The sequence below is a fragment of the Stenotrophomonas ginsengisoli genome, from assembly GCF_001431485.1.
Taxonomy (GTDB): Bacteria; Pseudomonadota; Gammaproteobacteria; order Xanthomonadales; family Xanthomonadaceae; genus Stenotrophomonas; species Stenotrophomonas ginsengisoli.
The window spans coordinates 1-111,750 of record NZ_LDJM01000007.1 but is presented as its reverse complement, the minus strand read 5'-3'; the positions used below and the strand labels follow the sequence as shown (position 1 = coordinate 111,750).

Genomic DNA, 111,750 nt, shown 5'->3' with positions numbered 1-111,750 from the left:
CTGCTCTGGCTCATCCAGGCCGAATACAACTGCCATTTGTTGCGTCCATCCAGCTTGGCCTGCTGCATCGCGGCCACCGCATGGGACATCAGTTCTTCTTCGCTGCCGGCATGGTCCGGGGTAATGGCCACGCCCAGGTTGGTGCCCAGGGTCATCGGCAGGCCGTCGACCAGCACCTCGCTGGACAGGCTGTCGATGATCCGCCCGGCCAGCTGCTCGATATCATCGCCATCCTCAAGGCGGGTCAGCAGCACATATTCATCGCCACTGGTGCGGGCCAGGGTGTCGTTGCTGCGAGCCAGCTCGCGCAGGCGCTCGGCCACGGCCACCAGCAGCTGGTCACCGGTGCGGTGGCCGTAGGCATCGTTGATGTTGCCGAAGCTGTCGATGTCCATCACCAGCAGGGCGTGGCGCTGCCCGGCGCCGGCGCTGGCGGCAATGGCGTCGGCCAGCCGGGTGTTGAGGAGGTGGCGGTTGGCCAGGCGGGTCAGCGGGTCACGCAGGCCGGCCTGGGACAGTTCGCTGGTGGCTTCCTCCAGAGACAGGCTGAGCATGGCATTGCGCATGCGCAGCATGCGCGCCTCCATGCGCTTGTCCATCATGCTCATCAACAGCACGATGGCCAGCACCCCCAGGGTGAGCAGGGTGACCAGCACGGCCATCTGCCCGGGCTTGAACTGCAGGCCGCCGCGCAGGGCGCCGCATACCGCGCCCTCGGCGACCCGGGTGGCGGCCATGCCGGTGTAGTGCATGCCGACCACGGCCACGCCCAGCAGCACGCTGGCGGCCAGGCGCAGTGACCAGCGGCTGTTCTCGCGCATGGCAAAGAACACGCGCAGGGCGGTCCAGCTGGCGGCAATGGCCAGCAGGATGGACAGCACGAACCACAACGGGTCGTAGCTCAGGGCCGGGCGCATCTGCATCGCCTCCATGCCCAGGTAGTGCATGGCGGCAATGCCGCAGCCCATCAGCACGCCACCGGGCAGCACCCGCCAGTTGGGCAGGGTGGACTGGCTGGCCAGCCACAGGGCAAAAGTGGAGGAGGCGATCGCCGCGCTCAGCGACAGCAGGGTGATCAGCAGGTCATAACCGACCGGGATGGGCAGGTTGAAGGCCAGCATGCCGATGAAATGCATCGACCAGATGCCGATGCCCATCGAAAAACCGCCGGCCAGCAGCCATCCGATGGCCACGTTGCGCCGGGACTTGTTGACCCGGTCCACCATGTCCAGCGCCGTCCACGACGCCAGAATGGCCACCAGCAGTGATGTTGCGACCAGAACGAAATTGTAGTTGCCCTGCACGATGCCACTCCCCTGTGCCTTTGTTCCGACTGATCGATGCCAGCGCAGTACCCGCGGCTGGCAAGCCAACCCCCCTTGGCACAGGGCAGAGTGCAGAGAATGGCGTGAAATTTGTGTTCAGATAAGCGGAATACGGTCACAAAGTGAGGCTGCGTGCCGCATCAAAGGCGTGATCGAACAACTGCTGCACCGGCGGGGCCATCTGAGCGGAGAGCACGGTCAGCAACAGCAGGCCCAGCAGCAGGGCCACCGGCAGGCCGAGCTGGATCGGATTGAGGGCCGGGGCGGCCCGGGCCAGCGCACCGAACACCAGGTTGATGGCCAGCATCGCCACCACCAGCGGCAGGGCCAGCGACAACCCGCCGCGGAACACCTGCAGCATCAGGGTCGGCAACACGGCGATGAAGGCCGATGGATCGGGCAGGGCGGTGCCGATGGGCAGGGCGCGGTAGCTGTCCACCAACAGGGCGATCATGGCCAGGTGGCCGTTGCTGGTGAAAAACAGCAGGCCGAACAGCAGGTAGAACCACTGCCCGACCACGCCGGAGGTGCCGCCGCGCAGCGGGTCGGTCATCTGCGCAAAGGACAGGCCGGTACCCAGGGCGATCAACTCGCCAGCCAGGGCGCCGGCCTCGAAGATCAGGCGCAGGCACAGGCCGATGGCCACGCCGATGGCCACCTCGCGGAAGATCGACAGCACCGTGTTGGCATCAAAGCCCTGCCACACCGGCACCGGCGGCAGCATCGGGGCCAGCGCCATGGCCAGGGCCAGGCTGGCCATGACCTTGACCCGGGCCGGCAGGGCGGCACTGCCGAGCATGGGCATGGCCGTGACCACGGCGCCGATGCGCAGCATCGTCCACAGCACGGTGGCGATGATGGCAAAGGCCTGTTGGCCATCAATGGCCATGCGGGTGACCGAATCCATCTGTGCTAACCGATCAGGTGCGGAATGCGCTGGTACAACAGGATGGTGAATTCCACGATGTGGCCCAGCAGCAGGTTGCCCAGCGCAAACAGGGCCACGGTCAACGCGGCGGCCTTGGCGATGAAGGCAATGGTGGGCTCGTTGAGCTGGGTGGCGGCCTGGATGATGCCCACCAGCACACCCACCACCAGCACCACCAGCAGCAGCGGGCCGGCGATCCAGAGCACGGCGACCAGGCCGCCGCGCAGTTCAGTCAAGGCAAGTTCCGGACTCATGGCGGTTCTCCGGATCAGGCCGCGTTGAAGCTGGCGGCCAGGGTGCCCACCACCAGGACCCAGCCGTCCACCAGCACGAACAGCAGGATCTTGAACGGGGCCGAGACCAGCATCGGGGAGAGCATCATCATGCCCATGGACATCAGCACCGAGGCCACCACCAGGTCGATGATCACAAACGGGATGAAGATCAGAAAGCCGATCTCGAAGGCGGTCTTCAGCTCGGAGGTGATGAACGAGGCGGTCAGCACCGGGAACGGAATGTCGGCGGTGCTGGCATAGGTGCCGTGGCCGGCAATGCCGGCGAAGGTCATCAGGTCGGTTTCGCGGATCTGGGCCAGCATGAAGGCGCGGATCGGATCGGTGGTCAGGGTCCAGGCGGTCTGGAAATCAATCTCGCCATTGAGGTAGGGCGCCATGCCGCTGCCCCAGGCCTTGTCCCAGACCGGCAGCATCACCATCGCGGTCAGGAACAGGGCCAGACCGAGCAGGACCTGGTTGGACGGGGTGTTGCCGGTGCCCATGGCCTGGCGCAGCAGGCCCAGCACGATGATGATGCGGGTGAAGGCGGTGAGCATCAGCAGCATCGACGGCAGCAGGGTGATGGCCGTCATCAGCAGCAGGGTCTGCAGCGGCAGGCTCACCGGCGCGCCACCGACGCGGCCCACGGTCACATCCGGCAGGGCCGGCAGGGTCGGCCCGGCCGGGGTGGCGGCCAGGGCCAGGCCGGGCAGCAGCAACAGCAGCAGCATGCCGGCCATGGCCAGCAGGCGGCGGTCAACGCGAGGCATCAGGTGCATCGGTCTTGTCCTTGCGCAGGTGCCGGGTCAGCAACTGGGCGAAAGCGGGGAGAGGGGGCGTGCCCGGGGCCAGGCCGGCGGCCGGTTCGGGCAGGGGTTCGGTCAGGGTGTGCAGGGTCTGGATGCCCTGGGCGGTGACGCCCAGCAGCAGTTGCTGCTGGCCGACCTGGACCACCACCAGGCGCTCGCGCTGGCCCACGGCCAGCGAGGTCAGCACGCGCAGCTGGTCGTTGCTGCGCAGGCCGCTGCCGGGCAGGCGCTTGAGCAGCCAGGCCAGGCCGACGATCAGGGCCAGCACCGCCACCAGGGCCAGCACGGTCCCGCCCAGGCCGGGCGATTGGGCCGCGTGCTGGCCGATGGCCGGGGAGCTGGCAGCGGCGAGGATCAACGCAGTCTCCGGATCCGCTCGCGCGGGCTGACCACATCGGTCAGGCGCACGCCGAAGCGGTCGTTGATGGTCACCACCTCGCCATGGGCGATCAGGGTGCCGTTGACGTAGACATCCAGAGATTCACCGGCGCCGCGTTCCAGTTCCACCACCGAGCCCTGGTTGAGCTGGAGCAGGTTGCGGATCGGCAGGCGCGCGCGGCCCACTTCCAGGGACAGGGTCACCGGCACATCGAGGATGACGTCCAGGTCCAGTTCGTTGGTCGGGTCGTTGTCTGCGGTCAGCTCGTTGAACTGGGTCGGTTCGACCTGCGGGGTTTCGAGGGTCTGGGTCATTTCTGGTCTTCCTGGAGAACGGGGGGGCGGGCGCGGGCGATGCTGCCGGGCGGACGGTTGGCGAGGATCTTGACGGCGTTGCGTTCGTTGCTGGTGCCGAACTGGCCGGTGAACACCGGGATGCCTTCCACACACAGCGGGATCTGGCTGGGCAGGTCGATGGGCAGGATGTCGCCGACCTTCAGCCGGGCCAGCTCACGCAGGTTCATGCGCTTGCTGGCCAGCACGCTGGACAGCTCGACCTCGGCGCTGTTGAGCTGTTCGCGGACCATGCTCGACCAGCTGCCGTCATCGTCGTTGCGGTCGGACTGGATGCCGGCATCGAGCAGTTCACGGATCGGCTCGAGCATGGCGTAGGGCAGGGTCACATGGATGTCGCCACCACCGCCGTCCAGTTCGATGTGGAAGCGCGAGACCACCACGTATTCGCGCGGGCTGACGATGTTGGCGAAGTGCGGGTTGATTTCCGAGTTGATGTAGTCGAAGTCGACATTCATCACCGGGCCCCAGGCTTCCTTGAGATCGGCAAACAGCTGCTTGAGCATCAGCTGGATCACGCGCATCTCGGTGGCGGTGAACTCGCGGCCTTCGATGCGGGTCGGGTAACGGCCGTCGCCACCGAAGAAGTTGTCGACCACGGCAAACACCAGGGTCGGCTCGAACACCACCAGGCCGGTACCGCGCAGCGGCTTGAAGCGGATCAGGTTGAGATTGGTCGGCACGTACAGCGAGTGCAGGTAGTCGCCGAACTTGACCAGCTCGATGCCGCGCACCGACAGCTCGGCCGAACGCCGGATCAGGTTGAACAGGCCGATGCGCCAGAGCCGGGCAAAGCGCTCGTTGACCATCTCCAGGGTCGGCATGCGGCCACGGATGATGCGGTCCTGGCTGGCAAAGTCATACGGCTTGACCTGGTCAGGGTCCTCCGGCGCGGAAGGGGTGGTATCCACCGCCCCGTCATCCACGCCGTGCAGCAGGGCGTCGATCTCATCCTGGCTGAGCAGGTCATTGATGCTCATGTCAGTGCGCTCACTGGGTCACGAAGCTGGTGAACAGCAGGGCCTCGGCGCTGTTGCTGCCGGTTTCGCTCTTCAGCAGCTCCTGCACTTCGCCCAGGGCGTCGTTCTGCAGGGTCTGCATGCCGCTGCGGTCATTGACCAGGGCCGGATCGATCTGGGCGAAGAACATCAGCAGGCGCGCACGGATGGCCGGCAGGTTGGCGCGGATCTTTTCCAGTGCCAGCGGGTCGCGGGTCATCAGCTGGACCTCGACCTGCAGGTAGCGCGGGCCGTCATAGCTGACCGGCAGGTTGACCACGAAGGCCGGATCCAGGGCCACGTACAGCGCCGGGGCCGGCAGCTGCGGTGACTGCTGGGCGGCGGGAGTGGCGTGCTGCTGGGTGTAGTACCAGACCCCGGCGCCGGCGGCACCGGCGGCAATCAGGCCGACCAGCAGGATCGGCAGCAGGGAGTTGCGGCGCTTGCCGGTGGCAGCGGGGGCATCGTTGGTCTTGCGGTTGGTGTCTGCGGCGGTGGCCACGGTGTGCTCCTGGGAACGTCCATGTCCACTGATGCAATCACCGTGCCGGAACCGGCTGCCGGTTTTTTGTCGCCGCCGTTGGCTCAGGCATAGGTGTCGAGCAGGCGGTTGTGGCGCCACACCTGCGGTGCTGCCGCAGCCGGCGACGGTTCTGTGTCAGTGGCGCCGTGGCCCATGGCGGTGGCCGGCCTCTGGCCGTCACGGCCGTCAGTGCCCGGCCCGTTGCTGCCCTGGCCGACCGCCGCCTGGCCCATCTGCAGGCCATTGGCATCAAGCAGTTCGCGCAGGCGCGGCAGGCTGTCGTGCAGGGCCTGGCGCACATCGGCATGGGCACTGCTGAAGTTGGCATGCACGCGGTCACCGTCCAGGCGCAGTTCGACCTCGATCATGCCCAGCTGTTGGGGGCTGATGCGGATGCGGGCGGACTGCAGCTTGTGCTCGACCATGTACTCGACGCCCTGGGCCACATCGGCATCGAAATGCTCGCCGCCCATGTCGGCGCGGGTGGGCAGCACGCTGGCCTGGGTGTCATTGGCCGGCAAGGGGTTGGCCACCGCGCTGGCGCTCAGCCCGGCCAGGGCGACCACGCCGCTGCTGTCCAGCGCCGGGCTGGCGGAGGTGGTGGTGCCTGCCAGGCTGCCGATGGCCTGGGCGAGCGCCTCGTCGGCTCCGTTGCCGGCTGGCGTCTGGGCGCTGGCCGGCAGGCCTTCGGCCAGATCCGGATGGCTGCTGCTGGCTGCCTGGGCCAGTGCCGGCATGGTCGTGGGTGCGGTGCGGGTATTGGCCAGGGTGGCGGCCAGTGTCGTGTCCTTGACGCTGCCCATAGCAGCCGGGTTGCTGGCTGCGGGGGGCTGGCTGGCCGGCGGTGCCGGCATGGTCGTGGCGGCCGCCAGGCAGGCGGCAGTAGTGGCCGGCGTTGCAGCTGTCGTGGTGGGGGCGAGCAGGGTTTCCAGGCCCGGTGGCGGCCACGGCGCATCGGCCGGGGTCTGGCTGGCCTCGTCCTGCAGATCCTGCGCATCCGCATCGGCCGCGATGCTGCCATCGTCGGCCGGCAGGGGCTGATCACTGCCGGCCGGGCTGCTGCTGTCCAGCAGCTGCGAGAACCGGGCCGGGTCCTGCTGGCCGGCCTGGGCGCTGCTGGTACCGCTCTGGCCCTGCGCGGGCGTGGACGGTGCGGCCGGGGCGGTGAACAGGACGGGCGTCAGGGCGGCTGTGCTCATGTCGGGCTTTCCGGTGTATTGGGGCGGTTGCGGCTGATACGCGCACCCAGGTCATCGAGCACGCGTTGGTCGCGGCGATCGGCCTGGTGCTGTTCCTGGGCCTGGTAGCGCTGCTGCAGCTGTTCCAGGACCTTGCGCTCGCGGCTGGCGGCGAGCAGGCGCTTGCGCTCGGCATCCACGTGCAGTTGGTTGCGCTCCACCGTCTGTGCCTGCAGCTTGACCGCCGTGTCCAGGCGGTCCAGGAAGGCACGGCGGTTGAGCAGCTGCGAGACCGAGGTGGCCGGCAGCGGGTTGTTGAGGTAGTCGTCGGCGTACTGGCGCAGGTCCTCCAGGCGCTGGGCATGGGTGTCCAGCGCCTTCTGCCGTTCGGCCAGCTGGCGCGCCACCGCGTCCTGCTTGTCCTGGGCGCGGCGCAGCAGCGGCACCATGCGGCGGGTGCTGCTCATCGGCCGATCGCTCCGACCAGCTCGGCCAGGGCCTGGCCGCTGGCTTCCAGGCTGGCGGCCTGGTGCACATCCTGGGACAGGAATTCGGTGATCTGCGGCCACAGGGCCAGGGCCTGGTCGGTGGCCGGGTCACCGCCGCGCTGGTAGGCGCCGATGGCGATCAGGTCACGGTTGGCCGAGTAGGCGGCCACCAATTGCTTGAGCTGGCGGATGCGGCCGCGCCAGGCGTCATCGGCAATGTCCTGGACCACACGGCTGACCGAGGATTCCACGTCGATGGCCGGGTACAGGCCCGAATCGGCGACCTTGCGCGAGAGCAGGATGTGGCCGTCCAGGATGGCCCGCGCGGCATCGGCAATCGGGTCCTGCGGGTCATCGCCTTCGGTCAGCACGGTATAGAAAGCGGTGATCGAGCCGCGTCCCTTGGCCCCGTTGCCGGCGCGTTCGACCAGGGCGGGCAGCTTGGCAAACACACTGGGCGGATAGCCACGGGTGGTCGGCGGCTCGCCCACCGACAGGCCGATCTCGCGCTGGGCCTGGGCAAAGCGGGTCAGCGAATCCATCAGCAGCAGCACGTTCAGGCCCTGGTCGCGGAACCATTCGGCCACCGCGGTGGCCCGGTAGGCGCCGTGCAGGCGGGCCAGCGGCGGACGGTCGGCCGGGGCGGCAATCACCACCGCACGGCGCAGGCCTTCCTCGCCCAGGGTGGATTCGACGAAATCGCGCACTTCGCGGCCACGTTCGCCGATCAGGCCGACCACGATGACATCGGCATTGGTGAAACGGGTCATCATCCCCAGCAGGGTGGACTTGCCCACGCCGGAGCCGGCGAACAGGCCCACACGCTGGCCACGGCCGATCGGCAGCAGGGCATTGATGGTGCGCACGCCCACATCCAGCGGCTGGGTGATCGGCTCGCGGGCCAGCGGGTTGATCGACACCCCGGCCATCGGCGCGCTGCCTTCATGCACGATCGGGCCCTTGCCATCCAGGGGCACGCCGTCGCTGTCGATGACCCGGCCCAGCAGGCCTTCGCCGACCTCGATGCCGCCACCGGCACCGGCCGGCACCACCCGGGCATTGGGCAGCAGGCCATGCAGTTCGGCGCTGGGCATCAGGTAGGTGCGCTCGCCGGCAAAGCCGACCACTTCGGCATCGATCCAGCCGCCATCGGCCACTTCGATGCGGCAGTTCGAACCCATCGGGGCCTGGCAGCCGGAGGCTTCCAGGGTCAGGCCGATGGCCCGGCGCAGCACGCCCTCGCGGACCAGGCCGGCATCGGCCTGCGGGCGTTGGTACAAACCATCCAGCCGGTGGGCCAGACGCAGGTTGCGGGCCGCGCGCCAGTGCGCCGGATCGATGACGGTGTCTTTGTTCATGGCCGTGTGCTGCCTTGCCCGATGGTCTGCAGGGCGGCCTGCAGGCGGGCGCCCAGGCTGCCGTCGATGCGCACTGCCTCGGCATGCACGCGCAGGTCGCCGCGGCCCAGTGCCGGGTCCGGGCTCAGGCTGCAGTCGGCCGGCAGGCTGAGCAGGGGAGTGAGGCTGGCGATGTCTTCCGGGTGCAGGCGCACCTGCAGCGGCCGCTGGTGCGCGGCAACGCTGGCCACAGCCTGTTCCACCAGCTGCGCCAGCAGGGCCGGGTCGGCCTGGTAGGCACGGCCGACCAAAGCCCCGGCAATGCGCACGGCCAGATCGCCCAGGGCCTGCACCACCTCGTCCTCGAGCCGGGCCAGGGGCCGGCTGAAGTTGTCCAGGATGCCCTCGATCTGTGCGCTGAGGCGGCGGATCTCGGCCTGGCCACTGGCCAGACCCTCGGCATGGCCTTCTTCGCGTCCCTGGGCCAGGCCTTCGGCATGACCGGTCTGCAGGCCATGGGCATGGCCCTCGTCGTGGGCCTGCTGTTCGATCAGGGCGATCTGTTCCAGCGTCGGCAGGCCGGGCCCGACGGGTGTGTCGGTGCCGATCTCCTCGCTGTAGCCGTCCTGGTCCAGGGCCTGCATCTCGTCGAGCAGGGTCTGGTCGACCTCGGCCAGGTTCAGGTCAGGGGCTACCCAGCGCTGTATCTGTGCGCTCACAGCATGTCCTCACCGGCGCCACCCAGGCTGATGGTGCCTTCGTCGGCCATGCGCTTGACGATGGCCAGGATCTCGCGCTGGGCGGTTTCCACATCCGACAGGCGCACCGGGCCACGCGCTTCCATGTCCTCGAGCAGGATTTCGGCCGCACGCGAGGACATGTTGCGGGTGATCTTTTCCTTGACCTTGTTGTCGGCCCCGCGCAGGGCCAGGCCCAGACGCTCGCCGGAGACCTCGCGCAACACCAGCTGCATCTCGCGGTCGTCCAGGTCCACCAGGTCGTCGAACACGAACATCAGGTCCTGGATACGGGTACCCAGCGGATTGTCGATGTCGCCGATCTGCTTGAGGATCACCTGGTCCTGGCCGCCATCCATGTAGTTGAGGATGTTGGCCGCGCTCTGCACGCCGCCGACATTGGAGGACTTCAGGTTCTGGTTGCCGGCGAACTGGCGCTCCATGATCTCGTTGAGCTCGTTGAGCGCATTGGGCGGAATGCCGTCCAGGGTGGCGATGCGCAGGACCACGTCCACGCGGGTGCGCTCGGGCAGCAGCTTCAGGGCCTGGGCGGCCTGGTCCGGCTCCAGGTGGCTCATCACGATGGCGATGATCTGCGGATGCTCGTTGCGCACCAGATCGGCCACCGCACGCGGGTCCATCCACTTCAGTGCGTCCAGGCCGGTGGTGTTGCGGCCCAGCAGGATGCGGTCGACCAGGTTGCCGGCCTTGTCCTTGCCCAGGGCCTGCTCGAGCATGTTCTTGATGTACTCGTCCGAGCCCACGCCCAGCGAGGTGGTGTTGCCCAGTTCGGCGCTGAACTGGTCAATGACCATCTGCACCTTCTCGCGGCTGACATCGGTCATGGTGGCCATGGTGATGCCGATCTTCTGCACCTCCTTGGGCTCCATGTGCTTGAGCACTTCGGCAGCGTCGGATTCGCCCAGCGACAGCAGCAGCACAGCCGCGCGCTGGACGCCGGTCATCGCGGTTTCAGTCATTTCAGTCATTGGCCACCCAGCCCTTCACAACCTGTGCCACGCGCTTGGAATCGGCGCGGACGGCTTCGCGCGCCATGCGCAGTCGTTCTTCGTAGTTGTCCACCGGTGCGGCGAGCACGGCCGTCGGCGACAGTTGCACCTGGTCGTTGGCCAGTGCCGGCAGCGGCTGGCCGTTGATGTCCACCAGTTCCACGTCGGCACTGGGCGGCACATCGGCGGCCGGCTCGGCCTTCTTGCCGGCGCCGGTGATCTGGCGCAGGGTCGGGCGCAGCACGCCGAACACCAGGGCCAGCACGATCAGGGCGCCAAGGATCAGGCGCAGCGCGTTCTGCGCCATCGGCTGCTCCCACACCGGTGCAGCGGCGACCGGGGTGGTCTCGCGCACGAACGGGGCATTCATCACCGAGACGCTGTCACCGCGTTCGGCATTGAAGCCGACCGCCTGCTTGACCAGGGCCTCGACCCGGGCCAGCTCGGCATCGGACAGCGGCTGCGGCACGAGCTTGCCTTCGGCATTGGCGCGCGGGACGTGGTCCACCAGCACCGCGGTGGTGACCCGGGCAATGCGGCCACCGCTCTGGCGGGTGTGCTGCAGGGTGCGGTCCAGCTCGTAGTTGCGGGTGGCGTTGCGGGTGGACTGGGTGTTGCCGGCGGTGGCGGCCACCGCTTCCGGGCCCGGCGGCATGTTGCTGGCCGCACCGGGCACGCCCTGCGGGCCGGGCTCACTGTTGCTGGTTTCGTTGATCTGCTCGCTGCGTACCTTCTGCGGCTCGCCGTTGTAGACCTCACGGGCCTCCTCGACGGTGGCAAAATCCATTTCCACGGCCACTTCCGGCTGCACCCGGCCCACGCCGGTCATCGGCTCGAGCAGGTCGCGGATGCGCTGGTTGAACGAGGTTTCCTGGCGCCGCACCTGCTCGAACTGCTGGGCGTTGAGCTCATCGGCGGTGTTGCCGTTGTTGCCCGACAGCAGACGGCCGTTCTGGTCGACCACGGTGACCCGGTCCGGGGCCAGGTCGGGAATGGAGGAGGCGACCATGTGCACGATCGCATCGACCTGGTTGCGCTCCAGGGTCGAGCCGCCACGCAGGGTCAGCACCACCGAGGCGCTGGACAGCTCGCGCTGGCGGGTGAAGGCGCTGGGCTTGGGGATGGCCAGGTGCACGCGTGCATCCTGCACCGGGCGCAGGGTGGTGATGGTGCGTACCAGCTCGGTTTCAAGGGCGTGCTGGTAGCGGGCATTTTCCACAAACTGGCTGACGCCGAAGCCCGGGTCGCGCTCGATCAGCTCGAAGCCCAGGCGGCCGTTGTCGGTGGCACCGGCGCCGGCCAGCTTCAGGCGGGCATCGTGCAGGCGGTCCGGGGCCACGGTGATCGCACCGGTGGCCGGGTCCAGCTTGAACGGGATCTGCGCGGCCCGCAGCAGGTCGGTGGCCTCGGCGGTGGCCTTGGCATCGGTGCCGGTGTACAGGGCCACCATTTCCTGTTCCTGGGACCAGAAGAACACGGCCAGGCCCACCGCCACCGAGGCGGCGATCATGGTCATCATCCCGAGCTTGCGGGTGATCTGCATGCCCTGGACCTTCTCGAACAGCGCCGCCGCCTTCTCGGTGCGGTCCGGCTTGTCGTGGGGCAGGGGTTCGTTGGGGAGCGCGATTGCCATCGTCCGGTCTTCCTTACAGCGGCATGTTCATCACGTCCTGGTAGGCCTGGACGAGACGGTTGCGGATTTCCACAGTGGCCTTGAAGGCAATCTGCGAATGCTGGGCAGCGACCATGACCTTGGCCAGGTCGGCACTGGGGTCGCCCATTTCAAAAGCGCGTGCCAGCTGGCCGGATTCGTGCTGGGACTGGTTCACCGCGCCCAAGGCGCCGCGCAGGGTCTCGGTGAAGCTGGGCTGCTGCGGTGCCGGCTCGCTCAGCCCGGCGGTCAGCGCCGGGGAAACCGGGGCATCGGCGGTGGCATCCACCGACAGGTTGCTGACCTGGGTCTGGTAGCTGCGGATCTGGCTGAGAACGGAGTTGACGGAGTAGGACATCGGGCGATTTCCGGGCGCGGGAACGTATGTCGGTACTCATGCAAAAGGTGTGCCTGAATGCGGTGACGGCTTTCTGCCATGGTCCCTGCGCGCCGTGCTGTGCGGGCACTGGCCCGCCGCACCGTGGATGCGCGCCGCTGCTTGGCGCCGGTGCAAGAAAAAGGCCACCGCATGCGGTGGCCTTGGTCGGTGACAGGCGATGGACAGGCGTCAGCCGGCCATTTCGGCCTGCTCGCGGTCGATGCCGTACTTGCGCAGCTTCTCCACCAGGGTGGTGCGACGCAGGCCGAGCAGCGCGGCGGCATGGGCGACCACCCCCTGGGTGCGTTCCAGTGCCTCGCTGATCAGCTTCAGCTCGATGCGTGCCATGTGGTCCTTCAGGTCCAGGCCGTCATCGGGCAGGGCGTTGTCGGCGCTGGCCGGTTCTTCCTCGCTGCTGACCGCGGCGGCCACCGGCACCTTCTCGGCCACGGCCGGCAAGGCCGAAGGCAGGTTGTGGATGGCCAGGCGCAGCTCGTTGCGTTCCTCCGCTTCGCCCACCGGCATGATCGGGTAGTCACCGCGGTAACGCGCCGGCAGGTCCTGCACCCGGACCAGGCCGCCGGGATGGAGCACGGCCAGGCGCTCGACCAGGTTGGTCAGTTCGCGCACGTTGCCCGGCCAGCGGTAACCGGCCAGGGCCTGCTGGGCCTCGCTGGAAAAACGCACTTCGCCGCGACCGGTACGCGCCAGCTGGCTGGCGATGGTGTCCACCAGTGCCGGAATGTCGGCGCTGCGCTCGCGCAGGGCCGGCACGTCGATCGGGAACACGTTCAGACGGTAGAACAGGTCCTCGCGGAACTTGCCTTCGGCGATGCGCGTTTCCAGGTCGCGGTGGGTGGCGGCAATCACCCGCACGTTGCAACGGATGGTCTGGTTGCCGCCGACGCGTTCGAAGCTGCGCTCCTGCAGCACGCGCAGCAGCTTGACCTGCATCGGCAGGGACATGTCGCCGATTTCATCCAGCAGCAGGGTGCCGCCTTCGGCCATCTCAAAGCGGCCCTTGCGTGCGTTCAGTGCGCCGGTGAAGGCGCCCTTCTCATGGCCGAACAGTTCGCTTTCCAGCAGCTCGGCCGGGATGGCGCCACAGTTGATGGCCACGAACGGACCGTCACGGCGTGGCGAGTTGGCGTGGATGGCACGGCTGACCACCTCCTTGCCGGTACCCGATTCGCCCAGCACCAGTACGGTGGTGTCGAAATTGGCGACCTGCTCGATCAAGCGGCGCAGTTCGGACACCGCCGGGCTGCTGCCGGTCGGGCCACTGTCACTGGGCGCGCTGACCTGGTGCTCGGCATCCAGGCGCTTGAGCGAGGCGCGGCGCAGCAGGCCTTCCAGCTGGGCGTGGCGCAGCGGCCATTCCAGCGGCCACAGGTTGGCCTCGTGAATGCCGGCCTCCTCGGCCTGGGCGGTGATGGCTGGGTCCAGCACCATCAACGGCGGCGGCAGCGCGCTGCGTCCGAGCCAGCTGAAGAACTGGCCGCTGGCCGCATCGGCGGCCACTTCGCCGACAACCACCGCCATCCAGTCGTTGGGGCGGTTGCGGCCCAGGTCCAGGTCGGCCGGTTCGGCCACCCAGCGCGGGTTGAAATCCATGAACTGGAGCAGGGCGATGGTGCGTTCAGCGCGGACAGCATCGCTGTCCAGCACCAGGATGCGTGACTCACTCATGGGTGGTTTCCCCCTGCAGATGACGCTCCAGGATCGGCATCACATCCTGGATGTAGGACAGTTTGCTGACAAAGCCGTCGGCACCGGCACGCTGGGCATGCTCGCGGTGTTCGGCATCATCGAAGTGGCTGGCGATGACGATGTAGGGTGCATCGTCCTGGGTCTTGATCAGGCGGGTGGCCTGCAGGCCGCCCATCTCCGGCATGGCCAGGTCCATCAGCACCACCTGCGGGCGCAGGGCCTCGGAGCGCTCGATGGCTTCCAGGCCGTTGGCCGCAGTGCCCACCACGTCCAGCCAGGTGAAACGGCGGAAATGACGCAGGGCGGCGTTGATGAAGCCCTCATGGTCATCCACCAGCAGCACGGTGACTTTGCTCATCGTTGTCATCTCCTCAGCTGGCCCGGGCCAGCGATGCGGTTTGGTTGCGGCGGCGCTCGCGGGCCGGGGCGATATCCAGTTGTTCGCGGTACTTGGCCACGGTGCGGCGTGCCACCTGGATGCCCTGGCGCGACAGCAGCCCGGCGATGGCTTCATCGGCCAGGGGCCTGCCGGCCGGCTCGTTGTCAATCAAGCGTCGGACCATGGCCTTGACCGCGGCGCCGGACACGCTTGCCCCTTCCAGTTTGACAGCAAAGAAGCGTTTGAGCTCGAAAGTGCCACGCGGGGTCTGCAGGTATTTGCCGGTGGTGATGCGCGAAATGGTCGATTCGTGCATGCCGATGGCCTCGGCCACCTGCTTCAGGGTCAGTGGGGCCATGGCTTCCTCGCCGCGGCTGAGGAAGCCGGCCTGGTGGGCAACGATGACCTGGGTGGTGCGCAGCAGGGTGTCGTTGCGGATGCTCAGGCCACGGGTCAGCCAGCGGGCCTGGTTGAGCTGTTCGCGCATGGCCGGGGACAGCTCGTCAGCGCAGCTGGCCAGGGCCTGTTCGTAATGGGCCGGCACGCCCACGCGCTGGGTGCTGCGCCGGTTCAGTGCCACCCGCCAGCTGGCGTCGGCAAACCAGCACACCACGTCCGGCACGATGGCCGGATCGGCGTCCTCCAGCAGCGACTGGGCCGGGTAGGCATCAAGCTGGCGCAGCAGGGCGCGTGCCTCGGCCACATCGGCCGGCTCGCGCTGCAGGGCCTGGGCCAGCACATCGGTGCAACCGGTCAGCAAGACTTCCCGATCCAGCTGCAGCAACTGCCGGGCCAGCGGCCGCGCCGCAACCGTGCCGGGCAGGGCATCGAGCTGGGCCCGCAATGCCTCGCGTGCATCTACCGCGCACATGCCGGCCGGCTCGCCGTGCAGCAGGCGCTGGCGGATCCATTCCATCTGCCCGGCATCGCAGCCCAGTTCGCTGGCCGCCAGGGCCTGCAGTGCCGGCAGGCTGTCATCCAGATAGCCGGCCTCATCGATGTGCTGCAGCCAGAACGCGGCAATGGCCAGGTCCTGGCCCTTGAGCTCCAGCGACAGGCCCTGCAGCAGCTGCCAGCCCGGATCGGAGGACGCACCGGCGGCGATGTTGGCCATGCGGTCGGTGTCACCCTCGCTCCAGCTGGCGGCCGGGATGTCCCACATCTGTGATTCGGGCAGCTCGTCAAAGGCGGCCGTGTCCAGCTGTGGATCCTCGCTGACCTGGCGCTGTTCCGGCTCACTGTCCTCGATGCGTTCAAGCAGGGGATTGCTCTCCAGCGCCTGGGCCACTTCCAGTTCCAGTTCCAGCCCGGTCAGCTGCAGCAGCCGGATGGACTGCAGCAGGGCGGGAGTGAGATGGAGCTGTTGTCCAAGTTGTGCCGAGAGTGAAGCTTTCATGCCGATCCCCTGATCTGCGCCAGCGCCAAAGGGTCGGCGCGATGGCAGGCATGATCGGCCTGTGCCGCCATGAAAATAATCGGGAGGTACCTGACCGTATGCGGGCAGGGCCTGACAGAGTGTCAGGAATACCCTTACATTCACTGCCTGTTGACATGGAAGTGATTGTTTGCCGTAGACAATTGCGTCAGGAGTCCGGCGTTTGCCTGCACATCGGGGGGCAAGGCAAGCGCGGCATGGCGAATTTGTGACGCTTACTGCAGTTTTTCGCCCAGACGTACGGCCAGCACCAGCAGGTCATTGGCGCGACGGCAGCCCAGCGCTTCCATCATGCGTGCGCGGTGGGTCTCCACCGTCTTGACGCTGATTTCCAGGTCCGCTGCAATTTCCTTGTTGCTCAGGCCCTGGCCGATCAGGCGCAGGATCTGGCGTTGGCGCGGCGGCAGGGCGGCCACACCGCTGGGCTTGTCGCGGCTGAGCAGGTTGCCCATCAACTTGCCGGAAATCTGCGGGCTGAGGAACAACTGGCCGTTGTACGCGGCGCGCAGGGCCAGTTCCAGTTCCATCGGTGCGGCATCCTTGACGATGAAGCCGCTGGCGCCACGATCCAGGGCATCACGCACGTGATCGGCGTCATCGTGCATGGACATCATCACCACGGTGGACTTGTTGCCCAGCGCCTTGATCATGTCCAGGGCATCCAGGCCGCTGCGTCCGGGCAGGGACAGATCCATCAGCACCAGATCGGGCAGGGTCTGTTTGTACTGCTGCAGTGCCTCGTCGGCCGAGCTGGCCTCGGCGACCACGTCCACACCGGCAAATCCCTGCAGCAGGCGGGTCAGTCCAGCGCGTACAAGCGTATGGTCGTCAACGATAAGGACGCGCACGGACACATCGTGAAGAAGGGAAGCCTGCACCATACCGAAGCCGGTGCAGGGCGGCAATCGCAAGCGTCAGCGCTGGCGACGGTGGTGGGCCACCTGGCGGCGGTGCAGACGGAACACATGCCGTTCCAGTGCGGTCTGCAGCCCGTCGCCGAGGGCGTCAAAGGCCAGCCACAGGCGGGTGGCACCATCGATGCGTTGGCTGGCCAGCAGCACCACCGGCAGGCTGATCGGATCGGGCAGCCAGTCGGCGGCCTGCAGGGTGATCGAGGTGGGCTGGGCGAGGGGAGTGGCGTCATCGGGCCAGTCAACGCGCAGGCCGCGGGCCGACCAGCGCACCGGCATCTGGCGCAGGGCCGGGCGCTGCTGGGCGACCAGGCTGGCGCACAGGGCCAGGACCAGGTCCAGTTTGGCTTCCAGACGGTGCAGGGCCGGGTTGCCCTCGCCACGCTCCTCGCCTTCGTCGCTGCGGCTGTCCTCGACCAGGGCAATGGCGCGCAGGCGCAGCTCGCTGCCGGTCAAGGCCACGCTGGCGGCGGCATCGAGCATCAACGGCAACGGCAGATCGTTGTACAGGGTGTCATCAAACAGCTGCTGCTCGGCGATGCTCGGGTCCATTACAGCTCCTGTGCGTGTTGGTAGGCCGATGCGGCGTTGCGGGCCTGGCGCTGGCCGCGCAGGTGGGCGGCGGCACGGTCGCGCCGCTGCAGCATCTCCCGGCTCAGGCTGTGCTGCAGGGCCAGCAGCTCGCGCAGGCTGTCCATGTCGGCGTGGGCGCCGCGCTGGTCGATGTATTGGCGCAGGTGGCGGTCGTGGCTGTGCATGATCTGCTGGGCCAGGGTGTTGTCATCGGCCTGCAGGGCATCGTGCAGGGCGGCCAGGTCGGCATGCAGCAGGGAGGCATCGCAGTGGTCGGCGTACATCTCAGCCATTCCTCGCATTGGCGGCGATGGCACTCCAGCCGGCCTCGATCTGGGTCAGCAGGTCCAGGGCTTCCTGCAGGGCGGCACGGTCATTGTGCAGGTTGCCTTCGGTCAGCTTGAGCAGGATGTAGTCATACAGTGCCGACAGGTTCTGGGCGATCTCGCCACCGCGCTCGTGTTCCAGGGTCGCGGCCAGGTGGCTGACGATGTCGCAGGTGCGGCTGATCGCCTTGCCCTTGGCGGCCTGGTCGCCACGCTCCAGGTGGGCCATGGCCAGACGCAAGCGGCTGCAGGCACCTTCCAGCAGCAGCTGGACCAACTTGTGCGGGTCAGCCTCCAGGATGGAACTGGTGGCGCCGACCTTGCGGTATTGCTCGGCAAACTGACGGCTGGACGCGTACATGGATGCATTTACTCCTGGCTGCCCGCCCCGCTGGGGACGGGTCAAAAGTGGCCGAATGCGGCCGACGGATTATTTCTTGGAGGAAGACGAGGACAGGTTGGCCAGCTGGGTGGTCAGGTAGTTGGAGGTGTTCTGCATCTGCGCCACCAGGGTGTCCATGGCGGTGAACTGCTTGGTGTAGCGCTCGTAGTTCTTCTCCATGCGCACATCCAGGTCATCCAGATCCTTTTCCAGCTTGCTGATCTGCTTGTTCAAGGAGTTGGTGCGCTGGACCAGCACACCGGTGCCCGTGTCCAGGTTGGACTTGAGCAGGCTGTCCAGGCTGGAGGCGATGCTGCCGTCCTTGCCCAGCACCCGGGCGGCCATGGCGGGCTGTTCGGCCATGCCCTTTTCGAAGCTGGAAGCATCAAAGCTGAGCGTGCCGTCCTTGCCCACGCTCACGCCCAGCGCCTTCAGGTCACTGACGTTGTTGTTGCCCATGATGCTGCGCAGCTGGTTCTGCAGGCCGCGCACCATCGAGTCACCGGTCAGGGCCGACGCGGTCTTGGTATCGGCGTTGTAGCTGCTGGCCGACTTCAGCGCGTTGAGGGTGGCGTTGTAGACGCTGACGAAGGCCTGCATGCTGGTCTTGGCGCCGCTGTTGTCGGCGGCGATGGACAGGTTGCCGGTGGTGCCGACGGTGGTCTTGGTCAGGGTGATGGTGGCGCCTTCGACCAGATCGGTGAAGGTGTTGCTGGTGTTGGTGCGCAACTGGCCATCGATACGCACCTGGGCGTCGCTGGCGGCGATGTTTTCGGTCATCCCGCCGGTACTGCCGTCCCAGCTCAGTTCAGCCAACCGGCCATTGCCGCTGCTGCTCAGGGTGACCGCACCGTTGCTGCCGGTGCCCACGGCATTGAGGACCAGGTGCTGGCCGGTATCGGAGGTGATGACCGAGGCGGTCACGCCCTTGCCGCCGGCGACACGGTTGATTTCACGCGCCAGCGAGGACAGGGTCATGTCGGCCGCAACGGTAACTTCCAGGTGGCTGTCGCCAAAGCTCAGCTGCAGGCTGCCGCTGCCCACCAGCTCGTCGCTGGCAAAAGCGGAGGAGGTCAGTTTGTTGCCCTTGGCCAGGCTGATGACCTCGATGTCGTAACTGCCGGCAGCCGCACTGCTGGTGGTACTGGCAGTGAAACCGGCATCACTGGCCACCGTGGGCTTGAATGCAGGCGTGGTCAGGGCAGTGCTCAGGCCGGACAGGCTGGACTGCAGGTTGCTCATCGCACTCTTGATCGTGCCCAGCGCGGACAGTTGCGCGGTGGCTGCCTTGCCCTGGGTATTGATGCGGTTTTCCGCTGGCGTACGGTCAGCAGTGACCAGCTGGGACACCAGGGTAGGAATGTCCAGGCCCGAACCAACGGCATAAAGAGACGACATGACAACTCCCAGGTCAGGGGATGAATCCAGGTTACAGCCTCACTATCGGCCGGATTGGCGACGGCTTTAGTGCGGCGGCGTGATCCCCGGGTGAGGCAAGAAGCATGCCAGCGCAAGTGACAAACCCCTGACAGCAAAAAGGCCCCGCAATGCGGGGCCTTTCCAGCGTGCTGCCCATCACCACAACGGCCGTGACGGGCAAGACGCGCTGTCGCGCCAGTCAGTGATCAGCCCAGCAGGCTGAGCACGTTCTGGGTCGAGCTGTTGGCCTGGGCCAGCATCGAGGTGCCTGCCTGCTGCAGGATCTGGGTGCGGGTCAGCTCGGCGGTTTCCTTGGCGTAATCGGTGTCGCGGATGCGCGAGCGCGATGCCGACAGGTTTTCGCTGGTGGTGGACAGGTTGGCGATGGTGGAGGAGAAACGGTTCTGGATCGCACCCATGTCGGCACGGGCCGAGTTGACTGCGCTCAGGGCCTTGTCGGCGATGGACAGTGCCTGCTGCGAACCAACCACCGAGCTGATGTCCAGACCGGAGACGAAGGTCTTGGTGGTCGGGGCGGTGGTGGCAGCGGCCTTGTCGGCCACGGTGGAGGCGCCGCCTTCCAGGCTGATGGCGTTGAAGGTGCCGTTATCGGCGATGCTGCTCTTGATCGCGGTCAGCTTGACGGTGCCGTCGGTGTTGGCCTCGGCGTACACGCCGGTCTGGTCCATCTTGCCGTTGATGGCGTTGGCCAGGGCCTTGCCGGCCTCTTCGGCGGTTGCACCGGCCTTGAGGGTGTAGCTGTCCAGGGTCACTTCCTTGCCATCGGTGCCGGTGATCTTGGCATCGTCCACGGTGACGTCGGCGGTGGTGGTGTTGCCACCGGCGGCAGCGGTGGTCACGCTTTCAAACACGACGCCGCCCAGGGCACCGGTATTGGCGTTGATGATCGAGTTGATGCCGATGGTCTGGCCGGCGTCGGCGCCGATCTGGAACAGGGCGCCGGAGAAGGAGCCGTCCAGCAGGTTGGTGCCGTTGAAGTTGGTCTGGCGCGAGACGCGGTCAATTTCGCTGACCAGCTGGTCCACTTCGGCCTGCAGGGCGTCACGGTCGGACTGCGAGTTGGTGGCGTTGGCCGACTGCACCGACAGCTCGCGCACGCGCTGCAGGTTGTTGGAGATTTCCACCATCGCGCCTTCGGCGGTCTGGGCCAGCGAGATGCCGTCATTGGCATTGCGGGTGGCCACGTCCAGGCCGCGGATCTGGGTGGTGAAACGCTCGGAGATGGCCAGGCCGGCGGCATCGTCCTTGGCGCTGTTGATGCGCAGGCCCGAGGACAGGCGCTGGATCGAGGTCGACAGGCTGGCCGAAGAGGTGTTCAGGTTGCGCTGGGCATTCAGCGACATGACATTGGTGTTGATGACTTGCGACATGAGGTCAATCCTGGTCGATAAGGGCCGGTGGGCCGGCGCAGAGTGCCGATCACATCTGCTTCCCCTTAGTTATCGACGCCGTGCTCACCGGCTTTAGAACATTTCTTCACTGGGTTTGATCTGGATCAAAAAACGCCACTCCCGCTGGGCCGGGGTGGCGTTGTCATCGGTGCCGCCCGGGTGAGGGCTTACTGCAGCAGGCTGAGCACGTTGGAGGTGGAACTGTTGGCCTGGGACAGCATGGCCGTGCCGGCCTGCTGCAAGATCTGGGTACGGGTCAGCTCGGCGGTTTCCTTGGCGTAATCGGTGTCGCGGATGCGGCTGCGCGAGGCCGACAGGTTTTCCGAGGTGGTGGACAGGTTGGCGATGGTGGAGGCGAAGCGGTTCTGGATCGCACCCATGTCCGCGCGTGCCGAGCTGACCGCGGTCAGGGCCTTGTCCACGATCTGCAGGGCCTGCTGGGAGCCGGCAAAACTGCTGATGTCCAGGTCCTTGGCAAACTTGGCGTTTGCAGCCGTCAAGGCGGTACTGGTCAGTGCGCCCACGCCAGCGGCCAGGCCGGTCTGGGTGATGGTGGCGCCTACCGCGCCTTCCTTCCACGAGGCCAGGCTGACATCACCGGTGGCCGAGACCGTGGCGGTCAGGCCGTTGTCGCCGGTCTTGGCGTTGATCGCGGCGGCCAGGGCATTGCCAACGGCCAGCTTGCCGGCAGCCTGGGCGTCGGCAGCCGTGGCGTAGGTCTGGGCCGAGGCGGGCACGTCGATCGCATCCAGGGCCACGCCGGCAATGGTGATGGTGCCGGCCGCAATGGTGGTGGCGGCATGGCCATTGGCCGAGCCGCTGCCGGTGGCGGCGGGGTTGGCCACGGCGATGGTGCCACTGGTGAACATGGCACCGCCCAGTTTGTCGGCGCGTGCATTGGTGATCGCGTTGATGCCGATGGTCTGCCCGGCATCGGCGCCGACCTGGAACAGCGCGCCACTGAAGCTGCCATCCAGCAGGGTGGTGCCGTTGAAATTGGTCTGCCGTGCCACGCGGTCGATTTCGGCGGTCAGCTGGGTGACTTCTGCCTGCAGTGCCTTGCGGTCGGAGGCCGAGTTGGTGGCGTTGGCCGACTGCACCGCCAGTTCGCGGATGCGCTGCAGGTTGTTGGAGATTTCCACCATCGCGCCTTCGGCGGTCTGGGCCAGCGAGATGCCGTCATTGGCATTGCGGGTGGCCACATCCAGGCCGCGGATCTGGGTGGTGAAACGCTCGGAAATGGCCAGGCCGGCGGCATCGTCCTTGGCGCTGTTGATGCGCATGCCCGAGGACAGGCGCTGGATGCTGGTGGCCAGACTGGTGCCACTGCTGTTGAGGTTGCGCTGCGCGTTGAGCGACATCACGTTGGTGTTGATGACCTGTGCCATTGCCGTGTCTTCCTGTGTCAGTTGACGAGGTGCGGCAGCACGATCGGGGTGCGCCGCTGTGTTGTCGGTGTTGGTGCAGGGGGCCGGAAACCGGCCCCCGCCTCGGGTCCCGGGGGAGGGGGATAACGGTTACTGCAGCAGGCTCAGTACATTGGAGGTCGAGCTGTTGGCCTGGGACAGCATCGCGGTGCCGGCCTGCTGCAGGATCTGGGTGCGGGTCAGCTCGGCGGTTTCCTTGGCGTAATCGGTATCGCGGATGCGGCTGCGCGATGCCGACAGGTTTTCGCTGGTGGTGGACAGGTTGGCGATGGTGGAGGAGAAGCGGTTCTGGATCGCACCCATGTCCGCGCGCGAGGAGTTCACCGCGGTCAGGGCCTTGTCCACGATGCTCAGTGCCTGCTGCGAGCCCACCACGTTGGTGATGTCCAGCTGGCTGACGAACTTGCCGGCCAGGCTGGCACCGGCCGCGGCGGTGGTGGCGGTCGGCGCCGTGGGCAGGGTGATGCCAACGGCCGTTCCCATGGTGACGGTGATGGCATTGAAGGTGCCGGTTGCGCTGACGCTGTCCTTGACCGAGGTCAGGTTGATCTTGCCGGCGGTGGTGCTGTCCACCTCGGCATACACCCCGGTCTGGTCCATCTTGGCGTTGTAGGCATTGACCACGGCCTGGGTCACGGCCTTCTGGGTGGCGGCCGCATCGCTGCCCGGCGCCACCTTGATGTTGTCCAGGGTGTAGGCCACACCGTCGGCGCCCTTGACCGTCATGCCGGTGATGGTCACATCGGTGGTCGGGTTGGTGCCCGGGGCGGCAATGGTGAAGGTGGCGGTATCGAACTTGGTGCCGCCCAGGTTGGTGGTACGGGCATTGGTGATCGAGTTGATGCCGATGGTCTGGCCGGCGTCTGCGCCGACCTGGAACAGGGCGCCGGAGAAGGAACCGTCCAGCAGGGCGGTGCCGTTGAAGTTGGTCTGGCGGGCGACACGGTCGATCTCGGCGGTCAGCTGCTTGACCTCGGCATCAAGCGCCTTGCGGTCCGAATCCGAATTGGTGGCATTGGCCGACTGCACCGCCAGCTCGCGGATGCGCTGCAGGTTGTTGGAGATTTCCACCATCGCGCCTTCGGCGGTCTGGGCCAGCGAGATGCCGTCATTGGCATTGCGGGTGGCCACGTCCAGGCCGCGGATCTGGGTGGTGAAGCGCTCGGAGATGGCCAGGCCGGCGGCATCGTCCTTGGCGCTGTTGATGCGCATGCCCGAAGACAGGCGCTGGATGCTGGTGGCCAGGCTGGTGCCGCTGCTGTTCAGATTGCGCTGAGCATTGAGCGACATCACGTTGGTATTGATCACTTGTGCCATGGAACGTTCCTCACAGTGGCAGACAGGCCGTTGGGCCGGTGGTGCGGATGGATGACAACCGCTTCAGCCGGGGTATCGACGCGGACGCGCTGTGACTTGAGAGGAACTTTGCTGAATCTGGCTTTTTGCGACGAGCGGTCAAAAAAGCCCCGCAATGCGGGGCCTTTTCGGCGTGCCGTCCATCACCCGAAGCGGTGTGATGGGCAAGACGCGCTGTCGCGCCAGGCAGCGATCAGCCCAGCAGGCTGAGCACGTTCTGGGTGGAGCTGTTGGCCTGGGCCAGCATCGAGGTGCCTGCCTGCTGCAGGATCTGGGTGCGGGTCAGCTCGGCGGTTTCCTTGGCGTAATCGGTGTCGCGGATGCGCGAGCGAGATGCCGACAGGTTTTCGCTGGTGGTGGACAGGTTGGCGATGGTGGAGGAGAAGCGGTTCTGGATCGCACCCATGTCGGCGCGGGCCGAGTTGACGCTGCTCAGGGCCTTGTCGGCGATGGACAGGGCCTGCTGCGAACCGACCACCGAGCTGATGTCCAGGTCCGAGACGAAGGACTTGGCCGGTGCGGCGGCGGCAGCGGTGGCGGTGTAGGCGCCCATGCCCGAGGTGGCGCTGGCCGTCATTGCCTTGAACACGCCGGCGTCGGTTTCGCTGGCCTTGATCGAGGTCAGCTTGATCTCGCCGGTTGCACCGACTTCGGCATACACGCCGGTCTGGTCCATCTTGTCGTTGATGGCCAGGATGGTCTTGCTGATCAGGCTGGTCTGGGTGTCGGCAGCGGTGGTGCCCGAAGCGTCGACCTTGATGTCGCCAATGGTGACATCGTTGATCTTCAGGCCCTTGATCTCGCCAGCGGTGTTGGCATCGGCCGGGGCGGTGATGGCCAGCTTGTTGCTGTCAAAGCGTGCGCCGCCGAGCGAGGCGGCATTGGCGTCCAGGATGGAGTTGATGCCGATGGTCTGGCCGGCGTCAGCGCCGATCTGGAACAGGGCGCCGGAGAACGAACCGTCCAGCAGGTTGGTGCCGTTGAAGTTGGTCTGGCGGGCCACGCGGTCGATTTCGCTGACCAGCTGGTCCACTTCGGCCTGCAGGGCGTCACGGTCGGACTGCGAGTTGGTGGCGTTGGCCGACTGCACCGACAGCTCGCGCACGCGCTGCAGGTTGTTGGAGATTTCCACCATCGCGCCTTCGGCGGTCTGGGCCAGGGAGATGCCGTCATTGGCATTGCGGGTGGCCACGTCCAGGCCGCGGATCTGGGTGGTGAAACGCTCGGAGATGGCCAGGCCGGCGGCATCGTCCTTGGCGCTGTTGATGCGCAGGCCCGAGGACAGGCGCTGGATCGAGGTCGACAGGCTGGCGCTGGAGGTGTTCAGGTTGCGCTGGGCATTCAGCGACATGACGTTGGTATTGATGACCTGGGACATGGTTCTTCTTCTCGTGCAATGGTTCCCGCGCCACCGTGGCCGGGTCTGATCGCAGTGCCTGACATCACGTCCTGCCGCTGCTCAGAGTCAATAACGGCGCCTTCACGCCGGTCTTTACACCGTTTTCACGAAAATTTTGTCCCTCCCCCGGCCAGGGCGGCCGGGGGACGGTGGCAGACCTTACTGCTGCAGCAGGGTCATCACGCTCTGCGGCGCGCTGTTGGCCTGGGCCAGCATGGCGGTGCCTGCCTGCTGCAGGATCTGGGTGCGGGTCAGCTCGGCGGTTTCCTTGGCGTAATCGGTGTCGCGGATGCGCGAGCGCGAGGCCGACAGGTTTTCGGAGGTGGTGGACAGGTTGGCGATGGTGGAGGAGAAGCGGTTCTGGATCGCACCCATGTCCGCACGCGAGGAGTTGACCTCGGTCAGGGCGTTGTCGATCACGCTCAGCACCTGCTGCGAGCCCAGGAAGGAGGACACGTCCAGGCCGGCGACATACTCGGTGGTGGTGGCGGCGGTGACCGCAGCGGCGGTCGGTGCGGCCACGGTGCCACCGGCAGAAGCCGTCCAGGTGCCGTCGGTCACGGCGATCGAGTTGGTGGTGTTGTCGCGGATGGAGGCCAGCTCGATGCCGGTGCCGGCGGTGTTGACCTTGGCGTAGACGCCGGTCATGTCCATCTTGTCGTTGATCGTCACGGCCAGGGCGGCGGTGGCTGCCTTCTGCGTGTCCGCATCGCTGGCACCTGCCGGCACCTCGACATCGGCGATGGTGATGGCGTTGCCGTCGTTGCCGGTGATGGTCATGCCGCTGACCTTCAGGCCTTCGCCGGCGGCAGCGGCCGGAACGTTGACCGTGCCGGTATCGAACTTGGCACCGCCCAGGGCGTCCTTGCGCGCATTGGCGATGTTGTTCACGGCAATGGTCTGGCCGGCATCGGCGCCGACCTGGAACAGGGCACCGGAGAAGGAGCCATCCAGCAGCGAGGTGCCGTTGAAGTTGGTCTGGCGGGCGACGCGGTCGATTTCGTTGACCAGCTGGTCCACTTCGGCCTGCAGGGCCTTGCGGTCAGAGTCCGAATTGGTGGCGTTGGAGGCCTGCACGGCCAGTTCGCGGATGCGCTGCAGGTTGTTGGAGACCTCGACCATGGCGCCTTCGGCGGTCTGGGCCAGGGAGATGCCGTCATTGGCGTTGCGCACGGCCACGTCCAGGCCGCGGATCTGGGTGGTGAAGCGCTCGGAGATGGCCAGGCCGGCAGCATCGTCCTTGGCGCTGTTGATGCGCAGGCCCGAGGACAGGCGCTGGATCGAGGTCGACAGGCTGGCGCTGGAGGTGTTCAGGTTGCGCTGGGCGTTGAGCGACATCACGTTGGTGTTGATGACCTGGGCCATGGGTTTTCTCCGTCTGCGTAAATGAAATTGAAAGGGGAACTGATGGGAAAAACGGCGGTGAGAGGGGCTCAGCGCAGGGCGTTGAACAGACTCATCGACTGCATCTGGGTGAACACGGTCTGCGCCGCCTGCAGGGCGGTGCTTTCCAGCGTGTAGCGGCTGACGGCCTCGGCGTAGTCGAGGTCGCGCAGGTTGGAAAGGGTGGTTTCGATGGTGACCTGGTCGGCATCGCGCAGGCTGCCGGCACTGTCCAGTGCGGCCAGCTGGGCGCCACCGGCGGCGCGTGCATCGATGCTGACTTCGCGGGCGCGGGCCACATCACGCATGCCGGCCTGCAAGGCGTTGCTGCGTGCGGCGACCTGTGCCTCCGTGCTGGCACCGGTCTCCAACACCGTGGCCAGGGCGTCCAGGGTGGCGAACACGTCGCGGCTGGGCGCCGGTTGGACCTGGATGCTGTCACCGGCGGCCGGGGTGCCCAGCAACTGCACCCGCAGGCCGGCGAAGTGGATGTCATCGCCGGCGGTATAGGTGCCGGTGGCAATGGCGGTATTGCTGCTGTCGCGGATTTCGTAATCGGTGGCGCTGGAAAAGTGCAGGCTGTAGGCGGTGCCGTCCCAGCCGCCGTTGGCGTCGGTGGCGTAGTCGTTGATCACCAGGGTGCCGCTGTTGCCGGCAGCCGGCTGGGCGCTGAGGGTGCCGTTGCCGGTGGGGATGCGCATGAAGACCTCGCTGCCGGCCAGGGCATCGCTGACGAAGGTGTCCGGCGCCACCTCGACCCGGCGCTGGGTCTGGTCGCCGTTGTAGGTGACGGTGTTGCCGGTGCGCGAGAACGGCGCGCTGCCATCGCTGGTGCCGCCGAACAGGTAACGTCCGGCACCATCGGTGCTGTTGGCCACGGCCAGCAGCTGGTCGCCGATGGCACGCAGCTGGCTGGCAATGGATTTCAGGTCGGCGTCGGAGAGCACCGGATTGTTGGCCTGGATGGTCAGGTCGTTGACCTGGGCCATCAGTTCGCCGAACTCGGTCATCGCGTTTTCCTGCAGACCGAGGCGGTTCTCGACCCGGTCGGCATTGGCCGCGTACTGGCTCAGGGCCGACAGCGAGCGGTCCAGCTTGACCGCGGTGCCGGCCGCGACCGGGTCGTCCTTGGCGCTGACCAGCTTCTGCCCGGTGGCCATCTGCTGCTGCAGCTTGTTCAGGCTGGCCTGCTTGCCCAGCATCGAATGCAGCGAGGCGTTGTAGACCATGTTGGTGGAGATGCGGGTGCTCATCGCGATACGGCTCCCAGGATGGTTTGGAACATGGTGTCGGCGGTGGAGACCATCTGCGAGGCCGCCTGGTAGGCCTGCTGCAGCTTGAGCATCTGCGCCGCTTCCTCGTCCAGGTTGACCCCGGAAATCGAATCACGCGCACTCTGTGCCTGCTGCTGCAGCACGGTGGCTGCCTCCAGCGAATACTCCGCGCCACGGGCGGCCGAGCCGACCCGGGTGGTCAGGCCGGCCATCACGTCGGTCAGGCTCTGGGTGCCGTTGGCAAACAGGCGCAGGTCCTCGGTGGCGGCCAGCAGGTTGGCATTGCCGTTGTCGCTGGAGCCGGCGCCGGTGGGGCTGACGTTGAAGCTGTCACCCGGGTTGGGCGCACCGTCCAGGCTGAACTGCCAGCCGTTGGCACTGATGGTGCTGCCCGGGGTGTAGGGGTAGGGGCCGGCACCATCGATGGTGTACTGGCTGGCGCTGGTGAAGCTGATCACCGAGGCGTTGGTCAGGTTGGGCTGGCTGGCATCGATCACCTGGACCGCGTTCATCCGGCCCGAGCCGGTATTGGCCAGGCTGGCGCTGCCCTGCACGGCGCTGGCCGCAGCGATGCGTGCCGGGTCGGAGATGGCCACCTGCAGCGAGCCGGCCAGGCCGGCGGCCGGCTTGAGCAGGAAGCTGTCATTGGCGGCGGCAGCACCGCTTAGCTGAACGCTCATGCCATTGACCACGAACGGATCGGCGGCGGTGCCGCTGCCGGTCATGGCCACTGCCTCGCCGTTGGACAGCTTGGTCGCCTGCCAGGCGGTGCCGTTGAAGGTCAGCTTGATGTTGCTGCCATCCAGCTTGGCCAGATCCAGACTGTCGATCTGCACACTGGCGCTGCCGCTGTTGCTGCCGGCCGCCAGTACCTGCGGGCTGCCGATGGTGAACAGGTCCTGGCCGCGCTCGCCGTACAGGTCCACACCGGCGGCCTGCTGGGCATTGAGCGACTGGGCCAGGCCCAGGGCAATGCGGCCCAGTTCGGCCTGGGCCGGATCAAGTACATCGCGACGGAAGTCGAGCAGGCCACCGACACTGCCACCCAGGCCACTGTTGCTCAGGTCCACGGTCAGGTTGCTGCTGACCAGGGCCAGCTGCAGGCGCTCGGGCTGGAAGCTGTCAGCGATGACCTCCACCCGTGCGGCGGTCGGGCCGACCACCAGGGCGGTGCCACCGGCGGTGAAGACATTCATCACCCCGCCGTCCTGCAGGTTGATGCTGCCCCCGGTATAGGACACCAGCTGGTTGGCCAGGGTGTCACGGCGGTCGAGCAGGTCCGGCGAGGCCTTGGCCGGGTTGGCGCCGATCTGGCGGTTGAGCTGGGCGATCTCGCCGGACAGGCGGTTGATCTCGCTGGCCGCGGCGATCAGGCCGTTGTTCACTTCCTGGTTGAGCGCATCCATCTGGCCGTTGAGGCGGCCGAAGCGCCCGGCCAGGGCGGTGGCCTCGTCCAGGGTGTTTTGCCGCTGGGCGGTGGAGGCCGACTCGCTGGACAGGCCGCTCAGTGCGTTGTAGAACGCCGACCAACGCCCTTCCAGGTTGGTGGTGCTGTCCGACATCAGGCTGTCCACGCGGTCAGACAGGCCGGACAGCGTCTGCAAGTGGGCGACCTCGGCATTGCTGCCGATCAGGCGGGTGATGGCCAGCTGGTCGGCCACCCGGCGCACATCGGCCACCGTGGTGCCGTTGCCCAGATAGCCGAAGCCGTATTTCTGCGGCGTGGCCGAGGAAAGCTCGGTGCTCTGCCGGCTGTAGCCCTCGGTATTGATGTTGGCCACGTTGTGGCTGACCGTGCTCAGTGCTCGCTGGAAGGCGAGCAGGGCACTGGAGCTGGTGTTCAGGACGCTGGTCATGGCAATGGAGGGCTCAGCGGTTCATGGCCAGCGAACTGGCCGGATTCAATTGCATCTGGGCGCGGTCAATGGCGGCCAGGGCGCGGGTCACGGTGCTGCCATCGGCAATGGCGGCGATCTTGTTGGCGTACTGCGGGTCGGTGGCATAACCGCCGCGCTGCAGGCCCCGTGCAAACCCTGCAACATCCGTGCCGGCCGCCAGGGCGCCGGCATAGCGGTCGTTGTTCTTGAGCAGGCGCACGTAGTCGTTGAAGCTCTCGCCGATCGAGTCATAGGCGCGGAAGGCAGCCGTCTCGTTGCGGCGCACACCGGCCACGTACTCATGGGTGCCGGTGCTGACCGAGCGGCCCTTCCAGCCGCTGGCCTTGATCCCGAACAGGTTGTTGGCGCTGCTGCCATCGCCATGGCTGGGCATGCGCTTGCCCCAGGCCGTTTCCAGCGCGGCCTGGGCGACCAGGGCGCGCGGGTCCACGCCCAGGGCGTCAGCGGCCTGACGCGCATGCGGCCAGATTTTGGCGACGAAGGCTTCCGGGCTGTTGCTGCCGAACTGGCTGGCGGCCTGGCGCGCGGCCAGGGCGTCACTGGCATTGACGCTGCCGGGCTGCGGGGCCCAGCGGTCATTGCTGCGCGCCCAGTCGCCGCCAGCGCGGGCAATCAGGTCCAGCGGGTTGTCGTTGAGCGGTGCACTCTCCAGGCGCTGGTGCAGGGCGCCGGTCTCGCGCCCGTCCATCGCATCAATGGCCATCGACAGCGGTGCCAGCAGGGCGGCCTGGGCATCGACCGGGTCGATGCGCGGGCTGGCCGGCAGTTGTGACTGGTAGGCGCGCAGGGCCTGTTGGCGCTGCAACGGGGAGGGCTGCACGGGCTGGCTGTTGAGCGCCTCGGCGCCTTCGCTGCCGCCGGCCTGGCCGCCGAGTTGACGGGCAATGCTGGCCTGCAGGCCCAGCCCGCGGCCCTGGGTCAGGGTCTGGGCCAGACGCTCGTCATACATGTCGCGGAACAGCTGGTTTTCGCCGGGAAACAGCGAGTCACCGAAGCTGGCATCGCGCATGGACTTGATCATCAGCCGGGCAAACTGCGATTCCAGCTGGCGTGCGGCATGTTCGATGCGGTCCGGGCTGCTGGCCGTGTTGTTGCTGGCCAGCGACAGGGCTTGCGGGCGGATGTCCATCAGATCACCTCCAGCTCGGCACGCAGGGCGCCGGCCTGGCGCAGGGCTTCCAGGATCGCGATCAGATCGCCCGGGGCAGCGCCGACGGCGTTGACCGCGCGCACGATCTCATCCAGCGTGGTGCCGCCGCCGAACTTGAACATGTGGTGGCCGTCCTGCTGCACGCTGATGTCCGACTGCGGGGTGACCACGGTGCTGCCGCCGCCAAAGGCGCCGGGCTGGCTGACATTGAGGTTCTCGCTGATCGACACGGTCAGCGCGCCATGGCTGATGGCCGCCGCGCCCACGGTGACCTGCGAGCCGATGATCACCGTGCCGGTACGGGCATTGACCACCACCTTGGCCGGGGCGCTGCCGGCGGTCAGCTCGATGTTTTCCAGCTCGGCCAGCAGGGCGATGCGCGCACCGCTGTCCAGCGGGCTGCGTACGGCCACGCTGCCACCATCCACCGCACGCGCCATGCCGTCGCCGAAGCGCGCATTGATCGCGGCGACCATGCGCGAGACGGTGGTGAAATCGTTGTTGTGCAGGTTCACGGTCAATTCGTTGGCACCGGCAAATACGTCCGGCAGGGCGCGTTCGACGGTGGCGCCATTGGGAATGCGCCCCACGCTGGGAATGTTGACCGAGACCCGCGAACCGTCGCGACCTTCGGCGCCGAAACCACCGACCACCAGGTTGCCCTGGGCAATGGCATAGACCTGGCCGTCGGCGCCCTTGAGCGGGGCCATCAGCAGTGAGCCGCCACGCAGGGAGACCGCATTGCCGACCGAAGAGACGGTGATGTCGATGGTCTGGCCGGGTTTGGCAAACGGCGGCAGCTCGGCATGGATGGCCACGGCGGCCACGTTCTTCAGCTGCGGGTTGACCCCGGCCGGAATGTTCACGCCCAGTTCGCCGAGCATGTTCTTCAGGCTCTGCACGGTGAACTGGGCCTGGCTGGTGCGGTCACCACTGTTGTCCAGGCCCACCACCAGCCCATAGCCGACCAGGGCGTTGCCACGCACGCCACCGATCGAAGCCAGGTCCTTGATGCGTTCGGCACTGGCGCCGGGTACGGCGCAGGCCAGGCCGAGCAGGACGGCGGTGGTGAGCAGGCGCAAACGGGAGAGAGTCATCGTCATGTCCTTCAGAACGGGGCGAAGGCCGAGTTGAAGAAGCGGCCCAGCCAGCTCATCGCGTTGGATTGGGCCACCGCGCCGCGGCCGCCGTAGGCGATGCGGGCTTCGGCCACCTTGGACGAGGCAATGGTGTTGTCCGGGCTGATGTCGGCCGGGCGCACGATGCCCTGCACCTGGACCAGTTCGTCGCCCTGGTTCAGGCGGATGTTCTTCTGCCCGGAGACCACCAGATTGCCGTTGGGCAGGCGCTGCACCACCTGCACGGTGAGGTTGCCGGCCAGGCGGTTGGACTGGGCGGTGTTGCCACTGCCGGAGAAGTCACGCGAACCGTTGGCCGAGGCCGACAGGATGTCCTTGCCGCCCAGGGTCACCGGGGCGCCGAACAGGTTGGGGCTGCCGATGGACAGGTCCGATTCCTTGCTCACCGAGGTGGTGGCATTGGCCTGGGCGGTGGTGTTTTCCAGCAGCACGATGGTGAGCAGGTCACCGACCTCGCGCGCCCGGCGGTCGCCATACAGCTGCAGGCCACCGGTATTGCCGCCGGCGGCATAGATGGCGCCGGCACTGGCCACCGGGGCCGGCGCGATCACCGGCTGCACCGGTGCCAGCTCCGGGTAGGCGCGCACGTCGCCGGCCAGGGTGCAGGCGGCCAGCGGCAGCAGGGCCACGGCGCTCAACAGGGTGCGGGAGAGGGTCAGGTTCATGGGGCTCACCGGTCAGGATCAGACGTTCTGGTTGAGGTAACCGAGCATCTGGTCGGTGGTGGAGATCGCCTTGGCGTTCATTTCGTAGGCGCGCTGGGTCTCGATCATCGACACCAGTTCTTCCACGGTGTTGACGTTGGATCCCTCCAGCGCGCCCTGGACCACATTGCCCAGGCCGTTCAGGCCGGGCGTGCCGTTCTGGGCCGGGCCGGAGGCGGTGGTTTCCACGTACAGGTTCTCGCCCTTGGCCTGCAGGCCTGCCGGGTTGATGAAGTCGGTCAGGGTGAGCATGCCCACTTCCATCGAGGCCACCTCGCCGGACATCTGCACGCTGACCGTGCCGTCGTTGCCGATGGTCACCGTCTGCGCGCCTTCGGGAATCTGGATGCCCGGCTGCACCGGGTAGCCGGAATTGGTCACCAGCTCGCCCTGGGCATTGATCTGCAGGCTGCCGTCGCGGGTATAGGCGCTGGTGCCGTCGGGCATCATCACTTCGAAGAAGCCGCGGCCGTTGACCATCACGTCCAGGGCGCGGCCGGTCTGCTGCTGGCTGCCCTGGTCAAAATGCTTGGAGGTGGCGACCACGCGCACACCGGTGCCCAGTTGCAGGCCGGTCGGCAGCTGGGTCTGTGCCGAAGTGGCACCGCCGGGCTGGCGCACCTGTTGGTAGAGCAGGTCTTCAAAAGCCGCGCGGTCGCGCTTGAAACCGGTGGTGTTGGCGTTGGCCAGGTTGTTGGAGACCACCGACATGCGCGTCTGCTGGGCGTCCAGGCCGGTCTTGGCGACCCACAATGCGTGATTCATCGTCTGCTTCCTCTACAGGGGGGCCGCATGGCAGCCCTACATCCGGAGCAATGCATGCGGCGTGCCAAAAAAAACCGACGCTTGCGCGTCGGTTTTCTGTTGCCGGCAGGCGCGGTGACGGTTATCCGTTCAAGCGCAACAGACTATTGGCGGACTGCGCGTTCTCATCGCCGTGCTTGATCACCTTGACCTGCATTTCGTACTGGCGCTGCAGGTTGATCATCTGCACCAGGGCGCCGGTGGCATCGACGTTGGAGCCTTCCAGCACACCGGTGTGCAGGGCGGTGCCGCTGGCCTGGGCAAACGGCTGGGTCGGGGTGGTGTTGCGCATCAGCCCGTCCAGGCCGCGCACCAGGCGGGCGTTGTCGGCAGACACCACGCGCAGCTGGGCCACTTCGGCCAGGGTCTGCGGGCCTTCGCCCTGGGGGATGATGGACAGGGTGCCGTCAGCGCCGATCTCGATGGCCTGGAACGGGGGCACGGCCACCGGTTGGCCGCGCACATCCAGCACCGGATGGCCGTCGCTGGTGACCAGCTGGCCATTGGGGGTCAGCTGCATCGAGCCGTTGCGCGAATAGGCTTCCTTGCCGTCACTGCCCTGCACGGCCAGCCAGTTGCCGGCGCCCATCGACACATCCAGCGCGTTGCCGGTCACCTGCTGGGAACCGGCACGCGGGTTGAAGCCACTGTCGTGGAAGATCGTGTCCACTCGCGAGTTCCAGCCTTCACCGGTGATCGGGAAGGGGCTGGTGTTGGCCAGCACCTGCTTGAAGCCGGCGGTGTTGGCATTGGCCAGGTTGTGGCTGACCGTGGCCTGGGCCTGCAGCGAGGCGCGGGCGCCGGTCATTGCAACGTAGAGGGACTTGTCCATGGGGTGATCTCCGCGTCAGTGGCTGCTGGGCCATCAACGCATGTTGATGATGGTCTGGGTGGCCTGGTCCATGGTCGAGATCATCTGCGCCGAGGCCTGGAAGTTGCGCTGGGCCACGATCATGTTGACCAGCTGTTCGGTCAGGTCCACGGTGGAGCCTTCCAGGGCGCCGGACTGCAGCTGGCCGAAATCCGAGGTGCCCGGGGCACCGACACGCGCGGTGCCGGAGGTGAACGACTCGGCCCAGGCGTTGTCACCGGACGGGGTCAGGCCCTGGGCGTTGTTGAAGTTGGCCAGGGCCAGCTGGCCCAACGGCAGGTCGGCGCCGTTGGAATAACGGGCCACCACCACACCGGTTTCCGATACCGAGATCTCGTCCAGCTTGCCGGCCGCATAGCCGTCCTGGGCGGTGTTGCGCAGGGCAAACGATTCGCCGTACTGGGTCGAGCCGGTGACGTCCAGTGACATGGCCAGCACGCCGGCACCGCTGGTCGGGGTGTACGGGTCCAGGGTGATCAGGCCGTCGGTCGGGCTGGTCAGGGCGCCGGTGTTGGAGAACTGCAGGGTGGTCGGAGCACCCACGGCCACGCCATCGACGTAGTTGTGCACGCTCCACTCGTTGGGGTTGGCGGTCTTGACGAAGTAGGAGGTCTGGGTGTGGCTCACGCCCAGCGAGTCATACACGGTGACCCCGCCGCTGGTCATGTTGTAGGAGTTGGTATTGGCCGGGTCGAACGGGGTCGAGATCGGCTGCTGGGCCTGCGCCGGCAGGGTGAAGGCCAGTTCGACCTTGCTGGTTTCCTTGGGCGGGCCATCGCTGCCGGTCAGCTTCAGGTCCACGATCGAGCCGACATCAAAACCGTTGCCATTGGTATTGGGGGCGAACACCTGCAGGCGCGCGCCCTGGGCATTGACCACAAAGCCCTGGGCATCGGTCTGGAAGTTGCCGGCGCGCGAATACACGCGCGAGCCGTTCATGTTCAGGGTGAAGAAACCCTCACCGGAAATGGCCATGTCCAGCGAGCGGCCGGTGGTGTTGATCGAGCCCTGGCTGAACTGCTGGGCCACCTGGGAGGTCTTCACGCCAACGCCGACGGCATTGCGCGACAGGCCGTAGCTGGAGGCCTGGAACATGTTGGCAAACTCGGCCCGCGACTCCTTGAAGCCGGTGGTGTTGACGTTGGCGATGTTGTTGGCGGTGACGCTCAGGTCGGTGCTGGCGGCGTTGATGCCGGACAGCGAGATGTTGAAGCTCATGACTGCACTCCGCGAAGGATGGGGCGGTGAGATGGATCAGCTGACACGCAGCACCTGCTCCAGCGGAGCAGCGCCAAGGTTTTTCAGGTTCAGGTAAAGGCCGTCGCTGCCGATGGTCACGCTTTCCACCGGCGCCTGGATGTAGGTCTGGATGTCACTGGCCGTGCCGTTGCTGGGGGTGAAGCGGGCCGACAGGGTGTATTTGCCTGCCGCCATGACCTGGCCCTGGTCATTGTTGCCATCCCAGTTGAAGGCCAGTTCGCCGGCGCTGCTGGTCTGGCTGTTGAGGGTGCGCACCACATCGCCGTTGGCATCGGTGATGGTCACCTCCAGGCTGCCGGCCTGCGGCGCGGCGACCAGGCCACTGGCACCCGTGCCGTCGCTATCCAGCGCCCATTGGTTGGAGGGCACCAGCACGCTGTGGCCGACCAGGGCGGTACCCTTGAGAATCTGGTCGTTGGTCAGGGAGTTGGAAAAGCCGTTGACCGTGGTGTTGAGGGTCTCGATGCCTTGCACGGTGGACATCTGTGCCAGCTGGGACACCATCTGGGCGTTGTCCATCGGCTTGAGCGGGTCCTGGTTCTGCAGCTGGGTGGTCATCAGCAGCAGGAAGTCGGCCTGGCCCAGCGAATCACTCTTGCTCTTCTCCACCGCGCTGCCGGCGGCCGCGCCCAGGCCCAGGGCGTTGTAGTAATCGGCATTGGTATTGATCGTGCTCATGCTCAGCGGCCCATGTTCAAGGTGGCCAGGGTCAGGTCCTTGGCGGTGTTGAGTACTTCCACGCCGGCCTGGTAATTGCGCGAGGTGGAGATCAGGTTGACCATCTGCGCGACCGGGTCGATGTCCGGGGCATAGACATAGCCATTGCCGTCAGCCATCGGATGATCCGGCTCGTAGCGCTGGATCGGCGGGGCCTGGCTCTGCTGGATCTGCTTGACCTGGACGGTGGTGACGTTGCGGTCGGTCGGGCTGGTCACGGCCTGGAACACCGGTTCCAGTGCCTTGTAGGCACCTTCGGCGGTGCCGGAGATCGAATCGGCATTGGCCAGGTTGGAGGCGATGGTGCTCATGCGCACCGATTGCGCCGACAGGGCCGAACCGGCGATATCGAAAATGGGCAGGTTGCTCATGGCTTATTGCCCCGTGATCGCGGTGAGCATGCCGCGCACCTTGGATTCGACAAAGCTCATCGAGGCGCGGTATTCCAGCGCCGCGCGGCCATAGGCGGCGCGTTCGACGTCACCGTCCACGGTATTGCCGTCCAGGTTGGGCTGCAGGCCGGCGCGTACCACCTGGAACGGATTCAGGCCGTCATTGCCGGTGGGGAAGTGCACGGCATTGGTGGTGTCCAGCGGATTGCTCTGCTGGCCCTGGGCGTGGCGCAGGGCAGAGTCAAAGTCCAGATCCACGGCCTTGTAGCCGGGCGTGTCGGCATTGCTCAGGTTGCTGGCGATCAGCTTCAGGCGCTGCTCGCGCAGCGGCAGGGCCTGGGCATGCAGGCCAAGGTGGTTCTTGATCAGGTCAGGCATCACGGCCGCTTCCGATGGGTGTTGTCACCGGAAAGGCAAGATGTGTGCCAGTGCCTGATTGCTGCCGGGCGTCAGAAGCCCGGCGGGAGTTGCCGGCCCGGGCTCAGGCCTCGGCCATCAGGGCGTGGGCCACTTCATTCAGGCGCAGCAGCAGGTGTTCGGCCAGTTCGTGCGGGCTGTACTTGGCCACGAAGGCATTGGCGCCGACGCGTTCGATCATGGCGTTGTTGAACACGCCCGACAGCGAGGTGTGCAGCAGTACGTACAGGCTGGACAGGGCCGGGTGGCGGCGGATTTCCGTCGTCAGGGTGTAACCGTCCATGGCCGGCATCTCGATGTCGGAAATCACCATCGCATAGCGCTGGCCCGGGTCCTCGCCACTGGCGTGGATCTGCAGCAGGTGGTCCAGCGCCTGGCGGCCATCGGAGAGCAGGGTGGTCTGCACCCCGAGCTGGTCCAGTACCGAGCGGATCTGCTGGCGGGCCACGCGCGAATCATCCACCACCAGCACATGCAGGGGCGGGCAGCCTTCGGGCAGGCTCAAGGCCGGGTCCAGGGTGGTGTCGGTGCGCAGCTGGGCGATGTCGGCCAGCACGCTTTCCACGTCGATCACCTGGATCAGCTCGTCGGCAAAGCGGGTCACTGCGGTCAGGTGGCTGGACTCGCTGCCGGTTTCCGGTGGCGGATGGATGTCCTCCACGGCGATGTTGACGATGCGCTCCACGCCACTGACCAGAAAGCCCTGCAGGGAGCGGTTGAATTCGGTCACCACCAGGTAGCCGGGCGCATTGGCGTCGTTTTCCAGGCGCTCGGGATGGCCGATGGCCATGCCCAGGTCCAGTACCGGGATCGAGCGCCCGCGTACATCGGCCACGCCGGAAAACTGGCTGGGCAGGCCCGGCACCTGGAACAGGGTGGGGCGGCGCAAAACTTCCTGCACCTTGAACACGTTGACGCCAAACAACTGGCGCCCGCCCAGGCGGAACAGCAGCAGGGCCAGCCGGTTGTGGCCGGCCAGGCGGGTGCGTTGGTCAATGCGGTTGAGCAGGTCGTGTGTCATGTGGGGGCTATCGGCCGCAATGGCGTGCACTTGAGTGCCATCGCTGGCATGTGCCTTGCATCGGATGTGCCATGAACCTGCGCATCCTTTCCCTGCTGTTGTTGCTGCTGGCCACTGGCCTGCCGGCTGCGTCGACGGCGACCGATTTCGAGCCGGTGCCGCGGATTGCCGCAGCCGCGGTGGCCGCACTGGACCTGGGCCAGGGCGGGCAGGCCACGGTGGACCCGAACCTGCGCCTGGCCCGCTGCGCACAGCCCCTGCAGGCCGAGGTCACGGCCGCGGCCACGGTCAAGGTCAGCTGCGCGTCGGCAGGCTGGCGTGTGTTCGTGCCGGTGGTGGCGGCCAACACACGCACGGTGCTGGTCCTGGCCCGCGCGGTGCAGGCCGGGCAGGCCGTGTCTGCCGATGACCTGGCCAGTATCTCGCGGCAGACTGCCGGTGCGGCCCAGGCCCTGTTGGTGACCCCGGAGCAGGCCATTGGCCGCATCGCCCGCCGACACCTGCAGGCCGGCAGCTTGCTGGCCCACAACGACCTGCATGCGCAGCAGCTGGTGCGCCGTGGCCAGAACGTGGAACTGCTGACCCGGCGTGGTAGTGTGGAGATCCGTGTGGCGGCACGCGCGCTGCGCGACGGCGCCCTGGGTGACTCGGTCGCGGTGGAGAACCTGTCCACCCGCCGCACCGTCACCGGCACGGTCCAGGCCGATGGCACGGTGATGGTGCGCTGACCCTAAAGTCGTACCGATTGCCGCCGATATCCCGGTCAACACTCAAGTCAGGAACCCCCGATGAGCCACAAGATCGATGGAGGCCTGCCGGTTACCCCGCTGTTGCGCACCGCTGCTGCAGCCACCCGGTCCCCGGTCAGTTCCAGCGCGCCAACCGAGTCCGTACCTGCCATGGATAGTCTGCGCCTGACCGGTGAAGCCACCAGTCTGCTCAACCTGCAACGCCAGATCAGCGACAGCCCCGCCTTCGACGAAGGCAAGGTCGCTGCGGTACGCCGCGCGCTGGAAGACGGCAGCTACCGTATCGATGCCGGCAACATCGCCAATGCGATGCTGGAATTTGACCGCCAACTGGCAGGATGATCGATCATGACCACAGAGCCCCTGCACCGTCTGGCTGCCGCGCTTGAAGGCGAACGCCATGCGCTGGTGCACAACGATGTGACTGCCCTGGTGCAGGCCACCCGCGACAAGCTGGCGGCCCTGCGCGAGCTGGAACAGGCGCCGCCGCTGGAGCATGCCGAGCGCCTGCGCGAGCTGGCCCAGCGCAACCTGGCCAATGGCCGCCTGCTGGCCCGGCGCCGGCGCGAGGTCAACCTGGCCCTGCGCCAGCTGGGCCGCAGCGAGGTGGCACCGGCCTACGGGGCCAATGGCCATACCGGCCATGTGATCCGGCCGCGTTCGCTGGCGGTGGCCTGATCTACTGTGACCTCGGTCAAGCCGGGTATCATGGCGGCACTGTTTTTATCGACATTGCCGGCCCATGCTCAAGCTTGACCTGAATTCACGTATCGACATGCCGCCGCTGCCGGTGCTCAAGGCACTGGCCGAACAGAACAGCGATGGCGTGGTCCTGTTCCGTGATGACGGTGCGGTGGCGGTGGCCAGTGCGCACATGCTGCAGCTGCTGCAGCCCGGCGACGGCAACCTGCTCGGCGTGGACAAGCAGATGCTCGAGTTGGCCCGCAGCACGGGCAGCTGGAATGGTTCCTTGCCGGTGGGCGAGCGCGTGGTCAATGCGCATCTGACCCATCACGCCCATGCCGGCCGCTCCTGGTACCTGGGCCTGGTCCATGAGATCGAAGGCCACGAGGATTACCAGAGCCAGTTGCTGCAGCGCCATGCCGAGCTGCGCCAGGCCTATCTGCGTTTGAACGGCACCCAGGAAAAGCTGCTGCAGTCCGAGAAGATGGCCTCCATCGGCCAGCTGGCTGCCGGCGTGGCGCACGAGATCAACAACCCGATCGGTTACGTGCATTCCAACCTGGGCAGCCTGCAGGAATACCTGCGCAGCCTGTTCACCGTGATCGAGGCCTACGAGCGTGCCCTGCATGCGCCGGATCCGAAGCAGATGCTGCCGGAAATCGAAGAGATCCGTGGCCGCCTGGACATCGACTTCATCACCCGGGACCTGCCGCAGCTGCTGGCCGAGTCGCGCGAAGGCATCGAGCGGGTGACCCGCATCGTGCGCGACCTGAAGGATTTCTCCTATTCCGGGCGCGGCGATTCGATGCGCCGGGTCGACCTGCATGCAGGTCTGGAATCGACCATCAACATCATCTGGAACGAGCTCAAGTACAAGGTCACCCTGGAGCGCCGCTATGCCGAGCTGCCGTTGATCGAATGCCTGCCGTCCGAACTCAACCAGGTATGGATGAACCTGCTGCTCAATGCCGGCCATGCGATCGGCGAGCGCGGCAGCATCGTGGTCTCCACCGGCCAGGACGGTGACATGGTCTGGGTCCAGTTCCGCGACAGCGGCAGCGGCATTGCCGCCGACGTGCTCAAGCGCGTGTTCGATCCGTTCTTCACCACCAAGCCGGTGGGCAGTGGTACCGGCCTGGGCCTGTCGATCTCCTACTCGATCATCAACAAGCACCATGGCCGCATCGACGTGGAGAGCACGGTCGGTGAGGGTTCCACCTTCCGCGTCTGGCTGCCGGTGAACCAGCCGGCCAGCACCACCGGCGCGGCCTGATCCCGGCCTGAGGGCGCGCAGCCGGCAGCACCTCAGCTGCTGGCGCGGCGCTGCTCCTCGTGGGTGCGGAAGGCCTGGCGGATGTGCTCGCGCAGTTCGTCATCGTTCCACGGCTTGGTCAGGAAGCGGTAGATCGCGCCGCGGTTGATCGCCTCGGTGACGGTATTCAGGTCGGTGTAGCCGGACAGCACCAGGCGGATGGTGCCCGGATAGAGCATCTTCACCCGGCCCAGGAACTCGGTGCCTGACATGTCGCTCATGCGCTGGTCGGACAGGATCACCTGCACATCGTTGACCGCCAGCAGGTCGAAGGCATCGCGCACGTTGCCCGCGGCCAGGATGCGGTAGCCGTCGCGGCGGAACAGGCGCACCAGCGAACGCAGCACGTTCTCCTCGTCATCGAGCAGCAGCAGGGTGCGGTCGGGGCGGTTTTCGGCAAACGCATCCGGGCGCAGGTAGCGCCGGCGCAGGGTCATGCCGGCGGCATCGGCGCTCATCGGCTCGCCGAACATGTAGCCCTGGAACACATCGCAGTCATTGCGGCGCAAAAAGCCGAGCTGGGCCTGGCTTTCCACCCCGTTGGCAATCACCGTCATGCCCAGCTGGTGGCCCATGGCGATGATGGTGCGGCTGATCGCCGCCTCGCGGTTGCCCACCGGGGCGGTCTTGATGAAGCTGCGATCGATCTTGAGCTTGTCCACCGGATAGCGGACCAGGGCGCTGAGGCTGGAGTCGCCGGTGCCGAAGTTGTCCAGGCTCAGGCTGATGCCTTCGGCGCGCAGCTTGGTCAGTGTTTCGTGGACGAAGGCCACGTTGTTGGTCAGCGCGCTTTCGTTGATTTCCAGGGTCAGGGTCTGCGGCGGCACCCCGGCCAGCTGCAGGGCGCTGATCACCTCGTTGTAGAAACTGGGGCGCAGCAGCTGCAGGGTGGAGACGTTGACCGCAATGGTGAAGTCATCAAAGCCCTGGTTGCGCCACTGGCGGGCCTGGTGCAGGGCGCCGTCGATGACCCAGGCGCCGATCTGGATGATCACCCCCAGGCGCTCGGCGGTGCGCATGAAACGCTCGGGCACCATCATGCCCAGAGTCGGTGACTGCCAGCGCAGCAGTGCCTCCATGCCGATCACCCGGCCATCGTGGGCACTGACCAGCGGCTGGTAACGCAGGCGCAGCTCGTTGTTGGGGATGGCGTCGATGATCTGGCGGGCAATGGTGTTTTCCAGGTGCGCGCCACTGCTGCCGTGGTCGTTGTACAGGTGCACGATGTTGCCGCCTTCGCGCGCGGCCACCATCAGGGCCGACTCGGCCATGTCCAGCAGGGTGGAGGTGTTGCGGGCATGCTCCGGGCACAGGGCCACGCCGATCTTGCCGGACAGGAACAGGGTGTAGGGCAGCACCGGCAGGGGCAGCTCCAGCTGCAGGCGCAGCTCCTCGGCCAGCACCATCGGTGCCGGGGTGGTCGGCGTGCGCGGGATGGCGATGATCATCTCGTCGCTGCCGTGGCGCCAGACCTGGCCGCGGTGGCCCAGATGGTTGCGCAGGCGCTGGGCGATCAGGGCCAGGGCCATGTCGCCGATGGCGTCGCTCATGTTCTCGTTGACCGAGGCGAAATGGTCGATGTCCAGATGCAGCAGCATCAGCGGCGTGCCGCCCTGGCAGGCATCGTTGACCAGGGCGCGAAGGGCGGGATTGTCCGCGCCCAGGCGCTCGACCTGTTCGGTGGCGGTGAGCAGGGAGGCGTTGTTCATGCGGCAGGATGACCTGGCTGGCTGGCGGTTGCCGGCTGGAAGGGAAGGTGGCAGGTGATGCGGGTGCCGGCACCCGGTGCGGTGTCGATGTGCAGGTGGCCGCCGACGCCGTGGGCGCGCTCGCGCATGACCGCCAGGCCCAGACCACGCGGGCCGTCGGGTTCGAAGCCGTCGCCATCATCGCTGATGTACAGGCGCATGCTGGCATCGGGCAGCTCCTCAAGGCTCAGGCTGACGCTGCCGGCATGGGCGTGGCGCACGATGTTGGTCAGGCTTTCCTGGGCGATGCGGAAGCAGGTCTGCTCGCACAGCGCTGCCGGCCGCTGCGACAGCGGCGGAACATCGACCTGGTAATCGATCTGGCGGTTGCGCAGGATGGTGCGCACCTGCCAGCTCAGTGCGGCTTCCAGGCCCAGTGCATCCAGCTGCGGCGGACGCAGCAGGGTGGACAGGTCGCGCAGGCGGCCCACCGTCTGGTCGGCCATTTCCAGCAGCAGGCCCAGGTCCTCGTTGCGGCGTTGCAGGTCAGGCTCGTCGATGGCGGCATGGGCGGCCAGCTTCATCGCGGTGATGGCCTGGCCGATGTCATCGTGCAGGTCGCGCGAGATGGCCCGGCGCTCGTCCTCCTGCACGCTGAAAAGCCGCTGCGTCATGGCCTGCAGTTCCTGGTTGCTGGCCTGCAGCTGGCGTCGGGTGCGCTCGGTCTGGGTGATGTCGCGGATCAGGATCAGATGGCTGGGCTCGCCCTCGTGCACGAACGGGGCCACGGTGACCAGGGCGTGGCTGGCACTGCCACTGGCGTTGTCCAGCTGCACGCGCAGGCTGTGGGCCTGCGCTGGTGGCGGATTCTGCAGTTGGGGCAGGAGCTGGTGCAGCGGCTGGCCATCGCCCGGGTCCGGCCCGAGCAGTTGGGCGGCGGCCGGGTTGCGGTAGGCGATCACACCGTCGTGCACGATCAGCAGGGCATCGGGCAGGGTGTGGGCCAGCGCATTGATATCGCGCTGGTACTGGGCCAGAGTGGCCTGTGCCTGTTCGGCTGTGCTGACGTCCTGGATCGCGCCACTGCGCCGCAAGGCCGGCTTGGCCTGTGCGGGGCTGCGCAGTTGCAGCGTGCGCAGGCGGCCGTCCGCGCCGCTCAGACGCAGCTTGATGTCCACTGCCTCGGGCGACAGCAGCGCGTCATGCAACTGCCGGCGTTGATCGCTGTCATCGGGCAGCAGCTGTTGCAGTGTCCAGCGGGCCGAGGCCGTGCTGCCCATCCAGTGGCGGGCCAGCGTGCCGACATGCAGGCGTTGCCGGCGGGCGTCGTAGTGGAAGTGATCCAGCTGCATGCAGGCCATCGCATCGGCCTGCTGCTGCCGGCGTGCATCAAGCCAGGCCAGGCCGATCACTGCCAGGGCCATTGCTGCAGCGAGGACGCTGCCACGCAGCGAGGGCGCGGCGATGGACAGCAGGGCAACCAGTGCTGCGGCCAGCAACAGGCCGGCAAGCGTGGCCAGGCTGGCCCGCAGGGAGGTGGAAAGACGTGGGCGCGGTGGCGAGGCGGGATGGCTCGGCATGGGCGTGATGATGATGGGCCCGGGCATCATAACGCGACGGCCCGCCACGCATTTGCGTGGCGGGCCGTTTGGATGGCTTCAGCAACACGCCGCTTGGCTTTAGAACAGCTCGACCGTTCCGCTGCCCATGTCCTTCTGCGCCACCGGCTTGTGCGGCGGGCGCGCCCAGTCGCTTCGCATCTCGCGCAGACGCTGGCTGGTGCGTTGCAGGTTGCCCAGCAGCTCGCTGTCGCCGGCCTGGCTGTTGGCCAGCAGGGCCTGCAGCTCGGAGGCTTCCTGGTTGATGGTCTGCAGGCGGTCCAGGTGGGTATGGGCACTGCCCAGGGCCTGGGTGGCAATGTCCTCGAACTGCAGTGAGCGCACGGCCTCGCTGACGCTGCCGTCAATGGCGCGGCCGCAATCGGCGATCTCGCGCATGCCATCGCCCAGGGCGTTGTTGATTGCGGCCACGCTGTCGAGCATGGCGGCCGCTTCGTGGCGGGCTTCGCGTGAGCGGTCCATGTCACGCGAGGCCATCTGGGTGACCGTCTCGCGCACCTTGGAAATGGCGTCCTTGGAGCTGTGGGCGAGCTTGCGGATCTGTTCGTTGAAGGTGGTCGAACGCTCGGACAGGTTGCGCACCTCGTCGGCGACCACGGCGAAGCCGCGGCCCGCCTCACCGGCACGCGCCGCTTCGATGGCAGCGTTCAGGGCCAGCAGGTTGGTCTGGTCGGCGATGGACTTCACGTCTTCCAGCAGGGCAAAGATGCCGTCCAGGTGCTGGGCCATCTGGTCGATGTGGGCCACGGTGACATTGCTCTGGCCGCTGACCTGTTCCAGTGCCTCCACCAGCTGTTCCATGCGCTGGCTGGCATGCTGGGCGAAGCGGGCCACGTCCACGCCGTTGCTGCCATCCTCGCCGGCACGGTCGACGATGCGGCTGACCGCCTGGCTCTGCTGGCGTGACTTGCGGTTCATCGCATCAAAGCTGCTGCCCAAGCCGGCCACGGCCTGGCGGATCAGCTCGCGGGCACGTTCGACTTCGGCGCGGGTACCCTCGACTTCGCTGCCGATATAGCCGCGCAGTTCACTCAGGAGCTGTTCCTGCTCACGCAGTACGCGACTGCCATCCTTGTTCTGGCGGGGGCTGCTGGCGCGTTGCTGCAACTGCCACCAGGCAAAGGCGGTCCAGCTGGCGATCTGGGTCAGCAGCAAGGCCCATTGCAGTGGTGCGGGCAAATCCAGCGCCAGGGCCAGGACCAACAGCAGCGAAAAGGCCAGCGGGGCAGCGAGTAGCATCAGGGGACGAGGGGTCATGTCCGTTCTCGGGAGAGTCACTACTCCCATATCGGCGCCTGCGTCCCCGCCTTTAGCCCACTTTGTCTACTGGCTGGAAAATCAGCGCAGGGCGCGCTCCACCGCGGCGATCATGCGGGCGCGGAAGAACAGGAAATCCCAGTAATTGCCGCCGGCCTGACGCCACAGCATGGCCGAGCGAACGGCCGCCAGCAGCAGGGCGCGGATCTCGGCCACCACGCCGGCCTGGGCCAGGTAGTGCGGGTTGCCTTGCACCATCACCCGCGGCCGCAGCTGGCTCAGGGTGTCGGCATACAGGGCGCCGACAGCGGCCATCACATCCGGATGGGCGGCATCGCCCAGACGCTCGGCCTGCTGGGCAATCGGGGCGATGCCCTTGGCGACGGCCTGCATGCAGGCCGGGGTGGCGGCAAAGCGGCGCTCCACCTGCAATACGGCCAGGGCCAGCTTGCCCAGGGCCTTGTCCTGGTTCTGCCCGCTGAACTGGTTGTGCAGCAGGCGCAGGCCCGGGGCCACTGCCTGGCGTTCGCCGTAGACCGCCTCCACGCTGGGCGCATCGATGCGCAGCACGCTGTTGATGGCGGTGGCCACCACGCGGCTGTCGGACTGGCCGGTATCGGCGATGCGGCGTACCTGCTGCAATGCCTGGGCCATGCCGGCAAGGGCGAGGATGCGGTCGTCGATGGTCAAGCTCATGGTGTCAGATCTCGTCTAGGGTGGTGCCGGCCAGGCGGCGTTCCATCGGGGCATCGGTGGCGGCAATCACCGCACCACCCAGGCACACCGGGCCGTCGTAGAGCACCAGCGACTGGCCGGGAGTAACGGCGCGTTGCGGGCGGTCGAACAATACATCCAGGCTGCCATCATCGCGCACGCTGACCTGGCAGGCCTCGTCGGGCTGGCGGTAGCGTGTCTGTGCGGTGCAGGTGAACACCCGGGCCGGGGCATTGCCGCTGATCCAGTGCATGGTCTCGCTGCGCAGGCGTCGCGAGAGCATCCACGGGCTGTTGCTGTCCTGCTCCACGTACAGGGTATTGCTGGCCACATCCTTGCCGACCACAAACCACGGGGCCTGGGCACGGCCGCGTACGCCACCGATGTTCAGGCCTTCGCGCTGGCCGATGGTGAAGTAGAACACGCCCGGATGCTCGGCGATGACCACGCCGTCGGCGTCGCGGATCTTGCCCTGGCGAGCGGGCAGGTACTGCGACAGGAACTGGCGGAAGTCGCGTTCGCCGATGAAGCAGATGCCGGTGGAATCCTTCTTGGTCGCCGTGCCCAGCCCGGCTTCGGCGGCCAGGGCGCGCAGGGCGGGCTTTTCCAGCTCGCCGATCGGGAACAGGGTGCGGGCCAGCTGGGCCTGGCCAAGCTGGTGCAGGAAATAGCTCTGGTCCTTGCCGCGGTCCGCGCCACGCAGCAGTCGCCAACTGCCCTGGTGCTGGTCCACCCGGGCGTAGTGGCCGGTGGCGATGCGCTCGGCGCCCAGGGCCTGGGCCGCATCCAGGAAGTGCTTGAACTTGACCTCGCGGTTGCACAGCACATCCGGGTTGGGGGTGCGCCCGGCGGCGTATTCGGCCAGGAAGTGCTCGAACACCCCGGCCCAGTATTCGGCGGAGAAGTCGCGGAAGTGGAAGGGAATGCCGAGCTTGCCGCACACCGCCACGGCATCGCGGCGGTCTTCCTCGGCGCGGCAATGGCCGCTGCCATCATCGGCCCAGTTCTGCATGAACAGGCCGGCCACCGGCTCACCGGCCTGGACCAGACGCAAGGCGGCGACAGAGGAGTCCACGCCGCCGGAGACGCCGACGACAATGCGGGGGGTGGTCATGACACAACTTCCAGTACAGACAAGGGGTAAAGCGCGCCGGCCTGCCACTGTGCAACACAGTGGGCCACCAGCGGGCTACGCAGGCCGGAATGGCCGGCCAGTAGCTCCGGTGCCAGCCACAAGGCCTGCTCGATGGCCGCATCCAGCGGGCCGTCATGGCGTTGTTGCAGCGGCCGCGCGGCAAAGGTGAAGCGCTGGAAGGCACTGCCGTCCGGCGCGGTCCATTGGTAGATCCCGACCAGGCCGGTCAGTTCGACCTCCCAACCGGTTTCTTCCAGGGTCTCGCGCAGGGCAGCCTGCTGCAGCGACTCACCCGGTTCCAGGTGGCCGGCGGGCTGGTTCAGGACCGTCCGCCCGGCGATGTTCTCGCTCACCAGCAACACCTGGTTGCCGTTGCTGACAATGGTGGCCACCGTGACATGGGGTGCCCAGCGGCCATCTGCAATGGGCATGTCAGAACTCGTCTGCGCCCAGGGTCAGCTCCTGTTCCAGCTTGTCGGCGGTCTTGATCGCCGCGTCGATGGCATCGGAAAGCTGGTCGGCACTGGCATTGGCGTCGATCTTGACCACGTACATGGCCATGTCGCCCTGGCGCACCCAGCTGCCGATCTTGGCGCTGTTGGAGTCCAGCAGCAGGCGGTTGGCGATCACTGCCGGAAACTCGCCTTGCTTGATGCGGAAGCCCGGCGACCAGATCTCGCGCACGCTCAGGCTGCCGTAGTTCTCGATGGCCGAACGCACGTAGACCAGCTGGGTACGTTCGTCGTCCAGGTCAAAGACCATCTGGTAGTCGCCGTCGGCATCGATTTCGTAGTTGTAGTCCAGCGTGTCCAGCTGGCGGCCGATGGCCGCATCCGAAGCCGGTCCCTTCTGGGCCAGGGCGGTGCCAGGGGCACAGGCCAACAGGGCCACGCCAAGCCAGGTAAGCATCTTCATCAGGTTTGCCCCGGTAGTGGTTTGCACCGGGCATTTTGCCGCCCCCGGCGCGGAGCGTCCATTGCCAGCGTACCGGCCCGGCTATAATTGGACGCATGACCGCGCAATTTGAACACGAGCACGAAAACGACCTGGCCGTTGCCCCGGGCCGGCCGCAGCTGCAGCCCCCCGGACGCTGGCAGGTGCTGCTGCTCAATGATGACTACACCCCGATGGACTTCGTCATCGAGGTGCTGCAGCACCACTTCTCCATGGATATCGAACAGGCCACCCAGGTCATGCTGCACGTGCATACCCGTGGCAAGGGCGTGTGCGGCGAGTACAGCCGCGAGGTGGCCGAGACCAAGGTGGCCCAGGTCAACGATTTCGCCCGCCTCAACCAGCATCCCCTGCTGTGCACGATGCAGGCCGTCTGACCTGCCAGCGCGTCATTGCCCTAACGCCGCATGTACACGCTGATCCGATAGGGTGGTGAAAACCGCCACCGGCACCCCCATAGTGTCAACTCAGCCGTCGGAGTCGCCCATGTTCAGCAAAGATCTCGAACAGACCATTGGCCAGTGCTACAAGCGTGCCCGCGAGGCCCGCCATGAGTTCATGACCGTCGAGCACCTGTTGCTCTCCCTGCTCGACAACCCCTCCGCCCAGGCGGTGCTCAAGGCCTGTGGCGTGGACGAACTGCGCCTGGCCGCCGACCTGGAAGGGGCGATCCAGTCCGCGGTGCAGACCCTGCCCGAGGACGATGGCCGCGACACCCAGCCCACCCTGGGTTTCCAGCGCGTGCTGCAGCGTGCCGTCTATCACGTGCAGTCTTCCGGTCGCAAGGAAGTCACCGGGGCCAATGTGCTGGTGGCCATCTTCGGCGAGAAGGACTCCCACGCGGTGTATTTCCTGTCCCAGCAGGACATCCATCGCCTGGACGTGGTCAATTACATTTCCCACGGCGTGGCACGCAGCAGCGAGGAGGGCGAGGTGCCTCCGGCGGCCGATGCCGATGCCCGCAGTGACGGCGATGCCGAATCGCGCAGCGACGTGCTGGGCGAGTTCACCGACAACCTCAACGAGCTGGCCCGTGCCGGCCGCATCGACCCGCTGGTCGGGCGGGTGGAGGAGGTCGAGCGCACCATCCAGGTCCTGTGCCGCCGGCGCAAGAACAATCCGCTGTACGTGGGCGAGGCCGGTGTCGGCAAGACCGCCATCGCCGAAGGCCTGGCCAAGCGCATCGTCGATGGCGAAGTGCCCGAGGTGCTGGCCGATGCGGTGATCTATTCCCTGGACCTGGGCGCCCTGGTGGCCGGGACCAAGTACCGCGGTGATTTCGAAAAGCGCTTGAAGAGCGTGCTGGCGGCGATGCGCAAGCACCCGCAGGCGATCCTGTTCATTGACGAGATCCACACCATCATCGGTGCCGGTTCAGCCTCCGGCGGCACCATGGATGCGTCCAACCTGATCAAGCCTGCGTTGTCATCCGGGGAGTTGCGCTGCATTGGCTCGACCACCTTCCAGGAATACCGCGGCATCTTCGAAAAGGACCGTGCCCTGGCCCGTCGCTTCCAGAAGATCGACATCGTCGAGCCCAGTGTGGGCGAGGCGGTGCAGATCCTGCTCGGGCTCAAGCCCAAGTACGAGCAGCATCACGGCGTGACCTATGACGAGGAAGCGATCAAGGCGGCGGTGGACCTTTCGGTCAAGCACATTGGTGACCGCCTGTTGCCGGACAAGGCGATCGATGTGATCGACGAGGCCGGTGCACGCCAGCGCCTGCTGCCGGTGGACGAGCGCAAGACCCGGATCGACGTGGCCGAGATCGAGTCGATCGTGGCCAAGATCGCGCGCATCCCGGCCAAGCAGGTCACGGTCAGCGACAAGGACACCCTGCGCCACCTGGAGCGCAACCTGAAAATGGTGATCTTCGGCCAGGACCCGGCGATCGAGACGCTGGCCTCGGCGATCAAGATGGCCCGTTCCGGCCTGGGTGGCGCGGACAAGCCGATCGGCAGCTTCCTGTTTGCCGGCCCCACCGGCGTGGGCAAGACCGAGGTCACCCGCCAGCTGGCCATGCAGCTGGGCATCGAGCTGGTGCGCTTTGACATGAGCGAATACATGGAGCCGCATTCGGTCAGCCGCCTGATCGGCGCGCCTCCGGGCTATGTCGGCTTCGACCAGGGCGGCCTGCTGACCGAGAAGATCGTCAAAACCCCGCATTGCGTACTGCTGCTGGACGAGATCGAAAAGGCCCACCCGGACATCTTCAACCTGCTGCTGCAGGTGATGGACCGCGGCGTGCTCACCGATACCAACGGGCGCGAGGCCAACTTCCGCAACGTGGTGCTGGTGATGACCACCAATGCCGGCGCCAGCCAGGCGACACGGCGCTCGATCGGCTTCACCCGCCAGAACCACACCACCGATGCGATGGAAGTGATCCGCAAGAGCTTCAGCCCGGAGTTCCGCAACCGCCTGGATGCCATCGTGCAGTTCCAGGGCCTGGGCGAGGACCACGTGCTGCGCGTGGTGGACAAGTTCCTGATCGAGCTGGAAGCGCTGCTGCTGGACAAGCATGTGGCGCTGTCGGTCACCGGCCAGGCGCGGACCTGGCTGGCCGAGCACGGCTTCGACCCGGAAATGGGCGCGCGGCCGATGACCCGGGTCATCCAGGACCGGATCAAGCGCAAGCTGGCCGACGAACTGCTGTTCGGCGCGCTGGTGGACGGTGGCCGGGCCCAGGTGGATGTGCGCAACGGCGAGCTGGTGGTGGATGTGCTGTCGCCGGCATCGGCGGCTTACAGCAAGGCACTGCCGGCCTGACGAGGCGCACCCAAGCGATGCTCTGCCTTGCCGGCAGGGCATCGCGCCGGCGGTGCAGGGCCTGGCCGGCAGGAGCGGGGGGATATTCCACGCACGCAAAAAAGCCAGCGCGAGCTGGCTTTTTTGTTGGATCAACCAACCGCTTACTTCATGCGGTAGGTGATGCGTCCCTTGGTCAGGTCGTACGGGGTCATTTCAACCTTGACCCGGTCGCCGGTCAGGATGCGGATGTAGTTCTTGCGCATGCGGCCGGAAATATGGGCAATGATCTCATGGCCATTTTCAAGGCGGACGCGGAAGGTGGTGTTCGGCAGGGTCTCGCTGACGGTACCTTCGAACTCAATGGAGTCGTCTTTCGACATGTAATCCTGTGTCGTTCTGTGCGGCCAACGGGCCGGGTAAGCCGAGGATTTTACCCGCTCCGCGCCGGTGGTGCAAAGTCTGCTGTTTTTTTGTTCAGTTCAACAGGCTGGCAGCATCGATGATGCCGGCGCGCTGCTGCCAGTTGCCGACCATGCCCGGCTGCCCGCACAGCCCGGTGATCGCGTGCAGGAAATCGCGCCGTGGCAGGCTGCCGGCACCTAGCAGGGCCAGGTGCGGGTTGTGCACCTGGGCGTCCAGCAGCGGCATCTGCCAGCGCGCCAGCCAATGGCAGGCGCCAGCCAGGGCCAGTTTGGAGGCGCCGGGCAGCGCGCTGAACATGCTTTCGGCAAAGAACATCCGGCCCACGGACACGCCATACAGGCCGCCGACCAGCTGGCCATCTGCGCCATGGACCTGGAAGCTGTGGGCGTGGCCCAGGCGGTGCAGCTGGCGGTAGGCGGCGAGCATGTCGGCATCGATCCAGGTGCCGCGCTGGCCCGGGCGGGCGATATGCGCGCACTGGCCGATGACCGCATCAAAGGCGCTGTCCACCTGCAGGTGCCAGGCGTGGCGGCGCAGTTGACGCCGGTTGCTGCGCGAGAGGCAAAAAGCCGCGGTATCGAACACGGTGCGTGGGTCCGGTGACCACCACAGCAGCGGTTCGCCCGGCGATGACCACGGGAAGATGCCGCCGGCATAGGCGCGCAGCAGGCGTTCGGGCTGCAGGTCGCCGCCGATGGCCAGCAGGCCATCGGGTTCGCGCAGGGCGGTGTCAGCCGGCGGAAAAGGTGCGGCCGGGTCGCTGTCCAGTTGCCAGGGGACGCGGATGCTCATCGCACAAGGGCCGGGGTACTGTCAGGCGCCCCGGCCTAGGGGCCTTACTTGGTGGCCTGGGCGTCGAGCCAGCGCTCGGCATCCAGTGCGGCCATGCAGCCGAAGCCGGCCGAGGTGATGGCCTGGCGGTAGTGCTGGTCGGTGACATCGCCGGCGGCGAACACACCTTCCACCGAGGTGGCGGTGGCATTGCCGCTGATGCCCGAGGCGATCTTCAGGTAGCCGTTGTCCATCTCCAGCTGGCCGGTGAACAGGCCGGTGTTGGGCTGGTGGCCGATGGCCACGAAGAAGCCATGGGCATCGATGTCACGGGTGCTGCCGTCCAGGGTGGACTTGACGCGCACGCCGGTCACGCCCATCTCGTTGCCCAGCACTTCGTCGACCTCGTGGTGCCATACGGTTTCGATCTTGCCGGCGGCAACCTTGGCAAACAGTTTGTCCTGCATGATCTTTTCCGCACGCAGGGTGTCGCGGCGGTGGACCAGGTAGACCTTGCGCGCGATGTTGGACAGGTACAGGGCCTCTTCCACGGCGGTGTTGCCGCCGCCGACCACGATCACGTCCTGGTCGCGGTAGAAGAAACCGTCACAGGTGGCGCAGGCCGACACGCCGCGGCCCTTGAAGGCTTCTTCGGAGGGGATGCCCAGGTACTTGGCGGTGGCGCCGGTGGCCAGGATCAGCGCATCGCAGGTATAGGTGCCGTTGTCGCCGGTCAGGGTGAACGGACGCTTGGACAGGTCGGCGCTGTGGATCTGGTCGAAGATCACTTCGGTGTCGAAGCGTTCGGCATGGGCCTGCATGCGTGCCATCAGGTCCGGGCCCATCAGGCCGTGCGCATCGCCGGGCCAGTTGTCCACTTCGGTGGTGGTCATCAGCTGGCCGCCCTGCTGCAGGCCGGTGATCACCACCGGCTTGAGGTTGGCGCGGGCGGCATAGACAGCGGCGGTCCAGCCGGCGGGGCCGGAACCCAGGATCAACAGGCGGATATGCTTCGGAGTGCTCATAAAGGCTCGCAGAATCGTTGAACAGGCGCACAGGCGCCAACAGACCATAGCGTGGCGTGAGAGCGGCCTGCGATCAAGCCGGGCGTGTGCAACAGCGTGATCCGGCCATGCGCCCGCGGACTGGGCCCGGTTACCCGTGCCGGCACAGCGCCGGTGCGCGCCATCGTTTACCATCAACAAGTAACGTGACTTTTCTCAAGGATCGGGCGCAAGTGGCCAAGCGGATCAGTGACAACGGCAAGACGGCAGGCAAGGCAGGCGCGGCGCCCCGGTCCAGTGGGCCGGCGCTGGCGGCAGGCCTGCAGCGGTTCTGGCGCGACCTGAGCCTGATTGCCATCGCCCCGGCCCTGCTGTACCTGGTGGCCTGTCTGTTCACCTATTCGGCCGAAGACCCGGGCTGGTCGCGCACCGGCGCCGTGGTCGGCCCGCTGCACAATGTGGGTGGGCTGTTCGGTGCGTGGACGGCTGACGTGCTGATGCAGCTGCTTGGCTACCTGGCCTTCCTGTTGCCGCTGATCCTCGGCGTGGCGGCGTGGTATGCGCTGTTCGGCGCCCGTCGCAGCCAGCCACGCGAAGAGGGCGAGCTGGAGCCGGCCCTGCGCCTGATTGGCCTGGTCGGTTTCATCGTGGCTGGTGCCGGCTTTCTGCACCTGCGCCTGTTCAATGGCGATGTGGCCCAGGCCGGTGGCATCCTCGGCCGCCTGGTCAGCAATTCGCTCAGCGCCGCCTTCGGCCCGCTGGGCAGCAACCTGTTCGTGATCATGCTGCTGCTGGCCTCGATCACCCTGGCCACCGGCTTGAGCTGGCTGGCACTGATGGAGCGCATCGGCAAGTGGGTGCTGGCCCTGGGGCCGATGCTGGAGCGCGGCCAGAAGCAGGCGGTGGAGATCAAGCAGGCCCGTGCCGCACGCGAGGAGCGCGAGGTGGTGCGCAAGGTCGATGCCGAGGTGCGGGCCAAGCGCGAGCCGGTACGCATCGAGCCGCCGGCCGCGCCGGTGGTGGAAAAGAGCGAGCGGGCCAAGCGCGAGACCCAGATCCCGATGTTCTCCGGCGTGCGCACCGAGGCCAGTGGCGAGTTGCCGTCGCTGTCGCTGCTCGATGACCCCAAGCCGCAGCCGGCCGGGTATGACGCGCAGACCCTGGAAACCCTGTCGCGCCAGATCGAGTTCAAGCTCAAGGATTTCCGCATCGAGGCCCAGGTGGTCGGTGCCTATCCGGGCCCGGTGATCACCCGTTTCGAGATCGAGCCGGCACCGGGGGTCAAGGTCAGCCAGATCTCCTCGCTGGACAAGGACATCGCCCGCGGCCTGAGCGTGAAGTCGGTGCGCGTGGTCGACGTGATCCCGGGCAAGTCGGTGGTGGGTCTGGAGATTCCCAACGTCAGCCGCGAGATGATCTTCCTGTCCGAGCTGCTGCGCTCCAAGGAATATGACAAGTCGGCCAGTGTGCTGACCTTGGCCCTGGGCAAGGACATCGGCGGCCGCCCGACCGTGGCCGACCTGGCCCGCATGCCGCACCTGCTGGTGGCCGGTACCACCGGTTCGGGCAAGTCGGTGGCGGTCAATGCGATGGTGCTCAGCCTGCTGTTCAAGGCCAGCCCGAAAGACCTGCGCATGCTGATGATCGACCCGAAGATGCTCGAGCTGAGTGTCTACGAGGGCATTCCGCACCTGCTGGCGCCGGTGGTCACCGACATGAAGGAGGCCGCCAACGGCCTGCGCTGGTGCGTGGCCGAAATGGAGCGCCGCTACAAGCTGATGAGCGCGGTGGGCGTGCGCAACCTGGCCGGCTTCAACAAGAAGGTGCGCGAGGCCGCAGAGGCCGGGCAGCCGCTGATGGACCCGCTGTTCAAGCCCAATCCGGAAGCCGGCGAGATGCCGCGCGAGCTGGAGCCGATGCCCTACATCGTGATCTTCATCGACGAATTTGCCGACATGATGATGATCGTCGGCAAGAAGGTCGAAGAGCTGATTGCGCGCTTGGCACAGAAGGCACGTGCGGCCGGCATGCACCTGATCCTGGCCACCCAGCGCCCGTCGGTGGACGTGATCACCGGCCTGATCAAGGCCAACATCCCGACCCGCATCGGCTTCCAGGTGTCCTCCAAGATCGACTCGCGCACCATCCTGGACCAGAGCGGCGCCGAGGCCCTGCTCGGCAACGGTGACATGCTCTACCTGCCGCCGGGTACCGCCTTGCCCGAGCGAGTGCATGGCGCCTTTGTTTCTGATGAGGAAGTGCACCGCGTGGTCGAGGACCTGAAGGCGTCCGGGCCGGTGGTGTATGTGGATGGCGTGCTCGACGAGGTGCAGACCATGGGCGATGGCACCGTGGTCGGCGCTACCGGCCTGCCGGAGAGCGGTGGCGGTGGTGGTGATGAGTCCGACCCGCTGTACGACGATGCCGTGCGCATCGTCACCGAGTCGCGCCGGGCCTCGATTTCCGGGGTGCAGCGCCGGCTCAAGATCGGCTACAACCGCGCCGCGCGTTTGATCGAGGCGATGGAGTCGGCCGGGATCGTGTCCGCGCCCGAACACAATGGCGACCGCAAGGTCATCGCACCGCCGCCGCCGTCCAACTGACCGCGGAGGCCGGTCTGTCAGTTGCTGTACTGGCGGTTGGCTGCGGGTCCGTATGACCTGCGGCCGCACGCCTGTTATCTCAGCCGGCAATCTGTATACGCGCATTCAGGTTGCTGCGCACACACTGCAACCATCCCACATCACAGGTGTCCCATGCAGCTGACGATCCGTACTCTTGTTGCTGCTGTCGCATTGTCCAGCGCCGCCCTGATTGCCCTGCCGGCCCAGGCCGGTGGACGTGCTGACCTGACCCGTTTCACTACCGGCCTGCAGGGCCTGGATGGCCAGTTCAGCCAGCAGGTCACCGACAGCCGTGGCCGGGTCAAGGAGCGTTCCAGTGGTCGTGTGGCCGTCTCGGCCCCGCGCCAGCTGCGTTGGGAATATGTCAGCCCGCATGCGCAGCTGATCATCGCCGATGGCCGCCGGGTCTGGGCCTACGAGCCGGACCTGGAGCAGGTCACCGTGCGTGCGCAGGGCGAGGAAGAGCGCAACAGTCCGCTGGCGGCGCTGGTCAACCCGGCCCTGCTCGAGCGCCAGTACGACCTCAGCGAAGAGGCCGCTCCGCGTGATGGCCTGAACTGGCTGGCGCTCAGCCCCAAGGCCGGGCAGGACGCCAACTTTGATTACGCCTCGCTGGGCTTCAATGCCCAGGGCCTGGCCCGCATGGAAATCCTGGACAGCCTGGGCCAGCGTACGGTGATCAACTTCAGCAACTGGAAGCGCAACCCGCGCTTTGCCGGTTCCACCTTCAGCTTCACCCCGCCGGCGGGCGTGGACGTGGTCGGCGAGCCGTAACCAGCAACCGTCTGTCACGGCGTAAACCAGCGGGCCACCGGGTACACTTGTCCGGTGGCCCGTTCGCATTCTTCCTTCCCGTCCGATCAGCCTGACCTGCTCAGCGGTGCCGGTCATGAACCTGCGCGTCCGCTGGCCGAACGCATGCGCCCGGCCAGCCTGGACGAGGTGGTTGGCCAACGCCGCCTGATGGCCGCCGACAGCGCCCTGCGCCGGGCGGTGGAATCGGGGCGGGTGCATTCGATGATCCTGTGGGGGCCGCCGGGTTGCGGCAAGACCACCCTGGCACTGCTGCTGGCCCGCTATGCCGATGCCGAATTCCGCGCCATCTCGGCGGTGCTGGCCGGCTTGCCGGAGGTGCGCCAGGTACTGGCCGAGGCCGCCAACCGCTTTGCCCAGGGGCGGCGCACGGTGCTGTTCGTGGACGAGGTGCACCGCTTCAACAAGAGCCAGCAGGATGCCTTCCTGCCGCATATCGAGCGCGGCACCATCATCTTTGTCGGTGCCACCACCGAAAATCCCTCCTTCGAATTGAACTCGGCACTGCTGTCGCGCTGCCGGGTGCATGTGCTGGAGGCGGTGTCACCGCAGGATGTGGTCATTGCCTTGCGCCGGGCGTTGCAGGACCCGCAGCGCGGGCTGGGCCAGCAGTCCATCAGCGTCACCGATGAGCTGCTGCTGCAGATCGCCAGTGCTGCCGATGGTGACGTGCGGCGCGCGTTGACCCTGCTGGAAATCGCCGCCGAACTGGCGGTCGATGAGGGCGGGGTGGTCACCGAGGCCACCCTGGTGCAGGTGCTGGCCGATCGCACCCGCCGTTTCGACAAGAGTGGCGAGCAGTTCTACGACCAGATCTCGGCGTTGCACAAATCGGTGCGCAGCTCCAACCCGGACGGGGCGATCTACTGGCTGGCACGCATGCTCGACGGTGGCTGTGATCCGTCCTACCTGCTGCGGCGGATGACCATCATGGCGGTGGAGGATATCGGCCTGGCCGACCCGCGGGCGCTGGAGATGGCCCTGAACGTCTGGAACGCCTACGAGCGCATCGGCCCGCCCGAGGCGCATATCGCCCTGTCCAACCTGGCCATCTACCTGGCCAGTACGGCCAAGTCCAATGCCAGCTACATGGCCCTGAAGGCGGCCCGGGCCGACGTCACCGCGCTGGGCAGCCTGCCGGTGCCGCTGCACCTGCGCAATGCGCCGACCAAGCTGATGACCCAGCTCGGCTACGGTGCCGGCTACCAGTACGACCATGACGTGGAGGGCGGGGTGGCCCTGGAGCAGACGGCCTTGCCGGATGCGTTGGATGAGAAGGTGTACTACCAGCCGGTGGCGCGCGGCATGGAAATCAAACTCAAGGAAAAGCTCGACCGCCTGCGTGAACAGCGCCAGCAGGCGCGCGCCCGGGCGGCACGTGATGGCGTGGGCGACAACGCGAAAGGCAAGCGCTGATGGCGTCCGGCAGCGGCCTGACCCTGCTCTGGGTGATGCTCGGCGGCGCCTTGGGTGCCGGCCTGCGCTGGTGGGTGGGCGCTGGCCTGCTGCGCCAACTGCAGGGCGGCTGGCCGTGGCCGACCTTGCTGGTCAATGTGGCCGGTGCATTCGCCGCGGGCTATCTGCTGGTGCGCCTGCACGACCACCCGCAGGCAGGCCTGTGGCGTGCCCTGCTGGTGGTGGGTTTTCTGGGTGGGCTGACCACCTTTTCCAGCCTGATGGTGGAGCTGCTGGTGATGGCACGTGATGCGCGCCCGGCCGGTGCCTTGCTGTATCTGGCCAGCAGCCTGGGAGGAGGGTTGCTGGCGGTCTGGCTGGGCGCGCAGCTGGCCGGCTCAGGCCTGCGCTGATTGCCGGGCTGGCTTGGCGTCAGCGGGCTTGGTCTCCACGTCCACATCCGCCGGCATGAACAGATGCAGGGCCTGGGCATGGCTCATGGTGTAGGGCGGGCGGACCCGCAGCCAGAGCTGGCTGGCCTGCACACCCGGATGCACGCCCAGATTGCTCAGCAGTGCATCGGTGGGATCCAGGCCCCAGATGGTGTCGGCCGACGGCGTGCAGGCCAGTTGTTCGCGGACCCGTTCCAGTTGCCCGGCATCGATCAGGAAGGTCTGCTCGGGCAGGCCGTCAAAGGCGGCCAGTACATCCAGTGGGTTGTCGCTGTCGCGGCCGGGCAGCAGGGTGACTGCTTGTGCACGTACTGGTGAGTAGCAGTACAGGGTCGCCATGATCAACGCCTGTCCTTGTCGATCACCGGATCATGCCGCGCAGGCCGTGGCGCGGATGTGCAGGCCCTGCTGCCTGCCAGCGGCAGGCAACAGGGGTGTGTGGCTCAACCTGCGGCAGTGAGTGGCGGCTGTGCGGCCAGCTGCGGCCAGCGCTTGAGGATGGCCGCACGGATGCCGGCCGCATCGATGCCGGCTTCGGCCAGCAGATCCTCGCGGCTGGCGTGATGCTGGTAGGCATCGGGCAGGCCCAGCTGCAGGATCGGACGCAGCACGCCTTCGGCATTGAGCAGCTCGGCCACGGCCGAACCGGCGCCGCCGGCCACCACGTTGTCTTCCACGGTGATGAAACCCTCGTGGCTGCTGGCCAGTTCCAGCAGCATCTGCCGGTCCAGGGGCTTGATGAAGCGCATGTTGACCACGCTCAGGCCCAGTTCGCGGCCAACGGTTTCAGCAAACGGCACGCAGGCACCAAAGGCCAGAATGGCCAGCTTGTGCCCACTCACGCGCAGCTGCGCCTTGCCGATGGGCAGGGTCGACAGATCCGTGCCGGCGGCAACGCCGGTGCCGCTGCCACGCGGATAGCGCACCGCTGCCGGGCCCTTGAAGGCCAGGCCGGTGGAGAGCATCTGCCGGCATTCGGCCTCGTCGGCCGGCGCCATCACCACCATGTTGGGCACGCAGCGCAGGTAGCTCAGGTCCAGGTTGCCGGCGTGGGTGGCGCCGTCCGGGCCGACCACGCCGGCACGGTCGATGGCAAACAGCACGTCCAGGTTCTGCGTGGCCACGTCATGTACCAGCTGGTCATAGGCGCGCTGCAGGAAGGTGGAGTAGATCGCCACCACCGGCTTGCTGCCCTGGGTCGCCATGCCGGCGGCCAGGGTCACGGCGTGCTGTTCGGCAATGGCCACATCGAAGTAGCGCTGCGGGTACTCGCGCGAGAAGCGCACCAGGCCCGAGCCCTCGCGCATGGCCGGGGTGATGCCCAGCAGCAGCGGTTCGGCCGCGGCGGCATCGCACAGCCAGTCGCTGAACACATCGGTATAGGTCGGCTTCTTCGGTGCGGCCTTGGTCGGCAGGCCCTTGGACGGGTCGAACGGACCCACCGCGTGGTAACCGATCTGGTCGCCCTCGGCCGGCTCGTAGCCCTTGCCCTTGGTGGTCATGATGTGCAGCAGCTGCGGGCCCTTGGCATCGCGCAGGTTGCGCAGGGTGGACAGCAGGCGCGGCAGGTCATGGCCGTCGATCGGGCCGGTGTAATGGAAGCCCATCTGTTCAAACGCGGTGGAGGGCACGAACATGCCCTTCCACTGTTCTTCCCAGCGCTTGACGAAGCGTGCCGGCGGGCTGTGGCGCTTGTCGCCGAGGATCTTCTTGCCGCCTTCGCGCAGCGCATTGAAGGTGCGGCTGGCAGTGGCGCGGCCAAGCATCTTGGTCAGTCCACCGACGGCCTCGGAGATGGACATGTTGTTGTCGTTGAGGATGACCAGCACGTTGGGTTCGTCATCCATGCCGCCGGCGTGGGCCAGGGCCTCGAAGGCCATGCCCGCGGTCATTGCGCCATCGCCGATCACGGCCACGGCGCGGCGCTTGTCGCCACGGGCCTGGTTGGCAATGGCCATGCCCAGGGCGGCGGAGATCGAGGTGGAGGAATGACCGACACCGAAGGTGTCGTACTCGCTTTCCTCGCGCTTGGGAAACGGCGCCACGCCGTCCTTCTGCTTGACCGTGTGGATGCTGTCGCGACGCCCGGTCAGGATCTTGTGCGGATAAGTCTGGTGGCCGACATCCCAGACCAGCTGGTCCACCGGGGTGTCATACAGGTAATGCAGGGCCACGGTCAGTTCGATCACGCCCAGGCCGGCGGCGAAATGGCCGCCGCTCTTGCCCACCGATTCGATCAGGTAGGCCCGCAGCTCTTCGGCCACGGCCACCAGCTGGTCCTCGTCGAAGCGACGCAGGTCGGCGGGCGTGGAAATGCGCGAAAGGCGCGGGTAGCGGGTCGGATCGATCATCTGTCTGCAGGCTCTGAAGCAACAGGTATTGTCACCGTGGCAGGCAAAGGCGGCAAGCAGACGATGGTGAACACTGGGCGGAGAACCGGCGTGGTTGTCGCCGGGTTCATCGAGCACCGCGGCGGCGACGTGGCAGCTGGGCAGTCAGGAAGGCCATCTGGTCGGCCAGGATGTGGCGGTTGGACAGGATCATGTGCTCCACCCAGCTCGGGCTGTAGGGCACGGCGAGCAGGGGCATGCGGGCCTGCGCCGGGGTGCGCGCTGCCTTGCGTGCATTGCAGTGGCCGCAGGCACTGACCACGTTTTCCCAGCTGTCCGCGCCGCCATGGGACAGCGGCACGACGTGGTCACGGGTCAACTGGCCACGCGCGAACTGCTGGCCGCAGTACAGGCACAGGAAGTGGTCGCGGGCAAACAGGGCGCCATTGCTCAGGTGCGGGGTGGGGTCGATGGCGCGGGTGCGGGCATGGCCACGTGCGGCAATGATCGGATGCAGGTCCAGATAGGTACGCAGGCCGCTGAGCCGGCTGGTGCCGCCATGCACACGCAGGCAGGGGTCGCCCAGGGTCCAGGCCACGGCATCGCGGCTGTACAGGCAGGTGGCCTGTTGCCAGGAAATCCATTCCAGCACGCGGCCGTGGGCATCCAGGGCCAGCAGGCGTACCGGGAGGGCGGGGGGCGACGTGTGTATCGGCAGGTCTGCCGCAACCGGGGCTGCGGTGTCGATCAGACGCTGCAGGGGGCTGTCTGTCTCCATCGCCTCTCAGGTTATACCCGTGCAGGTGACAGCCTGTCGACAACTGCCCCGGTGCCATGGCTTGAAAACAACAAGGCGGCCATGTGGCCGCCTTGCTGCTGCTACCGGGCTGCGCCTGGATCAGGCGTCGAAACGTGCCTGGTCCATGGCCATCAGGCTGTCGGCGCCGGCGGCAATGCCGGCGGCATGGCTCAGGGTGCGCGGCAGGATGCGGGCATAGTAGAAGCGTGCGGTTTCCAGTTTGGCCTGCTTGAACGCGTCGGTCTGGCTGGAATTGGCGGTGGCCGCCACGCTGCGTGCCCACCAGTAGGCCAGCACCACATAGCCGGAATAGAACAGGTAGTCGTTGGAGGCGGCACCCAGCTCTTCCGGGTTGCTGGCTGCGCGGGTGACCACATCGATGGTCAGCTTGCCCCATTCGTTGGCCTTGGCGCCGAGCACCGGCAGGAATTCGGCCAGCAGCGGGTTGCCGGCGTTGTCCTTGATGAACTGCTCCACCTCGGCCAGGAACAGCTTCAGGCCGGCGCCCTGGGTCATCGCGGTCTTGCGCCCGATCAGGTCCAGGGCCTGGATGCCGGTGGTGCCTTCATACAGGGTCAGGATGCGCGCATCACGGGCCAGCTGTTCCATGCCGTGCTCGGCAATGAAGCCATGGCCGCCGAAGGCCTGGATGCCGTTGTAGGTGGCTTCGATGCTCCACTCGGTGAGGCAGGCCTTGGTGATCGGGGTCAGGAAGCTGACCAGGGTATTGGCCTGCTCGCGTTCGGCCGGGTCCTTGGCATGCTGGGCGGCATCGAGCTGGGTATAGGCATGGATGGCCAGCAGGCGGCCGCCTTCGGTCAGTGCCTTGTTGGTCAGCAGCATGCGGCGCACGTCGGGCTGGGCGATGATCGGGTCGGCCGGCTTGTCCGGGTTGATTGCCCCCTTCGGCGCACGCGACTGCAGGCGTTCACGGGCATAGCGCAGGGCGCCCTGGGTGGCGCGTTCGGACTGCGACAGGCCCTGGATGCCCACGCCCAGGCGGGCGGAGTTCATCATCACGAACATCGCCTGCAGGCCCTTGTGCGGCTCGCCCACCAGCCAGCCCTGGGCGCCATCGAAGTTCATTACGCAGGTCGAGCTGCCATGGATGCCCATCTTGTGCTCCAGTGCACCGCAATGCAGGGCATTGCGCTCACCGACCACGCCATCCTGGCCAACCTTGAACTTGGGGGTCACGAACAGCGAGATGCCCTTCGGGCCGGCCGGGGCGTCAGGCAGCTTGGCCAGCACCAGATGCACGATGTTGTCGACCAGGTCGTGCTCGCCGGCGGTGATGAATATCTTGGTGCCGGTGATGGCGTAGGAACCATCGGCGTTGGGTTCGGCACGGGTCTTGAGCAGGCCCAGATCGGTGCCGGCGTGCGGCTCGGTCAGGCACATGGTGCCGGTCCAGGTGCCTTCCACCAGCGGCTTGAGGAACACTTCCTTCTGCCAGTCCTGGCCGTAGTGCTTGAGGGCCTCGACCGCGCCGTGGGACAGCAGCGGGAACAGGCTCCAGGCCAGGTTGCCGCCGGACACCATTTCGCTGGTGGCCATGCCCAAGGTCTCGGGCATACCCTGGCCGCCGTACTCCACCGCCGAGGTCAGGCCGGTCCAGCCGCCTTCCACGAACTGCTGGTAGGCCTGCTTGAAGCCCGGTGCCGTGGTCACCTCATGGCTGGTCTTGTCCAGCTTGCAGCCGTGCTGGTCGCCGACCGCGTTGAGCGGGGACAGCACGGTGTTGCTGAAGCGTGCGGCTTCTTCCAGGACGGCGTCGATCAGCTCGGCATTGGCGTCGTCAAAGCCCATCTTGGCAAACAGCGGTTCGACCTTGATCACGTCATGGAGGGCGAAGCGGATGTCGTTGAGCGGAGCGGTGTAGGTACTCATGGCGTCATGCCTCGTGCAGTGGGCGCACTGTGTGCAGTGCCCGGATGGGGGAGGGTGGGTGAGGGGTCAGCGCAGCACGCCGGGCAGGCCGGGTGCCGGATGCAGGGTGCTGCGGAAGGTGATCGGGTACTGGCGGCTGCGGCCATCCTCCGGGCCGGCATCCAGCTTGCCGCTGAGCTGGTAGGGCAGGCTGCGTGCATCGGCCAGGGCGGTGGCGGCCAACAGGCGGCCGTGGGCATTGGGCTGGATGTCCAGCCGGTAGACGTCGCCGGATTCGGCACCGACCACCAGGCCCGGACGGGCATCAAGATTGGCGATCAGCTCATCGCCGCTGCGCAGTTCCAGCTGCAGTGCCTCAAAGCGCATGCCCATGGTGCTGAAGTTCTGCAGGCGCAGGTCCAGCTGCCACTGGCCATCGGCCTTGACCGTGAGCTGGCTCAGGCTGGCCTGGGGCGGGGAGACGCGCTTGACCGGCCCGCTGCTGCAGGCAACAAGCAGACTGGCCAGCAGGGCCGAAACAATGACACGTGCGCGCATGACAACACCTCGCTGACGATACCGTCCAAGCATACTACTGCGTATGGGTTTTGGCAGTCAGGTATAGACCTGTGCCGGGCACATATTGTGCAGGAATCGTCGGCAGGTCTGGAATCGGACCAGCAATTGCGGGCAATAAAAAACCCGCCGATAGGCGGGTTTGATATGGTGGCCGAGGACGGAATCGAACCGCCGACACGGGGATTTTCAATCCCCTGCTCTACCAACTGAGCTACTCGGCCAGCAATCGCTGCATGTCGCTGCGATGTGGAAATAATACCCAGCGTGCACTGCACGTGCAAGCGTTTTGTGAAGAAATTTCACGCATGCTGCTTTTGGGTTGAAATCGGCAAGGCATTGGAAACGTAATACGCAATGCACGGATTTCGTTTTGATGCTGGTGCCGGCCGTAACCGGCTTGGTGATGGTGGAGCGGAGGAGGATCGAACTCCCGACCTTCGCATTGCGAACGCGACGCTCTCCCAGCTGAGCTACCGCCCCATGGGCAGTCAATCTACGCCCGCTGCCGGGGTGGATCAAGTGTCGTGGGCGAGTGTGGGGCGGTGCTGTCAGGGTTGCGGAAGCTGGCGCGGGCAATGGGTGGCCAGTCTGCGGGCACAAAAAAAGCGCCGTTGCGGGGCGCTTTTGATGATGGTGGCCGAGGACGGAATCGAACCGCCGACACGGGGATTTTCAATCCCCTGCTCTACCAACTGAGCTACTCGGCCAACAAGCTTCGCGTTCTGCGAAGAAGGCAAATCATACGCAGCGTTTTAACATTTGGCAAGCACTGTGAAGAGATTTTCTCAGGGCAGCAACGGAGTGAGCAGTGCGGTCAGTTCAGTGCGCCGCCAGGCGGTCAGCGTGGCCGGGGGATGGCGCTGTTCAAGCCACGCTTCCAATTGCTTGCGCGAGGCCAGTACGCCATCGGGCAGGCCCAGTTGCGCGGCATGCGTGGCCACGGCCTGCTGCAGGCGCTTGAGCGGGTTGCGGAAGCGGTCGCTGTTGTCCACGGCCAGCGGCATGTCGGTCTCGTCGCTGGCCGGGGTGGACAATGCCTGCCACAGGGCATCGGCCAGTTTGCGCGGGGCCTTGGGGTTACGCTCCAGGATGGCCTGCAGTGCCTGCGGGGTGGCCGGCGGGGCCTTGGCCAGGCTGCAGGCCAGTTCGTTGTCCAGGATCCAGCTGCGCGGCTTGTCGCTCTTGCGTGCCTGGATGTCGCGCCAGCGCAGCAGGCGCAGCAACACGCGTTGCGCCGGCGCATCCATGAACTGCGCCGCGCGCAGCGACAGGTGCGGCCACAGCTCGCCGTCGTCGTTGGCCACGCCGTCGACCAGACGGGCGGCATCTTCGTCCTGCCAGTGGCTGCGTTGCTGCTGCTCCAGGCGGGCCAGCAGGTGGTCATGCATGGCAAACAGGTGCACCACGTCCGCAGCGGCGTAATGCAGCTGCGAATCGCTCAGTGGGCGGCGCATCCAGTCCGAACGCTGCTCGCCCTTTTCCAGCTCCACCCCGGTGATGTGGGCCACCAGCTTCTGGTAGCCCATGCCGGCACCGATGCCGCTCAGGGCGGCGGCAATCTGGGTGTCGAACAGCGGTCGCGGGACGCAGCCGCAGGCATGCTGGAAGGCCACCAGGTCCTCGCTGGCGCTGTGCATGATCTTGGTGATCGAGGTGTCCTCCAGCCACGGGCGCAAGGCGTCAGTCATGCCCGGCTGCAGTGGGTCGATCAACAGGATGTGCTGCTCCACGGCCATCTGCACCAGGGCCAGCTGCGGCCAGTAGGTGCGCTCACGGATGAATTCGGTATCCAGGCCGATGCGGGTGGGGCGCAGCGCCAGATAGGCATCGAGCTGTTCGGGGGAGTTGATCCAGGTGGCCACGTGGGAATGTGTACTGCAATGTCGGGGGTGCGAGGATAGCCTATGTGCTGGCGATGGCTGGAAGGTGGATGTTGATGAGGGTGTGGCACAGGACCGCTACGCGGCATCGGGGGCTGTTGCTGGGGGCGTTGTTGGGTGGCGTGCTGTGCGCCGGCTGCGACGACCGCGTCGAGCCGGCCGCTGCCGGTGCCCCGAAGACCACCGTACACGCCCCGCAGCGTGAAGCCATTGCTCCGGTGATCGCTGCCCCGCAGACACAGCTGGACAACGAGCCTGCGGCCGTTGTCTGGGTCATGCCGCAGGCCGAAGTGGATCCGTCCCAATGGGCGCAGGCGCGTCGGGCGCTGCGTCAGGCCCTGGCCCAGGGGCGGCTGTACGAGGATGGGCAGTCGGCTGTGCCGTTGTTGCTGGCCATGCAGCAGTTGCGCCCGCAGGATCGGCAGCTGCTCAGCCAGCGCACCCAGCTGCGCAAACGCCTGCATGATCAGTTCATCGCATTGCTGGAACAGCCCGAGCGGCAGCGTGTGGCCCTGGCCCAGGCGGGATTGCGCCTGCAGGTATTGACCCGGCTGGAGCCCGATGCCGCTGATCTGGCCCAGATGCAGCAGGCGCTGGAACAGGCACGCCAGCGGGTGGCCCTGAACCGGCGCGGCGAAGCGGCTTTGCGTCGTGGCCAGCTCGGCCTGGATGGGGCCGGTGCGTTGGCCGATTTCGAACAGGTACTGGAGATCCGCGCGGATGATGTGCGGGCCCTGCAAGGGGTGGCGGCGGTGGAAAGTGCGCTGCTGCGCCAGGCCGAAGAGCAGGCGGCAGTGGCAGATTTTGCTGCTGCGCAGCGTCTGCTGGAGCGTGCCGCACGCCTGCGCGATCCGGTTGGTACGGTGGCCGAAGCGGGCCAGCGGATCGAGGCGATGCGCGATGTGCGTGTTGCCGGTTTGTTGCGGGCAGGGCTGCAGGATCTGCAGAGCGCGGCCGGGCTGCGTGCAGCCAGCCAGAAGCTGGCGTTCGGCCAGGATATCGCCCTTCCCGATGACCCGCGCATGCAGCAGCTGGCCTGGCGGATCGAGCTTGCAACCCGTTACGGCTTGTTCGCTCCCGGCCAGGTATTGCGTGACCGCCTGCGTGATGGCGGGTTCGCCCCGCAGATGGTGGTGGTGCCGCACGGCCATTTCCTGATGGGGGCGGCCGAGGACGAGGCCGGCGCGGTGGAGGCCGAGCAGCCACTGCATCCGGTTCGTTTCGAACGTGGCTTTGCCCTGGCGGCCACCGAGGTCACCGTGGCCCAGTTCGGCCAGTTCGTGCAATCTGCCGGTGCCCGCCCGCGTGCCACCCGGCGCGGTCATTCGGTGGTGTATGAGCCGCGCACCGGCAATTTCCTGCGCCGCAGCGGGGTGGACTGGCGCAACGATTACCTGGGTATGCCGGCACCGGGCGATGCGCCGGTGATGCATGTCAGCGTGCGCGATGCCGAAGCCTATGCGGCGTGGCTGTCCGAACAGACCGGGCATTACTACCGCCTGCCCAGCGAGGCCGAGTTCGAATATGCCCTGCGCGCCGGGCGTCAGGGGCGCTACCCGTGGGGCAATGCGTCCACGCCACCGGCACTGAGTGGCAACTTCACCGGTGATGGCGATGTATCGCCCACCGGGCGGCGCTGGGCCAATGCCTTCGCCGGTTATGCCGATGGCTGGTGGGGCGCGGCACCGGCCGGCAGTTTTGCTGCCAACCCGTTTGGCCTGTATGACATGGAAGGCAACCTGTCTGAATGGGTGGCCGATTGCTGGCATGCCAGCTACCGGCGGGCACCGGCCGATGGGGTGGCCTGGTACAACCCGGGGTGCCGGCGGCGGGTGGTGCGCGGTGCCAACTGGGCCAACTCCCCATTGCAGTCGCGTGCGGCCTGGCGCTGGCTGCAGGAGTCGGATGTGACCAATGCGCGGATCGGCTTCCGGGTGGTGCGCGGCCTGTGAGCCGGCACTGATGCCACAACGCCCTGCGCGGCAGTACCATCGGCCCAGGACAGAGCAGCGAGGCCGGCAGTCAATGAACAACTCCTTTGGCAACAACAATGGCCGCCAGCCCACGCAGGGGCGGCGGCGTGGCGGTGGCATCCGCTGGATCATCCTGCTTGGCTTCGCCGTCTACGGTGGCTGCTATTACTTCTCCAACCGGACGGTGGACCCGTATACCGGGGAGAAGGTGCTCATCGATGCCGGGCTGGATGCCAGCCAGGAAAAGGCGATGGGCCTGCAGGCCTACCAGGAAATCCTCAGCCAGGAGCGGCCGATCGACCCCAATACGCCGCAGGCCCAGCAGGTGCGGGCCATTGCCCAGCGCCTGATTGCCAAGGTGCCGGAGGTGGAAGCAGCGCTGGCCGCGGAAAATGGCCTGCAGGCCAGCAACTTCTCCCAGGATTTTGATTGGGAGGTCAATGTGATCGCCTCTGACCAGGCCAATGCGTTCTGCCTGCCGGGCGGCAAGATGGCCGTGTATACCGGCCTGCTGCCGGTGGCGCAGAGCGAGGATGCGCTGGCGGTGGTGATGGGCCATGAGATTGCCCACGCCCTGCTGCGTCACGGCGCCCAGCGCATGGCCCAGCAAAAGCTGACCCAGATCGGGCAGATGGCCGGGGCGGCCAGTGGCATGGACCCGCAACAGCAGCAGATGGTGATGGCGGCGATGGGCTACGGCTACCTGCTGCCGTATGCGCGCGAGCACGAGACCCAGGCCGACGAGGTCGGGCTGATGCTGGCCGCAGCAGCCTGCTATGACCCGGCGCAGGCGATGCCGTTGTGGGAGCGGATGAGCCAGTCCAGTGGTGGCCAGGCGCCGCCGGAGTTCTCCTCCACCCATCCCAACCCGGGTACCCGGATCCAGAACCTGACCGCCCTGCAGGCCAAGGCCATGGAGTACCGCCAGCGTTTCTGCACCAGCGCCCAGTAAGCAGGCAATCGATGACGGCCTGGCGGGGGATGCCCCGCCAGGCCGTTTTTGCTGGGGCCTTCAGTTGCTGCCGGTGTCGGCAGTGGGGGCAGCGGCGATCTCGGTGACCTGGGCCTGCAGGCGGCCATCGGCCAGCTGCAGGTTTACCTGCTGGCCGGGTTGGACCTGCTGGACCGATCGCAACAGCTGGCCCTGGGCATCGGTGGCCAGGGCATAGCCGCGGCCCACCGTGGCCAGCGGGCTGGCCAGGTGCAGTGAGCGGGCCAGGCTGGCCAGTTGCTGGCTGGCCTGTGCCAGCCGTTGCCGGGGATGTTGACCCGCCAGGCGCAGCTGCAAGGGCAGCAGTTGTTGCTGCTGCTCATCCAGGCGGGCCTGGATCGCGCGCTGCAGGCGTTGGCCCAGCACCTGCTGGCGCTGGATCAAGGCGTCCAGGTGCCGGGCCGGATGCAGCCACTGCAGGCGGGCCTGCAATTGATCGAGCTGACGCTGGCGCAGGTGCTGCTGGTGCTGCCACTGTGCCTGCAGGCGGCTGTGCAGGGTGGCCTGGCGTTGGCCGAGCAGGCGCAGGTGTTGCTGCGGGCTGTGCCGCTGCAGGCGCAGCCAGGCCTGGTCGGTACGTTGGCTGGCCTGCTCCATGCTGCGGCGCTGGGCTTGCCACAGGCCGCGGCCGAACTGGCGCAGGCGGGCGCGCAGGTCGGCCTGGTCCGGGGCCAGCAGTTCGGCGGCAGCAGAAGGGGTGGGCGCACGGAGGTCGGCGGCAAAGTCGGTCAGGGAAAAATCGGTCTCGTGGCCGATGGCCGAGATCACCGGGGTCTGGCAGGCGGCTACCGCCCGGGTCAGGGCCTCGTCATTGAAGGCCCACAAGTCCTCCAGCGAGCCGCCGCCGCGGGTGAGCACGATGATGCTGTATCGGCCCGATGCATCGGCCGCGCGCAGCAGGCGGGTGATCTGCGCAGCCGCGGTGTCACCCTGGACCAGGCTGGGCAGCAGGTCCACCTCCAGCAGCGGATAACGGCGGCCCAGCACACTGAGCACATCGCGCACGGCTGCACCGGTGGGCGAGGTGATCAGGGCGATGCGCTGTGGATGCCGCGGCAGTTCGCGCTTGCGCGCCGGATCGAACAGGCCCTCGGCCTGCAGGCGGGCCTTGAGCTGCTCGAAGGCGCGGCGCAGTGCGCCTTCGCCGGCTTCTTCCATGTGCTCGACCACCAGCTGGTAGTCGCCGCGCGGGGCATACAGGGTGAGCTTGCCGCGCAACAGCACGCGCAGGCCTTCGCGCGGGGCAAAGCGCAGGGTGGAGGCGCGCATCTTGAACATCGCCGCCCGTACCTGGGCGCCGGCATCCTTGAGGGTGAAGTACAGATGGCCCGAAGCGGGGCGGGTGACATTGCCCAGTTCGCCTTCCACCCACACGGCCGGGAAGCTGTCTTCCAGCAGGTTGCGGGCCAGGGTGTTGAGCTGGGTCGGGGTCAGTACGGCATCACGGCTGCTCATGGCCAATCGCTCGCTTGATGACGGTCCAGGGCCCAGCGCACGTGCTCGCGGACCACCACCGAAGGGTGGTCCAGACGCCGCTGCAGGGACTGCTGGTGAAGGGGGCTGGGGGTATTGCCCATGGCCACGGCGATGTTGCGCAGCCAGCGTTCATGGCCGGAGCGGCGGATCGCGCTGCCCTCGGTGCGGCGCAGGAACTCCTCCTCCTCCCAGGCGAACAGGTCGGCCAACGAGGCCGTATCGAGCTGGTTGCGGGCGCGGAAGTCCGGTTCGTCGGTGCGCTTGGCGAACTTGTTCCACGGGCAGACCAGCTGGCAGTCGTCGCAGCCGTAGATACGGTTGCCGATCAACGGGCGCAACTGCTCCTCGATGCTGCCCTCATGTTCGATGGTCAGGTAGGAAATGCAGCGTCGCGCATCCAGCCGGTGCGGGGCGATGATGGCGGCGGTGGGGCAGATGTCGATGCAGCGGGTGCAGCTGCCGCAATGCGCGCTGGCCGGGGCATCCACCGGCAGGGGCAGGTCGATGTAGATCTCGCCAAGGAAGAACCACGAGCCGCCGCGTTTGTCGATCAGGCAGGTGTGCTTGCCGATCCAGCCCAGGCCGGCATCACGGCCCAGGGCGCGCTCGAGCACCGGGGCCGAATCGACGAATACGCGAAAGCCCAGCGGGCCAAACTCCGCGGCCAGGGTGCTGGCCAGCTTTTGCAGGCGGTTGCGCATCAGCTTGTGATAGTCGCGGCCCAGGGCGTAGCGCGCGACATAGGCCTGCTGGCCATCGCCAAGGGTGTCCCAGGCCGCTTGCGGGTCCTGGCCGTAATCCATGCCCACACTGACCACCCGCACCGTGCCCGGCAGCAGGGCAACCGGATCGGCGCGCAGCTGCGTGTTGCGCGCCATCCAGTCCATGGTCCCGTACAGGCCCTGGCCCAGCCAGTCGGCCAGATGCGCGGCATCGGTCGACAAGTCCGGCACGCTGATGCCGCAACGGGCAAAGCCGGCCTGGGCGGCCAGTGCCAGCAGGCGTTGCCGAGCCTGTTGCAGCTGTTGTGGATCAAGGGTGGGCGGGGCCGACGTATGCATGGCACAAGTATAGAATCGATGCATGGCTGCCCCGAGCGAACCATGAGTGAACTGTTTGATAGCGCCTGCCTGCGCACAGTGGAAGCGGCGGCCATTGCCGCCAGTGGCGATGACGGCTGGTCCTTGATGCAACGCGCCGGCCAGGCGGCCTGGTCGAGCCTGCGCCGGCGCTGGCCTCAGGCCGGGCGTGTGCTGGTCCTGGCCGGGCCGGGCAACAACGGTGGCGATGGTTATGTACTGGCGCGTCTGGCCTTGCAGGACGGCTGCGTGGTGCAGGTGCTGGCCCTGGCCGATGCCGGCCCGGGTACCGCCCTGGCCCGGCGCGCCTGCGCCGATTACCTGGCCAGTGGCGGCCAGCTGTTGCCTTGGCGCGGGCAGCTGCCGGAGGCCGACGTGGTGGTGGACGCCCTGCTCGGGCTGGGCCTGTCGCGTGCCCCGCAAGGTGAACTGGCCGCCCTGATCGAGCAGCTCAATGCCAGCGCTGTGCCGGTGTTGTCCATCGACCTGCCCAGCGGGGTGATGGCCGATACCGGCGGCGTACCCGGAGTGGCGGTGCAGGCCACCCAGACCGTGGCCATGCTGCTGCCCAGTTTTGGCTTGTATACCGGCGCAGCGCTCAATCATGTCGGCGCTGTCGAGGTGGCCGGGCTGGAGCATGGCCTGACACGGGAACAACGCGGCAGCCCGTGTGCGTGGCGGGTGGGTGCCGGCGATCTGGCAGCGTTGCTGCCGCGTCGTCAGCGCGACTGGCACAAGGGCCGCAATGGCCATGTGTTGCTGCTGGGCGGCAACCATGGCATGGGCGGGGCGGTGTTGCTGGCCGCGCGTGCAGCCTTGCGCAGTGGTGCCGGGCTGGTCAGCGTGGCCACCTGTGGGGTGCATGTGCCGGCCCTGCTGGCCAGTTGTGCCGAATTGATGGGCTTTGATGCCGCCGCCGCTGACATGCTCAAGGCACGCCTGGGCGCGGCCGGTGTGCTGGCATTGGGCCCGGGGTTGGGCTGTGATGACTGGGCCCGCGCGCTGTATGCGCAGGTGCTGGCCAGTGACCTGCCGAAGGTGCTCGATGCCGATGCGCTGAACCTGCTGGCGGCCGCGCCACGGCCGTTGGCCGGCAGTGTGATCACCCCGCATCCGGGCGAGGCGGCGCGCCTGCTGGGCTGCCGTACCGCCGACATCCAGGCCGATCGTCTGGCTGCCCTGCACGCGCTGGTGCAGCGTTACGATTGTGCGGTGGTGCTCAAGGGCGCCGGCAGCCTGGTCGGTGCGCCGCAGGCATTGCCGTGGCTGGTGGATGCCGGCAACCCCGGGATGGCGGTCGGTGGCATGGGTGATGTGCTGACCGGGGTCATTGCTGCGCTGCTGGCGCAGGGGTTGAGCCCGCTGCAGGCGGCCCGTGGCGGGGCCTTGCTGCATGCCGCGGCGGGTGACCTGGCGGCCGGCCGCCACCCATATGGGATGATGCCCTCTGATTTGATGCCGCACCTGCGGGTGCTGGCCAACCCGGAAGATGTTTGATGATCCAGCTTCACCTGGCCGATGCGGCCGCCACCGATGACCTGGGCCAGCGCCTGGCCGCCCACCGCCCGGCACAGGCGGTAGTCCACCTGCATGGCGATCTGGGGGCAGGCAAGTCCACCCTGGCCCGGGCCCTGCTGCGCGCGCTGGGGGTCACCGGCACCATCCGTTCGCCGACCTACACCCTGGTCGAGCGCTACCCGCTGGCCGATGGCCGCGAGGCCTGGCACATGGACCTGTACCGCATCGGTGACCCGGGAGAGCTGGATTTCCTGGGCCTGGACGAGGGGGCGGCGAGCCTGTGGCTGGTGGAGTGGCCCCAGCGTGGCGGCGGTGTGTTGCCGGCGCCGGACCTGCGCATCGAACTGGCGATGGAAGGGGAAGGGCGCTCGGCCCGCCTGCTTGCCGATACCGACGCCGGCCAGGCCTGGCTGCAGGCACTCGGCCATCGCTGAGCCTGCCAGTTGCATCCGTTAGCTCTACGCTTACTGAAGGTAAGTGCTGCAGGCTGCGGATTGCTAAAGGAAAATCATTGCAATTGCACATCGGTGGTGGTTAGATCGCCGACATGCTTATGCGGACCGCCCGTGCTGCCGGTTTGTTTGCTGCCCTCGCCCTGGCGGCATCCTTTGGCGTGCAAGCAGCCCAGCTGCAGGCGGTGAGCCTGGAAAGCGGCGCTTCGGGCACCCGTGCCGAGATCGTGGTCGACAGCCAGGGCGCTTACCGGACGTTGTCGCTGAGCCAGCCTTACCGCCTGGTGGTGGATTTCGAGCAGTCCAGCGTGGCCAGCGGGCTCAAGCTGCCGCCGGCCTCGGGCATTGTCACGGCCGTGCGCACCGGCAACCCGACTCCGGGCACGGTACGCGTGGTCTTTGAACTCAGTGCTCCGGTCCAGGCCATGCCTGCGCAATGGGTAGTAGGGGCCAAGCCGACCCTGGTGCTGCAATGGCCGGGCAGTGCATCCTCGTCGACCCCGGCAACGACCGCGCCAGCCAACCCAGCGGCCAATACGTCTGCTGCGGGCAGCACGGCGCCTGTTGCCCCGGCTGTCAGTGCCGCGCAGACGCGCGCGGAGGCTGCACGTGCCACCGCCCTGCTTACCGCCGGTGCAACCCAGATCAACAACACCCCGTCGTCGGCACCGGCTGCGGCGGCCAGTGCCGGCAATCCGGCCAGCATCCTGCAGGGCGCGGTGGTCAATACGCCGCCGCCACCGCCCAGCACCGGTGCCACCGAAGCCACTGCTGCCCGGGTTGAACCGGCACCGGCTACCACGGCGGCAGCGACGCCTGCGCGGCGTCCGCCGGTGGCCATGCGCGCCGGCATGCGTGAGCTGGTGGTGGCCATTGATGCCGGCCACGGCGGGCAGGATCCGGGCGCGGTGGGGCCGACCGGCAAGCACGAAAAGAATGTCACCCTGGCCGTGGCCCGCGAACTGGCCCGGCAGGTGGATGCCACCCCGGGCCTGCGCGCCTTCCTGGTGCGCGACAGCGATGTGTTCATTCCGCTCAATGCGCGCGCTGCGCGGGCGCGTCAGGCCCGGGCGGACATCTTCATCTCCATCCATGCCGATGCGGCCGAGAACCGCAATGCGCGTGGCTCCTCGGTGTACGTGCTGTCCACCAAGGGGGCATCGTCGCAGCGTGCGCGCTGGCTGGCCGACAAGGAAAATGCGGCCGACCTGATCGGTGGTGTGGCCCTGCGCCAGGCCGAGGGCACCCTGGCCAACGTGTTGCTGGATCTGGCCCAGAGTGGCCAGCTCAAGGCCAGCGAGGAGGCTGCCGAGCAGGTGCTTTCCGGCCTCAAGCGGATTGGCAACAACCACAAGCCCAACATCGAGCGGGCCAACTTTGCCGTGCTGCGCACCTCGGACATGCCGGCCATGCTGGTGGAAACGGCCTTCATCTCCAACCCGGATGAAGAGCGTCGCCTGTTCCAGCCGGCCTTCCAGCGCCAGCTGGCCGCGGCCGTGCTTGATGGCGTGCACACCTATTTTTCGCGGCAGCCGCCGCCGGGCACGCTGTTTGCGGCCCAGGCCGAGGCAGAGAGTGCGCGCGGCAATACCGGCCGCGGCAGCCCCTGAGCCAATCTGCGGCGCGGTGCGGACGGGCCGGCGCGTTATCATTGCAGGCTGTCGGTTTCGAGCTGCTGCTGTGTCCATGCCCGTATCCCCCTGCCTGTTGGCTGTGCGCTGGACGATGCGCCGATGAGCATCCGTCCGCTGCCTGAAATCCTGATCAACCAGATTGCCGCCGGCGAGGTGGTCGAACGCCCGGCCTCGGTGGTCAAGGAGCTGGTTGAAAACGCCATTGATGCCGGTGCCAGCCGGGTCGACATCGATCTGGAGGAGGGCGGGGCCCGCCTGATCCGGATCCGCGACAACGGCTGCGGGATCATTGCCGACGAGCTGCCGCTGGCGATCAGCCGGCATGCCACCAGCAAGATTGCCAGCCTGGATGACCTGGAAGCGGTATCAACCCTGGGCTTCCGTGGCGAGGCGCTGCCCTCCATTGCCTCGGTCAGCCGCTTCACCCTGGCCAGCCGCCGCCACGATGCCGAGCACGGCGCCTCGCTGCAGGTCGATGGCGGCAGGGTCGGCGAGGTCAGCCCGCGCGCGCATGCTGCGGGCACCACGGTGGAAGTGCGTGACCTGTTCTACAACGTGCCGGCACGACGCAAGTTCATGCGCGCCGAGCGTACCGAGTTGGGCCACATCGAGGAATGGCTGCGCTCGCTGGCCCTGGCCCGGCCGGATGTGGAGCTGCGCATCTCCCACAACGGCAAGCCCTCGCGGCGCTACCAGCCCGGCGAGCTGTATTCGGAGCTGCGCCTGGAGCAGACCCTGGGCGAGGATTTCGCCGGCCAGTGCCTGCGTGTGGACCACACCGGTGCCGGCCTGCGCCTGCATGGCTGGATTGCCCTGCCACAGTATTCGCGTGCCTCCACCGACCAGCAGTATTTCTACGTCAATGGCCGGGCGGTGCGTGACCGCAGCGTGGCCCATGCGGTCAAGCTGGCCTATGCCGACGTGCTGTTCCATGGCCGCCACCCGGCCTATGTGCTGTTTCTGGAGCTGGACCCGACCCGGGTTGATGTCAACGTGCACCCGGCCAAGCACGAGGTGCGCTTCCGTGATGCCCGCCTGGTGCACGACTTTGTCTACCGCACGCTCAAGGACGCCCTGGCCCAGACCCGTGCCGGGCTCAGTGGCGAACAGGTCAGTGCCACGGTGTCTGGCCAGGTGCCGCACGATTCGACGTTGATCCCGCCATCGCCAGGCGCCGGTTTTTCCCTGTCACGGGGTTCGGCTGGCGGCACGCCCGCCGGCATGCCCGGCAATGCCGGCTGGGCACCACGGCAGAGCCCGCTCGGCCTGCAGGTGGCCGATGCCCCCAGCGCCTATGCCGCGCTGTACGCCAATCCCCCGGCGGCGGAAGTGGCTGCGATGCCGGTCGATTTCCAGGGCGGCCTGCCGCCGGCCGGTGCCGATGGCCAGGTGCCGCCGCTGGGCTATGCCATCGCCCAGCTGCATGGCATCTACATCCTGGCTGAAAGTGCCGAAGGCCTGATCGTGGTGGACATGCATGCGGCCCATGAGCGCATTGGCTATGAACGCCTGAAGGCGGCCCATGACAGCACCGGCCTGGTGGCCCAGCCCCTGCTGGTGCCGCTGGCCCTGGCGGTGGGCGAGCGCGAGGCCGAAACCGCCGAGCGTGAAGCGGCAGCGCTGGCCAGCCTGGGCTTCGAGTTGACCCGTACCGGCCCGGGCAGCCTGCTGGTGCGCTCGGTACCGGCGCTGCTGGCCCATGCCGAGCCGGCCAACCTGCTGCGCGATGTGATCGCCGACCTGCGCGAACACGGCCACAGCCAGCGGGTGGACAGTGCCCGCGACGAGCTGCTGGCCACCATGGCCTGCCACGGGGCGGTGCGCGCCAACCGGCGCTTGAGCGTGGTGGAAATGAATGCATTGCTGCGTGACATGGAGGCCACCGAGCGTTCGGGCCAGTGCAACCATGGCCGTCCGACCTGGGCGCGCTTCACGCTGGCACAGATTGATCGTTGGTTCTTGCGGGGACGTTGATGGACAACAACAAGAAGATGCTGGGCGTACTGCTCGGCGCATGCCTGGCCGTGCTGGCCGGTTGCGGTGGCAAGGACAAGCCCGAGGGCGGCGAGCAGGCCTCGGTATCGGCCGATGACCTGGCCTTCCTCAATGACAACCAGGCCTGGCGCATCGAGCGCCACAGCCATCTGGTGCAGCCTGATGGCTGGACCAGCCTGGTCGGCCTGCATTGGTTGACCCTGAAGGCGCATTACATCGGCAGTGGCGCCACCAGTGGTCTGCGCCTGGCCGTGGGCCCGGAAAAGATGGGCCTGATCCGGCGCGAGGATGGCAAGGTCTGGTTCACGCCCGAGGCCGGTGCGCAGCTGCGCATCAATGACCAGCCGGTGCGCGGGCGCATCCTCTGGCACAGCGACCAGGATGCCGAGCCGACGGTGATCACCTTTGATGAAGGCAAAGGCAGCATCAGCCTGCTGCAGCGGGGCAGCCATCAGGCGCTGCGCGTGCGTCATGCCGATGCGTCGACCCGCCAGCAGTTCGCCGGGCTGGATTACTGGCCGGCTGATCGCCGCTGGGCGGTGCCGGCACGCTTTGTCGCCCACACCCCGGCGCGGACCCTGCAGGTGGTGGACATGGTCGGCATGAACAACACCCTGGCCAATCCCGGGCGCCTGGAATTCGAGCGTGGTGGCCAGCGCTACAGCCTGGAGGCGGTGGGCAACCCGGACGGCAGCCTGCTGGTGATCATGGCTGATCGCACCAGTGGCCACGGCAGCTATGCCGCCGGGCGCTACATCGATGTGCCGGCGCCGGATGCGCAGGGGGCGGTGGTGCTGGATTTCAACCGCAGCTACAACCCGCCGTGTGCCTTCACCATCTATGCCACCTGCCCGTTGCCGCCGGCAGAAAACCGCCTGGACCTGCGCATCGAGGCCGGTGAAAAGGCCTACGCCCACAAGCCGCTGGCGCAGGAGGCCGGAGCATGAAGGCGATGATCAAGTGGCTGGCTGCCAGCGTACTGGCCTTGGGTCTGGCCCAGCCGGGCGCGGCCGCCGGCACCCTGGCGCGGCCAGCGGCGCTGACCGCCACAACCGCCACCGGTTGGGTCCCGATGTTGTGGGAAGTGCGTGGCCAGGGGGAGTCAAAAGTATTGCTGCTCGGCTCGATCCATCTGCTGCAGGAGCGTGATTACCCGCTGCCGGCCGATGTGCAGCAGGCCTATGCCCAGGCTGACCGTCTGGTGTTCGAGCTGGCTCCCGAGCAGATGCTTTCCCCGCAGCTGGGCCAGGCCATGCTGCGTTCGGGCGTGCGTCGCAGCGGCCGCCTGCAGGACGAGCTGCCGGCGGCGCAGTGGCAGCAGTTGAGTGGCTGGGCCAGCCAGCGCGGCATGCCGGCCGAGCGCCTGCAGATGCTCAAGCCGTGGTTTGCCGCGCTGACCATTTCCCTGCAGGAAATGGCCGCGGCCGGCATGCAGGCCGAGCTGGGCCTGGACCGCCACCTGATGGCGCGCGGCCAGGCTGATGGCAAGTCCATGCTGGGCCTGGAGGACGGCCTGGCCCAGATCGCCCTGTTCGATGCGATGGGCAGCCAGGAGCAGCAGCAGATGCTGGCCGAGGCGCTGGACGAGGCCGCCAGCAATGGCCGCCGCTTCCAGGCCTTGCTGGCCAGTTGGCGCAGTGGTGAAACCGCCGCTTTCTGGGCCCAGGCCGGGCAGCCGTTGAAGACGGCCTATCCGGCCCTGTACCAGGCCATCAACGTGCAGCGCAACCAGGCCTGGCTGGCACAGTTGCCGCAATGGCTGGCCGACGGCCACGGCACCACCCTGGTGGTGGTGGGCGGGCTGCATCTGGTCGGCAGTGATGGCCTGGTGGAGCAGTTGCAGGCCAGGGGGCATACGGTGGAGCGTATCTGCACCGTCGCGGCCTGCCCGAAACAACAACGCCGGCGTAGCCGGCGTTGAGGTGGATGTGCGCGTCGCTGGGGTTGCTCAGCGGCGCGTCGGGCCGCTGCGCGGCGTGGTGCGACGGCTGCTGCTGCCTTCTGCGCTGCTGCGGGTATCGTTCGGCTCGGGGGTATTGCCCGGGCGCGGCGGGGTGAAGCCGGTGCCCATGTTGCGCTGGAACTCCTGCCACAGCTCCATGTTGCGCTCGGTGAGCTGGTTCATCATCGCCCACGGGCCCTGGCCGAGCAGGTTGCCCATCTGCTGGCGGAACACCTGCTGCTGGTCCAGAAAGACCTGCATGCTGCGCTCCAGGTAGTTGCCCATGAAGCCCTGCAGTGAATCGCCATAGAAGCGGATCAGCTGGGACAGCATGCGGGTGGACAGCATCGGCTCGCCGTCCTGCTGCTCCTGGTCGGCAATGATCTGCAGCAGCACCGACCGGGTCAGGTCTTCGCCGCTCTTGGCGTCACGAACCTCGAACTGCTCGCCTTCCAGGATCAGCTGGCGCACATCCTCGATGGTGATGTAGCTGGAGATCTCGGTGTCGTAAAGCCGGCGGTTCGGATACTTCTTGATGATGCGGATTGCAGACATGAAGCGGTCGTCTCCCTCGTCGTAGGCGCAGCATGGCGCAGCGCAGCAGGGCTTGCAACAGGCAAAGGTACATGTTGACAGCCCGGCTGCCTGTCAGGCGTGGCGGTGGGCGTGTTTACCAGCCCATGTGGTGGCCGCCGTTGATGTCCAGGTTGGAGCCGGTGATCCAGGCCGCCTGCTCGGCGACCAGGAAGGACACTGCGTAGGCAATTTCCTCCGGCTTGCCGAGGCGGCCGGTGGGAATGTCGGCAATGATCTTGGCCCGCACTTCCTCGGGCACGGCCATGACCATGTCCGTGGCCACATAGCCCGGCGAGATGGTGTTGACGGTGATGCCGAAGGCGGCATTCTCGCGCGCAAGGGAAATGGTGAAGCCGTGCATGCCGGCCTTGGCCGCAGCGTAGTTGGCCTGGCCGTACTGGCCCTTCAGGCCATTGATCGAGCTGATCTGGATGACCCGGCCCCAGCCGCGCCGGCGCATGCCCTCGATCACCGGGCGGGTGACGTTGAACACCGAGTTGAGGTTGGTGTTGATCACCTCGTGCCACTGCTCGGCCTGCATGCGGTGGAAGGTGGTGTCGCGGGTGATGCCGGCATTGTTGACCAGGATCTCCACCGGGCCCAGGTCCTGCTCGATGGCGGCGATCAGCGCGGCAGACTGCGCGGTATCGGCGATATCCCCGGGAAACAGGGCGATCGTGTAGCCGGCCTGCTGCATGCTCTGCTGCCAGGCGCGGGCCTTGCCGGCATCGCGGTAATTGGTGGCCACGCGGTGGCCCTGGTCATGCAGTTGCTTGCAGATGGCGGTGCCGATACCGCCGGTGCCGCCGGTGACCAGTGCAACACGCGATGTCATGGGGTAGGCCTGCGCAGGAGGGGATCGGGCATTGTAGGGGAGGGCGGCAGCTGTTGTGGCAGGCGCTGCGGATCAAAGTGCGCCTGGGCCAGGCCCAGGCGGGCCGGCATGCTGTCAGCGCCATCCAGTGCGCCTTCGGCCTGGCCGAGCAGGTGCCAGATCCAGCGCAGCAGCTGCGGGGCATGGTCCGCATCCACCGGGCAGGCGGCCTGCGACTTGGACAGCTTGTGGCCTTGACCATCGGTGAGCAGGGGTAGGTGCAGGTAAGCGGGCGTGGCCAGGCCCAGGCGTTGCTGCAGCCAGATCTGGCGCGCGGTGGAGTCGAGCAGGTCCGCGCCGCGCACCACGTCGCTGATGCCCTGTTCGGCATCATCCACCACCACGGCCAGTTGATAGGCCCAGCAGCCATCGGCACGGTGCAGCACCACATCGCCGACCTCGCCGGCCAGATCCTGGGACTGGGGGCCCTGCAGGGCATCGTCGAAGCGGATCAATCCGCTGCCGGCCACCGACAGGCGCACGGCATTGCGGCCATCGGTGCGTGGCGGGGCGACGCAGTGCTGATGGATGCCGCCGCTGTGCGCCAGCTGGGCCCGGCTGCAGCCGCAGACAAAGGCATCGCCACTGGCCAGCAGGCGCTCAAGGGCGGCGCGGTACAGCCCGTCGCGCCGGCTTTGCCAGACCACCGGACCATCGGAGGTCATGCCGAACGCGGCCAGGGTGGCAATCTGGTGTTCGGCCGCCCCGGCGATGCAGCGATCGCGGTCCACATCCTCCACCCGCACCAGCCAGCGCCCGCCCGCATGCCGGGCCAGCAGCCAGCTGGCCACGGCGGTGAGCAGCGAGCCGGCGTGCAGGGGGCCGGTCGGGGAAGGTGCGAAGCGGCCGCAATAAGCTGTGTTTGACATGGATTACTGAATTTTCACTCAGGTTCAGTCTTGAATCAGGACGGTCGAAGCCGCACATTTCACCCTGCAGATTTTCCTACGGAGTGCGTCGAACATGTTTACCCGTATCGCCTTGTTTGTGGCGACCAACCTGGCCGTGCTGGTGCTGGCCGGCATTGTCATGTCCATCCTAGGGGTCAACTCCAGTTCCATGACCGGCCTGCTGGTGATGGCGGCCTGCTTTGGCTTCGGCGGTTCGATCATTTCCCTGTTGCTGTCCAAGTGGATGGCCAAGCGCTCCACCGGTGCGGTGGTGATCACCGAGCCGCGCAATGATACCGAGCGCTGGCTGCTCCAGACCGTGGCCCGCCAGGCCAAAGCGGCCGGCATCGGCATGCCGGAAGTGGCAGTGTACGAAGGCCCGGAAATCAATGCGTTTGCCACCGGTGCCAACCGCAACAACGCCCTGGTGGCGGTGTCCACCGGTCTGCTGCACAACATGACCGAGGACGAGGCCGAAGCGGTGCTGGGCCATGAAATCGCCCACGTGGCCAATGGCGACATGATCACCATGGCCCTGCTGCAGGGCGTGCTCAATACCTTTGTCATCGTGCTGGCACGCGTGGTTGGCGGCTTCATCGATTCGGCCCTGTCCGGCGATCGCGAGGGTGAGGGGCGTGGTTTTGCCTACTACATCATCGTGTTCGTGCTGGAGATGGTGTTCGGCATCTTCGCCAGCATGATCGCCATGTGGTTCTCGCGTCACCGCGAGTTCCGTGCCGACGCCGGTGGTGCCTCGCTGGCTGGCCGGCAGAAGATGATTGCGGCGCTGGAGCGGCTGCAGATGAATCATGGCCAGAGCACTCTGCCGGCGCAGGTGGCGGCCTTCGGTATTGCCGGCTCCACAGCCAAGAAGCTGCTGATGAGCCATCCGCCGCTGGAAGAGCGTATCGCTGCCCTGCGCAACAGCACCGCGATGTAAGCCTGTTGGTGGTGCTGATTGAAACGCCCGGCTTCTGGCCGGGCGTTTTTGTTTGTGCGCGGCCCGATGCTGGTCCTGCTGTCGATGCGGCCGCCGCCGTCGTGGCCGGGCCGGCGGTAATGCGCTGTGGTGCAGGCAGGCAGGGCGGCAGGGCGGCAGGCAAAAAAATACGGCGCGGTTGCCCGCGCCGTGGTACCGACAATAAGCGTCGATGAAAGCAAAAACTTACTTGACGTCGAACTCGGCAGCGTAGCCGCTGTTGACCAGGACCGACTGCAGGGCGGCGCTGACCTTCAGGTTGCCGGCAACGATCTGCTGGGTTTCCGGGCCACGTTCGTCGACGCGGGCATACGGGGCGCCGCGGTAGTTGCAGACGCGGCCGCCGGCTTCGCGCACCAGCAGCAGGCCGGCAGCGATGTCCCAGGCCTTCACGCCGGCCTCGAAGTAGGCGTCGGTGCGGCCGCAGGCCACGTAGGCCAGGTCCAGGGCAGCCGAGCCGGTGCGGCGGATGTCCTCGGCCTGTACCAGCAGGGCGTCGATGGCCTTGAGCTGGGCGCCGGAGCGGTTGCGCTCGCGCGGGGCAAAACCGGTGTGGATCATCGCACCGTTGAGGTCCTTGCGGTCGGTGACGCGGATCTTGCGGTCATTGAATACCGCGCCGGTGCCCTTGGAGGCGGTGAACAGTTCGTTGCGCAACGGGTCGAAGATCACCGCGTCGATCGGCTCGCCGTTTTCCACCAGGGCGATGGACACGCAGTAGTGCGGGAAGCCGCGCAGGTAGTTGGAGGTGCCGTCAAGCGGATCAATCACCCACATGTAGCGGCCCGGGTTCTGGCAACCGCTTTCCTCACCGAGGAAGCCGTAGTCAGGGTAGGCGCGCTTGAGTTCCTTGATGATGACCTTTTCGGCATCGGCATCGACTTCGCTGGCGAAATCCATGCGGCCCTTCTGCACCACGTTCAGCGCCTCGAGCTTGTTGATGTTGCGCAACAGGACGTTGCCGGCGAGGCGGGCGGCCTTGACCATGACGGTGACGGCGGGTTTCTGCATGGCGATAGGCTCCCGTAAAGGCGATTGGCAGAGGATGGCGGGGGAAAAGAACAGTCCGGCCCTTTGGCCGTGCCGGACAGTTTACCATCTACGCCTGTCTGGCTCCTTAGTTTTTTTGTTTATGTCCGCATCTACCCGCATTCGTTTCGTCCTGGTCGGCACCCAGCATCCCGGCAACATCGGCGCCGCCGCACGCGCCATGAAGACCATGGGCCTGGCCCGTCTGGTGCTGGTGGCGCCGGAGAAGGGGGTGGACGAGGAGGCGATGCGCCGCGCCGCCGGTGCCGATGACCTGCTGGTCGATGCGCCGGTGCATGCGACCCTGGCCGAGGCCGTGGCCGACTGCCAGCTGGTGCTGGGCTGCACCGCCCGCTCGCGCCGCGTGGCGCTGGAAGAGCTGCTGCCGGCCGTGGGCGCGCAGCAGGCGGTGGAGGCGGCCGCTGCCGGCCAGGAAGTGGCGGTGGTGTTCGGCCGCGAGCGCACCGGGCTGACCAATGACGAGCTGGAGCTGTGCCAGCGTGCCATCCACATCCCGTCCGATCCTGCCTTCAGCTCGCTCAACCTGGGCGCCGCGGTGCAGGTGCTGGCCTATGCGGTGCGCATGGCGGTACTGGGCGAGACTGCGGCCGCCGCCGACGAGCCGGGTTTCCGTGAGCAACCGGCGACCCATGACCAGGTCGAGGGCTTCTATGGGCAGCTTGGGCAAACCCTGGATGCGATCGATTTCCACAAGGGCCGCAGCCCGGATTCGGCCATGCGCAAGTTGCGCCGGCTGTTCGGCAAGGCGGCCCTGACCGAGCAGGAAGTGCGCCTGCTGCGCGGCATTCTGGCCGATGCCCAGCGCATGGCGCGGCTGGCCGGTCCCGATAATGGCCAGGGCTGACCCCGGCCGCTGCCAAACGGTTAAGGGATCAGTTAGGATTGACAGGGTTTTCACGGGCCAGTCTCCCGCATGGTGTCATCGCAACGCTTGAGGTGTGTGGTGCAGGGATTGTCGGGCCGGCTGCTGCTGGCCCTGCTGCTCTGTGTCTACCCGTGGCAGGCCTGCCTGGCCCAGCAGCGTGATGACCAGCATGTGCTGGTACTGGGCAGGATCAGTGATGACCCGCGCCAGCATCATGGCCAGCTCAAACCACTGCTGGATTACGTGGTACAGCGGATGGCCGATGTGGGTATCACCGAAGGGCGCATCCTGATGGCCCGCGATGCCCAGCAGATGGCCAGCTACCTGCGTCGTGGCCGGGTGGACTGGGTCAGCGAGACGTCCGGCGGTGCGGTGCTGCTGGCAGAACGCAGCGGTGCCGAGCCCCTGCTGCTGACCGAGCGCAATGGCGTGGCGCAATACCACTCGGTGTTCTTTGTGCGTCGTGACAGCACCCTGTCGGGCCTGGCCCAGCTGCGTGGCAAGCGCCTGGCGGTGCAGGGGGCCATGTCCACCAGTGCCTACATGGTGCCGCTGACCACCTTGTTGGCCAATGGCGTGCAGCCGGAAATCCTGATGGGCCCCGATGATGTGCCGGCCGCAGACCGGGTGGGCTACGTCTATGCCCGCAGCGAGCGCAATATCGCCACCTGGGTGCAGCGCGGGCTGGTTGATGTCGGGGTGTTCAGCAATATCGACTGGGACAACCAGGAGGCCTTGCCACCGGGGATCCGTCGCGATCTGCGCATCATCCACCGCACCGAAAGCTTTCCCCGGGCACTGGAACTGGTCCGCGCCGACCTGCCGGTGGCCGTGCGCGAGCGCCTGCGTGAAGTACTGCTGGAAGCCAGCAAGGATCCGGCCGCGGCGCCGGCGTTGCGGCAATTTTTTGGAACATCGGCCTTTGCCCGGGTTGACCGTGGTTCGCAGGCGCGGCTGGACGAGCTGCGCAGCGGGCTGCGGCGGGTCAGGATGGAAGTTGAATGAGAAAGATGCGTTTTGGTTTGCAGGCCCGCGCCATTGCGGTGATGGGCGTGTCGCTGTTGATTGCTGCAATCATGGTGATCCTGTGGATGGCCCGGCTGGGCGCCTTCCAGACCGAGGTGCGCACCTTGGGTGGAGAGCTGATCGGCTCGTTGTATGAGCAGGAGGCGCAGCGTCGCGGGATCAGTTTTGCCGGGGATCTGGCCCTGGCCCTGGTCAACCCGATGTATTACAGCGACAGCGAGCAGGTGGCCAAACTGGTCAATGCACTGGAAGCGCAGCCGCTGGTGAGCTATGTGCGCGTCTTCGACGCCCGGGGCAACCTGGTCCATGACGGCAGCGAGACCGTGGCCGATTTCGGCCGGCGCATGGATGATCCGTTGGCCGACAAGGCCCTGGCCGCCACCCAGATGCTGCTGCAGCGTACCGAGCACGTGCTGGAAGTGACCATGCCGGTGTTGCTGGGGGAGCAGCGCCTGGGCGGGGTGCGCATAGGCATCGACCTGGACGGGGTGCGCGCCCAGCAGGCCGCTGCCGGGGAGCGGCTGGATTCGGGCATCGAGGCGGTCGGGCGTCGCCATCTGATCACCGGTCTGGTGCTGCTGGTCACCCTGCTGCTGCTGACGGTGGTGGTCTCCTTGTATGTGCAGCGCACCCTGGTGCAGCCGGTACGCTCGCTGGTTACCGCGGCGCGGCGCATGGAGCAGGGCGACTACGAGGTCGAACTGCCCGATGCCGGCAGCAATGACGAGATCGGCGAGCTGGTGCGCAGCTTCTCGACCATGAGCCAGGCCATCGCCCGGCATGACCGTGAAGTGCGCAAGCTGGCCTATACCGATGCCCTGACCGGCCTGTCCAACCGTCTGGCCTTCCGTCAGGCGCTGGAGTCGCGCATGGTCTCGGCCAGCGCCGCCGGCCAGCGCCTGGCCCTGCTGTTTGTGGATGTGGATGATTTCAAGCGGGTCAACGACACCCTCGGCCACGAGGCCGGCGATGACGTGCTGCTGCGTTTTGTCGAACGCATCAATGCGGCCGTCACCAGCCACGGTGGCAGCCAGTCGCTGCTGGCCCGCTTCGGTGGCGATGAGTTCGTGATCCTGCTCGGCGAGGGCGATACCGCCGCCAATGCCCTGCGCCTGGCCGAGGTGCTGGTGGCCGAGCTGTCCAAGCCGCTGTCCCTGTCCGGGCGCGATGTGTTTCTGGGCAGCTCGATCGGCATCACCCTGTTCCCGGATGATGCGGCCGATGCCACCGGCCTGCTCAAGAACGGCGATATCGCCATGTACCAGGCCAAGCTGGCCGGCAAGAACTGCTACCGCTACTACAGCCGGGCCATGGACCATGCGGTGGAGCGCCGCGTGCACATGGAGCAGGAATTGCGCGGGGCCTGGGAGCGCGGCGAGTTGCACCTGGTCTACCAGCCGATCTACCGCACCCGTGACCGGCGTCTGGTCGGGGTGGAGGTGCTGCTGCGCTGGCAGCACCCGCAGCTGGGGGCCATTCCGCCGTCTGTATTCATTCAGGTGGCCGAACAAAGTGGCTTGATCGAGCAGCTCGGGCCCAAGGTCCTGCGTGCGGCCTGCATGGAGGCGCGGCGCTGGGAAGCGGTGGCCGGTGGTGAACAGTTGTTCGTCTCGGTCAACGTGTCGCCGCGCCAGCTGCGCAACGGTGACCTTTCCGACGTGGTGGTGGCCTGCCTGGCCGAGTCGGGCCTGCCGGCTTCCCGCCTGCATATCGAGCTGACCGAAACGGCGGTGATCGGTGACGAGATGCTCGCCGCCTCGCTGCTGGACAAGCTGCACCGGCACGGGGTCAAGGTCTGGCTGGATGATTTCGGTACCGGCTTCTCCGGCCTGAGCCACCTGCGCCAGGTGCCGGTGGACGGGGTCAAGATCGACAAGAGCTTCGTGGCCGACATGCAGCGCGACCCGGACGACCTGGCCCTGACCACCGCGATCATCGCCATGTGCCATGCGCTGGGGATCACCGTGGTGGCCGAGGGCATCGAGCAGGAAGCCCAGTTCGACCTGCTGGCCCAGCGCAGCTGCGACCTGGTGCAGGGCTATTGGCTGGGCCGGCCGCTGTCCTCGACCCAGCTGGTGCAGTTGCTCAAGACCTCGCCATGAGCGAGGTCTGACAACCCTCAGAGCGGGCGCTTGCTCGCTTCGCCGGCGATCTCGCGGGCCAGGCGTGGCACCAGGTAGCCGGACAGGCGTGCGCGTACCCCGGCAATCAGTTGCGCGGCGCGCTCGTCGCTGACCTCGAAATGGGCCGTGCCCTGGACCCGGTCCAGCTGGAACAGGTAGTAGGGCAGCACCCCGGCGGCGAAGCTGGTCTCGCTCAACGCGCACAACGCATCCACCGAATCATTGACCCCGGCCAGCAACACCGCCTCGTTGAGCAGGGTGATACCGGTGCTGCGCAGGGCGTTCATCGCCTCGAACACGGAGGCGTCAAATTCATTGGCATGGTTGGCGTGGATGACCAGGGACACCGGCCAGGGCAGGGCGCGCAGCCAGTCCAGCAGTTCGGCATCCACACGCTCGGGCAGCACCACCGGCAGGCGGGTATGGATGCGCAGGCGGCGGATGTGCGGAATCTGTGCCAGCAGATCGGTCAGTTCGGCCAGCTTGGAGGTCAGCAGTGACAGCGGATCGCCGCCGGACAGGATGACCTCGTCGATGCTGGGGTCATTGGCAATGGAGGCCACCGCCTCGGCCCAGTTGCCGCGGGCCGCGTTCTCGCCGGCATAGTCGAAGTGGCGGCGGAAGCAGTAGCGGCAATGCACCGCGCAGCTGCCGGTGGTCACCAGCAGGGCCCGGCCCTGGTACTTCTGGATCACCCCGGTGGCCTTGCGGGCAGCGCCATCGCCAACCGCATCCAGGCTGAAGCCGGGTACCACGGCCAGCTCGTCGGTGACCGGCAGCACCTGGCGCAGCAGGGGGTCGTTCAGGTCGCCGCGGCGCATGCGGTTGATGAAACCCTGCGGCACGCGGGTGATGAACTGCGCGGCGGCCTCCTCGGAGAGCCTTGCGGCGGCCTCGTCCAGGCCCAGACGGGCCAGCAGGCGGCGAGGGTCACGCTCGGCCTGGCGCCACAGTTGCTGCCACACGGCGGCGGGGCGGGCGGGCGAGTCTGCGTTGTGCTTTTGCGCGGCGGGGGCTACAGGTATCATGTGCGGTCATGGAAAAACGAACGCCCGCCGCAGTTGGTGGGCGCCCCCATTCTAACGGCCGGCGGCCATTGCTGCCGGGTGCAACATTCAGGAGACATACGCATGGCCACTTACGGCATGAACGACGTCAAGAACGGGATGAAGATCCTGGTCAACAACGAACCGGCAGTCATCTTCGAAACCGACTACGTCAAGCCGGGCAAGGGCCAGGCCTTCACCCGCGTGCGCTACCGCCAGATCCGTTCCGGCCGTGTGCAGGAAATCACCATGAAGTCGACCGACTCGGTGGAAGCGGCTGACGTTGTCGATACCGACATGCAGTACCTGTACGCCGATGGCGAGTACTGGCACTTCATGCAGGCCGAGACCTTCGAGCAGGTCCAGGCCGACAAGAACGGCATGGGCGGTGCTGAAAAGTGGCTCAAGGGTGAAGAGCAGTGCGTGGTGACCCTGTTCAACGGCACCCCGATCATGGTGACTCCGCCGAACTTCGTCGAACTGAAGATCGTGGAAACCGATCCGGGCGTGAAGGGTGACACAGCCGGTACCGGCGGCAAGCCGGCCACCCTGGAAACCGGCGCCGTGGTGCGTGTGCCGCTGTTCGTTCCCAACGAAGAAATCATCAAGGTCGACACCCGTACGGGTGAATACGTCGGCCGCGTCAAGTAAGGCGCGCTGATGACGGCGCCGGTGCGCATGCTGGAGACCTTCCAGCCTGGGCGCCGGCGCCGAGTCGTATCTGCAGTGGCACAAACCACTGTGGCCCAGCTGCCGGCAGGGCAGCCCGTATTACCCGTCTCCAGGAGTGCCATTCATGTCAGAACACCTTCCCCAACCCTGTGACCTGTTGATCGAGGCCGGGCATGTGGTGCCGGTGCAGCCCCATGCGCTGGTGCTCCAGGACACCGCCGTGGCAGTGCGCGACGGGGTGATCGTGGGCATCGGCCCGCGGCAGGACATGCGCGTCCGCTGGCAGGCCGCGCGGGTGGTCAGCCGCCCCGATGCGGTGCTGATGCCCGGCCTGGTCAATGCGCATACCCACAATCCGATGACCCTGTTGCGCGGGGTGGCCGATGACCTGCCGCTGATGACCTGGCTGCAGGAGCACATCTGGCCGGTGGAGGGCGCGGTGATCGGTGAGCAGTTCGTCGCCGATGGCACCCGTCTGGCCATTGCCGAGATGCTGCGCGGTGGCACCACCTGTGCCAACGAAAACTATTTCTTCCCCGATGTGCAGGCGCGTACCTACGCCGAGCACGGCTTCCGTGCCCTGGTCGGTGCGGTGGTCATCGATTTCCCCACCGCCTGGGCCAAGGACAGCGACGAGTACTTTGCCAAGGCTGAAAGCGTGCGGGCGCAGTGGCAGGGGCATGGCCTGATCGATGTCGCCCTGGCGCCGCATGCACCGTACACGGTGAGCGACGCCAACTTCGAGCGGGTGGCGGCGATGAGTGCGCAGCACAACCTGCGCGTGCACCTGCATACCCATGAGACCGCGCAGGAAATCAGCGATTCGATCCGTGACCATGGCGTGCGCCCGTTGGCCCGCCTGCAGCGTCTGGGCCTGGTCAACGAGCGCCTGATTGCCGTGCACATGACCCAGCTCACCGACGACGAGATCGGGCTGTGCGCCGAGCACGGCGTGCATGTGGTGCATTGCCCGGAATCCAACCTCAAGCTGGCCTCGGGCTTCTGTCCGGCCTGCGCCCTGGCCCGGGCCGGGGTCAACCTGGCCATCGGCACCGATGGCTGCGCCTCCAACAACGACCTGGACATGTTCAGCGAGAACCGCACCGCGGCGATCCTGGCCAAGGCCGTGGCCAATGACGCCACCGCGCTGGATGCGGCCAGCACCCTGCGTGCGGCCACCCTGGGCGGGGCCACGGCACTGGGTTTTGCCGACCGCATCGGGTCGATCGAGCTGGGCAAGCAGGCCGACCTGGTCTGCGTGGACATGGGCGCGCTGGAAACCCAGCCGCTGCACAACGTGATCTCCCAGCTGGTGTACGCCACCGGCCGGCAGCAGGTCAGCGATGTCTGGATTGCCGGTGTGTCCAAGCTGGAAAACCGGGTGCTGGTGGACATGGACATCGATGGCATCATCGCCAATGCGCGCCAGTGGCGTGACCGCATTGCCACCATTCGTGGCTGACAGGACGGAGTGACTCAATGAGCAAGGTGCAGGCATCGCCTGAAGGCAATTTCGACCCGGCCGAGCTGGAAAAGTTCGCCGCCCTGGCCGACCAGTGGTGGGATGCTGACGGCCCGCAGAAACCGCTGCATGCGCTCAACCCGGTGCGTCTGCAGTACGTGGCCAGCCGCTGTGCGCTGTCGGGCAAGCGAGTGCTGGACATCGGTTGCGGTGGCGGCCTGTTGTCCGAGGCCCTAGCCGGCACCGGTGCCCAGGTGACCGCGATCGACCTGGGGGCCGAGCTGATTGCCGTGGCTGGCGAGCACGCGCGCCAGTCCGGTGTGAGTGTGGATTACCGCCTGATCAGTGCCGAGGACCTGGCCGCGCAGCAGCCGGGCAGTTTTGATGTGATCACCTGCATGGAAATGCTCGAGCACGTGCCCGATCCGTCCTCGATCCTGGCCGCCTGCCGGGCCCTGCTCAAGCCCGGTGGCCAGCTGTTTTTGTCCACCATCAACCGCACTCCGGCCGCTTTCGCGGTGGCCATTGTCGGGGCCGAATACATTGCCCGCCTGCTGCCGCCCGGTACCCACAGCTACCAGGAGTTCATCACTCCGGCCGAGCTGGGGCGCTGGGTGCGTGAGCAGGGCCTGGATGTTGAAGACGTGTCGGGCATGACCTACGAGCCCTGGGCCGGGCGTGCGCGTCTTGCCCGCAGCACGGCGGTCAACTATCTGATGGCCGCGCGCCTGCCGCTGACGGGAGCCTGAGATGGATCCCCGTTTCCCCCCGGCCGTGCTGTTTGACCTGGATGGCACCCTGCTGGACAGTGCGCCGGATTTCGTCGCCACTCTGGCCTTGATGGCCCAGCGCCACGGCTTGCCGGTTGCTAGTGCGCAGGTGGTCCGCCCGGTGGTGTCCAAGGGTTCGCGGGCGATGCTGGCCGTGGCTTTTCCGCAGCTGCAGACCGAGGCGCGTGAAGCCCTGGTGCCCGAGTTCCTGGATACCTACCAGGGCTTGATCGGCCAGCATGCGCAGCTGTTCGACGGTGTGGCAGGCATGCTCGATGCACTGGATGCCGCCGGCTGCGTGTGGGGCATCGTCACCAACAAGCCGGAGTATCTGGCCCGGGACATCCTGCCCCAGCACGGCTGGCAAGACCGCTGTGCGGTCCTGGTCGGCGGCGACACCCTGGCGCAGAAAAAACCGCATCCGCTGCCCTTGCTGCATGCTGCCGCCGCCATCGACATGGCCCCCGCGCAGTGCGTGTATGTGGGCGATGACCAGCGCGACATCCTGGCCGCGCAGGCGGCAGCGATGCCCTCGGTGGGCGCCCTGTGGGGCTACCGCCTGGCCGATGACCAGCCGTTGCAGTGGGGCGCTGATTGCCTGCACGACACCGCTGCGGCACTGAGCCAGCCTGCCGGCTGGCCGCAAGTCCCTTGATGAGTTGGAACCTATGAGCAGTTATTCGGCCCTGGACAGTTTCCTGGGCAAGTGGCACCAGCGTTGGCCGGAATGGTCGCTGGTGGAGCCCTTCATCGAGGCCGGCCAGCGCCAGCGTTGCGTGGCCTGGTTTGCGTTGTTGCAGGAATTTGACGACATCCTCGCCGCCGATGGCGACACCACCGCCCAGGATGCCAAGCTGGCCTGGTGGGGCGAGGAGCTGCGCAGCTGGCAGGAGCAGCGCTCGCGCCATCCGCTGGGACGGGTGCTTGATCCGCTGCGTGCCCCGTGGATTGGCCTGGCTGACAGCCTGCCCGACCTGCTGGCCGCGCGTGCGGCGCTGGGCAGCGCCGAGCTGGCGCGTGGCGCCCTGGCCGGTTTTGCCCAGGCGGTCGCTGCGGTCGAGGCAGTGGTGTTCAATGCGCCGTTGCAGGCCGGAGCGGCGCAGACCGTTGTACGTCACACCCTGGCCCAGCGTCTGGAGCGCCGCGGCCAGCAGGCGGTGCCGGCCAGCATCGGCGGTGATACGGCCACCATGGCCGTGTCGGCCTGGGCGCAGCAGTTGTTGCAGGGCTGGGGGCTGCGCGTGCCCGGCGCGCGCCCGCGCCGGGTCCTGTCGGTTCTGGCCCGTCTGCGCCTGCAGGGGTTGGCCAGTGACAAGGGCATTGCCCCGCACCAGGCGATGGTGCTGCTCAAGGCCTGGTGGGCCGCCCGCGGCCGATAAGCCAGCAGTGTGTGCCGGGCAGTGAGCAAAAGAGCGCTTTTTCTGCCACTGCCGCTCTGTTGCTCAAACCGCGCCAGGGAGTGGTTTGCGGACAAGCAGCTGCCCGAACGCGCCGCCGCGCGCCCGGGCAGTACCGTCCTCAGGGCTTGCGTTCCAGCACCAGCAGCGGGTCGATGCGCACATCAGACCGCGCCAGGGAGTGCTTTGCGGCCAGGCAGCTGCCCGAACGCGCCGCCGCGCGCCCGGGCAGTGCCGTTGTCAGGGCTTGCGTTCCAGCACCAGCAGCGGGTCGATGCGCACATCGAACCGCGCCAGGGAGTGCTTTGCGGCCAGGCAGCTGCCCGAACGCGCCGCCGCGCGCCCGGGCACTGCCGTTCTCAGGGCTTGCGTTCCAGCACCAGCAGCGGATCGATGCGCACGTCGAACCAGTTCATCCCCCAATGCAGGTGCGGCCCGGTCGATCGCCCGGTGGAGCCTACTGCCGCAATCACCTGGCCCTGTTCGACCCGCTGCCCGACCTTCACGTCAACCCGTGACAGGTGCAGGAAGTTGGAGCTGATGCCAAAGCCGTGGTCGACGATGAGCGTGCCGCCGGTGACGTACAGGTCGTCATTGGCGAAGGTCACGATGCCGGCAGCCGGGGCCTTGACCGGGGTGCCGGTGGGTGCGGCGATGTCCATCCCCGAATGGCCGGCGCCGGGCTGGCCATTGTAGACGCGGGCATTGCCGAAGCGGCCGCTGATGCGCCCCTCCACCGGCCAGATGAAGGCGCTGGCGAAATCGGTGCGGTTGTCATCGCGGGTGCGTGCGGCGGTGACCGCGGCCTGCTCGCGGGCAATGCGCTCGGCCACCGCCGGCGGCGGATTGACCGTACGCGGCGGCACGCCGTCGACCCGCTGCAGCGGCCAGTCGCGCCGGCTTACCGCCACTTCGGCGTCCACCCGGCTGCCGTCGGGGCGGGTCACGGTCAGCTGCAGCGGGCCGCGCTCATCGCGGCTGGCACCCAGCACCACGGTGCCGTAGCTGCTGACCCGCAAGTTGCGCTCGCCATAGCGGACCGTGCTGCCCGGTGGCACCTTGCCCACCACCATCGCGCCTTGCTGCACGCTGCCGGGGAACACCACCCGCTGTGCATCCTGGGCGCCGGCAGGTGCCGCGCCCAGCAGGGCGGCGCCGAGCAGGGCGCCGGCGATACGCCGGTGCAGGGCCATCAACGGTCAAATTCCAGACGCAGGCCGGCCGGTTCGCCGAGCAGCTTCTCGCCGTCCCAGACCTGCTGGCCGTTGACCCAGGTCGCGGCCACGCGCGAGCCGAAGGTGGTGCCTTCAAACGGCGACCAGCCACACTTGGACAGCACGTCCTCGCGCTTGACCGTGAACGGCACGTCCTCCACCAGCACCAGGTCGGCGAAGTAACCCTCGCGCAGGAAGCCGCGCTGGGACACGTCAAACAGCTGGGCCGGGGCATGGGCAAACTTCTGCACCACCTGCTCACGGGTCAGCTTGCCTTCGTGCACGCGCTCCAGCGCGGCGACCAGGGCGTACTGCACCAGCGGCAGGCCGGACGGAGCCTGGGCATAGGGCTTCTGTTTCTCTTCCCAGGTGTGCGGGGCGTGGTCGGTGGCCAGTACGTCGATCACGTCATTGGCCAGGGCGGCGGTGATCGCCTCGCGGTCGGCCACGTCCTTGATCGCCGGGTTGCACTTGATCAGGTTGCCCTTTTCGGCGTAATCCGGACGGGCGAAGTGCAGGAAGTGCACGCAGGTTTCGGCGGTGATCTGCTTGCGGCTGCCATCGGCACGGATCAACGGGCCCTGTTCAAACAGCTTGAGCTCGTCGGCGGTGGAAATGTGCAGCACGTGCAGGCGGGTGCCGTGCTTTTTGGCCAGCGACACGGCCAGCTCGGAGGATTTCAGGCAGGCCGCGCGCGAACGGATGTCCGGGTGCTGCTCGGCGCTGAGCGCATCGCCGTACTTCTCCTCGTACTGCGCGGCCAGCGCATTGATCATCGGCGTGTCTTCACAGTGGGTGATGATCGGGGTCGGGCAGTCGCGGAAGATCGCATCCAGCGTTTCGGGGTTGTCCACCAGCATGTTGCCGGTGGAGGCGCCCATGAACACCTTCACCCCGGGGGCCTTCTTCGGGTCCAGGGCGCGGATGGCTTCCAGGTTGTCGTTGGAGGCGCCGTGGTAGAAGCCGTAATTACCCCAGGCGCGGCCTTCGGCCAGCGCGTACTTGGCTTCCAGGATGGTCGAATCCAGGGTCGGCGGGTTGGTGTTGGGCATGTCCATGAAGCTGGTCAGGCCGCCGGCGACCAGGGCGGCCGATTCGCTGGCGATGTCACCCTTGTGGGTCAGGCCCGGTTCGCGGAAGTGCACCTGGTCATCGATCATGCCCGGCATCAGCCACTTGCCGCTGGCATCGATCACGGTTTCGCCGGGCAGCGGGCTCAGCGACGGCGCGATGGCTGCAATGCGCTGGCCTTCAATGCGCAGATCGGCCTGGAAGATCTGGCCTTCGTTGACCAGACGTGCATGGGTAATCAGGGTCGAGGACATGGTGGGGTTTCCTGTACAGGGACATGGTGCAGAGCCGGGAACGGGGTCATACCCGCCCGGATGCAGGGGATGGCAGCGGGCCAGGCGGCTGGTGGTCAGCCACAGGCCGCGCAGCGGACCGTGTCGGGCGATTGCACCCATGGCGTATTCAGAGCAGCTGGGCACGAAGCGGCAGCGTGGGCCCAGCATCGGACTGATGAGGGTTTTGTAAATGCGCAGCAGGGCGATGAGCAGTCGAGAGATCACCCCCAAATGATAGGCCACTTGGCAAAGCGCCGGCCTTGTCGCAGGATCGACATTACAGATCGATTGGTTGGCAAGTGATGGCAGTGACTGTCCGGCCTGCGCAGGCGGCCGGTGGCGCCTGATCGGTAGGCAGGCACGGCAAAGCCCGGTGTGACGGGCTTGCCGGGTCTGGCAGGGTGGTTGCCCGCACCGGTCGGGTACGTTATAAAGGCCCGCTTCCCGGGCCCCGGGGGAACAAGGAAGAGCGTTTCGTGGCTGCGACTAAAACTGCAAAGCAGGCCGCAAAGGCCGCCAAGAAAACCGCCAAGCCTGTCGCCAAGAAGGCGTTGACCGTGCCCGTAGTAAAAAAGACCGTGGCCAAGGCTGCCAAGCCGGTAGCCAAGAAGGTTGCAACCAAGGCCGCCAAGCCGGTAGCCACGAAGGTTGCGACCAAGGCTGCCAAGCCGGTAGCCAAGAAGGTCGCGACCAAGGCTGCCAAGCCGGTAGCCAAGAAGGTCGCAACCAAGGCCGCCAAGCCGGTAGCCAAGAAGGCCGCGACCAAGGCCACCAAGCCGGTAGCCAAGAAGGCCGCGACCAAGGTTGCCAAGCCGGTAGCCAGGAAGGCCGCGACCAAGGTTGCCAAGCCGGTAGCCAAAAAGGTTGCGACCAAGGTCGCCACGTCGGTAGCCAAAAAGGCTGTGGTCAAGGTTGCCAAGCCGGTCGCCAAAAAGGTCGCGACCAAGGTTGCCAAGCCGGTAGCCAAGAAGGCTGTGACCAAGGCTGCCAAGCCGGCAGTAAAAAAGAGCGCAGGCAAGACGGCCGCGGCGGCACCGGTGAACAAGGTGGTCGCAGCGACAAAGCCGGTCACCAAGGTGACCAAGCCGGCTGCTGCGCCCAAGAACAAATCCTCCGGGTCCGCAGTGTCTGCGGCCCAGGCTGGCGTTTCACCGCAGCGCAAGGGGGGGGCGGGCAATCAGGTTGCCCAGGCTTCACCTGCTGTAGTGGAAACTGCGCGCCCCGCAAGCCCAGCCACATCGCCGGGAGGCCGCAAGGCTCCCGAATCCAAATCCAAGCAATCCGGTAATCCTGTGTCTGTTTCGAAAACTGCTGCCAAGAATTCCCCCAAGACTGCTGCTCCGGCCAAGCCGGCAGCCGTTCGCCCCATCGGCAAGGTGGCCGTTGCGGTCACCTCTCCCGTGCGCACCAACAAAGCGGCCCCGCAATACAAAGTGGTGGACTACGTGATGGATGAAGCAACTGGACGTCCGCAGCTGCCGGCCGGCTACAAGCCGTCGGCTGATGAGGAATACATGAATCCGCTGCAGCAGGAATACTTCCGCCAGCGCCTGATCACCTGGCGCGCTGAACTGGTGGAAGAATCCAAGCAGACCATCGAAAACCTGCGTGACGAAGTGCGCGACATCGGCGATGAGGCCGAGCGTGCGACCCGCGAGACCGAAAACTCGCTGGAACTGCGCACCCGTGACCGCTACCGCAAGCTGATCGGCAAGATCGACTCGACCCTGAAGCGTCTGGATGCCGGCGATTACGGCTACTGCGTGGATACCGGCGAGGACATCGGCCTGGATCGTCTGGAAGCCCGCCTGACCGCCGAGCGCACCATTGATGCGCAGGAGCGCTGGGAGCACCTGCAGAAGCAGCAGGGCGACTGATCGTTGCCGGCAGCATGATGAAAAGGCCCTGCATTGCAGGGCCTTTTTTGTTGCGGCCGGCCAGGCTCAGCGCAGCTGGTCGATATGCAGGCGGCGCAGGACCGGGCTGCGCCAGGCAGTGATGGCGGCCACCGCTATCACCGCGCTGCCGCCCACGACCATGGCCGGCAGCAGGCCGAGCAGGCGGGCCATCGAGCCGGCGTAAAAGGCGCCCAGTTCGTTGGACGAGCTGATGAAGATGCCATTGATCGAGGCCACCCGGCCACGCATCGCATCGGGGGTGGCGAGCTGGAAGATGGTCTGGCGCAGCACCACAGAGACGCCGTCAAAGGCCCCGTAGCAGAGCAGGAATGCGGCCGCCAGCCAGAGCTGGCGGGCCTGGGAAAAGCCGAGGATGCTCAGGCCGAAGCCGGCCACCGCGCCCAGCAGCAGCCAGCCGGCATGGCGGTTGGGCGGGCGCCGCGCCAGCCACAGGCCGGTCAGCAGAGCGCCGACCGCCGGAGCCGCGCGCAACAGGCCCAGCGCTTGCGGGCCGGCCTGCAGGACCTGGTCGATGAAGGCCGGCAACATCGCTACCACGCCGCCGAGCAGGACGGAAAACATGTCCAAGGCCATCGCTGCCAGCATCACCGGATTGTTCCAGACAAAACGGGCGCCTTCGGCGATGGAGGCCAGCACCGGCGTGTGGGTGGTGGCTGGCGGGGTGTCATCCACGCGCAGGCGCAGCAGGGCCGCTGCTGCCAGGGCGGCGCAGCAGGCGGCCACGGCATAGGCCAGCAGGCTGCCGCCGATCGCGATCAATCCGCCGCCCAGGGCCGGGCCGATGACCAGGGCGGTGGTGAAGGCCACACTGCCCAGGCTGGCCCCGCCGGCATAGTCGGCCCGGGCCAGGACACGTGCGAACAGGGCCATGTAGACCGGGGTGAGAAAGGCGCGGACCATGCCGGTGACCACAATGGCCGCATACACCGGCCACAGGGGCAGGGCGGACAGGGCCGGCAGGCTGGTCAGCAGCAGGGCGGCGGCGGTGAGCAGCAGGCCGGTGCAGGCGGCCAGGCCGAGCCGGCGCCGTGGCAGGTGGTCCACCAGATGGCCGGCGAACGGGGCCACGCACAGGAAGGGCAGTACTTCGGCCAGGCCGATCAGGCCCAGGGCAAAGGCATCGCCGGTGCGCTGGTAGACCTGCCAGCCCACCGCCACCGCGACGATCTGGTAGGACAGCATGGCGGCGATGCGATAGCCCAGCAGCCACCTCAGCCCGGGTTGCCGCAACAACGGCCAGGCCGAGGTGCCGGCCATGTTCAGGCGGCCTGCTGGGCGCGGGCGGTGTCCTGGATGAAGGCCAGCAGGGCGGCCATGCCGTTGCTGCGGGTCGGCGAGAGATGCTTGGCCAGGCCGATGGCGGCCACGTAATCCGGCGTGGTGGCCAGGATCTGCTCGGCACTGCGGCCCGAATACACGCGCAGGGCCAGGTAGATCAGGCCGGAGACGATGGCCGAATCACTGATGGCGTGGAAGGTGAGCTTGTCGGCATTGCCTTCGGCCACGATCCAGACCATCGACTGGCAGCCCATCAGGCGATGGGTGTCGGTCTTCCACTCGGCCGGCAGGTCAGGCAGTTTGCGGCCCAGGTCGATCAGGTACTGGTAGCGCTCGGACCAGTCGCTGAAAAAGGAGAATTCGTCGGCAATTTCGGCCTGGGCCAGGGCGGGGGTGGCCTCGGTCGGGAACGGGGAGGTAGGTGCAGTCACAATCAATTTCCAGACGTGAGGCGCCGCATGCAGCGGCGCCGTGGGGGGGCTCAGGCGCGCTTCCAGCGCACACCGGCCGGGGTGTCTTCCAGCACGATGCCTTCGTCGGTCAACTGCTGGCGGATCGCATCGGCACGGGCGAAATCACGCCCGGCCTTGGCGGCGACGCGCTCGTCCACCAGGGCCTGGATGCGCGCATCATCATCGGCATTGCCGCCATGGTTGAACCACTGCGCCGGGTCCTGCTGCAGCAGGCCCAGGGCCTTGCCGGCACCGAGCAGGGCGGCCTTGAGGCGGGCCCGTTCACCGGCATCGGTGGCCTTGCGCGCCTCGGTGGCGATGGCGGCGATTTCGGCCAGGGCCTGCGGGGTGTTCAGGTCATCGTCCAGGACCTGTTCGATGGCTTGCGGAATGAGCGCGTCGGCGGTCACCTCGGCCAGGTCGCGCAAGGTGCCGTAGAGGCGGTCCAGGGTGCGCGTGCACTGCTCGATCAGGGCGTCGGACCAATCCAGCGGCTGGCGGTAGTGGGCCGAGAGCAGGGCGTAGCGCAGGGCCTCGGGGCGGTGCTGCTGGACCAGGTCGTGCACGCGTTCGATATTGCCCAGCGACTTGCTCATCTTGGCGCCGCCGAAGTTGAGCATGCCGTTGTGCATCCACCAGCGCGCAAACGGGGCGCCGCCATGGGCACATTCGCTCTGCGCCACTTCGTTTTCGTGGTGCGGGAACTGCAGGTCCACGCCGCCGGCGTGGATGTCGATGGTCTGGCCCAGGTGCGCGGCGGCCATCGCCGAGCACTCGATGTGCCAGCCCGGACGGCCCACGCCCCACGGCGATTCCCAGCCCGGCAGGTCCTCGCTGGAGGGCTTCCACAGCACGAAGTCGCCGGCATCGCGCTTGTACGGGGCCACTTCGACGCGGGCGCCGGCCAGCATGTCTTCCGGGTCACGGCGCGAGAGCTTGCCGTAATCCTTGAACGAGGCAACGGCGAACAGCACATGGCCATCGGCGGCATAGGCGTGGCCGGCGGCGATCAGCTGCTCGATCATCGCGATGATGTGCGGGATGTGCGCGGTGGCCTTGGGCTGGATGTCCGGGGCCTGCACGCCAAGGGCGGCCATGTCGTCCAGGTAGGCGGCGGCGAAACGGTCGGTGATCGCGCTGATCGGCACCCCGGCCTCGCGGGCGGCGGCGTTGATCTTGTCATCCACGTCGGTGATGTTGCGTGCATAGCGCAGGGCGCCGAAGCGGCGACGCAACAGGTCGGCCAGCACGCCGAACACCACCGGGCCACGGGCATTGCCGATGTGGACATAGTTGTAGACGGTCGGGCCACAGACGTACATGGTGGGGCAGGCCGGGTCGAGCGGGGCAAACGGCTCGGTCTGACGTGACAGGGTGTTGTACAGTCGCAGGCTCATGGCATGGCGGTTTGGAAAGTGATCGAACATTCTAACGCCGGCGGCGAGCGCCGTCCCCTGCAGGGCTGGCGTAGCGGCGTTCAGCGTTGCGGCAGCGCGGCCTGCCTAGACTATGTCTACCATTCAGATACCCTGCCTCAATGAATCTGCCTTTCGTGTTGTCCATCGCCCTGGTATGTGCGGGCACGATCAGCGCTGTTGCTGCCCAGGAGCCGGCGCCGGCCGAGCGTACGGTGGTCATCGAGAATGTGCGCCACGACTACGCCCAGGTGCTCAATGTCGAGCCGGTGTTCCAGGTGCTGCGCGCCACCCGTACCGAAGAACAGTGCGAGCCGGTGAGTACGCGGACCCTGGATCCGGTCAACGTGGTGGTGGAGAACGAGGAGAAGGGCGGCTTCGGCCGTTTCTGGAGCTCGGTCAAGCGCATGTTCGGCAGCGAACAGGAGGCCGATGAAGCGGCCCGGATCGAGGCCGAGGCCGAGGTGGTGCGGCGTGATCCGCTGCTGACCCGCAATTGCCGGGTGGTGGAGGTCGGACGCGAGTTCCGTCGCCCCATCGCCTATGACGTGGACTATGTCTGGCGCGGCACCAAGTACCGTTCGCGTCTGCCCGAGGACCCGGGCAACCGTCTGCGCATCCGCATTTCCGTCACCCCGGTGGTCGGCAGCCAGCTGGCCGCCGAGGACGCACACTGAGCCGCGCCGATGGCTTGCGTGCTGCACTTGCACATGCGAAGATTGCCGCAATGAACGCGACCGACTTCCAGCACGCAACCAGTACTGCCCGGATGGCCTCCGGCATGACCTCGCGTGCCCGCCGACCGGAACCCCACATTCTCGCTGGGTAAGCCGGGGCGTTACGCTGTCTGTCCGAAAACCCAGCCCGAGTGGCTGGGTTTTTTCGTTTTCGATTCGGCAAGTTGGTTTCAAGCAAAACAATTGGTCGATGTGGCCACCTTCAACCAGGATCTCCCGATGTCAGTGAAGCACTTCCTCAATACCCAGGACTGGAGCCGTCCGGAGCTGGACGCCCTGCTCGACCAGGCCCGCGCCTTCAAGCAGACCAAGCTCGGTGACCAGCTCAAGGGCAAGGCAGTTGCGCTGGTGTTCTTCAACCCGTCCATGCGCACCCGTACCAGCTTCGAGCTGGGCACCTTCCAGCTTGGCGGCCATGCCGTGGTGCTGCAGCCGGGCAAGGATGCGTGGCCGATCGAGTTCGACCTGGGCACGGTGATGGATGGCGACACCGAAGAGCACATTGCCGAAGTGGCCAAGGTGCTGGCCCGCTACGCCGACATCCTGGCAGTGCGTGCCTTCCCGAAGTTTGTTGACTGGCAGATCGACCGCCAGGACCGCGTGCTGGCCGCCTTTGCCAAGTACAGCCCGGTGCCGGTGATCAACATGGAAACCATCACCCATCCCTGTCAGGAGCTGGCCCACATCCTGGCCCTGCAGGAACACTTCGGCACCACCGACCTGCGTGGCAAGAAGTACGTGCTGACCTGGACCTACCACCCCAAGCCGCTGAACACCGCGGTGGCCAACTCGGCCCTGACCATCGCCACCCGCATGGGCATGGACGTGACCCTGCTGTGCCCGACCCCGGACTACATCCTGGACGAGCGCTACATGGGCTGGGCCCAGGACAACGTGGCCGAATCCGGCGGTTCGCTGCAGGTCTCCCATGACATTGCCAGCGCCTATGCCGGTGCCGACGTGGTCTACGCCAAGAGCTGGGGCGCACTGCCGTTCTTCGGCAACTGGGGCCCTGAAAAGCCGATCCGCGACCAGTACAAGCACTTCATCGTGGACGAGGCCAAGATGGCCCTGACCAACAACGGCGTGTTCAGTCACTGCCTGCCGCTGCGCCGCAACGTCAAGGCTACCGATGGCGTGATGGACTCGCCGGCCTGCATTGCCATCAACGAGGCGGAAAACCGCCTGCACGTCCAGAAGGCCATCATGGCCGCCCTGGCCAACCCGTAATCGTTCAACCAACGGAACTGCCCCCATGAGCAACAAAGACATCGTCCTGGCCTTCTCGGGTGGACTGGATACCTCCTTCTGCGTGCCGTACCTGCAGGAGCGCGGCTGGAACGTGCACACCGTGTTCGCCGACACCGGCGGCGTGGATGCCGAAGAGCGTGACTTCATCGAAAAGCGTGCCGCCGAGCTGGGCGTTGCCAGCCACGTCACCGTTGATGGCGGCCCGGCTATCTGGGCCGGCTTCGTCAAGCCGTTCGTGATGGCCGGTGAGGCCTACCAAGGCCAGTACCCGCTGCTGGTCTCCGATCGCTACCTGATCGTGGACGCTGCCCTGAAGCGCTGCGCCGAGCTGGGCACCAAGGCCATCGCCCACGGCTGCACCGGCATGGGCAATGACCAGGTCCGTTTCGACCTGGCGGTCAAGGCCTTGGGCGATTACGAGATCGTTGCGCCGATCCGTGAGATCCAGAAGGAACACACCCAGACCCGCGCCTACGAGCAGAAGTACCTGGAAGAGCGCGGCTTTGGCGTGCGCGCCAAGCAGCAGGCCTACACCATCAACGAGAACCTGCTGGGCCTGACCATGTCCGGCGGCGAGATCGACCGTTGGGAAGCTCCGGGCGAGGGTGCCCGCGGTTGGTGCGCCCCGCGCAGCGCCTGGCCGGTGGAGCCGCTGACCGTGACCCTGAAGTTCGTCAACGGCGAAGCCGTTGCCCTGGACGGCAAGGAACTGCCGGGTGAGCAGATCCTGGCCAAGCTCAACAAGATGTTTGCCCCCTACGGCGTGGGCCGTGGCGTGTACACCGGCGACACCGTGATCGGCCTGAAGGGCCGCATCGTGTTCGAAGCTCCGGGCCTGGTCTCGCTGCTGACCGCCCACCGTGCACTGGAAGATGCGGTGCTGACCAAGCAGCAGAACCGCTTCAAGCCGGAAGTGGCACGCAAGTGGGTGGAGCTGGTGTACGAAGGCTTCTACCACGACCCGCTCAAGGCCGACATCGAAGCCTTCCTGACGTCCTCGCAGACCATGGTCAACGGCGAAGTCACCCTGGAAACCCGTGGTGGCCGCGTCGATGCCGTGGCAGTGAAGTCGCCGCACATCCTCAATGCCAAGGGCGCCACCTACGCCCAGTCGGCTGACTGGGGTGTGGAAGAAGCCGAAGGCTTCATCAAGCTGTTCGGCATGAGCTCGACCCTGTACGCACAGGTCAACCGCTAAGCCGCAGTGGTGTCACCGGCGGCTCCGGAGTGTTCCGGGGCCGCTGCCACAAGGGCCGGCCTTGCCGGCCTGCCGGTATCCCCTCATTCAAGTGCTTTGACATGAATCCGTTGCTTGCCTCCACGCTGGATCACCTGCAGGCGCTGGTGTCCCATGACACCCGCAACCCGCCGCGCGCCATCACCACCGGTGGCATCTTTGATTACCTGCGTGAGCAGCTGCCGGACTTCACTGTCGAGGTTGTCGATCACGGCGCCGGTGCGGTGAGTTTCTACGCCGTGCGTGGCACGCCGAAGTACCTGTTCAACGTGCACCTGGACACGGTGCCGGATTCGCCGCACTGGTCGGCCGATCCGCACCAGATGCGCCGCCTGGAGGACCGTGTGGTCGGCCTGGGCGTGTGCGACATCAAGGGCGCGGCAGCCGCGCTGGTGGCCGCTGCCCAGGTCAGCAAGGGCGATGCGGCCTTCCTGTTTTCCTCTGACGAGGAAGCCAACGATCCGCGCTGCATTGCCGCCTTCCTGTCCCGCAACGTCCCGTATGAAGCGGTGCTGGTGGCCGAGCCGACCATGAGCGAGGCGGTGCTGGCCCATCGTGGCATTTCCTCGGTGCTGATGAAGTTTGCCGGCCGCGCCGGGCATGCCTCGGGCAAGCAGGACCCGTCGGCCAGCGCGCTGCACCAGGCCATGCGCTGGGGTGGCAAGGCGCTGGACCACGTCGATGCCCTGGCCCATGAGCGCTTTGGTGGCCTGACCGGCCTGCGTTTCAACATCGGCCGGGTCGAAGGTGGCATCAAGGCCAACATGATTGCCCCGGCCGCCGAACTGCGCTTCGGTTTCCGCCCGCTGCCGTCGATGGACATCGATGCGCTGCTGGCCACCTTTGCCGGTTTCGCCGAGCCGGCTGCCGCCCATTTTGAAGAAACCTTCCGCGGCCCGAGCCTGCCGTCCGGTGACATTGCCCGTGCCGAGGAGCGCCGCCTGGCCGCCCGCGACATCGCCGATGCGCTGAACCTGCCGATCGGCAATGCGGTGGATTTCTGGACCGAGGCCTCGCTGTTCTCGGCCGCTGGCTACACCACCATGGTGTACGGCCCGGGTGACATCGCCCAGGCGCACACCGCCGACGAATTCGTCACCTACGAACAACTGGAGCGCTACGCCGAATCGGTGTTGCGCATCATCGAACAAGGCGCCTGATCGCGCCCGCCGTGCCGGCCTGCGGGCCGGTGCCCTTTGTTTACGGCCGCAGGCCGTTTTTGAAGAAACCGCAATGTCTCCTTCCCAGCAAGCCCACCGCCAGACCCGTCAGACCATCGTGCGTCTGCTGTCCTCCATGGCCAGCGCCAAGGAAATCAGCCAGTACCTCAAGCGTTTCTCCCAGCTGGACGCCAAGCGCTTTGCCGTGGTCAAGGTGGGTGGCGCGGTATTGCGTGATGACCTGGAAGCGCTGACTTCCTCGCTGTCCTTCCTGCAGGAGGTCGGCCTGACCCCGATCGTGCTGCATGGCGCCGGCCCGCAGCTGGATGCCGAGCTGGCGGCCGCCGGCATCGAAAAGCACACCGTCAACGGCCTGCGCGTGACCACACCGGAAGCCCTGGCGATCGTGCGCCGGGTGTTCCAGCAGGCCAACCTGAAGCTGGTCGAGGCGCTGCAGCACAACGGTGCGCGCGCAACGTCGGTGACCGGTGGTGTGTTCGAGGCCGATTACATGGACCGCGACACCTACGGCCTGGTTGGCGAGGTGAAGAAGGTCAACCTGGCCCCGATCGAGGCATCCTTGCGTGCCGGTTCGATCCCGGTGATCGCCTCCCTGGGGGAGACCGCTGGTGGGCAGATCCTCAACGTCAACGCCGACTTTGCCGCCAATGAGCTGGTCTGCGAACTGCAGCCGTACAAGATCATCTTCCTCACCGGTACCGGCGGCCTGCTCGACGAGCAGGGCAAGCTGATCGACTCGATCAACCTGTCCACCGAGTACGAGCAGCTGATGGCCCAGCCGTGGATCCACGGTGGCATGCGGGTCAAGATCGAGCAGATCAAGGACCTGCTGGACAAACTGCCGATGGAATCGTCAGTGTCCATCACCCGTCCGGCCGACCTGGCCAAGGAGCTGTTCACCCACAAGGGCTCGGGCACCCTGGTGCGTCGTGGCGAGCGTGTGCTTACCGCCACCTCGTGGGACGAGCTGGACCTGGTGCGGATGAAGACGCTGATCGAGTCCAGCTTCGGCCGCGAGCTGGTGCCGGACTACTTCGACAAGACCAAGCTGCTGCGTTGCTACGTCAGCGAGAACTACCGCGCGGCGATGATCCTCACCGACGAGGCCGAGGGCGTGTACCTGGACAAGTTCGCCGTGCTCGATGAAGCGCAGGGCGAGGGCCTGGGGCGTGCGGTGTGGAATGTCATGGCCGAACAGACGCCGCAGATGTTCTGGCGCTCGCGCAACGGCAACCCGGTCAACCATTTCTATTACGCCCAGTCCGATGGCTGCTACAAGCTGGACCACTGGAAGGTGTTCTGGTTCGGTGCGCCGGATTTTGATGCCCTGCGCGGCTATGTGGACCACTGCGCCGCGCGCAAGCCGAGCCTGCAGGGATGATGCGGTGAACCACGCAGACTGGGACCGTGTGCCCACCCTGGCTGGCAACCATGTCCGCCTCGAGCCCCTGCAGATGGGCCATATCGACGGCCTGCGCGGGGCCATCGGTGATGGCGCGATCTGCCGCCTGGGCTATGCCCATGTGCCCGATGCCAAGGGCATGGCCGCCTATGTGCAGGAGGCCTTGCAGGCCCAGGCTGCAGGCAAGGCGTTGCCGTTCGTGGTGATCGATGCCGAGGGCCAGGTGGTGGGCTCCACCCGTTATTACGACCTGCAGCCGCAGGTGCCGAGGCTGTACATCGGCTACACCTGGTATGCCCCGGGCGCGCAGCGCACCGGCGTCAATACCCAGGCCAAGCTGCTGTTGCTGCGCCATGCCTTCGAGCGTCTTGGCTGCATCAGCGTGGGCTTCCATACCAGCATCCTGAACCATGCCTCGCGTGCCGCAATCGCACGCCTGGGTGCCACCGAAGAGGGCGTGCTGCGCAACCATGCCCGTCACCCTGACGGCAGCCCGCGCGACACCGTGGCCTTTTCCATCATCGATACCCAATGGCAGGACGTGAAGCGCGCCCTGCAGCAGCGTCTGGACTCGCACGCATGACTGACAAGAAATACACCCTGGGCATCGTCGGTGCCCGTGGCTACACCGGCGCGGAGTTGATCCGCCTGGTGGCCGCCCATCCGGCCATCGAGCTGGCGTTCGTGTCCAGCCGCGAGCTGGCCGGCCAGCGTGTGGCCGCGCACAACGCTGCCTATGCCGGTGAACTGTGCTACGAAAATCTCAGTGCCGAGGCCGTGGCCGCCAAGGGCGTGGATGCGGTGGTGCTGGCCCTGCCCAATGGCCTGGCTGCGCCGTTCGTGGCCGCCATTGATGCGGCACGCCCGCAGACGGTGATTGTCGACCTGTCGGCCGATTACCGTTTCGATCCCAGCTGGTACTACGGCCTGCCCGAGCTGACCCGCGCCCGTGCCGCCGGCAAGACCCGCATTTCCAACCCGGGCTGCTACGCCACCGCGATGCAGCTGGCGATCAGCCCGTTGCTGGATGTGCTGGCCGGGCCGCCGCAATGCTTCGGTGTCTCCGGCTGGTCCGGTGCCGGCACCACGCCCAGCGACAAGAACAACCCGGAGCTGCTGGCCGACAACCTGATGCCGTACGCGCTGACCAACCACGTGCACGAGCGTGAGGTCACCGGCCAGCTCGGCTTCCCGGTCGAGTTCATGCCGCATGTGGCGCCGCATTTCCGTGGCATCACCATGACCGTGAACCTGTGGCTGAGCCAGCCGATGAGCGTGGAGCAGGTCAGCGAGCGCTACCGCGCCCGTTATGCCGGCGAGCCGTTGATCGAACTGGTCGAACAGGCGCCTTGGGTCAGCTGCATTGCCGGCCGCAATGGTGTGCAGATCGGTGGCATCACTCTTGCCCCGGGCGGCAAGCGCGTGGTGGTGGTGGCCACCATCGACAACCTGCTCAAGGGCGCGGCGGCGCAGGCATTGCAGAATCTCAACCTGGCCCTGGGCCTGGACGAGCTGACCGCAATCACCCCGTAAGGCGTTGGCCTATCCTGCCGGGAGCACACGCGTGGTGCAGCCTGTCGCGCCCGGGTGCGCTCCCACAGGTCGACCGACACCGTTGTACTGCCATCGGCAGCTGTAGGAGCGACCCAGGTCGCGATGCTTTTTGCTCCAAGAGCGCTCCGGCAATTCCAGCAATACCTGATCTACCGCCGATTGCAGTGTCGGCAACTGTGGGAGCGACCCAGGTCGCGACGCTTGTCGCACCGGTACTCGCGCAGACTTTGTTACAAGGCCAATGGCCAGCCCCCATTTCGAGGATTTCTCATGGCAAACCTGTTGTGGCAAAAACCCGGCGTCGCCGTGGATGCCAAGATCCAGACCTTCCTGGCCGGTGATGACGTCATCCTGGACCGTCAGTTCTTCCTGTACGACTGCCGCGCCTCGGCTGCGCACGCGCAAGGCCTGCAGCACATCGGCATCCTCAGCAGCGAAGAGCTGGACGGCATCGAGCGTGAGCTGGCGCTGTTGGCCGAGGATTTCCGCTCTGGCGCCTTCGTGCTGGACGAGCAGTACGAGGATTGCCATTCGGCCATCGAGGCGCGCCTGACCGAACGCCTGGGCGATGCCGGCCGCCGTATCCACACCGGCCGCAGCCGCAATGACCAGATCCTGGTCGCCACCCGTCTGTGGCTCAAGGACCAGCTGGCCCGGGTGGCCGAGCTGTCCAAGTCCATTGCCAAGGTCGCGCTGGACCGCGCCGAAGCGGAAAAGGACCAGCCGCTGCCGGGCTACACCCATATCCAGCGCGCCGTGGTGTCCTCGGCCGGCATGTGGTGGGCCGGTTGGGCCGAGGCCTTCATCGACAACGCCGTGCGCGCGACCGATACCGCCAAGCTGGTGGACTGCAACCCGCTGGGTACCGCTGCCGGTTACGGCGTGAACCTGCCGCTGGACCGCGACCACACCACCGCTGCGCTGGGTTTTGCGCGCATGCAGATCAGCCCGATCTACGCCCAGCTCTCGCGTGGCAAGTTCGAGCTGGCCGCGCTGGAAGCCCTGGGTGGCGCCACCCTGGACCTGCGTCGTATTGCCTGGGACCTGTCGCTGTTCACCACCGGCGAGTTCGCCTTCGTCCAGTTGCCGGCGCAGTACACCACCGGCTCCTCGATCATGCCCAACAAGCGCAACCCCGACGTGGTCGAGCTGATGCGTGCCTGCCACGCCTCCATTGCCGCCGCGCGTACCGAGATCGAGCAGCTGCTCTCTTTGCCGTCCGGTTACCAGCGTGACCTGCAGAACTCCAAGGGCGCCATCGTGCACGGCTTTGCCCGTGGCCTGATGGCACTGGAACTGCTGCCGGCGCTGCTGGAAAACCTGGACTGGAACGATGCCGCCATCCGCGCCGCCATCGATTCGGGCATGTATGCCACCGACGTGGCAGTGGAAGCGGCCGTGGCCGGTGTGCCGTTCCGCGAGGCCTACCAGGCTGCGGCCATTGCCAAGGACAGTGCCGGACAGGGGCGTACCCCGGAGGGCAGCCTGGCTGCCCGTGTCTCGCCCGGTGCCGCCGCCGACCTGCGCCTGGATACCCTGCGCGCCCGCTGGGACGCACTGGTCTGATCCAACGCAACGGCGGCCGCAAGGCCGCCGTTTTTGTTTCGGCGCCAGTAGTGCATGCGGGTCAGGCGGTTCGGCCATCCATCCGTCTGATCGCCGCTCGGCGCAGGAACTGTATCGGGGCAGATCAACGTGCTTTGGCGCGGATGTACTGCTTGTTCTGGCCGTAGCGCGGAGCGGTCGCATCGGCATTGATGCACAGATGGCCATCGCACAGGCTGGCATCGGAAGCCTGGAAAGCCTGCAGCACCGGCAGGGCATTGTCGTGCCGGGCCAGGGCGTCGCGCGCGGCAGCCAGCTCGCGCTGGTAGTAACCCAGTACGCCGCCGCCTAGGATTACCAGAATCAGGGCAAATCCGGCCAAGGCGAGGTACCAGCCCCAGACGATCCGGCTGGCCTGGCGCAGTTGGGTGGTGACATCGGCAACGGCCTGCTTGCATTCAATGCCAACTGGCGCCATCACCGCAGCTGCCTGCTGGCTGATCGCACTCTGTGTATTGCCGACACTGTTGGCCAGGCGATGTTGCAGTTGTTGCAGCTCGTTGTGCGCCGCTTGCGCCTTGTTTTGCAGCGAAGCATGCAACTGGTTTTCGCGCTGCTCCATGCGCGCCAGCATCAGGGCCAGTGCCTGTAGAAGATCCTGGGTATTGGGATTGCTGGACATGACAGCCTCCTTGGCCTGGCTTGCTTGCACCTCACAGATGGGGTCTGTGGGCCTGTTGCTGGTGTTGTTGGATTTGCTCTGCAGCCAGCAGGGCGCGCCCGTGTTCAAGCAATGTCTGGGCGGCGGCTGAGCCGGTGATTTCCTGGCAGACCGGTGACAGCGCTTGCGGGTCATTGCTTGCCAGTGCGCTCAGCAGTCGATCAAGCCAAGGATCGCCATTGCCCGTGACCTGCGTGGATTGCTGGTTCACTGATGGCGGTTGTTCCAGTGGCAGGTCGCCGCTGTGGTCGGGGTGATGAGGGTGTCCGGGCAGGGTGTTTGGTCCGGCATGCATGGCAGGCCACCGGCCTTGCTCGGTGTGGTGAGGGTAATCCTGGGCGTGGCTTTGCGCTGGTTGCAAAAAACGGAGCGTTGCCGGGTCGACATCACCGCTCTGGGCAATGCCATGTGCGTACTGGAAATCCAACAGGGCACCCTGCATGCCAACGCGGTAGACGCCATCACGGTCCAGTGGGCTGCCATCGGCATTGCGGTAACCCTCGCCGTGCATCACCGCCTGCAGTTGCCTGATCTGCTCACTGGACTGGCCCAGCCGGAAGATTCCGTCGCCGATCACCGGACGGGCTGTCACGCCTTGGCGATGCTCTGGCTGCAGGGGCAGGCGGCCGCTGGCCAGGTCATCGACATAGTTGCGAAATTGCGGGTAGTAGTGGCTGTCCATTTCCATATGGCGTGGACGGCAGGAGTGGCTACTTTGTCTTGCGTACCCAGGGTCTGGCCGTAAGACACCGTTTGGCCCACACGTACTTGGATGTCGGACATGTGGCGGAAGCGCGCGATGACCTTGCCGCCCGCTTGGTCGAGAATATCGATCAAGCCCTCGCTGTCGCGTCGCGCACCGATAACGCCTTCGACGGGCGAAGGCACATGTACCTCCCGAGCAAATTTGCTGTTAGCGCCGAGAGTTGGATTAGATAGAATGAAGTCTCGCTTGATCAATACCTGATCAGGTTCCAAATCATAGGTCCTGATACGACCGTCACTGTGCCTGCGCGCATACTCGATTTCCTGCAGACGGCCATCGATGTGGGCGAAGGCACGACCTGGCTTGCCGTCAACTACCGCACCTTCGACCATGCGGACGGCGCGGTTGTCGCCGGGATGATGCAGGACCAAGCTATCGAAGCCAGTCACGGGTTCATTGAGCTGGGTGCCCCGGCTGTGGACACTGGACACAGTGCCGTCGCGCAAACGCGGCGGGCCCATTTGTTGGATGCGGTATGTCAACGGTGCGCTGGTAATGGATCTGTCCATGATCGTTCCTCTGACGGCCTGATGTGCTTGTTTGTAGCCCGTCGTGCATCGCGACCCTTCAGTCGTCTTCGTCACCGCCCTCGTACTCACGCATGCTGCGGCACTGCTCAGGCCACTGGCAGCCCTCGAATGGATCAAGTGTCCAGTCGTGCGTCAGGTACCAACAATCGGCACGCTTGCTGAACGTGGTGATGCGGCCTGGCGTGTCCATGGCGTACTCGGTATCGGACACCCGGCGAACAGCAAGCTGTGTGACTTGGTTGTCGGTTGGATTGCCAAAGGAATCGATCCCGGTCCATTGTTGCCCGGGGAGGAGCCAGGTATCGCTGACATAGGACTGCCTGCGTGGATCGTAACGGTAGCGGTCATGTAATGGTCGACTTTCATCCACGGTAGCCCAGCGGGGATTTAGAGGGTCTCCGGGTTCTGTGTTGTGTTGGTCGTAGTAAGGGACCTTGGATTTATAAGGCTTGGCTGTATAAGCCACCTGCAGGTCGCCGTT

General features: G+C 66.7%; 108 protein-coding genes, 3 tRNA genes and 1 pseudogene (1 of these 112 only partly in view). 36 read left to right on the top strand and 76 right to left on the bottom strand.

Going from position 1 to position 111,750, the window contains the following annotated elements; all coding sequences use genetic code 11:
• The 40 genes from ABB30_RS02595 to ABB30_RS02400 all read right to left on the bottom strand — a co-directional run.
• Positions 1-1,304, bottom strand: partial view of a putative bifunctional diguanylate cyclase/phosphodiesterase gene (locus ABB30_RS02595; protein ID WP_245626400.1) — the 5' portion only. It extends 835 nt beyond the left edge of the window; the window shows 1,304 of its 2,139 coding nt (coding positions 1-1,304); the start codon lies at positions 1,302-1,304; its stop codon lies beyond the left edge, outside the window.
• A 136-nt stretch (positions 1,305-1,440) separates the two neighbouring features.
• A complete protein-coding gene (fliR, locus tag ABB30_RS02590; protein ID WP_057636746.1) occupies positions 1,441-2,232 on the bottom strand; it encodes a flagellar biosynthetic protein FliR in 792 nt (263 codons plus the stop codon).
• 5 nt (positions 2,233-2,237) lie between these two features.
• Positions 2,238-2,507, bottom strand: coding sequence for a flagellar biosynthetic protein FliQ (locus ABB30_RS02585; protein ID WP_057636745.1), 270 nt, complete (start codon positions 2,505-2,507; stop codon positions 2,238-2,240).
• A gap of 14 nt (positions 2,508-2,521) precedes the next feature.
• Positions 2,522-3,268, bottom strand: a complete 747-nt coding sequence (fliP, locus tag ABB30_RS02580) for a flagellar type III secretion system pore protein FliP (protein ID WP_425477368.1) — start codon at positions 3,266-3,268, stop codon at positions 2,522-2,524.
• A gap of 16 nt (positions 3,269-3,284) precedes the next feature.
• A complete protein-coding gene (gene fliO / locus ABB30_RS02575) occupies positions 3,285-3,695 on the bottom strand; it encodes a flagellar biosynthetic protein FliO (RefSeq protein ID WP_057636743.1) in 411 nt (136 codons plus the stop codon).
• Positions 3,692-4,030: a flagellar motor switch protein FliN gene (gene fliN / locus ABB30_RS02570; RefSeq protein ID WP_057636742.1), complete on the bottom strand. Its 339-nt coding sequence runs from the start codon at positions 4,028-4,030 to the stop codon at positions 3,692-3,694. The genes fliO and fliN overlap by 4 nt, the downstream gene beginning before the upstream one ends.
• On the bottom strand, positions 4,027-5,049 hold the full coding sequence (gene fliM / locus ABB30_RS02565; protein WP_057636741.1) for a flagellar motor switch protein FliM: 1,023 nt from the start codon (positions 5,047-5,049) through the stop codon (positions 4,027-4,029). The genes fliN and fliM overlap by 4 nt, the downstream gene beginning before the upstream one ends.
• A gap of 10 nt (positions 5,050-5,059) precedes the next feature.
• Positions 5,060-5,569 carry a flagellar basal body-associated FliL family protein gene (locus ABB30_RS02560; RefSeq protein ID WP_057636740.1) on the bottom strand — a complete coding sequence of 170 codons (510 nt, stop codon included), beginning with the start codon at positions 5,567-5,569 and terminating at the stop codon, positions 5,060-5,062.
• A gap of 83 nt (positions 5,570-5,652) precedes the next feature.
• Entirely contained in the window at positions 5,653-6,789 is a 1,137-nt protein-coding gene (locus ABB30_RS02555; RefSeq protein WP_057636739.1) for a flagellar hook-length control protein FliK, read from the bottom strand.
• The gene (gene fliJ, locus ABB30_RS02550) at positions 6,786-7,235 is read right to left on the bottom strand and encodes a flagellar export protein FliJ (protein WP_057636738.1); all 450 of its coding nucleotides are present in this window, start codon (positions 7,233-7,235) and stop codon (positions 6,786-6,788) included. Before fliJ ends, ABB30_RS02555 begins: the two co-directional genes overlap by 4 nt.
• Positions 7,232-8,614, bottom strand: coding sequence for a flagellar protein export ATPase FliI (gene fliI, locus ABB30_RS02545; RefSeq protein ID WP_057636737.1), 1,383 nt, complete (start codon positions 8,612-8,614; stop codon positions 7,232-7,234). The genes fliJ and fliI overlap by 4 nt, the downstream gene beginning before the upstream one ends.
• Positions 8,611-9,312: a FliH/SctL family protein gene (locus tag ABB30_RS02540; protein WP_057636736.1), complete on the bottom strand. Its 702-nt coding sequence runs from the start codon at positions 9,310-9,312 to the stop codon at positions 8,611-8,613. The genes fliI and ABB30_RS02540 overlap by 4 nt, the downstream gene beginning before the upstream one ends.
• Complete coding sequence (fliG, locus tag ABB30_RS02535) at positions 9,309-10,295, bottom strand: flagellar motor switch protein FliG (protein WP_057636805.1); 987 nt, start codon at positions 10,293-10,295, stop codon at positions 9,309-9,311. The genes ABB30_RS02540 and fliG overlap by 4 nt, the downstream gene beginning before the upstream one ends.
• Before the next feature lie 16 nt (positions 10,296-10,311).
• A complete protein-coding gene (gene fliF / locus ABB30_RS02530; protein ID WP_057636735.1) occupies positions 10,312-11,973 on the bottom strand; it encodes a flagellar basal-body MS-ring/collar protein FliF in 1,662 nt (553 codons plus the stop codon).
• 13 nt (positions 11,974-11,986) lie between these two features.
• Complete coding sequence (gene fliE / locus ABB30_RS02525) at positions 11,987-12,349, bottom strand: flagellar hook-basal body complex protein FliE (RefSeq protein WP_057636734.1); 363 nt, start codon at positions 12,347-12,349, stop codon at positions 11,987-11,989.
• A 210-nt stretch (positions 12,350-12,559) separates the two neighbouring features.
• Positions 12,560-14,059: a sigma-54 dependent transcriptional regulator gene (locus ABB30_RS02520; protein ID WP_057636733.1), complete on the bottom strand. Its 1,500-nt coding sequence runs from the start codon at positions 14,057-14,059 to the stop codon at positions 12,560-12,562.
• Positions 14,052-14,438, bottom strand: a complete 387-nt coding sequence (locus ABB30_RS02515) for a response regulator (RefSeq protein ID WP_057636732.1) — start codon at positions 14,436-14,438, stop codon at positions 14,052-14,054. The genes ABB30_RS02520 and ABB30_RS02515 overlap by 8 nt, the downstream gene beginning before the upstream one ends.
• Before the next feature lie 13 nt (positions 14,439-14,451).
• On the bottom strand, positions 14,452-15,855 hold the full coding sequence (rpoN, locus tag ABB30_RS02510; protein ID WP_057636731.1) for an RNA polymerase factor sigma-54: 1,404 nt from the start codon (positions 15,853-15,855) through the stop codon (positions 14,452-14,454).
• 254 nt (positions 15,856-16,109) lie between these two features.
• Positions 16,110-16,742 carry a response regulator gene (locus tag ABB30_RS02505; protein ID WP_057636804.1) on the bottom strand — a complete coding sequence of 211 codons (633 nt, stop codon included), beginning with the start codon at positions 16,740-16,742 and terminating at the stop codon, positions 16,110-16,112.
• Positions 16,743-16,808: 66 nt separating this feature from the next.
• Positions 16,809-17,357, bottom strand: coding sequence for a PilZ domain-containing protein (locus tag ABB30_RS02500; protein ID WP_057636730.1), 549 nt, complete (start codon positions 17,355-17,357; stop codon positions 16,809-16,811).
• Complete coding sequence (locus ABB30_RS02495) at positions 17,357-17,671, bottom strand: hypothetical protein (RefSeq protein ID WP_152980509.1); 315 nt, start codon at positions 17,669-17,671, stop codon at positions 17,357-17,359. The genes ABB30_RS02500 and ABB30_RS02495 overlap by 1 nt, the downstream gene beginning before the upstream one ends.
• Positions 17,664-18,065, bottom strand: coding sequence for a flagellar export chaperone FliS (gene fliS, locus ABB30_RS02490; RefSeq protein ID WP_057636728.1), 402 nt, complete (start codon positions 18,063-18,065; stop codon positions 17,664-17,666). The genes ABB30_RS02495 and fliS overlap by 8 nt, the downstream gene beginning before the upstream one ends.
• A 69-nt stretch (positions 18,066-18,134) precedes the next feature.
• Positions 18,135-19,484: a flagellar filament capping protein FliD gene (fliD, locus tag ABB30_RS02485; RefSeq protein WP_057636727.1), complete on the bottom strand. Its 1,350-nt coding sequence runs from the start codon at positions 19,482-19,484 to the stop codon at positions 18,135-18,137.
• A 227-nt stretch (positions 19,485-19,711) separates the two neighbouring features.
• Complete coding sequence (locus ABB30_RS02480) at positions 19,712-20,896, bottom strand: flagellin (RefSeq protein WP_057636726.1); 1,185 nt, start codon at positions 20,894-20,896, stop codon at positions 19,712-19,714.
• Between the two features lie 188 nt (positions 20,897-21,084).
• Positions 21,085-22,305: a flagellin gene (locus ABB30_RS02475; protein WP_057636725.1), complete on the bottom strand. Its 1,221-nt coding sequence runs from the start codon at positions 22,303-22,305 to the stop codon at positions 21,085-21,087.
• A 129-nt stretch (positions 22,306-22,434) separates the two neighbouring features.
• Complete coding sequence (locus ABB30_RS02470) at positions 22,435-23,661, bottom strand: flagellin (RefSeq protein WP_057636724.1); 1,227 nt, start codon at positions 23,659-23,661, stop codon at positions 22,435-22,437.
• 232 nt (positions 23,662-23,893) lie between these two features.
• Complete coding sequence (locus ABB30_RS02465) at positions 23,894-25,078, bottom strand: flagellin (protein ID WP_057636723.1); 1,185 nt, start codon at positions 25,076-25,078, stop codon at positions 23,894-23,896.
• A gap of 180 nt (positions 25,079-25,258) precedes the next feature.
• On the bottom strand, positions 25,259-26,464 hold the full coding sequence (locus ABB30_RS02460) for a flagellin (protein ID WP_057636722.1): 1,206 nt from the start codon (positions 26,462-26,464) through the stop codon (positions 25,259-25,261).
• 68 nt (positions 26,465-26,532) lie between these two features.
• On the bottom strand, positions 26,533-27,735 hold the full coding sequence (flgL, locus tag ABB30_RS02455) for a flagellar hook-associated protein FlgL (protein WP_057636721.1): 1,203 nt from the start codon (positions 27,733-27,735) through the stop codon (positions 26,533-26,535).
• On the bottom strand, positions 27,732-29,612 hold the full coding sequence (gene flgK, locus ABB30_RS02450; protein ID WP_057636720.1) for a flagellar hook-associated protein FlgK: 1,881 nt from the start codon (positions 29,610-29,612) through the stop codon (positions 27,732-27,734). The genes flgL and flgK overlap by 4 nt, the downstream gene beginning before the upstream one ends.
• 13 nt (positions 29,613-29,625) lie before the next feature.
• Entirely contained in the window at positions 29,626-30,783 is a 1,158-nt protein-coding gene (flgJ, locus tag ABB30_RS02445; RefSeq protein WP_057636719.1) for a flagellar assembly peptidoglycan hydrolase FlgJ, read from the bottom strand.
• A complete protein-coding gene (locus tag ABB30_RS02440) occupies positions 30,783-31,901 on the bottom strand; it encodes a flagellar basal body P-ring protein FlgI (protein WP_083489633.1) in 1,119 nt (372 codons plus the stop codon). Before ABB30_RS02440 ends, flgJ begins: the two co-directional genes overlap by 1 nt.
• Before the next feature lie 11 nt (positions 31,902-31,912).
• A complete protein-coding gene (gene flgH / locus ABB30_RS02435; protein WP_057636717.1) occupies positions 31,913-32,608 on the bottom strand; it encodes a flagellar basal body L-ring protein FlgH in 696 nt (231 codons plus the stop codon).
• 18 nt (positions 32,609-32,626) lie between these two features.
• Positions 32,627-33,412 carry a flagellar basal-body rod protein FlgG gene (flgG, locus tag ABB30_RS02430; RefSeq protein ID WP_057636716.1) on the bottom strand — a complete coding sequence of 262 codons (786 nt, stop codon included), beginning with the start codon at positions 33,410-33,412 and terminating at the stop codon, positions 32,627-32,629.
• A 121-nt stretch (positions 33,413-33,533) separates the two neighbouring features.
• On the bottom strand, positions 33,534-34,283 hold the full coding sequence (locus ABB30_RS02425; protein ID WP_057636715.1) for a flagellar basal body rod protein FlgF: 750 nt from the start codon (positions 34,281-34,283) through the stop codon (positions 33,534-33,536).
• Positions 34,284-34,316: 33 nt separating this feature from the next.
• Positions 34,317-35,540: a flagellar hook protein FlgE gene (gene flgE, locus ABB30_RS02420; RefSeq protein ID WP_057636714.1), complete on the bottom strand. Its 1,224-nt coding sequence runs from the start codon at positions 35,538-35,540 to the stop codon at positions 34,317-34,319.
• A gap of 36 nt (positions 35,541-35,576) precedes the next feature.
• Positions 35,577-36,260 (bottom strand): flagellar hook capping FlgD N-terminal domain-containing protein, encoded by a 684-nt coding sequence (locus ABB30_RS02415; RefSeq protein ID WP_057636713.1) that lies wholly within the window; start codon positions 36,258-36,260, stop codon positions 35,577-35,579.
• Positions 36,261-36,262: 2 nt separating this feature from the next.
• A complete protein-coding gene (gene flgC, locus ABB30_RS02410; RefSeq protein ID WP_057636712.1) occupies positions 36,263-36,670 on the bottom strand; it encodes a flagellar basal body rod protein FlgC in 408 nt (135 codons plus the stop codon).
• Between the two features lie 3 nt (positions 36,671-36,673).
• Positions 36,674-37,069: a flagellar basal body rod protein FlgB gene (gene flgB / locus ABB30_RS02405; RefSeq protein WP_057636711.1), complete on the bottom strand. Its 396-nt coding sequence runs from the start codon at positions 37,067-37,069 to the stop codon at positions 36,674-36,676.
• A 103-nt stretch (positions 37,070-37,172) separates the two neighbouring features.
• Positions 37,173-38,129, bottom strand: a complete 957-nt coding sequence (locus ABB30_RS02400) for a chemotaxis protein (RefSeq protein ID WP_057636710.1) — start codon at positions 38,127-38,129, stop codon at positions 37,173-37,175.
• Between the two features lie 71 nt (positions 38,130-38,200).
• Here ABB30_RS02400 and flgA point away from each other — a divergent pair, with 71 nt between their 5' ends.
• The 4 genes from flgA (at position 38,201) to ABB30_RS02380 (ending at position 40,835) form a co-directional block, all read left to right on the top strand.
• Positions 38,201-38,857: a flagellar basal body P-ring formation chaperone FlgA gene (flgA, locus tag ABB30_RS02395; RefSeq protein WP_057636709.1), complete on the top strand. Its 657-nt coding sequence runs from the start codon at positions 38,201-38,203 to the stop codon at positions 38,855-38,857.
• A gap of 60 nt (positions 38,858-38,917) precedes the next feature.
• Positions 38,918-39,220: a flagellar biosynthesis anti-sigma factor FlgM gene (gene flgM / locus ABB30_RS02390; RefSeq protein ID WP_057636708.1), complete on the top strand. Its 303-nt coding sequence runs from the start codon at positions 38,918-38,920 to the stop codon at positions 39,218-39,220.
• 6 nt (positions 39,221-39,226) lie between these two features.
• Positions 39,227-39,556, top strand: coding sequence for a flagella protein (locus ABB30_RS02385; protein ID WP_057636707.1), 330 nt, complete (start codon positions 39,227-39,229; stop codon positions 39,554-39,556).
• A 64-nt stretch (positions 39,557-39,620) separates the two neighbouring features.
• The gene (locus ABB30_RS02380; protein WP_057636706.1) at positions 39,621-40,835 is read left to right on the top strand and encodes an ATP-binding protein; all 1,215 of its coding nucleotides are present in this window, start codon (positions 39,621-39,623) and stop codon (positions 40,833-40,835) included.
• Positions 40,836-40,867: 32 nt separating this feature from the next.
• On the opposite strand, the gene ABB30_RS02375 is transcribed toward ABB30_RS02380, so the two are convergent.
• The 7 genes from ABB30_RS02375 to ABB30_RS02345 all read right to left on the bottom strand — a co-directional run bounded on the left by ABB30_RS02375 (position 40,868) and on the right by ABB30_RS02345 (position 48,202).
• Positions 40,868-42,583, bottom strand: coding sequence for an EAL domain-containing protein (locus ABB30_RS02375; protein ID WP_057636705.1), 1,716 nt, complete (start codon positions 42,581-42,583; stop codon positions 40,868-40,870).
• Complete coding sequence (locus ABB30_RS02370; protein ID WP_057636704.1) at positions 42,580-44,142, bottom strand: sensor histidine kinase; 1,563 nt, start codon at positions 44,140-44,142, stop codon at positions 42,580-42,582. The genes ABB30_RS02375 and ABB30_RS02370 overlap by 4 nt, the downstream gene beginning before the upstream one ends.
• Positions 44,143-44,241: 99 nt before the next feature.
• Positions 44,242-45,438 carry a methyl-accepting chemotaxis protein gene (locus ABB30_RS02365; protein ID WP_057636703.1) on the bottom strand — a complete coding sequence of 399 codons (1,197 nt, stop codon included), beginning with the start codon at positions 45,436-45,438 and terminating at the stop codon, positions 44,242-44,244.
• Between the two features lie 81 nt (positions 45,439-45,519).
• Positions 45,520-46,134, bottom strand: a complete 615-nt coding sequence (hflD, locus tag ABB30_RS02360; RefSeq protein ID WP_057636702.1) for a high frequency lysogenization protein HflD — start codon at positions 46,132-46,134, stop codon at positions 45,520-45,522.
• A 4-nt stretch (positions 46,135-46,138) separates the two neighbouring features.
• Positions 46,139-47,266 carry a tRNA 2-thiouridine(34) synthase MnmA gene (mnmA, locus tag ABB30_RS02355; protein ID WP_057636701.1) on the bottom strand — a complete coding sequence of 376 codons (1,128 nt, stop codon included), beginning with the start codon at positions 47,264-47,266 and terminating at the stop codon, positions 46,139-46,141.
• A complete protein-coding gene (locus tag ABB30_RS02350; protein ID WP_057636700.1) occupies positions 47,263-47,718 on the bottom strand; it encodes an NUDIX hydrolase in 456 nt (151 codons plus the stop codon). Before ABB30_RS02350 ends, mnmA begins: the two co-directional genes overlap by 4 nt.
• Before the next feature lies 1 nt (position 47,719).
• On the bottom strand, positions 47,720-48,202 hold the full coding sequence (locus ABB30_RS02345; RefSeq protein ID WP_057636699.1) for a hypothetical protein: 483 nt from the start codon (positions 48,200-48,202) through the stop codon (positions 47,720-47,722).
• 95 nt (positions 48,203-48,297) lie between these two features.
• On the opposite strand from ABB30_RS02345, the gene clpS reads away from it, so the two are divergent.
• Together clpS and clpA are read left to right on the top strand one after the other, a co-directional pair.
• A complete protein-coding gene (gene clpS, locus ABB30_RS02340; protein ID WP_057636698.1) occupies positions 48,298-48,618 on the top strand; it encodes an ATP-dependent Clp protease adapter ClpS in 321 nt (106 codons plus the stop codon).
• A 109-nt stretch (positions 48,619-48,727) separates the two neighbouring features.
• Positions 48,728-51,010 (top strand): ATP-dependent Clp protease ATP-binding subunit ClpA, encoded by a 2,283-nt coding sequence (gene clpA, locus ABB30_RS02335; RefSeq protein ID WP_057636697.1) that lies wholly within the window; start codon positions 48,728-48,730, stop codon positions 51,008-51,010.
• A 143-nt stretch (positions 51,011-51,153) separates the two neighbouring features.
• Here the strand turns inward: clpA and infA are convergent, their stop codons facing one another.
• From infA to trxB, 3 genes are all read right to left on the bottom strand, one after another.
• Positions 51,154-51,372: a translation initiation factor IF-1 gene (gene infA / locus ABB30_RS02330; protein ID WP_005409596.1), complete on the bottom strand. Its 219-nt coding sequence runs from the start codon at positions 51,370-51,372 to the stop codon at positions 51,154-51,156.
• Positions 51,373-51,466: 94 nt separating this feature from the next.
• Positions 51,467-52,207: a leucyl/phenylalanyl-tRNA--protein transferase gene (gene aat / locus ABB30_RS02325; protein WP_057636696.1), complete on the bottom strand. Its 741-nt coding sequence runs from the start codon at positions 52,205-52,207 to the stop codon at positions 51,467-51,469.
• A gap of 44 nt (positions 52,208-52,251) precedes the next feature.
• Positions 52,252-53,211 (bottom strand): thioredoxin-disulfide reductase, encoded by a 960-nt coding sequence (gene trxB / locus ABB30_RS02320; protein ID WP_057636695.1) that lies wholly within the window; start codon positions 53,209-53,211, stop codon positions 52,252-52,254.
• A gap of 287 nt (positions 53,212-53,498) precedes the next feature.
• Here trxB and ABB30_RS02315 point away from each other — a divergent pair, with 287 nt between their 5' ends.
• The 4 genes from ABB30_RS02315 to crcB all read left to right on the top strand — a co-directional run bounded on the left by ABB30_RS02315 (position 53,499) and on the right by crcB (position 58,435).
• Positions 53,499-55,793: a DNA translocase FtsK gene (locus ABB30_RS02315; protein WP_245626401.1), complete on the top strand. Its 2,295-nt coding sequence runs from the start codon at positions 53,499-53,501 to the stop codon at positions 55,791-55,793.
• Positions 55,794-55,946: 153 nt separating this feature from the next.
• Positions 55,947-56,588: an outer membrane lipoprotein periplasmic chaperone LolA gene (gene lolA / locus ABB30_RS02310; protein WP_057636693.1), complete on the top strand. Its 642-nt coding sequence runs from the start codon at positions 55,947-55,949 to the stop codon at positions 56,586-56,588.
• 54 nt (positions 56,589-56,642) lie between these two features.
• Positions 56,643-58,043 (top strand): replication-associated recombination protein A, encoded by a 1,401-nt coding sequence (locus tag ABB30_RS02305; protein ID WP_057636692.1) that lies wholly within the window; start codon positions 56,643-56,645, stop codon positions 58,041-58,043.
• A complete protein-coding gene (crcB, locus tag ABB30_RS02300) occupies positions 58,043-58,435 on the top strand; it encodes a fluoride efflux transporter CrcB (protein ID WP_057636691.1) in 393 nt (130 codons plus the stop codon). Before ABB30_RS02305 ends, crcB begins: the two co-directional genes overlap by 1 nt.
• On the opposite strand, the gene ABB30_RS02295 is transcribed toward crcB, so the two are convergent.
• The 9 genes from ABB30_RS02295 to rnd all read right to left on the bottom strand — a co-directional run bounded on the left by ABB30_RS02295 (position 58,421) and on the right by rnd (position 65,913).
• On the bottom strand, positions 58,421-58,813 hold the full coding sequence (locus ABB30_RS02295; protein ID WP_152980508.1) for a hypothetical protein: 393 nt from the start codon (positions 58,811-58,813) through the stop codon (positions 58,421-58,423). The genes crcB and ABB30_RS02295 overlap by 15 nt on opposite strands.
• A 104-nt stretch (positions 58,814-58,917) precedes the next feature.
• Positions 58,918-60,825, bottom strand: a complete 1,908-nt coding sequence (dxs, locus tag ABB30_RS02290) for a 1-deoxy-D-xylulose-5-phosphate synthase (protein ID WP_057636689.1) — start codon at positions 60,823-60,825, stop codon at positions 58,918-58,920.
• A gap of 106 nt (positions 60,826-60,931) precedes the next feature.
• Complete coding sequence (locus ABB30_RS02285) at positions 60,932-61,582, bottom strand: HNH endonuclease (RefSeq protein WP_057636688.1); 651 nt, start codon at positions 61,580-61,582, stop codon at positions 60,932-60,934.
• A 120-nt stretch (positions 61,583-61,702) separates the two neighbouring features.
• Positions 61,703-63,493: an acyl-CoA dehydrogenase C-terminal domain-containing protein gene (locus tag ABB30_RS16445; RefSeq protein ID WP_057636687.1), complete on the bottom strand. Its 1,791-nt coding sequence runs from the start codon at positions 63,491-63,493 to the stop codon at positions 61,703-61,705.
• 66 nt (positions 63,494-63,559) lie between these two features.
• A complete protein-coding gene (locus ABB30_RS02275) occupies positions 63,560-64,030 on the bottom strand; it encodes an LEA/WHy family protein (RefSeq protein WP_057636686.1) in 471 nt (156 codons plus the stop codon).
• A 166-nt stretch (positions 64,031-64,196) separates the two neighbouring features.
• A tRNA-Phe gene (locus ABB30_RS02270) sits at positions 64,197-64,272 on the bottom strand.
• Between the two features lie 183 nt (positions 64,273-64,455).
• A tRNA-Ala gene (locus ABB30_RS02265) sits at positions 64,456-64,531 on the bottom strand.
• A gap of 151 nt (positions 64,532-64,682) precedes the next feature.
• A tRNA-Phe gene (locus ABB30_RS02260) sits at positions 64,683-64,758 on the bottom strand.
• Positions 64,759-64,836: 78 nt separating this feature from the next.
• On the bottom strand, positions 64,837-65,913 hold the full coding sequence (gene rnd / locus ABB30_RS02255) for a ribonuclease D (protein WP_057636685.1): 1,077 nt from the start codon (positions 65,911-65,913) through the stop codon (positions 64,837-64,839).
• Positions 65,914-65,987: 74 nt separating this feature from the next.
• On the opposite strand from rnd, the gene ABB30_RS02250 reads away from it, so the two are divergent.
• Together ABB30_RS02250 and ABB30_RS02245 are read left to right on the top strand one after the other, a co-directional pair.
• Positions 65,988-67,883: a formylglycine-generating enzyme family protein gene (locus tag ABB30_RS02250; protein WP_152980506.1), complete on the top strand. Its 1,896-nt coding sequence runs from the start codon at positions 65,988-65,990 to the stop codon at positions 67,881-67,883.
• Positions 67,884-67,956: 73 nt separating this feature from the next.
• On the top strand, positions 67,957-68,856 hold the full coding sequence (locus ABB30_RS02245; protein WP_057636683.1) for a M48 family metallopeptidase: 900 nt from the start codon (positions 67,957-67,959) through the stop codon (positions 68,854-68,856).
• Between the two features lie 60 nt (positions 68,857-68,916).
• On the opposite strand, the gene xseA is transcribed toward ABB30_RS02245, so the two are convergent.
• Together xseA and queG are read right to left on the bottom strand one after the other, a co-directional pair.
• Entirely contained in the window at positions 68,917-70,350 is a 1,434-nt protein-coding gene (xseA, locus tag ABB30_RS02240; RefSeq protein ID WP_057636682.1) for an exodeoxyribonuclease VII large subunit, read from the bottom strand.
• Positions 70,347-71,432 carry a tRNA epoxyqueuosine(34) reductase QueG gene (gene queG, locus ABB30_RS02235; RefSeq protein ID WP_057636681.1) on the bottom strand — a complete coding sequence of 362 codons (1,086 nt, stop codon included), beginning with the start codon at positions 71,430-71,432 and terminating at the stop codon, positions 70,347-70,349. Before queG ends, xseA begins: the two co-directional genes overlap by 4 nt.
• Positions 71,433-71,474: 42 nt before the next feature.
• Here queG and ABB30_RS02230 point away from each other — a divergent pair, with 42 nt between their 5' ends.
• From ABB30_RS02230 to ABB30_RS02205, 6 genes are all read left to right on the top strand, one after another.
• Entirely contained in the window at positions 71,475-72,947 is a 1,473-nt protein-coding gene (locus ABB30_RS02230; protein ID WP_152980505.1) for an NAD(P)H-hydrate dehydratase, read from the top strand.
• Positions 72,947-73,402 (top strand): tRNA (adenosine(37)-N6)-threonylcarbamoyltransferase complex ATPase subunit type 1 TsaE, encoded by a 456-nt coding sequence (gene tsaE, locus ABB30_RS02225; RefSeq protein WP_057636679.1) that lies wholly within the window; start codon positions 72,947-72,949, stop codon positions 73,400-73,402. The genes ABB30_RS02230 and tsaE overlap by 1 nt, the downstream gene beginning before the upstream one ends.
• Positions 73,403-73,521: 119 nt before the next feature.
• Positions 73,522-75,030, top strand: coding sequence for an N-acetylmuramoyl-L-alanine amidase (locus ABB30_RS02220; RefSeq protein ID WP_057636678.1), 1,509 nt, complete (start codon positions 73,522-73,524; stop codon positions 75,028-75,030).
• A gap of 123 nt (positions 75,031-75,153) precedes the next feature.
• The gene (gene mutL / locus ABB30_RS02215; protein WP_057636677.1) at positions 75,154-77,028 is read left to right on the top strand and encodes a DNA mismatch repair endonuclease MutL; all 1,875 of its coding nucleotides are present in this window, start codon (positions 75,154-75,156) and stop codon (positions 77,026-77,028) included.
• On the top strand, positions 77,028-77,996 hold the full coding sequence (locus ABB30_RS02210; RefSeq protein WP_057636676.1) for a DUF1684 domain-containing protein: 969 nt from the start codon (positions 77,028-77,030) through the stop codon (positions 77,994-77,996). Before mutL ends, ABB30_RS02210 begins: the two co-directional genes overlap by 1 nt.
• Positions 77,993-78,970, top strand: a complete 978-nt coding sequence (locus ABB30_RS02205; RefSeq protein WP_083489631.1) for a TraB/GumN family protein — start codon at positions 77,993-77,995, stop codon at positions 78,968-78,970. The genes ABB30_RS02210 and ABB30_RS02205 overlap by 4 nt, the downstream gene beginning before the upstream one ends.
• A 27-nt stretch (positions 78,971-78,997) precedes the next feature.
• On the opposite strand, the gene phaR is transcribed toward ABB30_RS02205, so the two are convergent.
• The 3 genes from phaR to gluQRS all read right to left on the bottom strand — a co-directional run bounded on the left by phaR (position 78,998) and on the right by gluQRS (position 81,310).
• On the bottom strand, positions 78,998-79,546 hold the full coding sequence (gene phaR, locus ABB30_RS02200) for a polyhydroxyalkanoate synthesis repressor PhaR (RefSeq protein ID WP_245626399.1): 549 nt from the start codon (positions 79,544-79,546) through the stop codon (positions 78,998-79,000).
• A gap of 115 nt (positions 79,547-79,661) precedes the next feature.
• Positions 79,662-80,402 (bottom strand): acetoacetyl-CoA reductase, encoded by a 741-nt coding sequence (gene phbB / locus ABB30_RS02195; RefSeq protein ID WP_057636675.1) that lies wholly within the window; start codon positions 80,400-80,402, stop codon positions 79,662-79,664.
• A complete protein-coding gene (gene gluQRS, locus ABB30_RS02190; RefSeq protein ID WP_057636674.1) occupies positions 80,399-81,310 on the bottom strand; it encodes a tRNA glutamyl-Q(34) synthetase GluQRS in 912 nt (303 codons plus the stop codon). The genes phbB and gluQRS overlap by 4 nt, the downstream gene beginning before the upstream one ends.
• Positions 81,311-81,404: 94 nt before the next feature.
• Here gluQRS and htpX point away from each other — a divergent pair, with 94 nt between their 5' ends.
• Positions 81,405-82,271, top strand: a complete 867-nt coding sequence (htpX, locus tag ABB30_RS02185) for a protease HtpX (RefSeq protein ID WP_057636673.1) — start codon at positions 81,405-81,407, stop codon at positions 82,269-82,271.
• A gap of 225 nt (positions 82,272-82,496) precedes the next feature.
• Here htpX and ABB30_RS02180 read toward each other — a convergent pair whose 3' ends face one another.
• Positions 82,497-83,321 carry an inositol monophosphatase family protein gene (locus tag ABB30_RS02180; protein ID WP_057636672.1) on the bottom strand — a complete coding sequence of 275 codons (825 nt, stop codon included), beginning with the start codon at positions 83,319-83,321 and terminating at the stop codon, positions 82,497-82,499.
• A gap of 121 nt (positions 83,322-83,442) precedes the next feature.
• Here ABB30_RS02180 and ABB30_RS02175 point away from each other — a divergent pair, with 121 nt between their 5' ends.
• The 3 genes from ABB30_RS02175 (at position 83,443) to ABB30_RS02165 (ending at position 87,353) form a co-directional block, all read left to right on the top strand.
• Positions 83,443-84,204, top strand: a complete 762-nt coding sequence (locus tag ABB30_RS02175; protein WP_057636671.1) for an RNA methyltransferase — start codon at positions 83,443-83,445, stop codon at positions 84,202-84,204.
• Between the two features lie 69 nt (positions 84,205-84,273).
• Complete coding sequence (locus tag ABB30_RS02170; RefSeq protein WP_057636670.1) at positions 84,274-85,230, top strand: phosphate/phosphite/phosphonate ABC transporter substrate-binding protein; 957 nt, start codon at positions 84,274-84,276, stop codon at positions 85,228-85,230.
• Positions 85,227-87,353 (top strand): putative bifunctional diguanylate cyclase/phosphodiesterase, encoded by a 2,127-nt coding sequence (locus tag ABB30_RS02165; protein WP_057636669.1) that lies wholly within the window; start codon positions 85,227-85,229, stop codon positions 87,351-87,353. The genes ABB30_RS02170 and ABB30_RS02165 overlap by 4 nt, the downstream gene beginning before the upstream one ends.
• 17 nt (positions 87,354-87,370) lie before the next feature.
• On the opposite strand, the gene epmB is transcribed toward ABB30_RS02165, so the two are convergent.
• Complete coding sequence (gene epmB / locus ABB30_RS02160; RefSeq protein WP_083489630.1) at positions 87,371-88,402, bottom strand: EF-P beta-lysylation protein EpmB; 1,032 nt, start codon at positions 88,400-88,402, stop codon at positions 87,371-87,373.
• 102 nt (positions 88,403-88,504) lie between these two features.
• Here epmB and efp point away from each other — a divergent pair, with 102 nt between their 5' ends.
• From efp to ABB30_RS02135, 5 genes are all read left to right on the top strand, one after another.
• The gene (efp, locus tag ABB30_RS02155) at positions 88,505-89,071 is read left to right on the top strand and encodes an elongation factor P (RefSeq protein ID WP_057636667.1); all 567 of its coding nucleotides are present in this window, start codon (positions 88,505-88,507) and stop codon (positions 89,069-89,071) included.
• Between the two features lie 145 nt (positions 89,072-89,216).
• Positions 89,217-90,554, top strand: a complete 1,338-nt coding sequence (locus ABB30_RS02150; protein WP_057636666.1) for a TRZ/ATZ family hydrolase — start codon at positions 89,217-89,219, stop codon at positions 90,552-90,554.
• A gap of 17 nt (positions 90,555-90,571) precedes the next feature.
• On the top strand, positions 90,572-91,303 hold the full coding sequence (gene ubiG, locus ABB30_RS02145; RefSeq protein ID WP_057636665.1) for a bifunctional 2-polyprenyl-6-hydroxyphenol methylase/3-demethylubiquinol 3-O-methyltransferase UbiG: 732 nt from the start codon (positions 90,572-90,574) through the stop codon (positions 91,301-91,303).
• Position 91,304: 1 nt separating this feature from the next.
• Positions 91,305-91,979, top strand: coding sequence for a phosphoglycolate phosphatase (locus tag ABB30_RS02140; RefSeq protein WP_057636664.1), 675 nt, complete (start codon positions 91,305-91,307; stop codon positions 91,977-91,979).
• A gap of 13 nt (positions 91,980-91,992) precedes the next feature.
• Complete coding sequence (locus ABB30_RS02135) at positions 91,993-92,703, top strand: isoprenoid biosynthesis enzyme family protein (RefSeq protein WP_057636663.1); 711 nt, start codon at positions 91,993-91,995, stop codon at positions 92,701-92,703.
• 377 nt (positions 92,704-93,080) lie between these two features.
• Here ABB30_RS02135 and ABB30_RS02130 read toward each other — a convergent pair whose 3' ends face one another.
• The 3 genes and pseudogenes from ABB30_RS02130 to yidD form a co-directional block, all read right to left on the bottom strand.
• On the bottom strand, positions 93,081-93,914 hold the full coding sequence (locus tag ABB30_RS02130; RefSeq protein ID WP_057636662.1) for a M23 family metallopeptidase: 834 nt from the start codon (positions 93,912-93,914) through the stop codon (positions 93,081-93,083).
• The gene (locus ABB30_RS02125) at positions 93,914-95,260 is read right to left on the bottom strand and encodes a dihydroorotase (protein ID WP_057636661.1); all 1,347 of its coding nucleotides are present in this window, start codon (positions 95,258-95,260) and stop codon (positions 93,914-93,916) included. Before ABB30_RS02125 ends, ABB30_RS02130 begins: the two co-directional genes overlap by 1 nt.
• Positions 95,261-95,269: 9 nt before the next feature.
• Positions 95,270-95,524, bottom strand: a pseudogene (gene yidD / locus ABB30_RS16640) (membrane protein insertion efficiency factor YidD); the annotation flags it as partial.
• 233 nt (positions 95,525-95,757) lie between these two features.
• Between yidD and dksA the strand changes: the two are divergent.
• Positions 95,758-97,158 (top strand): RNA polymerase-binding protein DksA, encoded by a 1,401-nt coding sequence (gene dksA / locus ABB30_RS15585; protein ID WP_083489628.1) that lies wholly within the window; start codon positions 95,758-95,760, stop codon positions 97,156-97,158.
• 66 nt (positions 97,159-97,224) lie between these two features.
• On the opposite strand, the gene ABB30_RS02110 is transcribed toward dksA, so the two are convergent.
• From ABB30_RS02110 to cysS, 3 genes are read right to left on the bottom strand one after another with little or no spacing between them, the layout of a single operon-like run.
• A complete protein-coding gene (locus ABB30_RS02110; RefSeq protein ID WP_057636658.1) occupies positions 97,225-98,457 on the bottom strand; it encodes an MFS transporter in 1,233 nt (410 codons plus the stop codon).
• A 2-nt stretch (positions 98,458-98,459) separates the two neighbouring features.
• The gene (locus tag ABB30_RS02105) at positions 98,460-98,909 is read right to left on the bottom strand and encodes a SufE family protein (RefSeq protein ID WP_057636802.1); all 450 of its coding nucleotides are present in this window, start codon (positions 98,907-98,909) and stop codon (positions 98,460-98,462) included.
• A gap of 50 nt (positions 98,910-98,959) precedes the next feature.
• Positions 98,960-100,327, bottom strand: coding sequence for a cysteine--tRNA ligase (gene cysS / locus ABB30_RS02100; protein ID WP_057636657.1), 1,368 nt, complete (start codon positions 100,325-100,327; stop codon positions 98,960-98,962).
• 140 nt (positions 100,328-100,467) lie between these two features.
• Here cysS and ABB30_RS02095 point away from each other — a divergent pair, with 140 nt between their 5' ends.
• From ABB30_RS02095 to argH, 8 genes are all read left to right on the top strand, one after another.
• Complete coding sequence (locus ABB30_RS02095; protein WP_057636656.1) at positions 100,468-101,022, top strand: hypothetical protein; 555 nt, start codon at positions 100,468-100,470, stop codon at positions 101,020-101,022.
• Between the two features lie 279 nt (positions 101,023-101,301).
• A complete protein-coding gene (locus ABB30_RS02090; RefSeq protein WP_057636801.1) occupies positions 101,302-102,312 on the top strand; it encodes an N-acetylornithine carbamoyltransferase in 1,011 nt (336 codons plus the stop codon).
• A gap of 25 nt (positions 102,313-102,337) precedes the next feature.
• Positions 102,338-103,531: an argininosuccinate synthase gene (locus tag ABB30_RS02085; RefSeq protein ID WP_057636655.1), complete on the top strand. Its 1,194-nt coding sequence runs from the start codon at positions 102,338-102,340 to the stop codon at positions 103,529-103,531.
• A 101-nt stretch (positions 103,532-103,632) separates the two neighbouring features.
• Positions 103,633-104,730 carry an acetylornithine deacetylase gene (locus tag ABB30_RS02080; RefSeq protein WP_057636654.1) on the top strand — a complete coding sequence of 366 codons (1,098 nt, stop codon included), beginning with the start codon at positions 103,633-103,635 and terminating at the stop codon, positions 104,728-104,730.
• A 73-nt stretch (positions 104,731-104,803) separates the two neighbouring features.
• Positions 104,804-106,132, top strand: a complete 1,329-nt coding sequence (locus tag ABB30_RS02075; RefSeq protein ID WP_057636653.1) for an acetylglutamate kinase — start codon at positions 104,804-104,806, stop codon at positions 106,130-106,132.
• Between the two features lie 4 nt (positions 106,133-106,136).
• Positions 106,137-106,736 carry a GNAT family N-acetyltransferase gene (locus ABB30_RS02070; RefSeq protein ID WP_057636652.1) on the top strand — a complete coding sequence of 200 codons (600 nt, stop codon included), beginning with the start codon at positions 106,137-106,139 and terminating at the stop codon, positions 106,734-106,736.
• Complete coding sequence (gene argC, locus ABB30_RS02065; protein WP_057636651.1) at positions 106,733-107,686, top strand: N-acetyl-gamma-glutamyl-phosphate reductase; 954 nt, start codon at positions 106,733-106,735, stop codon at positions 107,684-107,686. Before ABB30_RS02070 ends, argC begins: the two co-directional genes overlap by 4 nt.
• Before the next feature lie 291 nt (positions 107,687-107,977).
• Positions 107,978-109,273, top strand: a complete 1,296-nt coding sequence (gene argH / locus ABB30_RS02060) for an argininosuccinate lyase (protein ID WP_057636650.1) — start codon at positions 107,978-107,980, stop codon at positions 109,271-109,273.
• Between the two features lie 124 nt (positions 109,274-109,397).
• Here the strand turns inward: argH and ABB30_RS02055 are convergent, their stop codons facing one another.
• The 4 genes from ABB30_RS02055 to ABB30_RS16440 all read right to left on the bottom strand — a co-directional run.
• The gene (locus ABB30_RS02055) at positions 109,398-109,934 is read right to left on the bottom strand and encodes a hypothetical protein (protein ID WP_057636649.1); all 537 of its coding nucleotides are present in this window, start codon (positions 109,932-109,934) and stop codon (positions 109,398-109,400) included.
• Positions 109,935-109,965: 31 nt separating this feature from the next.
• Entirely contained in the window at positions 109,966-110,655 is a 690-nt protein-coding gene (locus ABB30_RS15580; protein WP_161808812.1) for a peptidoglycan-binding domain-containing protein, read from the bottom strand.
• Positions 110,562-111,248 (bottom strand): M23 family metallopeptidase, encoded by a 687-nt coding sequence (locus tag ABB30_RS16035; RefSeq protein WP_152980504.1) that lies wholly within the window; start codon positions 111,246-111,248, stop codon positions 110,562-110,564. The genes ABB30_RS15580 and ABB30_RS16035 overlap by 94 nt, the downstream gene beginning before the upstream one ends.
• Positions 111,249-111,306: 58 nt before the next feature.
• Positions 111,307-111,750: hypothetical protein (locus ABB30_RS16440; RefSeq protein ID WP_161808811.1), on the bottom strand; the 444-nt coding region annotated here is incomplete at its 5' end.

Bases quoted from the DNA above. Each gene is read 5' to 3' on its own strand.
- flgH (WP_057636717.1), bottom strand. From the start codon at position 32,608: ATGAACCTGACCCTCTCCCGCACCCTGTTGAGCGCCGTGGCCCTGCTG.
- ABB30_RS02470 (WP_057636724.1), bottom strand. From the start codon at position 23,661: ATGGCACAAGTGATCAATACCAACGTGATGTCGCTCAATGCTCAGCGC.
- rpoN (WP_057636731.1), bottom strand. From the start codon at position 15,855: ATGAAAGCTTCACTCTCGGCACAACTTGGACAACAGCTCCATCTCACT.
- fliD (WP_057636727.1), bottom strand. From the start codon at position 19,484: ATGTCGTCTCTTTATGCCGTTGGTTCGGGCCTGGACATTCCTACCCTG.
- ABB30_RS02135 (WP_057636663.1), top strand. From the start codon at position 91,993: ATGAGCAGTTATTCGGCCCTGGACAGTTTCCTGGGCAAGTGGCACCAG.
- fliS (WP_057636728.1), bottom strand. From the start codon at position 18,065: ATGTACGCGTCCAGCCGTCAGTTTGCCGAGCAATACCGCAAGGTCGGC.
- ABB30_RS02125 (WP_057636661.1), bottom strand. From the start codon at position 95,260: ATGTCCTCGACCCTGATTACCCATGCACGTCTGGTCAACGAAGGCCAG.
- ABB30_RS02460 (WP_057636722.1), bottom strand. From the start codon at position 26,464: ATGGCCCAGGTCATCAACACCAACGTGATGTCGCTCAACGCCCAGCGC.
- fliP (WP_425477368.1), bottom strand. From the start codon at position 3,268: ATGGCCGGCATGCTGCTGCTGTTGCTGCTGCCCGGCCTGGCCCTGGCC.
- ABB30_RS02220 (WP_057636678.1), top strand. From the start codon at position 73,522: ATGCGGACCGCCCGTGCTGCCGGTTTGTTTGCTGCCCTCGCCCTGGCG.
- fliJ (WP_057636738.1), bottom strand. From the start codon at position 7,235: ATGAGCAGCACCCGCCGCATGGTGCCGCTGCTGCGCCGCGCCCAGGAC.
- ABB30_RS02475 (WP_057636725.1), bottom strand. From the start codon at position 22,305: ATGGCACAGGTCATCAACACCAACGTGATGTCGCTCAACGCGCAGCGC.
- mutL (WP_057636677.1), top strand. From the start codon at position 75,154: ATGAGCATCCGTCCGCTGCCTGAAATCCTGATCAACCAGATTGCCGCC.
- argH (WP_057636650.1), top strand. From the start codon at position 107,978: ATGGCAAACCTGTTGTGGCAAAAACCCGGCGTCGCCGTGGATGCCAAG.
- ABB30_RS02275 (WP_057636686.1), bottom strand. From the start codon at position 64,030: ATGCGCGCACGTGTCATTGTTTCGGCCCTGCTGGCCAGTCTGCTTGTT.
- ABB30_RS02375 (WP_057636705.1), bottom strand. From the start codon at position 42,583: ATGAACAACGCCTCCCTGCTCACCGCCACCGAACAGGTCGAGCGCCTG.
- ABB30_RS02205 (WP_083489631.1), top strand. From the start codon at position 77,993: ATGAAGGCGATGATCAAGTGGCTGGCTGCCAGCGTACTGGCCTTGGGT.
- flgC (WP_057636712.1), bottom strand. From the start codon at position 36,670: ATGAGCAACCTGCCCATTTTCGATATCGCCGGTTCGGCCCTGTCGGCG.
- ubiG (WP_057636665.1), top strand. From the start codon at position 90,572: ATGAGCAAGGTGCAGGCATCGCCTGAAGGCAATTTCGACCCGGCCGAG.
- ABB30_RS02350 (WP_057636700.1), bottom strand. From the start codon at position 47,718: ATGCCCATTGCAGATGGCCGCTGGGCACCCCATGTCACGGTGGCCACC.
- aat (WP_057636696.1), bottom strand. From the start codon at position 52,207: ATGAGCATCCGCGTCCCCTGGCAACTGGACAGCGACCCGGCCGCACCT.
- ABB30_RS02165 (WP_057636669.1), top strand. From the start codon at position 85,227: ATGAGAAAGATGCGTTTTGGTTTGCAGGCCCGCGCCATTGCGGTGATG.
- ABB30_RS02150 (WP_057636666.1), top strand. From the start codon at position 89,217: ATGTCAGAACACCTTCCCCAACCCTGTGACCTGTTGATCGAGGCCGGG.
- ABB30_RS02080 (WP_057636654.1), top strand. From the start codon at position 103,633: ATGAATCCGTTGCTTGCCTCCACGCTGGATCACCTGCAGGCGCTGGTG.
- clpS (WP_057636698.1), top strand. From the start codon at position 48,298: ATGACCGCGCAATTTGAACACGAGCACGAAAACGACCTGGCCGTTGCC.
- epmB (WP_083489630.1), bottom strand. From the start codon at position 88,402: ATGATACCTGTAGCCCCCGCCGCGCAAAAGCACAACGCAGACTCGCCC.
- ABB30_RS02090 (WP_057636801.1), top strand. From the start codon at position 101,302: ATGTCAGTGAAGCACTTCCTCAATACCCAGGACTGGAGCCGTCCGGAG.
- ABB30_RS02415 (WP_057636713.1), bottom strand. From the start codon at position 36,260: ATGAGCACGATCAATACCAATGCCGATTACTACAACGCCCTGGGCCTG.
- ABB30_RS02085 (WP_057636655.1), top strand. From the start codon at position 102,338: ATGAGCAACAAAGACATCGTCCTGGCCTTCTCGGGTGGACTGGATACC.
- ABB30_RS02345 (WP_057636699.1), bottom strand. From the start codon at position 48,202: ATGAAGATGCTTACCTGGCTTGGCGTGGCCCTGTTGGCCTGTGCCCCT.
- flgK (WP_057636720.1), bottom strand. From the start codon at position 29,612: ATGACCAGCGTCCTGAACACCAGCTCCAGTGCCCTGCTCGCCTTCCAG.
- phbB (WP_057636675.1), bottom strand. From the start codon at position 80,402: ATGACATCGCGTGTTGCACTGGTCACCGGCGGCACCGGCGGTATCGGC.
- ABB30_RS16035 (WP_152980504.1), bottom strand. From the start codon at position 111,248: ATGGACAGATCCATTACCAGCGCACCGTTGACATACCGCATCCAACAA.
- ABB30_RS02245 (WP_057636683.1), top strand. From the start codon at position 67,957: ATGAACAACTCCTTTGGCAACAACAATGGCCGCCAGCCCACGCAGGGG.
- argC (WP_057636651.1), top strand. From the start codon at position 106,733: ATGACTGACAAGAAATACACCCTGGGCATCGTCGGTGCCCGTGGCTAC.
- ABB30_RS02585 (WP_057636745.1), bottom strand. From the start codon at position 2,507: ATGAGTCCGGAACTTGCCTTGACTGAACTGCGCGGCGGCCTGGTCGCC.
- ABB30_RS02425 (WP_057636715.1), bottom strand. From the start codon at position 34,283: ATGGACAAGTCCCTCTACGTTGCAATGACCGGCGCCCGCGCCTCGCTG.
- ABB30_RS02380 (WP_057636706.1), top strand. From the start codon at position 39,621: ATGCTCAAGCTTGACCTGAATTCACGTATCGACATGCCGCCGCTGCCG.
- ABB30_RS02295 (WP_152980508.1), bottom strand. From the start codon at position 58,813: ATGGCGACCCTGTACTGCTACTCACCAGTACGTGCACAAGCAGTCACC.
- fliR (WP_057636746.1), bottom strand. From the start codon at position 2,232: ATGGATTCGGTCACCCGCATGGCCATTGATGGCCAACAGGCCTTTGCC.
- crcB (WP_057636691.1), top strand. From the start codon at position 58,043: ATGGCGTCCGGCAGCGGCCTGACCCTGCTCTGGGTGATGCTCGGCGGC.
- ABB30_RS02440 (WP_083489633.1), bottom strand. From the start codon at position 31,901: ATGACTCTCTCCCGTTTGCGCCTGCTCACCACCGCCGTCCTGCTCGGC.
- ABB30_RS02180 (WP_057636672.1), bottom strand. From the start codon at position 83,321: ATGCAGAAACCCGCCGTCACCGTCATGGTCAAGGCCGCCCGCCTCGCC.
- fliI (WP_057636737.1), bottom strand. From the start codon at position 8,614: ATGAACAAAGACACCGTCATCGATCCGGCGCACTGGCGCGCGGCCCGC.
- ABB30_RS02370 (WP_057636704.1), bottom strand. From the start codon at position 44,142: ATGCCGAGCCATCCCGCCTCGCCACCGCGCCCACGTCTTTCCACCTCC.
- flgG (WP_057636716.1), bottom strand. From the start codon at position 33,412: ATGAATCACGCATTGTGGGTCGCCAAGACCGGCCTGGACGCCCAGCAG.
- ABB30_RS15580 (WP_161808812.1), bottom strand. From the start codon at position 110,655: ATGGACAGCCACTACTACCCGCAATTTCGCAACTATGTCGATGACCTG.
- ABB30_RS02285 (WP_057636688.1), bottom strand. From the start codon at position 61,582: ATGGAGACAGACAGCCCCCTGCAGCGTCTGATCGACACCGCAGCCCCG.
- ABB30_RS02055 (WP_057636649.1), bottom strand. From the start codon at position 109,934: ATGTCCAGCAATCCCAATACCCAGGATCTTCTACAGGCACTGGCCCTG.
- ABB30_RS02170 (WP_057636670.1), top strand. From the start codon at position 84,274: ATGGTGTCATCGCAACGCTTGAGGTGTGTGGTGCAGGGATTGTCGGGC.
- fliN (WP_057636742.1), bottom strand. From the start codon at position 4,030: ATGACCCAGACCCTCGAAACCCCGCAGGTCGAACCGACCCAGTTCAAC.
- ABB30_RS02210 (WP_057636676.1), top strand. From the start codon at position 77,028: ATGGACAACAACAAGAAGATGCTGGGCGTACTGCTCGGCGCATGCCTG.
- ABB30_RS02385 (WP_057636707.1), top strand. From the start codon at position 39,227: ATGACCACAGAGCCCCTGCACCGTCTGGCTGCCGCGCTTGAAGGCGAA.
- ABB30_RS02480 (WP_057636726.1), bottom strand. From the start codon at position 20,896: ATGTCGCAAGTCATCAACACCAATGTCATGTCGCTGAATGCCCAGCGC.
- flgM (WP_057636708.1), top strand. From the start codon at position 38,918: ATGAGCCACAAGATCGATGGAGGCCTGCCGGTTACCCCGCTGTTGCGC.
- ABB30_RS02140 (WP_057636664.1), top strand. From the start codon at position 91,305: ATGGATCCCCGTTTCCCCCCGGCCGTGCTGTTTGACCTGGATGGCACC.
- fliE (WP_057636734.1), bottom strand. From the start codon at position 12,349: ATGTCCTACTCCGTCAACTCCGTTCTCAGCCAGATCCGCAGCTACCAG.
- flgB (WP_057636711.1), bottom strand. From the start codon at position 37,069: ATGCCTGACCTGATCAAGAACCACCTTGGCCTGCATGCCCAGGCCCTG.
- flgL (WP_057636721.1), bottom strand. From the start codon at position 27,735: ATGAGCACCCGCATCTCCACCAACATGGTCTACAACGCCTCGCTGCAT.
- queG (WP_057636681.1), bottom strand. From the start codon at position 71,432: ATGCATACGTCGGCCCCGCCCACCCTTGATCCACAACAGCTGCAACAG.
- cysS (WP_057636657.1), bottom strand. From the start codon at position 100,327: ATGAGCCTGCGACTGTACAACACCCTGTCACGTCAGACCGAGCCGTTT.
- ABB30_RS02465 (WP_057636723.1), bottom strand. From the start codon at position 25,078: ATGTCCCAGGTCATCAATACCAACGTCATGTCGCTGAATGCCCAGCGC.
- ABB30_RS02520 (WP_057636733.1), bottom strand. From the start codon at position 14,059: ATGAGTGAGTCACGCATCCTGGTGCTGGACAGCGATGCTGTCCGCGCT.
- ABB30_RS02130 (WP_057636662.1), bottom strand. From the start codon at position 93,914: ATGGCCCTGCACCGGCGTATCGCCGGCGCCCTGCTCGGCGCCGCCCTG.
- xseA (WP_057636682.1), bottom strand. From the start codon at position 70,350: ATGAGCAGCCGTGATGCCGTACTGACCCCGACCCAGCTCAACACCCTG.
- tsaE (WP_057636679.1), top strand. From the start codon at position 72,947: ATGATCCAGCTTCACCTGGCCGATGCGGCCGCCACCGATGACCTGGGC.
- flgJ (WP_057636719.1), bottom strand. From the start codon at position 30,783: ATGGACATCCGCCCGCAAGCCCTGTCGCTGGCCAGCAACAACACGGCC.
- infA (WP_005409596.1), bottom strand. From the start codon at position 51,372: ATGTCGAAAGACGACTCCATTGAGTTCGAAGGTACCGTCAGCGAGACC.
- fliF (WP_057636735.1), bottom strand. From the start codon at position 11,973: ATGGCAATCGCGCTCCCCAACGAACCCCTGCCCCACGACAAGCCGGAC.
- ABB30_RS02365 (WP_057636703.1), bottom strand. From the start codon at position 45,438: ATGACCCCTCGTCCCCTGATGCTACTCGCTGCCCCGCTGGCCTTTTCG.
- ABB30_RS02175 (WP_057636671.1), top strand. From the start codon at position 83,443: ATGTCCGCATCTACCCGCATTCGTTTCGTCCTGGTCGGCACCCAGCAT.
- hflD (WP_057636702.1), bottom strand. From the start codon at position 46,134: ATGAGCTTGACCATCGACGACCGCATCCTCGCCCTTGCCGGCATGGCC.
- ABB30_RS02555 (WP_057636739.1), bottom strand. From the start codon at position 6,789: ATGAGCACAGCCGCCCTGACGCCCGTCCTGTTCACCGCCCCGGCCGCA.
- ABB30_RS02075 (WP_057636653.1), top strand. From the start codon at position 104,804: ATGTCTCCTTCCCAGCAAGCCCACCGCCAGACCCGTCAGACCATCGTG.
- gluQRS (WP_057636674.1), bottom strand. From the start codon at position 81,310: ATGTCAAACACAGCTTATTGCGGCCGCTTCGCACCTTCCCCGACCGGC.
- ABB30_RS02400 (WP_057636710.1), bottom strand. From the start codon at position 38,129: ATGACACACGACCTGCTCAACCGCATTGACCAACGCACCCGCCTGGCC.
- trxB (WP_057636695.1), bottom strand. From the start codon at position 53,211: ATGAGCACTCCGAAGCATATCCGCCTGTTGATCCTGGGTTCCGGCCCC.
- dxs (WP_057636689.1), bottom strand. From the start codon at position 60,825: ATGATCGATCCGACCCGCTACCCGCGCCTTTCGCGCATTTCCACGCCC.
- lolA (WP_057636693.1), top strand. From the start codon at position 55,947: ATGCAGCTGACGATCCGTACTCTTGTTGCTGCTGTCGCATTGTCCAGC.
- ABB30_RS16445 (WP_057636687.1), bottom strand. From the start codon at position 63,493: ATGAGTACCTACACCGCTCCGCTCAACGACATCCGCTTCGCCCTCCAT.
- ABB30_RS02250 (WP_152980506.1), top strand. From the start codon at position 65,988: ATGAGGGTGTGGCACAGGACCGCTACGCGGCATCGGGGGCTGTTGCTG.
- ABB30_RS02110 (WP_057636658.1), bottom strand. From the start codon at position 98,457: ATGGCCGGCACCTCGGCCTGGCCGTTGTTGCGGCAACCCGGGCTGAGG.
- fliG (WP_057636805.1), bottom strand. From the start codon at position 10,295: ATGACCGGCGTCCAGCGCGCGGCTGTGCTGCTGCTGTCGCTGGGCGAA.
- phaR (WP_245626399.1), bottom strand. From the start codon at position 79,546: ATGTCTGCAATCCGCATCATCAAGAAGTATCCGAACCGCCGGCTTTAC.
- ABB30_RS02230 (WP_152980505.1), top strand. From the start codon at position 71,475: ATGAGTGAACTGTTTGATAGCGCCTGCCTGCGCACAGTGGAAGCGGCG.
- ABB30_RS02500 (WP_057636730.1), bottom strand. From the start codon at position 17,357: ATGGACCCGAGCATCGCCGAGCAGCAGCTGTTTGATGACACCCTGTAC.
- fliM (WP_057636741.1), bottom strand. From the start codon at position 5,049: ATGAGCATCAATGACCTGCTCAGCCAGGATGAGATCGACGCCCTGCTG.
- ABB30_RS02515 (WP_057636732.1), bottom strand. From the start codon at position 14,438: ATGAGCAAAGTCACCGTGCTGCTGGTGGATGACCATGAGGGCTTCATC.
- ABB30_RS02495 (WP_152980509.1), bottom strand. From the start codon at position 17,671: ATGGCTGAGATGTACGCCGACCACTGCGATGCCTCCCTGCTGCATGCC.
- flgE (WP_057636714.1), bottom strand. From the start codon at position 35,540: ATGAGCTTCAACATCTCGCTGTCCGGCATCAACGCCGCCAGCACCGAC.
- clpA (WP_057636697.1), top strand. From the start codon at position 48,728: ATGTTCAGCAAAGATCTCGAACAGACCATTGGCCAGTGCTACAAGCGT.
- htpX (WP_057636673.1), top strand. From the start codon at position 81,405: ATGTTTACCCGTATCGCCTTGTTTGTGGCGACCAACCTGGCCGTGCTG.
- efp (WP_057636667.1), top strand. From the start codon at position 88,505: ATGGCCACTTACGGCATGAACGACGTCAAGAACGGGATGAAGATCCTG.
- flgA (WP_057636709.1), top strand. From the start codon at position 38,201: ATGAACCTGCGCATCCTTTCCCTGCTGTTGTTGCTGCTGGCCACTGGC.
- ABB30_RS02095 (WP_057636656.1), top strand. From the start codon at position 100,468: ATGAATCTGCCTTTCGTGTTGTCCATCGCCCTGGTATGTGCGGGCACG.
- mnmA (WP_057636701.1), bottom strand. From the start codon at position 47,266: ATGACCACCCCCCGCATTGTCGTCGGCGTCTCCGGCGGCGTGGACTCC.